The following is a 115,343-nucleotide window of genomic DNA, read 5'->3' as shown; positions in this document are numbered from 1 at the left end:
ATTGCAGGATCGTGCCGGGCGCGCCTCTTTAGGGATTTCAACCTCGGTAATGGATGCGGTTAGCCAGGGTATTTTTATTTCGGGCTACACCACCAAGCATCCGCAATTGTTGCAGAAGATGTTAAGCGAATTTGTTGCTTTGGATATCAGTGACAAGCATTTCCATGAAGCCATGGATAGCTTCCAGCAGGGCATGTCCAACAAGAAAAAGAATCATGTATTCCGCCAATTGTTTGGTCATGCACAGCGCTTGATTTCCAAAACACCTTGGACAGATGAACAAATTTTGGCGGCGGCTGAAAAAATTACCAAAGCCGATGTGGTTGCCTATCATCAGGCGATCAAAGCCGATCCATTATTACGTTTGTTCGCCGTCGGCAATTATACCGATGCACAAGTCCGTGCTATGGCAGAAGAAGCAGCAGCGATATTGCCGGGCAAGCGTTTGCCGGAGTCGCGTGCGGTTAACCAATACGTCACACCTGCTGCTGGCAAGCTGGTGAGTTTTAATGATGATGTTGAGTTAGCCGATAGTGCACTCTTGCAGGCCTGGTTTGGTAACGCCAAATCTGACGATGAACAAGCGCAATTAGCGGTATTGAATTCATTATTCGGCAATGATTTCTTTATGCAATTGCGCACCCATGAGCAGTTGGGTTATGTGGTGACCAGTTTTAATTATCCGGTAGATGATATTCCCGGTTTTGTGATGTTGGTGCAAAGCTCCAACACAGATTTGCCCGGCATTAAAGCGCGCATGGATAAATTCCGCAAAGAGTACTTGGCTAAATTAAAAACAACGGACGAAGCCGGGATTGAACAGGCAAAACAGGCATTGATTGCAAATGTGCTGGAAAAGCCAAGTGATTTCTATTCCGAGGCGGATAGATACAGCGGTGAGTTCTGGCATGGTAAATATACATTTGATGGCCGTGAACGCTACTTGGCTGCATTGAAAAAAGTGACCAAAGCCGACGTGATCAAGATTTACGAGTCGCTGCTGTTAAATGAAAAAGCGGGCAAAGGATTATTGCAATTGCGCGGTACCAATTTTAAAACCAAACCATTTGCACATTGATCCCGTAAAGACCTCTGTTGTTGGTATTGGGTTGCACTGACAGCAGAGGTGTTGCGGCTTATAATGTCACTCTATTATTTTTTTGATGCGAGTTTGCCATGAGTACTACTGACGACGATATTTTTTGGGAACTGGTTGAAAAGTTTATCAATAATGCCAACGATGCTTGCGACAATGCCGACCCGGGTATTGTGAGTGCCGCCTTGATGAATGCCGCAGCGCGTTTTAATGCCTATGCAGTTGCGCACAGCTCACTGGATAAAACTGAATTCGCCGAGGATGTTGAAGGGACAACCAACTACTTGACGGGGCGCTACCGTGATTTTCTTAAAGAGCATATGGAAGACTACCGCGATAACTACACATCACTTATTGGCAACCGGGAACTGCCGGAAGAGTAAGCCTTGTGTCAGTGCGTTATGCGAAAAAAGCAGCTTCGGCTGCTTTTTTATTGTCTGGCTCAATAGTTTTGGGTGGGGGGATTCGCTGCCAACATCTGCAAACGCTCAATATTTGTAAAGATCTCGCGTGTGCAAAAATCACGGGTTTATCTTTGTCTGGTATACAAGTATATTAAATGGGCAAAATATGCTGGCAACGAGCATAACAATACGGATAACGGCACACATAACAACGCATAACTATAAGTATAAAAACAAGTTTAAAAACGAACATAACCACTAGTATAACAACCACTACAATACCTTTACTTGTGAACCTGACTATGAACAAGCATCTCTCTATTAAGCAATTATTTTTGCTGGTTTTCTTTGCGTTTTTTTCTTTGAATACTATTGCCGATGTGTCACTGCCGCGGTTGTTAAGTGATGGCGCAATCCTGCAGCGCGATATGCCGCTGACAATTTGGGGTTGGGCGGATGAAGGTGAAAATGTCTCGGTTACTTTTGCAGGAAAAACATTATCAGCGGTGGCGAAAGACGGACGTTGGTCGGTCACTTTTCCTGCGTTGAAAGCGGGTGGCCCTTATGAATTAAAGGTCAATGGTAACAACCAGCTGCTGCGCAAAAATATTTTGATGGGTGATCTATGGCTTGCGGCAGGGCAATCCAATATGGAATTGCCATTGAATCGCGTGAAATACCATTACCCGGGTTTGATTGAATCGACCAACCAGCCGAATATCCGCGAATTTAATGTACCTGTTACTTATGCGTTTAAAGGGCCACTGCAAGATTACACCCAAGGCCAATGGAAAACGGCAACACCTGAGCATCTGGCCACGTTTTCTGCGGTTGGTTTTTTCTTTATGCAAAAACTTCATGCCGACAATAATGTGCCGATTGGATTGGTCACTATTCCGGTAGGTGGTTCACCCGCCGAGGCGTGGGTGAGTGAGTCGGTATTGGAAAAATATCCGCATTACCAACAAAAGTTGCAACCCTTTAAAGATGATGCCCATGTGCAGGCGACTATCGCAAACGATAAAGCCAATAGCAGTAAATGGTATGCCGATCTGGATGCGGCCGATATCGGTTTGAAAAATAATTGGCAGCAAGAAAATATCAACACAGAAAATTGGAAAACTTTGCAGGTGCCCGGTTTTTTAAAAGAGCAGGCAGTTAGTAAAGAGGATAAAGAATTTACCAACGGTGCCCTCTGGGTACGCAAAACTATCGAACTGAGCGCGGCACAAGCAGCGAAAAAAGCGGTGCTTTGGTTGGGGTGTATTGTGGATGGAGATCAGGTGTATGTGAATGGTCAATTGGTCGGCCAAACCGGGTATCAATATCCACCGCGTATTTATGCAGTGCCTGCGGGTTTATTAAAAGCGGGTGCGAATAGCATCAGCATCCGTGTCACCAGCTATTCATCGAATGTGGGTTTTGTTAAAGATAAACGCTATGCGTTGTTGTTGGGTGAAGGTTTGTTTGGTGATGAGGCTGTTGATCTGAAAGGCGAGTGGAAATACCAAATCGCGGCGCGCGTTAATGCGATGCAGCCGGGAACAACGTTGCACTATTTACCATCTTCATTATTTAACGCGAAGTTGGCTCCGGCGTTGCCGCTGAAAATCAAAGGTGTTATTTGGTATCAGGGTGAGTCTAATGTGGGGCGCGCTGCGGAATATCAACAACTGATGGCCGATTTAATTGGCGATTGGCGTGCTCAATTCCAACAAAAAGAATTACCTTTTATTTATGTGCAACTGGCTAACTTTTTACCTGCAGCTCAAGAGCCGGGTGAGAGTGGTTGGGCTGAATTGCGCGAAGCTCAGCGGCAGTTACTTGCGGTAAACAATACGGCGATGGCGGTTGCAGTGGATGTGGGTGAGTGGAACGATATTCATCCGCTCAACAAGCAAGCTGTGGGCGAGCGATTGGCGTTAGGTGCATTGAAGGTCGCGTATGGGAAAAAATCTTTGTTGGCTTCCGGTCCGCGCCTGAAAAAATTAAAGACCAGTGGTGAAAAATTGGAGCTGCGTTTTACCGAGATTGGCAAAGGCTTGAGTGTGCGTGGTGAGCAGCTGGGGCATATTGCGATTGCCGGTGCCGATAAGAAATTTGTGTGGGCCAAGGCGCAGGTTAAGAAGGATAAGGTGATTGTGTGGGCGGATTCTATCGCTGAGCCAAAATGGGTACGCTATGCATGGGCGGATAACCCTGAGGGGGCAAATCTGTATAATAGCGCGGGTCTGCCTGCATCGCCGTTTGAGGCTCGCGTATCAGATTAGTCTTTGTTCCCCGCGTAATGGTTCTGGCGTTTACTCTGAGACTCGCCGTGAACCCGTCCGTGGGGGCTCGTCGCCCGCATCCCTGCGGGCAACGGTCTCCGAGTAAACGCCGGATCCATTCCGCTACCTCTGTGACGAATAGAGAATGATTGAATGCGAAAACGCCGATGTAGAATTAATTTCTCATCGGCGTTTTTTATTGTGAATCGTTTGTGAATAGTTTGTGGATCCTATTGTGAATCAGCTCGATATTTTTGATCTTCCTCCTGAAAAAACCGTAGCAATTATCGGCGGCGGGCCTGCGGGTTTAATGGCGGCTGAAGTGATTGCATCGGCTGGGCATAACGTCTCGGTATACGACGCAATGCCGTCGGTGGGGCGTAAATTTTTATTGGCGGGTGTGGGGGGGATGAACATCACGCACGCTGAAGCCAAAGACGATTTTCTTTCGCGCTACTCCGCGAGCAGCCAACTCATTAATAGTTTGAATGCATTTGATGCGGATGCGCTGCGCAACTGGATTCATGGTTTGGGTATTGAAACATTTGTGGGCACCTCGGGCCGGGTGTTTCCTACTGATATGAAAGCAGCACCGCTATTGCGTGCGTGGTTGCATCGTCTGCGTGAATTGGGTGTGACGTTTTATCCGCGCCATCGCTGGCTGGGTTGGGGGGAATCGCAAGGCAATGTTCAGATTCAGTTACTTTTTTCAGCGCAAGAAAATGATGCAACCATAAACAAAACCGTAACGGCTGATGCTGTGTTGTTAGCACTGGGCGGTGCCAGTTGGCAGCGTTTGGGTTCCAACGGTGCCTGGGTGCCGCTGCTGCGCGAGCGCAGTGTTCAAGTAAACGATCTTGTGCCGAGCAATTGTGGGTTTGATGTTGCCTGGAGTGAAATGTTGCGCGAGCAGCATGCAGGCGCGCCTTTGCACGGTGTTGTTTTGAGTTGTACTGATGTGCATGGGCGGACGCGCAGTGTGCTGTCGGAGGCGATTATCAGTGCTTATGGAATTGAAGGCACAGGTATTTATGCGTTATCCAAAGAGCTGCGCGAACAAATCGACCAGCAGGGATCGGCGTTGCTGAATATTGATCTACTGCCGGATTTGTCGCGCGATAAAATTATCCAGCGTTTGAATAAACCGCGTGAAAAAAATTCACTGAGCAATTTTTTACGCAAGCAGTTAAATTTGTCGCCGGTTAAGCTCGCGTTGTTGCGTGAACTGACGGCAAAAAATACCTATGAAAATCCTGAGCTGTTGGCGCTGGCAATTAAAAAATTATCGCTGACGTTAACCGCAACGCGCCCTATTGATGAAGCGATTAGCAGTGCAGGCGGTGTTGCTGCCAAAGAGTTGGATAGTTTATTCATGCTTAAAAAAATGCCCGGCGTGTTTTGCGCAGGCGAAATGCTGGATTGGGATGCACCTACCGGTGGTTATTTGCTAACAGCGTGCTTTGCTTCTGGCCGCACGGCAGGGCAGGGTGTTGTGAATTTTTTGAAAGGCAGTGCGCCAACATTGAAGCAGAAGGCGCAGCGATGAAACACGCACTGGTTATTGGTTATGTATGGCCCGAGCCGAATTCATCGGCAGCGGGCACGCGCATGTTGGAGCTTGTGCAACTGTTATTGGATATGCAATACGCCGTCACTTTCGCATCGGCAGCTGCGTTATCGGAACATCGTGCTGATTTAAATTCACTCGGGGTCGCTGAAAAAACGATTGCGCTGAACTGCAGTAGTTTTGATGCCTATGTGCGGGAACTGAAGCCGGACTTGGTATTGTTTGACCGTTTTTTTACCGAGGAGCAATTTGGTTGGCGTGTAGAAAAAGAATGTCCGGATGCGTTGCGCGTGCTCGATACAGAAGATTTGCATAGCCTACGCCATGCGCGCCAGCAATTATTAAAAGCGGCGCAAAAAAATGGCGCGAATGAAAAAGAAAAACAATCGGTTGCGCCAGTAACCGCCAGCAGCGAATTGCTTTATGAGCAAATGTGTGCGGATGACATGGCCGTGCGCGAAGTGGCCGCTATTTTCCGCTGTGATGTTTCGCTCATGATTTCAGAATTTGAAATGGAATTATTGCAGCGGTACTTTGCTGTGCCAGCGCAATTACTGTTTTACTGTCCATTCCTGTCGCAGTCAGATACAAGCCTTGCGTCGCTGCCTGATTTTTCTGCGCGACAACATTTTATTGCTATCGGCAATTTTCGCCACGAACCCAACTGGGAGGCGGTGCTTTGGTTAAAACACCAATTGTGGCCGATGATCCGCGCGCAACTTTCTGCCGTGGGATGCACTCAGACTGAGCTGCACATTTATGGCGCTTATCCGCCGCCTAAAGCCACACAGTTACATAATGCGAAAGAGGGTTTTCATATTAAAGGTTGGGCGGCAGACGCGCGCACGGTCATGCAATCGGCGCGCGTGTGCCTTGCACCTTTGCGTTTTGGTGCGGGTATCAAAGGAAAATTGATCGATGCTATGCGTTGCGGTACTCCATCCATTACCACCAGTATTGGTGCTGAATCCATGAGCGGTGGATTGCCTTGGTGCGGTGCTGTGGCGGATACCGCAGAGGCTTTTGTGGCGGCGGCGGTTGAGCATTATCGGCAAGAGGCGCTTTGGCAGCAAAAGCAAAAACAGGGCATCACCATTTTGCGCGATTATTTCTACCGCGCAGATTACGCACAGGCGTTGCAGGTTCGATTGTCGTCTCTGGCCATTAATCTGAAAAACGAACGTGGTAATAACTTTATCGGCCAAATGCTGCGTCATCACCATCACAAGAGTACCCAGTACATGGGGCAGTGGATTGAAGCAAAAAACAATAAATAAAATACCGATACCGGTTGTTCGCCCTTGAAATATAAACATTGGCCACAAACTCCCTGACATCCCAGCGCTGGTTAATCCTATGTCAGTTCCCCGTCACCTATCGTTACCCGATTCCCGGCGCATGTTGCGTTGGGCGGGTGTTATGGGGGGCTTGTGGCTGCTGCTGTTGTGGAAGTGCGTAGGGTTTTCTGCGCAAGATTTTTATCTTCACCAGCAATCGCAACCGGCAATTCCAGTTGATGCTCACGCGCATATTTATGTGGCGGGCGATCATCAGTTTTTACCGCGCCGTGCGTTAAATATTGCACTAGCAACACCTCCTTCTGATCATCAAGTTGTATTTGCCAGTACAGCATTTTTTAATCTACTGGCTCTTTTATCACCGCAAAAGAATTCAGTTGTTTATGCAGCAGAATTTTTGTTTGCTGCACACCAACTGCAGCTTGCGACACTGAATATTTCCCGCGCTCCACCCGCTTTCCACTAACAAAATCCTCAACCATCAATTGATTATTTTTTGCTTTCACTATGAAAGCAGAGTGGAGTCGTGCCTATGAAATCCCTTTCAACCAGGGCGGTAGTCTACTGCCTGATTATTTTATTGGGGCTGCTGTTTGCTGCTCCCAATGTGTTGCCAGATTCCTGGCTAAAAAAATTACCGGATAGTTACAGCCAACAAAAAATCACCTTGGGCTTGGACTTGCGCGGCGGCTCGCATTTACTGCTGGAGGTGGATACCAGCGAGTTGACGCACAATAAAAATCCGGCGATGCACAACCAGATTATTCATGATGCAGTAGAGCAGAGCCTTGAGGTTGTGCGCCGTCGTTTGAATGAAACCGGCATGGTGGAGCCGATGATTACCCGTCAGGGAAAGGACAGTATTCTGGTGCAAATGCCCGGGGTAAGTGACCCGCAGCATATCCGTGAGTTATTGGGCACTACCGCAAAAATGACTTTTCATTGGGTGGTGGATGCAAAAACCCGCGCAGGTACCCAGCAGATTAATGTGAAAGGTGAAAGCGAAGGTGTGAGTTATCCATTAGAGGCCTCAGTCGCGCTTGAAGGTAAACATATTAGCGATGCACGTTTGGCGTTTAGCCAGCAAAGTAATCAACCGGTGGTGAATTTTAAATTGGACAGCGAAGGCGCACGTCGCTTTGGCGATTTAACCAAACATAATATTGGCCGCGCATTGGCAATTGTGTTGGATGACCATGTTATTACTGCGCCGGTAATTCGCAGTGCAATACAAGGTGGTAGCGGGGAAATTAGCGGATCATTTACCAGCGCATCGGCGAATGACCTTGCGTTGTTATTGCGCGCGGGCGCATTGCCTGCGCCTTTGAAAGTAATTGAAGAGCGCACGGTTGGCCCGGATTTAGGAAGCGATGCGATTGCGATGGGCGTGACTACCGGTATTGTCGGTGCGCTATTGGTATTGGCGTTCATGGTAGGGATTTACGGGCGCTGGGGATTAATTGCCTGCGTGGGGTTGGCGATCAATATCGGGCTGACAATTGGAGTGTTAAGTTTGTTGGGAGCAACACTGACGCTGCCAGGAATTGCCGGATTAATTTTAAGTATTGGTATGGCGGTTGATGCGAATATTTTAATTAATGAACGCATCCGCGAAGAAACGCGCAGCGGTCAATCGGCAATGGCCTCATTGAATGCGGGCTTTAGCCGCGCGTACGCCACTATTCTCGATTCCAATCTCACTTCTTTAATTGCTATCAGCTTATTGTTTTTATTTGGCAGTGGCCCGGTGCGTGGCTTTGCGGTGGCGATGGCAGTAGGCGTATTAATTTCCATGTTCACCGCCATTTCGTTTACGCGTTTGGTGATGGAGTGGCGCGTGCGGAAATTGGATAAGCAACCGCTGAAAATTACCGGCATTCAATGGTTGGATACTCTTAGTGAAAATACCATTCCGTTTATGCGGGCGCGTTATGCAGGCCTAATTGCCTCTGCGGTGTTATCCCTTGCGTCTGTGTTCTTATTTTTTAAACCGGGATTGGAATACGGAATTGATTTTAGCGGTGGCAGTGTGATTGAAGTGCAAGCGCCTGATGTCAGCGTGGCGAGTTTACGCGAACAATTATCGGCAAAGGGTTTTCACCAAATTGCGCTGCAAGAGTTTGGCGGTGATGGCCATTATTTAATGCGTTTGCCGTTGCAGTCAGAGCAGGATGTTGCAACAGGCAATATCGTACAGGCTGTGAAAAACAGTGTGCAGCAGCTATCGCCCGCTGCAACCTTCCCTCGGACTGAAATGGTGGGGCCGCGCGTGAGTGGCGATTTTGGTGATGCTACTATTCTCGCAATTATTTTGGCGGGCTTGGGCATGCTGGGTTACTTATGGGTGCGTTTTGAATCGCACTTCGCACTGGCGGCAACCTTGACGTTGGTGTTGGACTTGACCAAAACCATCGGCTTTTTTGCGTTAATGGGTATCGAATTTAATTTGACGGCAGTTGCCGCGTTGCTCGCATTAATTGGTTATTCGGTGAATGACAAAGTGGTGGTGTTTGATCGCATCCGTGAAAAATTACGCGCTGACCCAACCAAACCGCTGACACAAACCTTGAACGAAAGTATTACCTCAACCCTCACACGCACTATTTTTACCTCGGTAGTGACCTTTCTGGCGCTGTTGCCGATGGGAATCGCCGGTGGTAGTGCAGTGTCCAGTTTTGCCTTGCCAATGTTATTCGGGATTGTGATCGGCACCAGTTCATCCATTTTAATTGCAGCACCAATTGTGAATTGGTTGGGAATAAAACGAAGTAAAAAAGGCTTGTCACAAATACGCACTCCAATCGCACAATCCGGAGTGGACAACTTGCCATAGGAACATCAGCGCCTGCATTTGCAGGCGCTGTTTTTTGGGTGACCAGAATGATTTTTGGTGGGGAAGCTTTTGGCTAAAAGCACTAAAACGCAGCCAATATTTTTTCGTCGTAATCATTCACCGATAAGGTTATGCCGAATTTTTCCGCGAGGTGATCAAGCTCATGCTGTTTAATCGCCAGCGCATCCAGCGTGAGGGTATTGTCGTCTAGCTGCCACACCAGGCGCGAACCAGCGTAACTGTATTGCATTGCCAGCATCGCATTTCTATCGCCGTTAAGTGCAGCCGCCTCCAGCTTTCGCATTTTCCGGGTTATCTTATTTAGTGCCTGCTTCAATTCCCAAACGTAAGTGACCTCACGCATGAAATCGTGCTGGCGATATTTATTGAGTAGCCAACCAATAGTGATTGCACTAATGATTACTCCCAATAAGTTCCAATGAAAATGGCTACCACTTTCATCAGGGAAAATAGCAATCAATGTTTGCGACAAAGCCAAACTACCTACTGCCAAACTAACAGCGCAACCAATAAACACTATTTTTAAATGCTTGCGATAACGCGTTTTATCAATATTAATGAGCTGCATAAAATCCAGAATAAAAAGTTAACAATATAACGACTGTGAGAATTTCTGATTATGTTTAATGGTATAGGACAGTGCTTCAGAATGCGACCTTGGTGCAAAATGTAAGTTGGGTAGTAATGCCCAACCTACGCACTGAAATTTATTGATTTTTCATGCGTACGATTACGCTGCGCTAATCTTACCTACGTGCTGCAATTTTCAGGTTTGATTACTTTGTTAACAAATTTACAAGCTCACCATTTTTCTCTAACTCAAAACTTCGAGTTTCGCCATTCCCGTAATTATGATGTAAATATAGGCTTGTACAAATGCTACCTATGAATTCACTAAGTTCAGGCCAAAGTGAACATAACTTTTCAACTAAGGCTTTAGCTTATTCCAGCTCGATTTTTGCCGAACTCTCACTGATATTTTCGATCTGCCAATTGCTCAGTACAATTATTTCAGGTTTTTCGTTATTAAAATTTCTGATATTTAATGCTTTAGGATTTGCTATTCGAATATTTGCAAACTCAAGATCATCTTCTGATTCCAAGAGTAGGCGCAAACCAATCTTTGCTCTTTCCGTATTAAGATCTTCGTTTTCTAATTTCATAGAAGTCTAGACTGTCATTGGGCATAAATTTTTCGCTTTGGGTGCACAACTGACCTTAACCCTTTGCTGTTGGCAAAAACATCTACACATGCTTGGTGGCTTTTAAATAGCTTGCGCGGCTTGAGTGCAGGATGATTACCTTAATATCCTTTAAGTGAATGTTCAATTACAGCACATAACTGCGTAGGTTTTTAGTGGATCAATCGTCGTAATGATTAAGGGCGTTAAGGCGCAAAATCCGGCGGTTGGGGTTGTGTATTTCTTTATAGCCTTGTTCAAATCCTGGTGTGCTAAAAAATAATTGTTCGAAGCTGCCATCTTCAATGGCTATTTGTAGTCCTCGCTCGATTCGTTCTGCCAAGCGAGTATTTTTTTTGTTCACAAAAAAATAAATAGGTGCTGGGTAGTGAAACATTAATGAGTCTTCAATAATGAATCCTTTGTCTACATGGGCTTTTTGTTCCGTCCAGACTTCATAAACGCCGCGCGGGAAGTAATCAAAACGTTTGCGTTGCAACATGGTAAATAATAATTCGTAGTGAGCTGATGTGACCACGGGCAATCCATTGTTTTGTAATATGGAGGTATCTGGCCAGACACTGCCTGATCCGGCATTAAATTTTTTCAAATCTTCCAGTGTGTTTACAGCACGAAATTTTTCTTTGTCTTCCTGACGGATTAAGAAAACACGATAACTGTTCATGCCGCGCAGCAGGGATATTTTAATCGGCAGTAGTTTTTTTTCACGCTCCTCATCAATCATGGTCCAGGTGATATCAATAATGCCGTCATCACGGCTCACCTCGGCAATATAACGCTGGTTGCTGAGAATGCGTTTAAGTCGCTCCAGTTTATAAGGCCCGTGTGTAGCGCGGGTTTTTTCCAAGGCCAATTCCAATAGTTGATAAAAATAAATTTCGTGTGCTTGTGCAGAGACTTCCAGCGGTTGGGTAACGATATGGAGTGTTTTTTCGTTCGTTGCAACGTCTGCTGTAAATGTAGGGGTTGTAGTTTGTAGTGGTGTAGTTGAGGAATTTGTAATTGCCTGACTTGTACTTGATTGGGCTGTTATTGCAGGTGAGCTGGCGCCCAGTAGCAGGAGCGTGCAATAAAGCCATAAATATCTACGCAATTTTTTGCCAGTTATCATTTTATTTATTGACGGTTCGTTTTGTTGGCAGCCAGGTTGAAGGCTGTTGGCATACGTCCGGCACAGGTGTTGTGCTGGTGTTTCCGTTGAGTATAGCCGCTATTTTCACTCTGTGGTTTGTGTTGATGTAATGCACAAAGCAGCTTCGGGTATAAAAATCTTATGGCTATAAATAACTGCTATAAACAACAACGCCTGCATTAGCAGGCGTTGTTGTGAGCATGTTTTTTAGTTTTTAGAACGTAATTGCGCTGGAGTCCTCGCCAAACCAATGAGGCTTTTCATCGCCGCGCGCATACTCCACGGTAAAGCCTGAGTTACCAAAACCCTGAAAGTAAGAAATGCTTACCTGATGTGGGCCTTTGCTGAGGTAAGTCAGGCAAGGTTGCACAGAATAGGGGCGGTCGCCCAAATGTTCACAAACGAGTTTTCCATCAATAGTGAGTGAGAATCCATCGTCACTGCCCATCAAGAAGCGATAGTTGTCTGCTTCATTCACAGTAATGGTGTGATTAACATCGACAAAAAAATCATCGCTGTAAGTTGCAACATTACCTAATTTGGGATGACTGAAACGGTTGCTATCGATCAGGTTGAGTTTGTCGATCATCACCTCGCGCGTGAATTCAATATCGCGCGGTTGGTAGATGTTGCTGATGGATACACGGTTTTTGCTGATCACCAACTTGACTACCGGGTCCACAGTAACCGGTGTAATACGCACCAGAATAATAATCGTGACCAGTGCAATCAACGCAGTGAAGATACTGTTTTTATTAATAAGCTGTTGGATATTCATGATTATCTCACCACCTGCAATTTCCAGAAGCTGTACCAGTTGCGCAGTTCAAATTGGTCTTCAGTCAAACCGAATCCATAGGTGAAGGGGGAGAAGAATGCGAACACAGCGATCACTAACAGTGCAAACAGGCTGGCATTGATAATGGTGTGTTTGTTGTTGGCGATTACATCGTCGCGATAAATGTAGGTGAATACCAATGCGAGATTAATTGCGCCGAATAACAATGCCATTAAATAATGGTAGAGATACATCACGCGTTCGATTTGTAGTATCGACAGCATATAAATAATGTACAAACTGGCGAATGCGCAAATCCAATAAAATAGTTTTTCATCTTTAATCGGATTGCCATAAACATAGCGGCCAATGATCAGGCCTGCTGATAAAATAATGCCGCCAATTACCGAAAACCAAACAATCGGATTGCCAATCAGGTATTTGTATTTGGTAACGGTTTTGCCGTCGACCACTTCGCGATCCCAACGGTAGCTGATGGTTTTGCTGCTCAATGGCCAGTTCATTACGTAACTGCCATTTTCATCGGGTTTACATTCATCTAAACGCGGTACGCCGTCTGCGTACTCCGACATGTATTTCCAGTTGTCGCGCATCCCTAATGAAAACGTTTTGAGTGACCAGGTATCGCCCATGCGAATTTGATTAAGGTATTCGGGGGATGCTTTATAAGTGCGCTCTTGATATACCTTTTCACCTAATCCGATATGCACGTAAAACACGCCCAAAAATACCAGCACAAAGGGTGCTACTGCTGCAGGCACTGTTACTGCAAGGCGCTGCATAAGTGCTGGCCAATTCCAGCGTTTGATATTGCTCCATTGGTCAACGCCATACAGCATTACAAACAATACCAATAAAATAGCGGCCGTCACTTTGACACTGGTGCCCAAACCAATTAACACACCGAGCCATGCGTATTGCTTCCAGGTGATGGGTATCTGGCGATTGATGTGGCGGGTAACAGTGCGGGTGAAGTAATAGAGCGCGGCAAGTACAAAAAATAATTGGATGCCGTCCAAGTGCACGGCGCGCGAATGGATCACCAATGCATTATCAAAAATCACCAGGCTAGTGAATGCAGCAGCAAGCCAGGCGCGTTGGGTAATGCAATTGAGTATGCCGTAAAAAAACAACACCGAGAGCGCCATCATTACCGTGGATGGCCAGCGAAATCCTTTGTAGGTCATCTCCGGTGGTGCGTTATCCCCGGTGAGGTAATCAGTTTCCAACAGTTTGGTTTTATTGACATTTTCATTGCCGCCAAAAAATGTCTCACCCACCGCCATCAGCATTTTGCCAAGTGGTGGGTGAGGTTCCATATACATCACGTTATCAATATATTTTTGTGCATTGGGGACGTGATAGTTTTCATCCCAGAACATCGCTTGTGGCGAGCCATAAAAAGGAAAATAAACTCCCAGCGAAATGACCAATATGATGGCTGGATAAATAAATCGCGCGTATTTCTTTAAGAAGCTCTGTAAGAAATTTTTCATAATATTATTGGTTATGGTTGATGTTGTTGTAAGTTTTTATTTTTTACGCAAACCCTTGCCTGTCGCTGCCCAATAAAGCCCGCCATAAATGTGTTCAAGGAACAGGGTATCGCTATAAGTGGCAGGTACGTGTCCCAGTGCAGTGTAAAACGCACGTCCGCCATCGTAATTGTGATACCAGGCGATAGGGTGGAATTTGCCCATGCCTTCACTTTTTTTACTGCCCCAATCGGCAGCGGGATTAAAGGTTTGTTCATCAACAGTCAAAATATAGTTGAGGCCTTTGGTGCGTTCTGCACCGAATTCATACCACTCATCAGTCCACCAAAAACGATCGGGCATGCGCTCAAGTCCAGGAAATTTGCGGTCGGTAACGGAGAGCTCTGCGGTTTGGATTTCAGGGTGTATATGGAACGTGCGCCCTACCATTTTGGTGTACCACTCCCAGTCGTATTCAGTGTCTGATGCGCTGTGAATGCCAACAAACCCTTTGCCTGAGCGAATGAATCGCTCCATTGCTGCTTGTTGCTCGTCGTTGAGGATATCGCCGGTTGTTAACAGGAAGATGATGGCTTGGTATTGCGTGAGTTTTTCATCGCTGAAGATGGAAGCATCTTCATGCCAGTCCACAGCGAAGTGGTGGCGAACGGCCAATTGGCGGATGGCATCAACACCTTCATTAATAGATTGGTGGTGAAAACCATTGGTTTTGGTAAAGAGCAACACTTTGAATTGCTGCGCGTGGGCGCTAAGGCAGGTAAGGCTGAGTGCGCAGATAAACGCCAGGGATAATGCGATCCGGTTAAGCATGTTATTTCCTCGCTGATGGTTTGTTATTGTGTCCCTGTAGGCATTAGCTCATTCCATAGTCCGGCGTCATCATAAGCGATACAAAGATATAGGCAATAAAAAAGGGCGCTGTATGCGCCCTTTAGTGAATCGATTGAGGATCCGGAATTTACACTGAGCGGCGACGTGCCACTACCAATCCCGCCAAACCTAACATCAACAATATCAGAGAGTTTGTTTCAGGAACTTCAACTGGTGGGCGCTCAACGGTTACACCTTTGAGTTTGTAGTAATCATTGCCATTCGACTTATTTTTGTTTGAGCCGCTGAACACATCACCGAAATTCTCGTTGTAAGCACCTACCAGCCAATATTGGGAGGTTATCCCATCAAAATTTACTGCACCGCTGTTGGTGCCGTAGTCCACGTTGTAGTAGTTGCCCACTAACTGCCAGTCGTTGCCAATCAGGTCTTGCCACTGCTTGCCCAGCAGTGAGCTTTGGTCGAAGCTGCTGCCATTAAAGGCCAGAATGGAGATGTCTGAATCGTTCTCGAACCAGCCGAGGTCTAGCGTGGTTAGTTTTACCAGCTCATCAAATGACAGTAGGTGCATGTCGTAATCGCCAATTTCGTTATCGACTGCATGGTTGGGTGAGTCAGTAACTTCCACGCCTAAACCGTCCCACTTGCCGACATAATCCTGCTCAATGGACTCGTTGAGTAGCCAATTTGTGCACTTACCTCTTCTTGTCTTTGTGCATTCCTGTCCGTAGGACCAGCCCGTTACGGCTAAGCCCAAGCCTTCTTCTTCATAGTTGTACTGCATGGCATATGTGGAGTTGCTATCGAGGATGTCGTCGCGTGAATCCGGGGTATTAAGATTGAAGCTGATGGGAGTTGCTTGGGCGCTATTAATAGCTCCCAGAGTTATCGCAAGTCCTGCGATGATGAGTTTGAGTGAGCGCATAGAGCGAAGTCCCTTGGGATAGTTTGTGAAATCTGGTCGTTGGTAAATCTGCGCTTATTGAGCAAGTTGTATGCCGCACATAGTAATTAATTGATTTCTTGGGTGATTTATGTGATATGACTCACTTGTTGTGGGTATTTTGTAAGCTTTTTCGACAAAATCAGTTGTCCCTGTCATCTGAAGGAACAAAAAAGCCCGACCGGGTCGGGCTAAGAGGGCGTAGTGCACGGTTAAGGAGGTAGTTCAGGATCAAGCGGTTTGTAGTGCGTATTTAAGATGAGGAAAGTTCGGGATGGCAACTGGAATGCCATAGGCATTCACTATGGCGTTCGCGGAATGCTTTTTTAGTGAGAGGTTTTTGCCTTACAGGCAAGATCTGTGCACACTGGTAGCGTTTTCCATTGGCCGAACCCTTATGACCCTTACCGAATTGCGTTACATCGTTATCCTTGCCGAGGAGCAGCATTTTGGCCGCACGGCCGAACGCTGCCATGTCAGTCAACCGACGTTGAGTATTGCGGTAAGAAAACTGGAAGAGGAATTGGGTGTAGAGCTGTTTGAGCGCACCAAAACTTGCGTCAAGCCCAGTGAGATTGGAGCGCAAGTTGTCAATCAGGCCAAAGCGCTGCTCATGAATATTGCGCGCATCAAAGCGCTCGCTGACGCTGGCAAAGACCAGCTTGGTAGCCCGCTTTCATTGGGAACTATTTTTACAATGGGGCCGTATCTCTTGCCCCAGCTTATTCCGCATCTGCAGAAGCAGGTTCCGGAAATGCCGCTCTTTGTCCAGGAAGATCTGACCGAAAATCTGCGGAAAAAGTTGCGCGATGGTGCCTTGGATGTGATTTTGGTTTCCCTGCCGTTTAATTCGCCGGATGTGGTTACCCAGGAGTTGTTTGAGGAGCCATTGGTATTGGTTATGCCCTACACCCATCCATTGGTGCATCTGCAAGAAATTACGCTGGATGATATAAAACAACAGCAATTGTTGTTGATGGGGCCGGGGCACTGCTTGCGCGAGCAAGTGCTGGATCTGGTTCCGTGGTTGCGCGAGCAACTGGCTGATACTGCTTATCACTGCGCAGAGGCCAATAGCCTGGAAACGCTTCGCTATATGATTGCCGCAGGGCTAGGCTTAAGCATATTGCCGCGCTCTGCAGCAGAGGCGAGCTTGTGTCAGGCGAATCGATTAGTCGCGCGCCCGCTTGCAATCCCCGGTGGTCAACGCCGTCTGGGGCTTGCATGGCGCGCCAGCTTCCCACGCTACAAAGCGATTGATGTGCTGCGTAAATCCATACTGGCATGTAGCGGAGCTTATTGGAGTTTCACAACGGAACCCGATGAAAATGTGCAGACCATGCTATCGGTTCATTGGTAACTATTGAGTTGTTTGTGAGTAACAAAACATTATGACCGCCAGCATTAATCCACTTAAAAAAATCGTCATCCTCGGCGGTGGTACCTCCGGCTGGATTGCGGCCTCTATGTTGGCGGCCCATCTAAAGCGGGATCTTTGCGAAATCGAATTGGTTGAATCGGAAGATATAGGTTCAATCGGCGTTGGGGAATCTACAATCCCGCCCGTGGTGCGCCTGGTGACCAGTTTGGGGATCGATGAAGAAGAATTTATCCGCGAGACGCAAGCGTGTTACAAACTCGGCATTAAATTTGTTGATTGGCGGACGAAGAACCAAACCTATTTTCATCCTTATGGGGCGTTGGGAAAGCGCATTGGCTCGCAGGATTTTTATCAATGCTGGTTAAAAGCAACCAAAGAGGGTGAGGACTACAATCTGCAAGATTTTTCCCCCTGCGCGGTAATGGCGGCACAGGAAAAATTTTTCTTGCCTTCACAGGCGATGAATACACCGATTGGTGGTGCGGGCTACGCCGTGCATTTGGATGCAAAATTGGTCGCAGCCTATTTGCGTCGCTACGCTGAAGAGCGCGGTGTCAAACGCAGTGAAGGTAATTGCGTGAATGTGTTGCGCAAAGAAAATGGTTTCATCGATGCGTTGGAGTTATCGACAGGAAAAAAAATTGAAGGTGATTTTTTTATCGATTGTTCAGGTTTTAAAGCGTTGCTGATCGATAAAGCCCTGGGGGTTGAGTTTGAAGATTGGTCGCGCTTTTTACCTTGTGATCGCGCGTATGTCGTGAAAACAGAAAAGGCTGGTTCGCGTATGCCATATACCACAGCGACCGCTCGCAAGTCGGGTTGGGGGTGGCGAATTCCGCTGCGCAATGGCACGGGGCATGGCTATGTATATTCCAGTAAATTTTGCAGTGACGCAGAAGCCAAAACTACCTTGTTAAAAAATTTGGATGCACCGCGCATAAACGATCCGCGCATGATCAGCTTTAACACTGGAAGGCGAAAAGAATTTTGGCGGGGTAATTGTTTGGCATTGGGGTTGTCGGGTGGTTTTGTTGAACCACTTGAGTCAACGGCAATTCATTTGATTGCACGTGGTATGGATTTCTTTTTGCGCTTTTTCCCGGATGCTGAATGCGAGCGCAGTTTGCAGCGCGAATACAATCGTCGTATGGCGGCGGATTATAAAGAAGTGCGCGATTTTATTGTATTGCACTACTGCACTACCGAGCGTGATGACAGCGAATTTTGGCGTTGGTGTAAAACCATGGAATTGCCTGAGTCGTTGCGTGAGCGTATAGAATTATTTCGCGGGCATGGAATTTTGCGTGAAGACAATGATGAGTTGTTTCGTGCGGCTAGCTGGCAATCCGTCTTTGAAGGTATGGGGATTCGCCCGCAAAAATATAATCCGCGCGTAGATAATCTGGATTACCAACAGATCAGTGACACCTTGAAGCTGGCGCGCTCGGCTATTTTCAATATGGTCAAAAGCCTGCCTAGCCACGATGAATATCTGGAAGAGCATTACGGTATGGCGACGGGATCTGCGAAAGACTAATCGTTGCGGTTGATGAACTCAGGTTGGAAATGCAGGTCAACATCAGTCGATCTTTGCGTATTTTGGGTGCGGCTAAATCGTCAAGGCATTTAAATTTATTGGATAACGTGGAATAAGCAGATGGGCAAGGCCTTCGTTTTATTGTTGATGATGTTTATGGTTGCTGGGTGTAGCAACAGCGGGCGCAGCTATGTTGACTCGGAGATGGCGGAAACCCTGGAGGTTGAAATACTGCCGAATGCCAGCAAGATGTTCACTTACCGCCTGCGTTGGCCTGAAAAGCATATTCCCAGTCATATCCAGATTGCGCGCAATGGCAACAATCCTGAGCGTGGATTTGCCCAGGGTGGCGTTGATGTGGGGCGCGGCACCTATGAGCGCTTGCTGGCTAATACCGCCTATGTAGTCGAGCATTCGGGGTATTGCAGGGATGGTTTTTTCGAGTTGGATCGCAGCATCTCCCGCTACCATCTCTGGGTGCGCGGTGAGTGTAAAGATAGTGCGACAGAAGCGGATCGCCAGTCGTTTGGTTCCGGGCAGACCTTGACATCAGGGCGCTGGGGAAAGCCTTGAGTGCCGTTTCCCGCTCGTTTAATTGCGATTGGCCCGCGGAATCAGGCCATCTGCGGATTCTTTCAGGTCTGTCAGGTATAGCTTCGACATAATTCGCTTTTTGTTTTTTCGCTTTTGTCTTGCCAAGCCGCCTTCAAGCGGGTAATATCCTGCGCCCATTTGCATAGCCCCTACAACCTGAGGGGCTTTTTTGTCTGGGATGTAAATTGGCGCAGCTTTCGCATAAATGCTCTTGGCGCATGAGTGCATAAAAATTGCTCCTTAACTTGCAGCTACTTCCTTGATAGCGATTTTTATTGAGAATCAGCCTATGACCACTGGCCTCTACCAGATAGACGAGTTTAAAGATAACTGCGGTTTTGGTTTGATTGCCCACTTAAAGGGCAAAACCAGCCATCGCCTGCTTAAGACTGCCATTGAAGCCCTGACCTGTATGACCCATCGCGGCGGTATTAATGCCGATGGTAAAACCGGTGATGGTTGTGGTCTATTAATCCAAAAGCCGGACAGTTTTTTGCGCGCTGTGGCAAAAGAAACCTGTGGAGCGGAGCTGACACCTGTATACGGTGTGGGTTCTATTATGCTGAGCTCAAACAAGGCACTCGCACAAACACAGCAGCAAGCCTTCAATGAGGAGGTTACCGACCAAGGCCTAGAGGTAGTCGGCTGGCGGGAGGTGCCAACCGACTCACAATGCTTAGGACCTATAGCGCTCAAATCTCTTCCCAGTTTTTACCACATTTTCATCAACAGCTCTCCAGAACTAACCCCCGAACAAATCAACGCCCGTTTATTTGTTGCTCGCCGCAAAATCGAACTCCGTTTAGCCTCCGATAAGTCTTTCTACATATCCAGCCTGAGTACCAGTACCATCTCCTACAAAGGTTTGATGATGCCGGTTGATTTGCCGCGTTTCTTTACTGATCTGGCAGATGAGCGTTTGGAAACGGCAATCTGTGTATTCCACCAGCGTTTCTCCACCAACACCATGCCGCAGTGGCCTTTAGCCCAGCCGTTCCGTATGTTGGCGCATAACGGCGAGATCAATACCATTGTGGGTAACCGCAATTGGTCTGTTGCGCGCACGCCCAAATTCACCACCCCACTGCTACCTGAGTTGCCAGAACTCAAGCCGCTGGTTAACCGCACAGGCTCTGACTCATCCAGTCTCGATAACATGCTGGAAGTTCTGTCGCTGGGCGGGATGGAATTGCATCGCGCCATCCGTATGCTGGTGCCGCCTGCATGGCAGAACGTAGAGAACATGGATCCGGATCTGCGTGCATTCTATGAATACAACTCCATGCATATCGAACCTTGGGATGGTCCTGCCGGGTTGGTAATTACCGATGGTCGCTATGCGGTATGCACCCTCGATCGTAACGGTCTGCGCCCGTCTCGCTGGGTAATTACCAAAGACGACATGATTACTGTTGCCTCGGAAGTGGGGGTATACGCTTATGATCCCGCTGACGTGGTTGCCAAAGGTCGCCTTGGCCCAGGTCAGATCATGTCGATCGACACCCTGACCGGGACTTTGCACAACACTCAGGATATCGACAACCAGCTCAAGTCGAGCAAGCCTTACAAGCAATGGCTGAAGGAGCGCGCACTGCGCATTGAATCGACTCTTAATACCGATGCCAAAGAAAACGGCCTCGAAGGTATTGAGCTGAAAGCCAATATGAAGATGTTCCAGGTCAGCTTTGAAGAGCGCGACCAGCTCTTGCGCCCATTGGCTGAGGGTGGCCAGGAGGCAGTTGGCTCTATGGGTGATGATACGCCCATGGCCGTGCTTTCCCGTCAGCAGCGTTCGCTGTATGACTATTTCCGCCAGCAGTTTGCGCAGGTAACCAACCCGCCCATCGACCCGTTGCGCGAAGCGATTGTGATGTCGCTGGAGACTTGTCTTGGTCGTGAGCTGTCAGTTTACGAAGAGCATGCAGATCATGCTGATCGTGTAATCCTCAGCTCACCGGTTTTGTCTCCAGAGAAATTCCGTGGCCTGATGGCGTTGAAACGTCCTGGTTACGAGCAGCAAAAATTCTCGCTCTACTACAACCCTGAAACGACCACGTTGAAAGCGGCTCTGGGCAAGTTGTGTGATGACGTAGCGGCAGCAGTTAAATCAGGCAAAGTATTGATGGTGTTAAGTGATGCCGGTTTCAGCAAAGGCCAGTTACCTATTCATGCCCTATTGGCGGTGGGTGCAGTACATCAGCATCTGACCAATGTTGGCTTGCGTTGCGATTCCAACCTGATTGTTGAGACGGCTAGTGCGCGTGACCCTCATCAGATTGCGGCCTTGATCGCTTATGGTGCGACAGCCGTTTATCCATACCTGAGTTACCACGTTCTCAATGATTTGATTGAGACTGGTGAGTTGCTCAGCGATGTTGACTCAGCTTATAAAAACTACCGCAAAGGTATCGATAAGGGCTTGCTGAAAATCCTGTCGAAAATGGGTATTTCCACCGTTACGTCTTACCGCGGTGCCCAATTGTTTGAGGCGATTGGCCTTTCTGAAGAAGTGATTAAGACCTGCTTTGAAAGTACGCCAAGCCGTATTGGCGGTGCGCGCTTTGAAGATCTGGAAGCTGACCAGAAAATGATTGCCCAAACGGCATGGCTGGAACGTAAGCCAATTGTTCAGGGTGGTTTGCTCAAGTATGTGCATGGATCCGAATACCACGCGTTCAATCCGGATGTAGTGCAAACTCTGCAGAAAGCAGTTCAGAGCGGCAACTACGCGCTTTGGCGCAACTATGCCGACTTGGTGAACAAGCGTCCGGTCTCCATGCTGCGCGACTTACTGGCAATCCGCGAAGATCTGTGCAAACCGATTCCGCTGTCAGAAGTGGAACCGGTAGAAAGCATTATCAAACGTTTTGACTCGGCGGGTATGTCGCTCGGCGCCTTATCGCCGGAAGCGCATGAAGCTCTGGCCGAAGCGATGAACCGCTTGGGCGGCCGCTCCAACTCGGGTGAAGGTGGTGAAGATCCGGCGCGTTACGGCACCATCAAGACTTCCAAAATCAAACAGGTTGCGTCTGGCCGCTTTGGCGTGACACCGGCTTATCTGGTGAACGCGGAAGTATTGCAAATCAAAGTTGCCCAAGGTGCAAAACCTGGCGAAGGGGGTCAGTTGCCTGGCGGTAAAGTGAATGCGTTGATCGCGCGCCTGCGTCACTCGGTGCCCGGTGTGACCTTGATTTCGCCGCCGCCGCATCATGACATCTATTCGATTGAAGACCTGGCGCAGCTGATTTATGACTTGAAGCAAGTCAATCCGGATGCATTGGTATCGGTCAAGCTGGTATCACGTCCAGGCGTGGGTACTATCGCTGCCGGTGTAGCCAAGGCTTATGCGGATTTGATCACCATCTCCGGTTATGACGGCGGTACAGCGGCGAGCCCATTGACCTCGATCAAATACGCTGGCTCGCCATGGGAATTGGGTTTATCCGAAACTCACCAGACCCTGCGTGCTAACGACTTGCGCGATAAAGTCCGTGTACAAACTGACGGCGGTTTGAAGACTGGTTTAGATGTTGTGAAAGCGGCGATGCTCGGTGCGGAAAGCTTTGGTTTTGGTACCGGCCCAATGGTGGCGCTCGGTTGTAAATACCTGCGTATTTGCCACTTGAACAACTGTGCGACCGGCGTTGCGACCCAGCAGGATAAACTGCGTCAGGACCATTACATCGGTACCGTTGAAATGGCGATGAACTTCTTCAAGTTTGTTGCCGAGGAAACCCGTGAGTGGATGGCGCGTTTGGGCGTACGCACCTTGGGTGAATTGGTGGGGCGTGTTGACCTGCTCAAGATCCTCGAAGGTGAAACCACCAAGCAACAGCAGCTGGATTTAAAGCCAATTATTCATACCGATGATTATTTGGCGACCAAACCACAGCTGTGTGCAGTAAGCAAAAATGAGCCCTTCGATAAAGGCGAAACCGCCGAAGCAATGATCAAGGTATTGTTGCCCGCGATTGAAGCCAAAACCGGCGGTGAGTTTGAGTTCCATATCACCAACTGCGATCGCTCAATCGGTGCGCGTATCAGTGGTGAAATCGCCAAGCGCTACGGCAATCTGGGTATGGACGACAAACCAATCAAACTGAAACTCACCGGTATTGCCGGCCAGAGCTTTGGTGTGTGGAATGCCGGCGGTCTTGAAATGTATCTGGAGGGCGATGCCAACGACTACGTCGGTAAAGGTATGGCTGGCGGTAAATTGGTGATTCGCCCGCCGCGTACTTCCGAGTTCAAGTCCAACAAAACCAGCATTATGGGTAACACCTGTTTGTACGGTGCGACTGGCGGTAAATTGTTTGCAGCAGGTACTGCAGGTGAGCGTTGTGGTGTGCGTAACTCTGGTGCCCATGTGGTTGTTGAAGGTGCTGGCGATCACTGCTGTGAATACATGACCGGCGGCGTGGTGACAGTACTGGGTCAAACGGGCGTTAACTTCGGTGCAGGTATGACCGGCGGTTTTGCGTACGTGCTCGACGAGGCGAATGACTTTGTAGATCGCTACAACCATGAGCTGGTGGACATTCATCGTATTAACACCGAAGCAGTGGAGGCGCATCGCCACCATTTGCGTACAGTGATTGAAGAATTTGTACAAGAGACCGAAAGTGACTGGGGCCAACACCTGCTGGATAACTTTGACGATTACATCGGTAAGTTCTGGTTGGTCAAACCCAAGGCGGCAGCTATCGGCGGTCTGTTAAACAGCTTCCGCAAGCGCGGCGAATAAGGCGAGGGGAATCTATCATGGCTCGTTTAAACAATGACTTTCAGTTTCTCGATGTGGGTCGTCAAGATCCCACCAAGAAAGATATCGAAACCCGCAGACGCAATTTTGTGGAGATTTACCAACCTTTCGCTAAAGAAGAAGTGGAAGGGCAAGCACACCGTTGTCTGGAGTGTGGTAACCCTTATTGCGAATGGAAATGTCCGGTGCACAACTTTATCCCCAATTGGCTGAAGTTGATTTCCGAAGGAAATATTTTCGAAGCTGCCGAGCTCAGTCACCAAACCAACTCTTTGCCAGAAGTGTGCGGCCGTGTATGCCCGCAAGATCGCTTGTGCGAAGGGGCGTGTACGCTGAATGACGGATTTGGTGCGGTAACTATCGGTAATGCCGAGAAATACATCACTGATACCGCTTTCGCTATGGGCTGGAAGCCGGATATGTCCAAAGTGGTTTGGACTGACAAAAAAGTAGCCATTATCGGCGCTGGCCCTGCTGGCATCGGTTGTGCCGATATTCTGGTGCGTAATGGCGTTAAGCCTGTGGTGTTTGATAAATATCCCGAAATTGGTGGGCTGCTGACTTTTGGTATCCCTGAGTTCAAATTGGAAAAGTCGGTGATGTCGCGTCGCCGTCAAATCTTCACCGAAATGGGGGTGGAGTTCCGCTTGAGCACTGAAGTGGGTAAAGACATCACCATGGAAGAATTACTGCGCGATTACGATGCAGTGTTCATGGGAATGGGCACCTACAACTACATGAAAGGCGGTTTTCCTGGCGAGGACTTGCCCGGTGTTTATGATGCTCTGCCATTCCTGATTTCCAATGTGAATCGCAATCTTGGCTTTGAGAAAGATCCTGCAGAGTTCATCAGTGTGAAAGGCAAGCGTGTTGTTGTTCTTGGCGGTGGTGATACTGCGATGGATTGTAACCGCACCTCAATCCGTCAAGGTGCCAGCACGGTAACCTGTGCCTATCGCCGCGATGAAGAAAACATGCCAGGCTCCAAACGCGAAGTGGCCAACGCCAAAGAAGAGGGCGTGCAATTCCTTTACAACCGTCAGCCAGTTGAAGTTGTGGGCAACGGTAAAGTGGAAGGTGTGAAAGTGGTCACCACCAAAATGGGTGAACCAGATGCCAAAGGCCGTCGCAGTCCGGTAGTCATTCCCGGTTCCGAGGAAGTTTTGCCAGCGGACGTGGTATTGATCGCCTTCGGTTTTCGCCCTAGTCCACAGCCTTGGTTTGAAACGAATGGTGTGAAAACTAACGACTGGGGCGGTGTGATTGCGCCGGAGCATCAGCAGTTTAAATTCCAGACTACTAACCCGAAAGTGTTTGCGGGTGGCGATATGGTGCGCGGTTCTGATCTGGTGGTAACTGCCATCTGGGAAGGACGTGAGGCTGCCCAAGGTATTCTGGATTATCTGCAAGTGTGATGATTTCTTTTTCATTGTGCTGATGGTTGTCGTTTAAATTATTCTGTACCAACAGGCTACAATCGCCCCGCCAGTATTTTCTGGCGGGGCGATTGTGTTTTAAGCGAGGGTAAAAGTATGGATTTGTCGAATCTGGCCATAGCAATTGCGGGTGCAATTGGCTTGTTTTTGCTGGGTATGAGCCTGATGAGTGAAGGGCTAAAAACGCTCGCCGGGCCTTCGGTTCGCAGAGCCTTGATACATTTTACCCGTAGCCCCGTATCCGGTGTGTTTACCGGAGTAGCCGCAACCATCCTTACCCAATCCTCCAGTGCCACAATGATCATTACGGTTGGGTTTGTAGGTGCTGGAGTATTGGCCTATTCGCAGGCGTTGGGCGTGGTATTGGGGGCGAGTGTCGGCACCACTTTCACGGGCTGGTTGGTAGCACTTGTGGGTTTTAAGCTGCAACTCAGCGCTATTGCATCCATTCTGATCCTGGTTGGTGCCTTGCTGCGCCTGTTTGGTGGCCTTCGTCGCTCAGGGTTGGCCTATAGCCTTGCGGGCTTTGGTTTGATGTTTGTTGGTATCGCCGGTTTACAGAGTGGTATGGCCGGGCTGCAAGAGCAGATTAACCTGGATTTTATGCCGGCTGATCGTTTATCTGGGCGCCTGGTTTTGATGCTGGTGGGGATTGGTTTCACCCTGATTACCCAGTCATCTACTACGGGGGTTATCTCGGCATTGGCTGCGATGCATTCTGGGTTGATTAATTTCGAGCAGGCTGCTTCGCTGGTGGTTGGTATGAATGTAGGAACCACCTTTACCTCGGCGGTCGCCACCATTGGTGGCAATGTCCATGTGCGCCGCACCGGTTTTTCTCATGTGATCTTCAATACTATCGTCAGTGGTTGTGCGATCTTTCTGGTTCCACTTTATATGTGGCTGTGGCGCACTGCTTTGCCTGCAGTACCGTTTGGTGAATTTGCTTTGATGGGGTTTTACACCCTTTTCAATCTGGTTGGTGTAATGCTGATTTTGCCGTTTATTGGCGCGTATTCCCGTTTTATTGAGCGCCTGATTCCTGAGCCTGAAGATGAACAGGGTGTGCTGTTGGATACAGGCTTATTGAAATACCCTGAATTGGCATTGAGCGAAGTACGCAAGTTGCTGGGTATCCAGATACAAAGGTTGGCCGAGCAGTTGACCCATATATTGGGTGAGTCGCCACGGCCAGTTTCACTTGTCGAAACCGCACGGGCGTTGAACGAATCCCGCGCCTATCTGGATCGACTCCATCTTGCGGGTGGCGAGGGGCGGGCATGGCAGGATTTGCTTGCCTGCATTCATCTGCTTGACCATCTGCAGCGCCTTTATGAACGCTGCCAGGATGAGCAGGTCAGTATCAAACTGCGTGATGAACAAGAGCTGCGAGTTGCCAAATTAATTCTGATGCAACTGGTCAGTAGCGTGTTGGATAAAGAGCCTTTAGACCAGCAACAGTCCGGGTTGTTGGTTGAGCAGTTGGCGTCGCAGGAGCAGCAATTGCGCGAGCGGATGATGGAGCGAATCGCCACCGGGCAGATAGAGTTGGATAAGGGAGTCAGTCTAATGGAAGTATCTCGCTGGATTCATCGTGTGAGTGTCCATCTGGTGCGCATTGACCACAATTGGGAGCAGCTCAATTATCGGGTTGCCAGTAAACAAGAGGTGGCCGCCTAATCCGCGATGACACTATCCGCGATGACACTTGCTATACTGCCGGCCATAAACACTATCCGTCGGCAGTGCTGCCGCTAGCCTTGGCTATTACCAGAGATCCATACATGACCGAATTAAAAAACGACCGTTTTCTCCGCGCATTATTAAAACAACCGGTTGATGTTACGCCGGTGTGGATGATGCGCCAGGCCGGCCGCTACCTACCCGAATATCGCGCTTCACGTGCAAAAGCCGGTGACTTCATGGGGCTCTGCACTAATCCTGAGTTGGCTTGTGAAGTCACCCTGCAGCCGCTCGATCGCTACCCGGGTCTTGACGCTGCGATTCTCTTTTCCGACATTCTCACTATCCCCGATGCTATGGGCTTGGGCCTGTATTTTGAAACAGGCGAGGGGCCCAGGTTCAAGAAAGCGGTGCGCACCGAAGCCGATGTGAATGCACTCAAGGTAATCAATCCCGAGCAGGATTTGCCTTATGTCGTCAATGCCGTAAAAACCATTCGTCGTGAATTGAATGGCCGGGTGCCTCTGATTGGTTTTTCCGGCAGTCCATGGACTTTGGCAACGTATATGATCGAAAGTGGTTCCAGCCGCGATTTTCGTCGCGCCAAAGAAATGCTCTATAACCAACCACAAGTGATGCATCAGTTACTGGATGTATTGGCTGATTCAGTCACGGTTTACTTGAATGCCCAGATTAAGGCCGGTGCCCAGGCAGTGCAGATTTTTGATACTTGGGGTGGCGCGCTATCCCATGCGGCTTATCAAGAATTCTCGCTTAAGTACATGCAGAAAATCGTCTCTGGCTTGATTCGTGAAAATGAAGGTCGTCAGGTACCTGTGATCCTGTTTACCAAAGGGGGCGGGCAGTGGCTGGAGCTCATGGCTGCTACAGGAGCAACAGCACTGGGCTTGGATTGGACAACGGATATTGCGCAAGCCCGTGCCCGTGTGGGCAATCAAGTGGCGTTGCAGGGCAATATGGACCCTACCATTTTGTACGCTTCACCTGAGCGTATACGCGCCGAAGTAGGCAGTATCCTGGCTGCTTATGGCACAGGTTCAGGGCATGTGTTCAATTTGGGGCACGGTATTACGCCTGAAGTTGATCCGGCACATGCGGGGGCATTTATCGCTGCTGTACACGATTTATCAGCCGGTTTTCATGGCTAGTTTTCTAATGTGAGTTTTTTCAAGTGTGCCATATTCCACCTTGCGGGATGATTTAGCTGCCTTTAGTCCTGCGGCTCTGGTGTGGCATCCATTTCTTGATTACACTCGATCAGGTTTGGGTTTTTCCAAAATGGGTGGGTATTCGCAATCAAGGGTTTGGTTGCGCACCCTGCAATAACAACAGTGGATAACGGGCACCGAGTGGTGAGTGGGGATCAAGCGTGGGAATCAAGCAGGTTAAAGTTGACGTCAATGAGTTAACTATCGGCATGTATGTCTCGGGTTTGGATCGCCCCTGGTCGCAAACTCCGTTCCCCTTGCAAGGTTTTTATTTGCGCGACCTCGGTGAAATCAATCAACTCAAAGCCCTCTGTAATTACGTTTTTATCGATGTCGAAAAAGGCCGTGGCCCGATTGCCGCCAACCTTAAAACCATAGCTCCCTCTGCCAAAAAGCCCAGCACCCGCGAGCGTGTCAGTTCATACAATGAATCAGTTGCGCCACTCAAAATCCAGCGTGGGTTGTATCGTGGAGTAGAGCCGCTTCAGCGGGAAGTTAAAAAAGCCCGTCAACTCCACCAAAAAGTGTACGGCGCAGTCGTGGAGGTAATGGATCAGCTCGAAAAAAACCAGTTTGATGGTTTGGACTTGGGTGAAACCAAGCGGGTCGCGAGTGAGATGGTCGATAGCGTCTTGCGTAACCCGGATGCATTGACCTGGCTCTCCCGTGTTCAGGAAAAAGATGAATACACCTATAGCCATGCGGTGCGCTCATCGGTGTGGGCGATACTGTTTGGCCGTCACATCGGCTTACCCAAGCGTGATTTGGATGTGCTGGCGATGGGTGTGCTGTTAAAAGATGTGGGTAAGGTGCAATTGGAAGCTGCGCTGCTGTCAAAGTTGGATCGCACTCCAGAAGAGGAGCGGCTTTATGAGACCTTTGTGGAGTTAGGGTGCGAGATTCTGCGCAAGACGCCAGGTGTAGAGCCGCGCGTAATCAGCGTGGTCAAAACCCACTGTGAACGATTGAACGGCAGTGGTTATCCGCAGGGTTTATCTGGCGACAAAATTCCTTTGTTAGGCAAAATTGCAGGCATAGTCACTTACTACGATCACGTCACCAATCCGCGTGGCTCACGTCATCCCATCGCACCTTCCAAAGCGGTGGCCAAGCTCTATGAGTTGCGCAATATCCAATTTCAGGAAGAGTTGGTGGTGGAGTTTATCCGCGCCATCGGGTTGTATCCAACAGGGACTTTAGTGGAGTTGAGTACAGGCGAAGTGGCCGTTGTCGTTGAGCAGAATTTTGAACGCCGCTTGAAGCCTAAAGTAATTGTTGTACTGGATGCTTACAAACAGGCGCTAAGCGAATACTTGCTGTTGGACTTATCCGAGGATGACAAGCGCAAACAAGAACTGCTCGATTCCGGTAAAAAATCGCGCTATGAAATTGAAAAAATCGAAATTGCCCGCGATCTTGAACCCGGCAGTTACGATGTAGATATTGCCAGTATTCGCGATCATTATTTAATGAAAAATGAGAAGAAAGGCTTAATGGCGTTGCTGAGCCGTTTAACCACGCGTGGTTAAATTACGCCGTTTTGGTTTTCGGTTGTCCTGTCTCATTTGTATCTCGCCTATGTGCAACCTCCGTTCTTTCTTCATTTGCATTAATTATCCAACCTCATTGTGATAGAGCCATAAGCTGCTGATACAATTCCGCTCCCTGCAGTATAGCGTGCGGGCGTTAATACCAAACATGGCCAGCATATGTAGCGGCTGCTGTATGGTGTACATCACACAAATCAAAGAGAGTTCATATGTTCGAATGGATAGCAAGCCCCGAGGCGTGGGTTGCATTGGCAACGCTAACAGCGTTAGAGATTGTATTGGGGATCGATAATATTATTTTCATCTCGATTCTCGTCGGGCGCTTACCAGAACATCAGCGTAAATTTGCACGTAATGTGGGTTTAGGCTTGGCGATGCTGACACGCCTGGCATTACTGTTTTCACTGGCGTGGATTATGGGGTTGGTCGAGCCATTGTTCAGTGTGTTTGGCGAAGAAATTTCCGGGCGCGATATCATCCTGATTGGCGGTGGTTTGTTCCTGATTGCCAAAGCGACCCATGAAATACATGGCAGCCTGGAGGGTGCCATAGAGTCAGAGCGCAATGTTGCAGCGCACGGCCTGATGGTGGTGTTAGTACAAATTGCGATTCTGGATATCGTTTTCTCGCTCGATTCTGTAATCACTGCGGTAGGTTTGGTTAGCCAGGTGCCGATTATGGCGATGGCAATTATTATTGCTGTCGGCGTTATGTTGTTTGCTGCCAAGCCGATCGGTGATTTTGTGGACTCCCACCCAACTATCAAAATCCTTGCGTTGTCATTCTTGGTGATTGTTGGTTTTACGTTGTTAGTGGAAGGTTTCGATGTGAATGTACCTAAGGGCTACATCTACTTTGCGATGGCTTTCTCGTTGGGTGTAGAAATGATCAACATCAAAATGCGCAAGCATCAGGATAAGCCGGTGGAGCTGCGTAAAGACTATCCGGGCGACCAGCAGTAGTTGTCCAGCAACTAGTGAGTTACCCTAAAACAACAAAGCCGATCATTTGATCGGCTTTGTTGTTTTGGATGCAAAAAAAGTTATCGCTTGCCGCCCATGCGCTCGCCCATTTTGGTGGGGGTGGCTGCTGCAAAGTGGCCGTCCCATTGGATCTTGTCTTTGGCGAACAGAATAATAGCGGTAGAACCCAGCTTGAAACGGCCCATTTCATCCCCTTTATTCAGGACGATGTTTTGATAAGGGTAAAGTGATGTGGCTATTTCGCGGCTGGCAAAAGGCGCTACCTGCCCGTCCCACACAGTTTCGATACCCGCCACAATCATTGCGCCAACCAATACCACGGCCATTGGCCCTATGTCGGTATCAAAAATGGCTACAACCCGCTCATTGCGTGCAAACAGGCGCGGTACATTTTCCGCGGTCACGGTGTTCACCGAAAAGAGTTCGCCGGGAATACTGATCATGGTGCGCAATTTACCGCCGTAAGGCATATGCACCCGGTGATAATCACGCGGGGATAAATACACGGTGGCGAAATCACCCTCGGCAAATTCAGCCGCGAGCGCCTCATCGCCCCCAAGTAATTCCTGTGCGGTGTAATCTTGCCCTTTAGCCTGGAAGATACGGCCATCGATAATCTTGCCTAGCTGGCTGATAGCGCCATCTGCAGGGCTGACGATCGAATCCTGCGCGTTATCGACAGGCCGTGCACCGGGTTTGAGGGAGCGGGTGAAGAAATCGTTAAAGCATCCATAAGCGAGCGGGTTTTCTTCAGCGGCAAGGCTCATATCCACGTTGTAGCGTTTTACAAACCAACTGATAAATGTATTTTTAACAAACTTGTTCGGTGTGCTGGCCAGCCAACCCGCTGCGCGCGACAAGCCATGTTGAGGTACCAGATGTTGTAAACGGATAAACAATTTTTCATTCATGTATTTTTATATTCCCTGCTGCCAACAGTTGCGGCGAAAAGATGGGGCGGCAGTGTAACAAAACTCGCTAAAGCTTTGGTGCGGCATGGGAGTCTTCTTTCCGGCTGTGGTATCTTCCTGCTGGCCGCGATGTTGCGGACATCATAGTGCGCTCAGTGGGCGAGCAAAGGGTAGATAATGTCAGAGTGGGTCGATCTGAAGAAACATGCATCTCCATCTCTCTTGGGGATTGATTTGGGGTTTGATTTCACTGTCGCCCGATCAGCCCGGCGGCGTAGTATCAGTATCGAAATTCGCCATGCAAAAGTCGTCATCCGCGCCCCAATGGGCGTAGCACAATCGGTATTGATTGGCTTTGTACATCAAAAAGCGGCTTGGGTCCGCGCCAAGATCCAGGAACAGCAGCACCTTCTTGCAGCACTGCCGCAGGCGCGTACTTACGCACAGGGCAGCCAACTTCCTTTTATGGACGAAACCCTGACATTAACCATAGGCCGTGGTACGCGTGCAGCGGTTGCACGGGTCGATCATCAATTGCATCTCTTGCTCTCATCCCGCTCGCGTTTAGGTGACGAGGCCCAGATTCGCCAGTTGTTAGAGCGTTGGTATCAACAGCAGGCGCTTGCGCTGCTTACCCGTAAAACACAGGTGCTTTGCGCCCAACTGGGCTTGGTCTGTACGCAAGTCAGTGTACGCGCGACCCGTTCAAAATGGGGGCATTGCACTAGTCGTGGGGCGATCCAATACAACTGGAATATACTGCTGGCTCCTGAGGCTATAGTCGATTATCTTGTCGCCCACGAAGTTAGCCATCTGCGCCACCAGAACCATAGCGCCGATTTCTGGGCATTGGTTGCCAGCATATGCCCGACCTTCAAGGCCGACCGTGCCTGGCTTAAAGCCGAAGGTGCCCATCTCTGTTTATAAACCTCAAAGGCGTTTTAACATGAATGACACAGTCACAATCGAACCGCTTGGCGATGATACCGCCGAAAACCTTGACCGCTTTATCGTAGAGGCCATGGAGCTGGGATGCGTATGGGGGCTGGAGGGGCCAGATGGTTGGGCGTTGAGTACATCGGAAGATCATGATGAAGTCGATGTCATGCCATTTTGGTCACAGGAAAGCTTCGCCCGTGCGCATTGTGTCGATGACTGGAAAAGCTATCGCCCGGTCGCCGTTGACTTGATGGAATTTCTCGAAGAATGGCTGCCCGGTATGCACGATGATGTGGTGTTAGTCGGTATCAACTGGAATGAAGATCTGGAGGGAGAAGAAATCGAACCTCTGGATCTGCTGGAAGAGTTTGAAATGGAGATGGGGGAATAACCGGGAGCGCTAGTAAAAACCGCGCTCCTGAAAGTGATTGAGATCCTCATCGTCATCGCCGAATAAATGCAGATGCAAAATGTCAACTTCATAGCGCTTGGCGTAATCATTCAGCATTTTCAAGCTGACCATGCTTGGCGTCATGCTGTACCAATAATGTGTTGAGTCATCGTGGACTGCCAGCACGAATTCCAATGCGCCGGGCACCATTTTGCGGGTCAGATGGCTGAAAATTTTGCGCTGTAGCTGGAGCACTGAAAAGTTAAAGTCTACGCACAAGCGCATTAGCTGCGGATACTGACTTTCACACCGGTCTTGAATACGAATATCGCGGCTCGCGAATAATTCGTCCGGGTTGATCAGTAATTTGTGTGGTGGACGCTGCATAGAGATATAGTCAGTTGGATTTTTTGTGTGGTTGCTTGCGTTAGACATTTTACCGGTACATAGAACGAGTGCTAAAGATCAATAATCAGTAAAAAGAGTGAGGATTAGATCACATAAGTGTGAATGTCCGAGTGTCTGGGATCACAATTTTGCTGTTGAATGGAGCGTCATAATGGCTTTTATTTTTAATAATCGATTACGTGGCCTGTTGTTATTCTGTATCGGTCTTATGTTGGCAGGTTGTTCAAACTTACAGCCTAAATTGGAGCAGCCAACAGTTAAAGTGGCCGGGTTGCAATTACTGCCCGCGCAAGGTTTCGGCCAGCCGATTGAAGTCAGCTTGCTAATTGCCAATCCTAATGGCCGCGATTTGCATCTGCGCGGTATGTCTTACACCATCGGTATTGAAAATTTTGATGTGCTCAGTGGTGTGAGTGATCAATTACCCACGCTCATGGCCTATCAGGAGACACCAGTGAAAGTGGTTGTCACCGCGAACGTGTTGCAGCTGGTGAGGTTGATTGAACATTTTGGCCGCAACGGCGTTAAAGAAAACGTACATTATAATTTTTCTGCCAAATTGGATTTCAGTGCATGGCTTCCTGCATTACGTATTAACGAAGCTGGCCAAATTCCTCTTGCTACCAAAAAGCGATAATCCAACCAGCGTGTTCAATACAAAAAATAGTGTTACCTAAAAATCTGTATGTTCAGGATCTTCAATGAGTGACGAAATAACCTTGGCCGATGCCGACGAGCGCATTGCGCTAAAAGATTACACCGAGAAAGCCTATCTCGATTATTCCATGTACGTAATTCTCGACCGTGCGCTTCCGCATATTGGCGACGGTCTAAAACCTGTGCAACGTCGTATCGTGTATGCGATGAGCGAGCTAGGTTTGAAAGCCAGCGCCAAATATAAAAAATCCGCGCGTACCGTGGGCGATGTAATTGGTAAATTCCATCCGCATGGCGATTCCGCTTCCTACGAAGCGATGGTGTTAATGGCGCAGCCTTTTTCATATCGCTACACCTTGGTCGATGGTCAGGGTAACTGGGGTTCACCGGATGATCCAAAATCGTTCGCGGCCATGCGTTACACCGAATCGCGCCTCACCAAATACAGTGAAGTATTGTTGGAAGAATTAGGGCAGGGCACGGTTGATTGGCAGCCTAACTTCGATGGCACTCTGGAAGAGCCAATAGTATTGCCTGCGCGTGTTCCCAATGTGTTGCTGAACGGAACAACCGGTATTGCAGTTGGTATGGCGACGGATATTCCGCCGCACAATTTGCGCGAAGTGGTAAATGCTTGCGTGCATTTGCTCGACAACCCGCAAGCAACAGTGAGCGATTTGTGCCAGCACATTCTTGGCCCTGATATGCCCACCGAAGCAGAAATTATTTCACCGCGCGATGAACTCATCAAAATGTATGAGACAGGGCGCGGCAGCGTGCGCATGCGCGCAGTTTGGCAAAAGGATGAAGAATCGGGCGATATCATTATTACTGCGCTGCCGCATCAGGTGAGCGGTGCAAAAATCCTGGAGCAAATCGCTGCACAAATGCAGGCGAAAAAGCTGCCAATGGTGGCCGACCTGCGCGATGAATCGGACCATGAAAACCCAACCCGTTTGGTCATTGTTCCGCGCTCTAACCGTGTTGATCTCGAACAAGTTATGCAACATTTGTTTGCAACTACAGAGCTTGAGCGCACCTACCGCGTCAACATGAATATGATCGGTATTGATGGTCGCCCGGCAGTTAAAGCGCTCAATAAAATTTTGCATGAGTGGTTAAGCTTCCGCACAGTGACAACGCGCCGCCGCTTGCAATACCGCTTGGAAAAAGTAGAAGAGCGTTTACTGCGCTTGGCGGCATTGATGATTGTATTCCTCAATGTCGATGAAGTGATTCGCATCATTCGCGAAGAGGAAAATCCCAAGCCGGTACTGATGGAGCGTTTCAATTTAATTGAAATGCAAGCGGAATATATTTTGGAAACCAAATTGCGCCAATTGGCACGTTTGGAAGAAATGAAAATCCGCGAGGAGCAAGAAGCACTTATCAAAGAGCGCGACGGCTTGCAAAAAATTCTGGATTCCGCAGTGAAATTAAAAAATCTGGTGCGCAAAGAATTAATCCAGGTTGCCGAGCAATTTGGTGATGATCGTCGCTCACCCATAGTTGCACGCGCAGAAGCACAAGCACTGACAGAAACAGAGTTGCTGAGTGTTGATCCAATCACCGTTGTCATTTCCGATAAAGGTTGGATTCGCGCTGCAAAAGGCCATGACATAGATCCGGAAGGTTTAAGTTACAAAGCCGGTGACAGCTTTAAATTTGCGCTGCGCGGCAAGAGCAATCAGCAAGTGATTCTGATCGACTCTACTGGCCGCAGCTATTCATTGCCTGCGCACAATTTGCCTTCTGCTCGCGGTCAGGGTGAGCCACTAAGCGGTCGCATAAGCCCTCCGAGTGGCGCCACCTTTGAGGGCGCATTAATGGGGGTCGACCAGCAGCGCGTGCTATTGGCATCCGATGCCGGTTACGGATTTATCGCCAAGCTGGAAGATCTCATTAGTAAAAATAAAGCCGGTAAAGCATTGCTCACGCTGCCAGAAGCCGCACAGGTTTTACCTCCGCAATTAATTGATAATCCCGAACAATCATTGCTAGCTGCGGTGAGTAATGATGGTCGCTTGCTGGTCTTCCCCGTTACAGAATTACCTGAACTGGCGCGCGGTAAAGGCAACAAAATCATGAATATTCCGTCTGCCCGCGCTGCAGCGCGCGAGGAATTTGTGGTCTCTGTGAATATTGTTGGCGCAGGCCAAACCCTGACGCTACACTCAGGTAAACGTCACATCACCTTGAAAATGTCAGACCTTGAACATTACAAAGGTGAGCGTGGCCGCCGGGGCAATAAACTTCCACGCGGATTCCAAAAAGTAGATAAAGCAGAAGTTACCGATAAATAAATTAATAGGGCGGATTATTTCCGCCCTATTAATTTCTGGCGGTGCTGTTGAGTGTGCTCAAATAAAACATGCAAAATAATAACGGGAGTATTTATGAGTTCAAAAGACAAGCGCCGCCACGTACGCACCGCATTCGCTTGCCGCATTAAAATCGCACACGATTCCATCGGTGAACTTTTAGTTAAAACCCGCGATATATCCGATGGTGGCGTGTTCGTCGTACTAGAACCCGAACACATCCCTCCCGTTGGAACACACCTCCAAGGTCAAGTCCAAGGCCTAATGGAAGATGCCCCAGTACTAATGATGGAAGTCGTCCGCGTAGAACCCGCCGGTGTCGGATTGCGTTTTGTTCAGAATGAGTGATTCACTGAAATAATGAGCTTGCACTAATACTTCTGAATAGAATTTAGTTAATCTTCCTGTGAAATTTCTTGCGCCGTTAGAAGGGGCGTTCACCATTGTTGCGCAGTTTTAACTCTTTAATATCCTCCGCTGCATTCAGGCAACCTTAGCCACAACAATTGTTTTATCCGTCCTGCTTCTGGCCATTCTTTTCCGTATGCGAGCGACACCATGCTTGCGCAGCTATTGCAAGGAGTTTCAATAATTGACAGAAATATGTCTATTACACCAACCTCAGAGTATTTAAATTTTGCGTATACTTTAAAACTGATCGATTATTTTCTCATTACTTCGTAATGGTATGTAATACTATTCCCGTCGCCTATGATCTATTGTCAGCTTCTTTCGCGTTGAAAAATATTTATATCTCAAGGATTAGAAACCTTTTAATCATTAAAATATCTTAGAAATTTTTGAGCGGACGAGTGTCTATTCAGATGAGTGCTAGAAATGAATTCTTTTGATGATCGCATTAAGCATGTTTCCCTCAAGCTAGGCAGAGCTAAAGAGCATTTTGAACTGTTTAATTTAGAATGCGAACGATTCATGTCCAGCAAGCCTTTTAAGATGGCATGTAAAATAAACAGTGAGCGAAAGCCAGCTTATTTCATAATGGAAGCTGCAGAAATTCCCGATAGCTTGGGATTAATAGCTGGGGATTGTGTTCAAAATCTCGTTACCGCACTTGATCACTTGGCATATCAACTAGTTTGTAAAGATACGAATAACTCTCCCCCTTATCCTAATAAGATTTACTTTCCTATTGCTGATGATCATGACAGCTACAATAAAAAAAAGATTAAATGTCTCCGCGGAGCAAAACTCTCAACCATCGCAGCGATAGATCAAATAAAGCCGTATAAAGAAGGCAATAATCTTCTTTGGTGTTTACAAAAAATAAATAGCATCGAAAAACATAGACTATTGTTTACGATAGCGCTTAATGCAGGATTTGATGTAATGGAGGCGCTTAGACATTCAGATCCTATCTTTGCACGCTTCAAAGGAGCTTCTATTCATATACATGAGAAAACACCAGCAAAGGTTGGCACTGAAGTATATATCGGTCAAGTTGACGAGCCTTGTAGGCCAATGGAATTTAGCTTTTATGTTTCACTGGAGCAGATGGAAGGTGAACGGCAGGTCGAATTAGGTGTACTTTTAAAAGACTTTGGTAACGAGGTTAAGTCTGTTATTGATCAGCTGAGTGTTTTGTTACGATAAAAGAACGTGCTTTGTGATCTTTGCGAGACAATCGCACTGAATCTGACATCAGATGTAAGTTATTGGTGGCGGCCAGATGCAAAAGATATAAGTTTCTCTTGTGGTTTTGCCGATTCAGCGCACATTTTTTCACAGCTGTTTAGTTGCGAAGCTGCTGTAGATTGATCAGTTTTTATTGGCAGTAAATTCAAAATCGTTTCAAAAAAATGGCCGCTACAAGCGGCCATTTTTTTGAGTTTTTTCGTCAATTACACGTTAAACAAAAAGTGCATCACGTCGCCATCTTGTACGATGTATTCCTTGCCTTCTTTGCGCGCTTTGCCTGCGCTTTTTGCGCCTTGTTCGCCGTTGTATTGTACGAAGTCTTCATACGAAATGGTTTCGGCACGGATGAAACCTTTTTCGAAATCGGTGTGGATGACACCGGCGGCTTGGGGTGCGGTGGCTCCGACGGGGATGGTCCAGGCGCGGACTTCTTTTACGCCTGCGGTGAAATAGGTTTGCAGGCCGAGTAGTTGGTAGCCTGCGCGGATTACGCGGTTGAGGCCGGGTTCTTCCATGCCCATTTCAGCGAGGAATTCTTTTTTGTCGTCGCCTTCGAGTTCGGCGATGTCGGCTTCGAGTTTGTTGCAGATGGGTACTACGATCGATTTCTCTTCTGCGGCGATTTTGCGCACAACATCCAGATGCGGATTATTTTCAAAACCATCTTCTGCCACGTTGGCGATGTACATGGTGGGTTTGAGGGTGAGCAAATTAATTTCTTTGAGCAGTGCGATTTCTTCTTTGTCTAGCGGGAAGGAGCGCAGTGGTTTTGCTTGATCCAAATGCGGTTGGATTTTTTCCAGTAGTGCTTTGATGGCAACAGCGTGTTTGTCGCCGCCTTTTGCTGCTTTAGCGTAGCGGTTGATGGCTTTATCTACGGCTTCCAGATCGGCAAGTGCGAGTTCGGTGTTGATGACTTCAATATCGGCTGCAGGGTTTACGCCGTTGGCAACGTGAATGACGTTGTCGTCATCAAAGCAGCGTACAACGTGGGCGATGGCGTCTGTCTCGCGGATGTTGGCGAGGAATTTGTTGCCAAGGCCTTCGCCTTTTGATGCACCGGCGACGATACCGGCGATGTCGATAAACTCCATGGTGGTGGCGATCACACGTTCGGGTTTTACGATTTCAGCGAGTTTATCCTGACGTGGATCGGGTACGGTTACGATACCGGCGTTGGGTTCAATGGTGCAGAAGGGGAAGTTTTCTGCGCTGATACCGGCGTTGGTGAGTGCATTGAACAGTGTTGATTTGCCGACGTTGGGCAGGCCGACGATACCGCAATTGAAACCCATGATGCTATTCCGCTTATGAGATGTGTGAAAAAGGGATGAAAATCGAGAGGGCGCGATTATACATGGCCGAAGCAGATTAGACGAAACTCAGGCCAACTGGCGTGGATTAAAAATCGACAGTGGCGGATACAACCAGCGTGCGCGGGTTGCCTTGGGTTAGATAGCCTGCGCCGGGAAATCCGCCGACAGATGCCCAGTAGTCATTACTGGTGGCATTTTCCAGAGTGGCGCGCAGGGTCAGTGTTTGCGCGGAGAGCCTTGTGGTGTAGCGTGCGCCCAGATCCAACCTTTGCCAGCTGGGCACTTTTTGGGTGTTGGCGAGGTCTGCATATTGGCTGCCGGTGTACATCCACTGGCTGCTGAGGCTCAAGCCGGTGATACCCGGTACGTCCCATTCCAGCCCCAGATTGGACTGGGTTTTGGGGGCACCTATGGTGTTTTTGCCGTATTCGTCGGTATCAAGAAAGCTGATGCCGCCGAGCAGCTTAATACCCGGCGCAGCCTCACCATAAAGCGATAGCTCCAGCCCGCGATGGGTTTGGTCATCAACCAGTGCCAGTGCATTACGGTTGTTATAGCCTGCCAGCGGTTTACGGATTTCAAAGACGGCGATAGTTGCTCCGAGCGATTTCCCCAGATATTTGATCCCCACTTCGGTCTGTTGGGTCTGGTAAGGCTTCAGCGCTTGACCTGCATTAGTCACAGGGCCATCGATGTTAGTGGTGGGTGCTATATCACCTTTGAGTAGTCCTTCCATGTAATTGATGTAGCCGGAATAGTGCGGAGAAAACTTATAGAGCGCTGCAAACGCAGGGGTCAGGCGAGTTTTGTCGTAGCTGGATTGGGGTGCGCCAGTGCTGTAGTCAAAGTTGTCTTCACGGATTGTCTGTTGGCGGGCTCCCAGTGTCAGCCGCAGGCGCTCGTTCAGTAATGACAATTCATCGGCCAGTGCCAGACTTCCGGTTTTGGTGGTTGTGGTGATAAGTGGGTGGCGGAGATCGCCACCGCCAACGACCTGGGTTTCTGGTCGTTCTACGGCTGTTGGATGGTAAAGATTATTGGTGAAGCCGTTGTAGATGAAATAGGCGTTGCGACTGTCATTCTCATAGGTGTTGGCAGAAAGACTCAGTTGGTGGGTTATCTCGCCCGTGCTGAATTCGGTTCTCAAACCCAGTTCGCCGGTGATGACTGAATCTTTGTGGACAACATCGAAGCGGCTGGCCGAGAAATCCCCCATTAGGTTAGTTGTGGTTAGAAAAGCGCTGAAAATGGAATTTTCATGGCCTTCGCGTGCGCCCAAGGCCAGCCAGCCGGTCAACCGTGGAGTGATGTCATATTCAGCGCGCAGGGTGCCAAAGAGATCCTTGGCATCCGAATAGGTCCAAGGCTGCCCAATATTGTGATCGGTGTCGGGTGCTGTTGGGATGGGAAGGCCGCTCGCCACGGTAACACTGGGTGGGTTGGCATCCAATTGCTGATCCTGATAGCCGAAATCGGCTGAGATACGTAGATCGTTGCTGTGAAAGTCTGTGCCCAGTGTTAGCAATTGAAGGGCGCGTGCTTCGCCATCAATATCGGTATCACCCTTTCGCTCCACGCCGTTGACACGAATGCCAAAGCGGCTGTCGTCTGAGCGATGGGATAGATCGGCTGCTGCATAATATTGGCTGGCGGATTGTGCTCCGAGTGTAATCCGCGTGAGGTTTTGTTTTGGCGCGCGTTTGGGAACCGCGCCAATACTTCCTCCGAGCGAACCGCTTACACCGGGTGCGGCACCGTTGATAAAGGCATTGGCGCCGCGCAACACCTCCACCCGTTCAATCAATTCGGCAGCCAGATATTGTCTGGGTAAGATTCCGTATAGACCGTTGTAGGTCATGTCATCAGAAAAAATAGGAAAGCCGCGTACCCGGTAAACCTGCTGGAAATTGCCAAAACCGCGTGCCAATTGCACGCTGGGATCGTATTGCAGCACCTCTCCAATACTGGCGGCTTGATGGTTTTGTGCGAATTCCTGCGTATAGCTGGTCGTGGAGAAGGGAGTGTCCAAAATGGTTGTCGAGCCCAGTATTCCCAGCCTTCCGCCGTCGGCAACTTGCGCGCCAGCGAGTGGGGTGCTCAAACCTTTGGCGGAGGCATCTGCACTGGCGCCCACTTGAATGGTCATCAGGGTGGCCAGATCCAGATCAAATAGCTCAGTGTCCTCTTTGGCAAAAGCCAATATCGGTTGATATGCGAACAGAATAATTGCTGCAGAAGAGAGTGAAAGAGCGCCAACCCGCATAAGTCTGGAACCTATTTATTGTAGGGGACTTATGCAGTGTAGTTCAGGCATGCTTATTTCTTGGGATCGGTGTGCAAGTTTTTCATCGCCGTATTCCAGTCGCCTTTTAGCGCGTCCGGCGTGCATTTGATGGCGCGGGAAATTGCATCATCAATAAGCTCTTGCTCGCTGGATGGAGCGCGTTTAAGGACGAAATTGGCGACCATTGCGGCGCTACCGGGGTGGCCAATGCCTAATCGCAAGCGCGGAAAGTTCTGGTTGTTGCCAAGGGCGGCGATGATATCGCGCAAGCCGTTGTGGCCACCGTGGCCTCCACCTTGTTTGAAGCGGGCGATGCCCGGCGCTAAATCCAGTTCATCGTGAGCGACAAGAATGGCTGAGGGTTCAATCTTGAAAAAATTCGCCATAGCGCCAACTGACTGCCCGCTGCGATTCATGTAAGTGGTGGGAATTAATAATCGCAAATCGCGCCCTTGATAATGCGTGCGTGCGGTGAGGCCAAAATATTTGTTATCGGGAGCTAGTGATACACCCAAAGAGCGGGCAAATGCTTCGACAAAATCAGCACCGGCATTGTGGCGTGTGCGTTCATATTCGCTGCCGGGGTTGCCGAGGCCGACAATCAGTTGTATCTCGTTCTGTGCCATCAAGTGTGTCTCTCATCAAGTTGCAATGCGTGTAAGCTGCGCATTTTACTCATGATCGAAGTGTTGAATCGAACCTATCGATCATCTCTGTCCCCATCACTGGGTGGCTGTTATAAAAGCAACTGCTATAAAAAAAGGGGTGGATCCGAAGATCCACCCCTTTTTTTGATCGATGCAGAAAGAAGATTAAGCTTCTTCGCTCTCTGCGCCGCCTTTTGGCTTAACGATAGTCGCAACAGCCAAGTTGTGGTCAGCACCTTTTTGCAAGTCAGCAGATTCCACACCGCCAGGCAATTTCAGGTCAGAAATGTGGATGATGGCACCCACTTCTGCATTTGCCAAATCAACTTCAATAAACTCTGGCAAGTGTTGTGGCAAGCAGATCACGTCCAATTGGGTCAGGTTGTGAACCACTTTACCGCCTTGGATTTTCACGCCTTTTGATGTCGCTTCGTTGATGAAGTGCAGAGGTACGTGAGTGTGAACCTTGGTAGATTTGTCAACGCGCAAGAAGTCCAAGTGCAGTACAACTGGCTTGGATGGGTGACGTTGAACATCTTTCAGGATCACATCTTGTGCAGCGCCATCAACGTTCAGGCTGATGATGTGAGAGTAGAAAGCTTCGTGTTCCAAGTGCTTCATCAGCTCGTTGGCAGAAACAGAAACGCTAACAGGTGCTACGTTGCCACCGTAAATAACAGCGGGAACTTGAGCAGCCAAACGACGCAGGCGGCGGCTCGCACCTTTCCCCAAGTCGTTACGGGCAGTTGCATCTAATTTAAAGTCTTCAGACATTTTATCGTCCTCAATTTTCCGTGTAGATCCGCGACCAGAATCTACCGGGTTTCAGTAACCGTATTACCTTATGTAGTACGGCGGTTTTACCAGAGTGCCAGCTCCAAGCGAAACGCTTAACGGAACATGGCGCTCAAGGATTCTTCATTGCTCAGGCGACGCACTGCTTCAGCCAACATTTTGGACAACGTCAGGCTGCGAATACGCGCGCAGCCTTTTGCAGCTTCACTCAGCGGAATTGAATCGGTCACTACCAGTTCATCCAGCTCTGAGCCATTGATATTGTCGATCGCATTACCTGACAGTACCGGATGGGTGCAGTAAGCGATAACGCGTTTAGCGCCATGTTGCTTCAATGCTTTTGCTGCGCTGCACAGGGTGCCAGCGGTATCGATAATATCGTCCACCAGCAAGCAGGTGCGACCTTCGATTTCACCGATAATATGCATCACCTCGGCCACATTGGCGCGCGGGCGGCGTTTGTCGATGATCGCTAAATCAATGCCCAATTGTTTGGCGACAGCGCGGGCACGAACTACGCCGCCGATGTCGGGTGAGACCACAATCAGGTCTTCAAATTTTTGCTGTTCAATATCTTCCAGCAGAACGGGTGAACCGTAAACGTTATCTACCGGTACATCGAAAAAGCCTTGAATTTGCTCGGCGTGCAAGTCTACTGTCAATACGCGGTCAACACCGACACCTACCATCATGTCTGCAACGACTTTTGCAGTGATGGGTACGCGCGCTGAGCGCACACGGCGGTCTTGGCGTGCATAACCGAAGTAGGGCACTACGGCAGTAATGCGTCCGGCTGATGCGCGACGCAGTGCATCAACCATCACGATCAGTTCCATCAGGTTGTCGTTGGTGGGAGCGCAGGTGGGTTGCACCACAAATACATCGCGGCCGCGCACGTTGTCGTGCAGCTCTACCGCAATTTCACCGTCAGAAAATTGTGAAACAGAAACGTTGCCAAGCGGCATGCCCAAGTGATCCACAATTTTTTTCGCGAGATCCGGGTTTGCATTGCCGGTAAAGACCATTAAGTCAGTCACGTCAGATACCTTTTGGTGATGGCTGGGGTGATTGCTGGTGGTTAAAAGCCAGAGCCGATAGTTGCCGCCTGCGTGAAGCAGTGTTTTTTACCCTAGGGAATTCCTGCGGGTGATGCATTATCGAGAGTGGTAATGGGTAGTTGTAATGAGTGGTCATTGTTGTGCTGTTCGTAATCGCGTTGTGAATTGATCGTTAATCACGCTTGAAACAATGACTGAAATAGATGGCAGGGGCGGAAGGACTCGAACCTACGAATGGCGGGATCAAAACCCGCTGCCTTACCACTTGGCGACGCCCCTATTGTTTCTCGAATATTCGAAAAAACAGTACTTGATTAGCTTGACGGCAGTAATTTGTAGAGTGGTGATTTATTAATCCCCTGTGCTACAAAAACCTGCAGATTTTCTGGCGCTAGCGCCTGCACTTTTTGTGCTTCTTCTGTCGTATCGAAGCTTGCAAAAACACAAGCGCCGGTACCCGTCATCTTTGCGTTGCGATCAAATTTTTGCAGCCAGATGAGTGCTTTATCAACTTCTGAATAGAGCTTTCTCACCAAGGCTTCGCAGTCATTTTGACCACCCCGCTCAAGGAAGGCCGCCACTTTAATGGCCGAAGTATCTCTTGTCAAATCTTTGTGAGAAAAAATTTCTGCGGTGGATACGTGACAGTCAGGTTGTGCAACCAAAAACCATTTTGGTTGCATTTCGATAGCTTCCAACTGCTCGCCGACTCCCTCGGCCCATGCAGTTTGGGCATTGATAAAAACGGGCACATCGGCACCAAGTGTAAGGCCGATTTCCTGTAATTGGGCTTTACTCAGGTTGCATCCCCATAAGTGGTTCAGGGCGACCAATGCTGTTGCGGCATTACTGCTGCCCCCTCCAATTCCCCCGCCCATGGGTAAACGCTTTTCCAGCCGGATGTCCACCCCTGCAGTCGCAGGTGCGAAGGGCGCTAAGGCGCGCACAGCTTTGATAATCAGGTTTTGTTCAAAGTTAACGCCCGGCAAATCCGGCGTGAGTGTGATGCGTGCTTCATCATTGGTGATAAATGACAGAGTGTCGCCGTAATTAAGTAATTGGAACAGGGTTTGTAAGTTGTGGTACCCATCTGGGCGGCGGCCGGTGATATGAAGGAACAAGTTGAGTTTGGCGGGCGATAGCAGTGTCAGGCTGGTCATGGAGTTATTCCTGTGCGCCCAATTGCCAGTCGCGGATGGCAAGTATCAAGCGCACATCTTTGTATTCAGCGGTGATTTTTCCGGGTAATGGAAGTGTCAGACCATTGTATTGGTGATCGCGATAATTGCTGTACGTGATGATCCAGCCACCCTGATGGAGTTGGTCAAGCAGGCCATTGGTATTTTGTTGTAGATGGGTGATACGCAGCTTGGGGGCGGGCACGCCGCGCACCCAATAGGCGAGTTGTGTGACAGGAAGCGTCCAGCCAACGGATTTTTTGATCAGTGCCTCTGCGGTTTTGGCTTGTTGCACTGGCTCGCCTGTTTGTTCAAGGCGGACATTGCCCGGCTCACCGGTGATAATCATGCGCTTTTGTCCCAGCGGGCCACTCAGGTTGATTTGGTAGTGAGCGGTTTGCTGTGCCCATTTCAGGCTTGCGCTGCCGCTGTCGTCGCTGGTGCGGATACCGAGTTTGCCGGTGAGCTGCCAATCATTAACCTGTTGTAATTGACGTTGATGTTCAAGTACATCCTGGGGCGGAGTTAACGAGCCACGGTGAACGCAGCCAGTTATCACAAGTAGGGCAATCAGCAATACACAGCGCAACATCATGGTGTGACCTTATAGTTTGACCTTGAGGCGATTGAGTGTTTCTAAAAGAGTGGGGTCGGTAGGGGAGAGTTGGCTTCCCTCGCGCCAAATACGCTGTGCTTCTTCTTTATCGCCCAGTATCCAGAGGGTCTCGCCCAAATGGGCGGCAATTTCGGGATTGGGGGCTGTTGTATAAGCGCTGCGCAGATAGCTTAGTGCTTCGGTGTAGTTGCCGGTGCGGTAGTGTAGCCATCCCATAGAGTCGAGGATCGCTGCATCATCAGGGCGAATCTGCAATGCTTTTTCCAACAGCAAGCGCGCTTCGCTAAAGCGTTGGGTGCGGTCGGCCAGTATGTAGCCGAGCGAATTTAGTGCTTCGACGTTTTCGGGTTGCAACTTGAGGATGCTGCGCAGGTCGCGCTCGGCAGCGGCTAGTTGCTGGCGTTGGTTGTTCAGCATTGCCCGGGCAAACAACAGGCGGGTGCTGCTGGTAAATGTGGCTAGCCCTTCGCTCAGTACTGAATCTGCTTCTGCCAGATGTTTGTGGCGGATCAGCGCTTGCCCGTGCAGCACATAGAGTGCCTCGCTCTGGTCAGGAAAGCGTAGGCGCACCCGGTTCATATGTTGTTGGGCGCTGAGGAAATCTTCCTGGCGGATAAAAATATTCAGCAGGCTGATGGTCGCTGAAAGGAAGTCATTGCCGTTTTCTACTTGCAGGTAATGAATGATGGCTTCCGGATAATCCCGGCGCGCCTCCGCCATGCGCCCGAGATAATAGTGAGCGGTAGAGATATGCATATCGCGGTCGAGCAGCTGCTCAAAGGTGCCGCGAGCGGTTTCCAGATCTTTGCGTTCGAGCGCGATGATCCCCAGGGCCAGCAGCATATCGCCATTGTTGGAGAGCTGTTTGGTGAGGATGGTGAACTGCGCTTGCGCCTCTTCAATGTTGTGATGGGCAAGGATGCGCGCGTACTGCTGGCGCAAACTGGTGTTGTCCGGGTAAAACTCCAGAAGTGCAGCCATTTTGGTCAGGGCTTCCTGATCGCGTTTAAGCTGATGCAGTAAATTGGCTTCTAAAATGGCGGCCGGAATACTGCGTGGATGCACTTTGAGCGCCTGATGGGTGATATCCATCGCCTCCTGATACTTGCCCTGTTGCTGCAGCAAAATACCCGTGCCGACCAGTAACTGCTCATCTTCAGGATGAGTTTGCAGCAGGTTGACGAAGTCTTTAAGCAAGGCCGCGCGCGCATCTTCCCCGAGGCTTGCCGCATTGGCGGCGATGTTCTGAAACAGTGGCTCGCCGCCTTCATCCAACAAGCGGCGGGAGAAGTCGAATGCATCGCGCAATTGACCGGTTTGCATGTAGGCCATGGAGGCGTTTGCCAGCGCTTCTTCATTGTGAGGCGCAGCATCTACCCAGATCTTGACCATTTCCAGCGCGGTAGCATGGTTATTCATGTAGCGGGCAATCAGGGTGGCGCGTTCGGCAATCTGTGGATCGCGGGTTTCGCGCGCTTGTTGGGCGTAATTGCTCAGCGCCAGATCATACTGCGCGCGGCTGCCGGCAATTTCAGCTGTGAGCAGCGAATACAGGGTTTCTGTGGGGAATGGGCGCGCAGGTGTTTGAATCCGTATTTCGGGTTGCGGTGCCTGCTCTGGTTCCGGAGCCGCCACTGTCCGTGTGGACTGCAAGCTGCAACCGCTCAATACCCAATACAGGGTCATGCTCGACAAAATGATAGGGCGGTGTTTGATCATGCGTGACCGGTTGTAGATGGATGCTCTGGTTGATTGCTGCACAGGGCGAGCGTAGCAGACTGCGCGGCCGGACATCATAAACGCGCGGGCGATAAACGTGAAGGTAAGGTAGTGCAAAGATCCGGCGATGCCGCCTGTTTGATAGCAGTGGCTGATTTACAGCCCCTTGAGTTTTGCCAGTGCGGGCTGGGTATTCACCAGATTGCGTGTTTCCAGGTAAGTTTGCTGGATCAGGTAGGCATCGCCACTGGCGCGGTGGCGTTTGATATCGAGCCGCTTTTCCAGCCGCTTTTTGGTTTGGTCCCAGAGCAGCAGTTGGGCTTCGCTGGCGATCATCTCAATCGGGCTCAGATGAAAGCTGGGCTGGATGCGGCCTGCAAAAAACAGGCGGTTTAACCAAGGGCTGTCGTGTGTCCAGGCATCGCTATAGGCAGTGATGTTGCCAAGAAACTGGTTGAGTTCGATGCAGATGTCACGAGGCTTGCGCCCGCGGCTTTCCAGTAACCGGCGCGATATGCCATGAATGGATTGGGCGCTTTCGCTCCAGTGATCCCACTCGGGCGCGGGCTCGATCAATGCGCAATAGCGATCCCCGTTGGTTTTGACTACGCCTATCTCGATGGGATAACTGCGCGAGCCAAAGCCTGAGGCTTCAATATCGATGATCGTTGGGTTGGGTAATCTGCGCATGGAAAATCCTTGAATTGCGTCTGCGGTTGAGTATAGATGCTGACGGATCAGGCGAATAAGTAAGAGTCAATAACATCCCTTTATGACAGGATTGCACGTTAGCCTCTTGTCACGCCCCCGTTGTGACCGGACAATACCGCCCTTCAAAACTATACCGGCCTGAAATTACTCGCCCCCATGACCCTGTTAGCCTTCGGCATCAACCATACTACCGCTCCACTTGCCCTGCGCGAGCGGGTTGCCTTTGCGCCCGAGCTGCTGCAAAAAGCGCTGCAGGAGGCGTGCGCACGGGCAGGCTTGAATGAAGTAGCCATACTCTCAACCTGTAACCGCACCGAAATCTATGCTGCGAGCGAAGGCGAAGCTGAGGCGATCCAGCAGTGGCTGGTCGATCACACGGCGATTGAGGCTGCCGATCTGGCCAATAGCTATTACTGCTATCAAGATCAGGATGCTGTGCGCCATATGATGAAGGTCGCCGGAGGGCTGGATTCACTTGTATTGGGTGAACCGCAAATTTTAGGCCAAATGAAATCGGCCTTTGCCCAAGCCAAAGAAGCGGGCACCCTGGGAGCAGAACTGCACGTTGTTTTCCAGCAAGTATTCAATATTGCCAAGCGCGTGCGCACAGAAACGGCGATTGGCGAGAACCCGGTTTCCGTTGCCTATGCGGCCGTGAGTCTGGCCCAGCAAATTTTCTCTGACCTCAAACAAGATACCGCGCTCCTGATTGGTGCAGGTGAGACGATCGAATTAGTCGCGCGCCATCTGGCAGAGCAGGGCATCAAGAAAATGATTGTCGCCAACCGCACACTGGACCGCGCCCAGCGTCTGGCGCGTGAGTTCAATGGTGAGGCGATTTTGCTGGCCGATATTCCCGAGCAATTGCACCGCGTAGACATCGTCATCTCATCTACCGCCAGTCAATTACCGTTGTTGGGTAAAGGCGCAGTGGAATCAGCGCTGAAAAGGCGTAAGCACAAGCCCATGTTTATGCTCGATATTGCGGTACCGCGCGATATCGAAGAGCAAGTGGGCGAACTCGATGATGTGTATCTCTACACCGTCGATGATTTGCACGCAGTTATTGATGAAAATAAAAAATCCCGTGTAGCCGCTGCAGATCAGGCAGAAGAAATTATCAATGAAGGCGTGGAATTGTTTTTGCGTCAGCAGCGCGCATTGGATGCGGTTGAAACGGTAAAAGCCTATCGCCAAAAAGCAGAGCAATTGCGCGACCAGGAATTGCAAAAAGCCTTGCGCAGTTTGCAAACCGGCGGTAATCCCGAGCAAGTGTTGCAACAATTTGCGCGCAACCTGACCAATAAACTCATTCATTCACCGACCACCGTTCTAAAAGAAGCGAGCGCGAGTTCACGCCATCATGTCATTCAGGTCGCACAAGAACTGTTTGCACTGTCGCTGCAAGAATCTGTTAACCCGGCTGCTAGCGATAGCAGCGATGCAAGTGAGCCACAATGAAAGCATCTATTTTAGAAAAACTGGATCGCCTTAAAGAGCGCTACGAAGAAGTCAGCGCGCTCTTGTCAGAAGCCGATGTCATCAACAACCAAAATAAATTCCGCGATCTGTCAAAAGAATATGCGGAGTTAGAGCCTGTGGTTCAGGGTTACCAGCGCTATCTGCAATTGTTGGCAGACATTGAAGAGGCAAAAAATCTTCTCGTGTCTGGCGATGACGACATGAAGGAAATGGCAGAAGAAGAATTAAAAGAGTGCGAAGTGCGCCTTGAACCAATGCAATTGGAATTGCAAAAACTCTTGCTGCCAAAAGATCCAAACGACGAGAAAAACTGTTACCTCGAAATTCGCGCCGGTACCGGTGGCGATGAGGCGGCAATTTTCTCCGGCGATTTATTCCGCATGTATTCCCGTTTTGCAGAAACACAAGGTTGGCGCGTGGAAGTGCTAAGCCAAAACGAAGGTGAGCACGGCGGATTTAAAGAAATCATCACGCTGGTGAGCGGTCAGGGTGTGTATTCAAAATTAAAATTTGAATCGGGTGCGCATCGTGTCCAGCGCGTGCCGGAAACCGAATCCCAGGGGCGTATCCATACCTCGGCCTGTACCGTTGCGGTGATGCCGGAAGCGGACGAGATGGAAGAAATTAATATCAACAAAGCGGATCTGCGCATCGATACGTTCCGTGCATCCGGTGCCGGTGGTCAGCACGTTAACAAAACCGATTCTGCAATTCGTATTGTGCATATTCCGACGGGGTTGGTCATTGAATGTCAGGACGAGCGCTCGCAACACAAAAACCGCGCGCGCGCGATGAGCTTGCTTGCCACCAAATTAAAACAGCAGCAAGAAGATGCCGCGCATAAATCCCTCTCGGATGAGCGCCGGAATCTGGTTGGTTCCGGTGATCGTTCCGAGCGCATCCGCACCTACAATTATCCGCAGGGGCGTGTGACAGATCATCGCATCAACTTAACGCTGTATTCGTTGGATGCGATTATGCAAGGTGATTTAAATCCAATTGTTGAGCCGCTTGCGCACGAGTATCAAGCTGATCAATTGGCGGCGATCGCGGATTAATTTTTAAATCTTTGTACCAATGTAGGTTGGGCAGCAATGCCCAACATAAAACCATCTTATGAATTTCTTTGGGCATTGCTGCCCAATCTACGTGGCTCCCTTATGAGCAACATCACCGTTGCGCAATGTTTACAACGTGCAAGCGAGCTGGAATCCGTAAGCGATTCCGCTCGCCTCGATATTGAATTACTGCTCTGCAATATTCTGCAAAAAAATCGCACCTGGCTTTTTACCTGGCCAGATAAAACACTCACATTTGAGCAGCAAAAAATATTTGACGATTTTTTTCAGCGCCGAAAAAACGGTGAGCCGATTGCACATATTATTGGCCAGCGTGAATTCTGGTCACTGCCGTTGTCAGTGAATAATTCCACCTTGATTCCCCGCCCGGATACCGAGTTATTGGTAGAGACTGTACTGGAATTATTTGCCAATGATGCACCGTTACAGCAGCGGCGTTGTTTGGATTTGGGTACGGGCACAGGAGCAATTGTATTGGCGCTGGCCAGCGAAAAACCGCATTGGCAATTGCTGGGGGTGGATTACTCGGCAGATGCTGTTGCATTGGCAGAAAAAAATCGTCGTGCTTTAGAATTTGATTATGTAAGCATCCTGCAAAGCGATTGGTTTTCTGCTGTTCCTGCGCAAGCATTTGATGTGATTGTCAGTAATCCTCCGTATATAGATCCACAGGACCATCACCTCGAACAAGGCGATGTACGTTTTGAACCGCGCTCGGCGCTGGTCGCAGGTAATCATGGTCTAGCCGATATTGAATTAATCATTCGTGATAGCTGGAATTATGTGGCGGAAGGCGGTTGGTTGTTGTTAGAGCACGGCTACGATCAAGGTGAATCCGTGCGGGCATTATTGCGCGCGCGCGGATTTATTGCCGTAGAAACCCGATGCGACTTTGGTGGCAATGAACGCGTATCGCTTGGCAAAAAGAAGGAGCAATCGTGAACGACGAACAATTATTGCGTTACTCGCGCCAGATTATGTTGCCTGATGTCGATATCGACGGGCAGGAAAAATTACTGGCGGCGCGCGTGTTGATTATCGGGCTGGGCGGATTGGGTTCACCGGTGTCCATGTACCTTGCTGCTGCGGGTGTAGGGCATTTGGTGCTGGCTGATTTTGATTCGGTAGATTTAACCAATTTGCAGCGCCAGATTGCGCATACTGGTGCGCGCATTGGCATGAACAAATCGGCCTCGGCGGCGCAGGCGTTGCGCGAGTTAAACCCCGAAGTGCGCATCGAATGTATTGAGCAGGTATTGGATGCAGACAATCTTGCCGGGCAAGTTAAACGTGCTGATGTTGTGGTGGATTGCACCGATAATTTTGCCACGCGCTTTGCAATCAATGCCGCCTGTGTGGCAGCTGGCGTTCCGTTGGTATCGGGTGCAGCGATCCGCTTGGAGGGGCAAGTTGCGGTGTTTGATCCGCGCCAACAAAACAGCCCTTGTTATCGCTGCTTGTATGAAGACGATACCGATGACCTGACCTGTGCCGCCAATGGTGTGTTGGCACCACTGGTGGGTGTTATTGGCTCAATGCAGGCGCTGGAAACCATCAAGCTGATCTGTGGTTTTGGAACATCCCTTGCTGGGCGTTTGTTGTTGTTGGATGCACGCCATAGCCAATGGCGTGAGATGAAGCTGCCCAAAGATCCCGAGTGCCCGGTGTGCAGCCAGCGTAAGCCTGTGTAAAAAACTTGTTTTTTGCAATGGCATCTTTATATTGGCGCCATCGGTTTCTGACTCTATTTATTTCCATTTACTCAAAGGTGTTTTGATGAGCGAAGTTCCTTCCGGCTATAAAACTGGATTTCTACCGGCATTAATATTCAGCTCGCGCTGGCTACAGTTGCCTTTATATTTGGGTTTGATTATCGCGCAGTGTGCCTATGTGTTTTTGTTCTTGAAGGAACTGACGCATCTGGTGACCGATGTCGCCTCGATGAATGAACAACAAATTATGCTGATCGTGTTGGGCTTGATCGATGTGGTGATGATTTCCAATCTGTTGGTGATGGTGATTGTTGGTGGTTACGAGACCTTCGTATCGCGCCTGCGTCTTGATGGTCATCCCGATCAACCTGAATGGTTGAGCCACGTAAATGCAACGGTATTGAAGGTAAAGTTGGCGATGGCAATTATCGGTATCTCTTCTATCCATTTGTTAAAAACATTTATCGAAGCGGGTTATATCGGCATTCCTTGTGAGGAGCTGGTGAAGTTAAAACAATACGCCAACAACCCAAGTGCCTGTGCAAAAATTACTGAAGCAGGTGTGATGTGGCAAACCATTATCCATATGGCATTTATCGCATCGGCAATTGGTATTGCTTACACCGATTGGTTAATGCAGAAAGTCAGTAATGGAACAAAAGCGGGCCATCATTGATATTGCAAAAGCGATTGATGAAACTCACACATACAATCGCCAACAAAACGTGATCAACAAAAAGAGCGGCTTGGCCGCTCTTTTTGTAACTGATTTATTGCCAGGGCGGCAATTTTATTAGCCTGTCTATTTTCTTCGGTTTAACCATTCTGTTCATTACAGCATTACTGGTTCTGGTTTATCACCAGACTGCGCCTTTTGTATGCAGCATTTACTCCGGCGATGGCTATTTCGCCCAGCCATCAGTTATCTATAAAGTCGTGGTAAACCGCCGGCAAACATCATCTTTTTAATCTAAATGCTATTGATAGCGATTATCATTATGATATTCTGACGCTCAAATTACCCCGAGAGCCAGAATTATGTTGTCCTATCGCGTTAAAGCCGGTTTCAAAACCCTGCCACTCGTTGCTGCAATACACGCAGCTTGTATTTCTACTGCTGTCTACGCTCAGGACAGTATTGAAACCGTACTGGTTACCGGCCAGTACACGGTGGCCGACAAGGTGGATACGGCCACCGGTTTGGGCTTGACCTTGTTTGAAACACCCCAGTCGGTCAGCATCATGACTGAGCAGCGCATCATCGATCAGAATTTGAATTCCGTTGCTGATGTGGTTACCCAGACGGTGGGCGTGTCATCCAACAATCTGGACACCACGCGCAACACTTTCAACGCGCGCGGTTTTGAAATTGATAAGTACCAGATCGATGGCGTGCCCCAAGCCTGGAGCCTGGCTGGTGATTCGGGCGAAACCATTGCCGATGTTTCTATTTACGAACGCATTGAAGTGGTGCGCGGCGCGACGGGTTTATTGACTGGTGCGGGCGATCCTTCTGCGTCCATTAATCTGGTGCGTAAGCATGCAACCGCAACGGAATTGACCGGCTATGTGAACGCCGGTGTTGGCCGTTGGGATACCCGATTTATCTCTGGCGATCTATCAACACCGCTGACGGCAAATGGTGCAGTGCGTGCGCGCATCGTGGTCAAAAAGGAAGTTAGCGATACCTATATGACAATCCCTGAAGATGACCGCGGCATTATTTATGGTGTGATTGATGCGAACCTGGGGGCAAGTACTTCACTGAGTGTTGGCAGCAGCTATCAGGAAACTAATCCAAAAGGTTCTACCTGGGGGGCATTGCCTGCATGGTTTAGCGATGGCACGCCAACGGATTGGGATCAGTCGGTCACCACCTCTGCTGATTGGACTTATTGGGATACTACCAACGAAAATAGTTTTGTCACTTTGGCCCACCAATTTGCCAATGGTTGGGAGGCAAAGGTCAGTTATAACCACACCAAAAATACCGCAGACACCAAGTTGTTGTATTTATCGGGAACCGTGGATAAAACAACCGGTGAATTTTCCAATGCACCTTTTCCTTACATGAGCGCTGGCTACAACAAGCAGGACAGTGTTGATGTGCAATTGAAAGGCACTTACAACCTGTTTAATCGCGATCACGAATTTGTCGTGGGTGCGCTCGATAGCAGCTACGAAACAGAAACTGCCAACTTTACTGCGCTGTCGTTCCAGCCGACGACGGGCAATTTCTTTGAGTGGGATGGCCGTTATCCCGAGCCGACGTTCAGTGCGGATGGTTTTGTTGCATCCCAGTCCACAACCGATCAAGACGGCTACTACGCAGCGACTCGCTTATCGATAAACGACGATCTTAAATTCATCGCCGGTGGCCGTGTTTCATCCTGGCAGCAGAACGGTTTTGATTGGAGCGGCACCAAAAGTTATGGCAATGACGACGTGGTAGTTCCCTATGCGGGCCTCACCTATACCATCACTGAAAGCCACAATGTTTACACCAGCTTCACTGAGATTTTCAAACCGCAAAATGCACGCGATGCCGATTTGAATTTTCTTGATCCGGTAGAAGGCACCAACATTGAGGCTGGTTTGAAAAGTAGTTTCTTTGATGGAGCACTGCAAACCGCAGTCGCGGTTTTCCAGATCCAACAAGACAATGTCGCCCAGGTCGCAGGGTTTTTACCGCCAGTTGGCAGTGCGCCGCCTGAATTTTTTTACCGCGGTGCTAAAGGGGTTGAAAGCAAAGGCTTTGAACTTGAAGCGGTGGGTTATCTGACACCAAATTGGAATCTCTCGGCAGGCTATGCGCAATTCAAAGCGGAAGATGCCGTAGGCACCGAAGTGAATACCGATAGCCCGCGCAAAAAGCTAAATGTATTTACCACTTATGAATTTACCAATGCCTTGGACGGTTTAACGATAGGTGGTGGGGTGAGTTGGGAGAGTGAACGTCGCGGCAGCGGTGGTGAAGGTTTGCCCGCATTGGTACAAGATGCTTACACACTGGCAAGTGTGATGGTTCGCTACAACCTGACTGACGATTTTGCCGTGCAATTTAACGTGGATAACCTGACTGATGAGCATTACTACGGGCAGGTGGGTTTTTACTCCGAGTACACCAATGCGGCACCAAGAAACTATACGTTAAGCGCAACTTACTCGTTCTAACAAGTGTGAAATTCCAAAAAGCCGGTGTAGTTAATGCTGCACCGGCTTTTTGTTTTTTTAACAATACACTTTGCTATGCCGTTGTGCATCGGCAATCTTATTGTGATGAAGCTGGTGTATTTGTTGCAAAGTAATAATGAACATACAAAATGCACTATTATTGTGGGGTCGATGTTTTAGTTGTTAGTGTTGATATATTCATGAACGAGGTTGGTTTTAGCTGGTTTTTGCAGTGAATTCATACATGTAGGAGCAAAATATGAATGTTGAAGTGGGCGGTGTTTTAGGTTTCATTTTGCTGGTTTGTATCGTGTACGCGATTGTAAAAACCGTGCAAAGCGGTGCAAGTACAGGAACGAAAGTAATTTGGATTGTAGTGCTTTTGTTACTGCCAGTACTTGGTTTTATTCTGTGGTTTTTATTTGGACCCAAATAAAATGGGCTCTTCTGTGAGCCAAATGGCCGATTAATATCGGCCATCGCCAAGTCTTGTGGTTAATTAAAAAAACTTTCCATCAACTCAGCGTGTTGCTCTGGTTTCAGGCGCGGACCGAATTGTGATACGACTTTTGCGGCTGCTTTGTTAGCGAAGGCAGCGGCTGTTTTAAAATCTTTGCCGTGATTGATTGCGTGCAGGAATGCGCCTGCAAACATATCACCGGCGCCGTTGGTATCGATGGCTTTTACCGGTGTGGCTGCGACGTTAATTAATTCGCTGCCATCAAACACCAGTGCGCCTTCGCCGCCGCAGGTGATCGCAAATTGTTTGCAGTATTTTTTTAGCGCTTCAATGGCATCTTCAATTGAATGGGCTTGGGTGAAGCCAATCGCTTCGTCGCGGTTGCAGAAAATTAAATCCACACCTTCGCCAATCATGTCGATCAAACCATCGCGGAAAAATTGCACCATCGCCGGGTCAGACAAACTGAGTGCGGTTTTGGTGTTATTCGCTTGTGCTTGTTTGCGCAACTCAATGGCGGCTGCACGGCCGGTGGGTGATGTGACCAGATAGCCTTCGATGTACACATAATGTGAATCGGCGATTGCCTGCGTATCTAATTCATTCACCGACAGCGTCTCGCTGATCCCTAAGAAAGTATTCATGGTGCGTTCGGCATCGGGTGTAATCATCACCAAACATTTGCCGGTAATGCCTGCGGGTGGGGTGATATGTGCTGGCGTTGCAACGCCAGCGGCTTTGAGGTCATTCAAATAAAACGCACCGTTTTCATCGTTGGCAACTTTGCAGGAATAAAAATTATTACTGCCAAAATAACTGGCGGCGACGATGCTATTGGTTGCAGATCCACCGCTGGCGCGATGTGATGCAACTAAATGGTTTTGTAAATAATCGATGAGCGCGCTTTGGCGCTCTTCATCCACCAGTGTCATCACGCCTTTGGCCACTGCCATGGTGGTGAGGTCGTTATCGGTGAGGGTGATTTCAGTATCGACCAGTGCCGCGCCTATGCCGTAGATATGGTATTGCTTGCTCATGGAGGTGCCCTGTAGGGTGAATGGTCCGGAATGGAAAATGTGCGGCATTATGCAAAATTCGCTGCAACCTATAAAGCGACCATCACCAGGCATGGGAAATTGCCGGTTTTTACCCTCGCATTCAAACAGTGCGACGGTTAAACTGGCGCCCAAATTTTTGCGCTTATTGCGCAGCCTTCCTGTTACACAATCCACTCAAAAAAGATTTGCCCATGACCAAGCGCCGTTCAACTGCTCGCCGTACAAAATCTGCATCTGTTTCTCGCCGTGGTTGGGCGCTGGCTCGGCTGTGGATTTTTTATGGATTGTTATTGGCAGTAGCTTTGCTGGGAATTTGGACGCTTTATCTGGATTCGGTTGTGCGCGAAAAATTTGAAGGAAAAAAATGGTCGCTGCCTGCACGGGTGTATGCGCGTCCGCTGGAGTTATACCAAGGGCAATCATTAACCCCGGCGCTGTTCGAACAAGAGTTGCGCGCGCTTGGTTATCGTTTTGAAAATAATGCAGATGCGCCCGGCAAGATCCTGAAAAAAGTCAGTGCTTCATCCCATGAAGTGACCTATCACATCCATAGCCGCGGGTTTGCGTTTTGGGATAAAACCGAGCCTGCACGCAAATTTATGCTGCGTGTCGGCAATAACGAGGTGCAGGGGCTGATCGATTTAGCGGGCGCTGATTTACCCATAGTGCGTTTGGAGCCGGAAGAAATTGGTGGTTTTTATCCGGCCGATAAAGAGGATCGCTTGCTGGTGCGCCTTGCGGATTTGCCACCGCTGCTGGGTGAAACCTTGCTGGCGGTTGAAGATAAACATTTTCTGGATCATCACGGCGTATCGCCACTGGCGATCATCCGTGCTGCTTGGGTTAATGCAACCAGCGGTGAAGTAGTGCAGGGCGGTAGTACCATCACCCAGCAATTAGTGAAGAATTTTTATCTGACGAATGAGCAAAGTATTTTGCGCCGCAAAATTCCGGAAGCGATTATGTCGGTACTGCTGGAAGTGCATTACAGCAAATCGGAAATTCTGGAAACTTACATCAACGAAGTCTTTTTAGGCCAAAGTGGTTCGCGTTCAATCAATGGGTTTGCACTGGGCGCGCAGCATTATTTCCGTCAGCCGTTAAGTGAATTGGATGTGCATGAATTGGCGCTCTTGGTGGGCGTAGTAAAAGGGGCATCTTATTACAACCCCTGGCGCAATCCGGAGCGCGCCAAAGAGCGCCGCAACGTTGTGCTGGCCGTTATGCACAAGGAGGGCTTGATTGATGCACAGCAACTCAAGCGCGCGCAAGCAGCCCCCTTGGGGATTGTGGCTGAGGGTGAATCGCGCACCACGACTTATCCTGCTTTTATGGAATTGGTGAAGCGCCAGTTAAATCAGGATTACAAAGAAAGCGATCTGCGCAGCGAAGGTTTGCGCATATTCACTACCTTGTCGCCAATGGTACAACGGCAAGCGGAAAAATCCATGAAGCTGCGTGTCGAGCAACTTGAAAAACAGTTCAAGACCAAAAACGTGCAGGGCAGTATGGTGGTGACGTCTGTGGGTGGAGGGGAAATCCTCGCGCTGATTGGCGACCGCAATCCGCGCTTCTCCGGTTTTAACCGCGCGCTGGATGCCAAGCGCCCGGTCGGCTCGCTTCTGAAGCCGTTTGTGTATTTGGCCGCGCTGGAAATTCCGCAGCAATATAATTTGGGCACGATTATTAGCGATGCACCGGTGAGTTATAAATCCGGCGGCAAGTGGTGGGCACCGCAAAATGCCGATAAAAAAGATCATGGCGATATCCCGCTCTACAAAGGTTTGGCTTACTCCTACAACCAATCCACTGCGCGTTTGGGCATGACGGTCGGGCTGGATCGCGTTGCCAAGGTGGTGAAGCGCGCGGGTTATGAGGGCAAAGTCCCCGAGTTACCGGCAATGCTGTTGGGGGCAGTGGATATGTCGCCAATGGAAATTGCTGGCATGTATCACACACTCGCAGCAGAAGGCGTTTATACACCGCTGCACGCGATCCGCGAGGTATTGGCAGCAGACGGTAAACCGCTCAAGCGCTATCCCCTTGAGCTGGAACAGCGCTTTGATGCTGAATCGACCTTCCAATTGCAATACGCCATGCAGCGTACCTTGCGTGAAGGCACCGGGCGCAGCGCCTATAACCAGATTTCCTCATCCATCGATTTGGCCGGTAAAACCGGTACCACCAATGATCAGCGCGATAGTTGGTTTGCCGGTTTCAGTGGCGAGCATCTGGCCATTGTCTGGCTCGGGCGCGATGACAACAGTGCAACACCACTCAGCGGTGCCGGAGGTGCCTTGCAGGTCTGGGCAGATTTTATGAAGAACCTGCCTACCCGCAGCTTGCCGCAAGAACCCCCGCCCGGTGTCAGCTTTGACTGGCTGGATGAAAAGACCGGCAAGCTCAGTGCAGAAACCTGTGAAGGCGCGGTCTGGTTGCCACTGCGCGACGATTTCCGCCCGCTGCAATCCGTAGAGTGCGAGCTGCAGAATAAAAATCCGATCAAGAGCCTCTGGCACAAACTAGTGAACTGATGCGTTGCAAAAGCAGGGAGTCGTCATCCCCGCGTGCGGGGATCCAATGGCTTTAACATCAAAGGCTGGACTCCCGCTCGCGGGAGTGACGATGTGCTCAACCGGGTATAACGATTACAGTCTTTAGCTATTTCTCACTTCTTCTGCTTGTCGCAAAAATAAACCTCTCCGGTGAATCTGAAGCTCACTAGACTGTGTCTTAGTCTATGAGTTGGGGCATTATTGATTGAAAACTTCCAATCCTGCCCGGATTACCCTGAGAGGCTTAACCCATGATTTTACGTTCACCCTCTGCGCATCTGCTGGGCTTCGTGCTCGGTTGTGTCGTTCTGATCCCTGCGAGTGCCGCTGAACTGGAAGGTACTCCGGTTCCGGTTGACTCCAATTCTTCTGTTCCTGTCAGCGCCCAAACATCGGCCGCGCCTGATCCATCTACCCCTGCAATAGCGCCGCTTCCGGAAGAACCCCAGCAGCAGGAGCAACAAGATCTTGAGCGTTCGCAAGAAGCTCACGCCATAGAGCAGCAAGCCCATGCGGTAGCGCAGGAGGCGATTGCGCGTGATCACGAACGCAGAATGCGCGAACACCACAACTGGCAGCGCGATCTGGATAAAGGCCTGCAAGAAGCATTTGGCAAACCCAATTTTGATGAAGGGGATATTGGCTTGGCACTGTTAATTCCATTATTTGCAATTGTGTTTATTTTTGGCGGGCCGATTTTCTTATTGGCGTTCCTGCTCGTACTGCGCTATCGCAGCAGGGCGCGTCGCCAGCAGGAAATCAATAACAATATCGACAAGCTGCTCGCGGCCGGGCGCGATATTCCAGTGGAGCTTTTGCGTGGCGACGAGCCTAAAAGCGCAAGCGAAGCGGGCGATCTCTCCCGGGGTATCCGCAACCTGTTCCTCGGTATTGGCTTGTTGATCTTCCTGACTGCATTGGTAGGGTTTGATATCGGATCGATCGGTTTTATCTGGATCGCCTTCGGGTGTTCGCAGACCCTGGTCTGGTACCTGAACAAACCCAAAGCGGGTTCTGTTGAACAGCAGGGGCAGCAGGACTAATCCGCATGTCCCTTTCCGATCAGGAATTGATTGCGCGGGTCGTTAGCCGCAAGGACCAGCACGCCTTCGCGCAGCTGGTTTTGCGCTACCAATCGCCATTGCGTACATGGGCAAGACGCCTGTGCAATGGCGATACCCACCTCGCGGACGATCTGGCGCAAGAGACCTTCATGAAGGCCTACGCTGCGCTGGGTGCATTCCGTGCAGAAGCCAAGTTCTCCACCTGGTTGTACCGTATCGCCTTCAATATTGCGGCCAACCGCTGGCGCGCGAAAAAGATCGAATGGTGTGAACTTGACGAGAATGAAGAGATCGAAGCGGAACAGTGCAGCGTAAAGCAATACCATGCACAAAAAGATGTGGAGGCCGCCATGCAAACCTTAAGTGCCGGGCAGCAATTGGCAATCCGTCTATGCTTTGAAGATGGCTTTTCCCATGAAGAAGCAGCGACTATTATGGGTATTCCTTTGGGCACAGTGAAAACCCACATCAACCGCGGCAAGCAAAAATTGCAAACCCTGCTGGCCTCCTGGCAAGACGGGTTACCCCAATGAGGGCGTGGTCAATGACAAAGATGTCAATCACAGAGTCAATCACAACGTGGTTAAATGAGGTTGCGATATGAGCACCAGTCATTTTAGTGACAATAATGTTGGTGACCATAAATTGGATGATGGTCATTTTGATGCGTTCCTGCGCAAGCAGCTGCAAGCGTCCAATACCTACATAGATGATGACGGGTTTACCGCGCAGTTAATGGCGAGTCTGCCTGTATCCCGGCGTTTGAACCGCTGGTTGGAATTATTGATTATTGCCGTACCGGTAACATTGATTGCACTGTTGGTAGCGAGTCAATTTTCGGTGCGTGAAATTGTCCAGCCAGTCTATGCCTGGATATTAACAATGGATGCAGCCAGTTTTGCGACCGCATGTGTGGCGGCGGCAACGGCTATGTTGCTTGTTCCCGTTTTGTTGATACTTAAACCAAAGCCATTGTTATAGCAGTGGATGGTTGAGTTTTTTCCTGATTAAATTTTTATTGTCCTCTCTGTCAAATCGCCTAATTACCAAGAGTAATTAGGCGATTTTTTTTTGCTCCCAAAATGTCAATAAGTGATTCTACTCACGCGTCCTTGGCGCAAGAAGTTTGCGCATTATATAAGCGGCTGCTATACCCAAATGATTATTAGAGTGCATATAAATTTTTTAATCAGTGCATCGTTTTTCTATCAACCCTTCGCTTTGTAATGAGCGATTATTTTTATCGAACTGGGATTGTACGCATGCTACGGTTGACCATCGCAAAAAAATTAATGTTATTGGTGGCCATCTCCCTGATTGGGTTCGTTGTCAGCCAGGGTTATTCACTCTGGGTTGAGCGTACCAACAGCGGCCGCTTGGCTGAGGTGGAGCAACGCATCTATCCCACGTTGGAATTAACCACGATTAATTTGGGCTCGCTGTTGTTGATGGAGCAGCAAATCAATAGCTCAGTAACAACGGGCGATGAACAAGTATTGGAAGATGCCGATAAACACTATCAGGAAATTCGTAGTAATCTTGAAAAACTGTCAGCACTGAGCGGTGATTTATCAGTGCAAGTCAATGATATAGATATGCAACTGCAAGACTGGTACACCACTGCAGTGCGTATCGCAAAAGGGTTTATTGCAGGGACTGTTGATTTCAATCAAGTGGGCGCAGAGACTGCAGCCAATGCAGATAAATTAAAAAATTTGCGCAAATCATTATCGGCAATGAAAAGCCAAACCGCAAAACGTTTTAATCTCGCGATCAGCGAAACTATCGACTCATCAAAAAATGCATCGCACATCGCCTTGTTAATTGCGATATGCGTGATAGTTGCATTACTGCTTATTAGCTTGATCATCAGTCGCTCGATTACATCCAGTATTAATGAAGTGACAGAATCCTTGAAAGAAATGGCATCGGGGGCAGGTGATCTCACCAAGCGAATTCATTATCCCGGCCAAGATGAAATTCTTTATCTGGTTAAATATTTCAATGCATTTGTGGAAAAGCTGCATGGTTCTTTTGCCAATGTCAGTCAGGATGTGAGCGGCCTTTCACAAGTTGCAACACGCCTGACGAATTCCAGTAGCCAAAATATGGTGCGCATTAATGAGCAGGCGAGCGCAATTTCCAGCATGAGAACTTCTATTGAAGATCTGATGAAAATGGTTAGTGAAATTGCAGAATTTGCCGGCAATGCATCGCATCAGGCACAAGATGCCAGTACTGCTGCAGCGCGAGGAAAAGAAACGCTGGCAGCGAATGTATCCACTATTAGCACACTTGCAGAAGAGGTGCGCAGCGCGGCCAATGTAGTCAATCGCTTTGAAGAATTTTCGGCTGATGTGGGGCATTTACTCAACACCATCCAAAACGTTGCAGAGCAAACCAATTTATTGGCCTTGAATGCGGCTATTGAGGCTGCGCGAGCAGGTGAGCACGGGCGCGGATTTGCAGTAGTCGCCGATGAGGTGCGAGGCCTTGCTATACGTACACGCCAGGCAACGGAAGAAATCCATAAAGTGATCAGTGAATTGCGTCAGGTATCTGCAAGTGCAGTGACGGCAATGCAAGGCAGCGTTGATCGCGCCAATCGCGGCGTAGAGGCCACAGTCGCTTCGGGCGAAGCACTGAATTCTATTTTAAATAATGTGGAAACTATCAGCAGTATTAATGAGCGTATCGCTGCGGCTACGCATGAGCAAACAGTGACTTTCTCGCATGTGTCTGAACATGTTAACGGGATTTACAACAGCACCCAGCTAGTCACCAGCAGCACAAATGAACTGAACGAAATCAGTCACGATATTGGACATATCAGTCAGGAGCTACGCAATATCGCGAGTCAGTTCCGTGTCTAAAAAATGATTTTTCATAGGAAAGGCGAATTAATTTTTACGGAGTAAAAAAACAGGAAGTTATTAACTTAGGAGTGAGGTTATACATGAAAAAAATGAATCCAACACACAAAAAAAATCGTTTAGCCTGCGTGCTGGCAGCATGCATGGTCGCCCCCTTGGTACAAGCAGCCGATGTTAACGTGACCGGTTTTTTATCGGTTGGTGGCGGTTTTGTTGATGATGAATACGAAGATGCTGCTAATTATGGTGGTTATGAAGAAGACCTGACGTTTGATAACAATTTGCTCGGCTTGCAAGTGAGTGGGCAAGTCAGTGAAAAACTCACCGCTACAGCCCAACTGATTGCGCGTAGTAACAGTGATTACGATGTGAATGCTGAGTGGGCATATTTGACCTGGCAGGCAACTGATGAAGTCAAATTGCGTGCAGGCCGTTTGCGTACCCCGTTTTATTTATATTCCGATTTTCTTGATGTTGGTTACGCTTATTCATGGATAACACCACCGCGCGAAGTGTATTACCTGCCGTTTAATAATGTGGACGGCATTGATATTTATGCGACCAAAACGCTCGGTATTTTTGATGCGACTTTTCAGGCTTATTTCGGTAGTTTCAACGATGAGTTCTCGCTGGATGGCGTCCAGACAGAAGCTGAAACACGCAACCAGGCCGGTATAGCGGCAACCTTGGGGAAAGATTGGTGGACGCTGCGTGCGGCTTACCATCAAGCCGATCTCACAGTGGATGTTGCGGGTGCAGTGCTTGATCCTGCAACCGGTTTTACACTGGGGCAATTCCTGGGATCTTTACCGCCCACCTTAGGTGGCGTCACCACCAACGTGTTGGTAGATGAAGACAAAGCCACCTTTACGCAAATTGGTATCACAATCGATACTGGTACTTTTGTGGCCGCGGCAGAACATGTGGAATTTGAAGCGAAAGATTCCATGCTCGCGAAAAACGTCCGCGAATACGTAATGGCGGGTGTGCGCACAGGTAATTGGTTATTCCATATCACCGCTGCACGTTCGGATGACGATGCCGCGAATCTTGCAGAAGGCATTCCTGTCGCTCCCGCAACACTTCCTATCATTGGTGCGCTCAATCAGGTTGCGGCGTCACAGGCGGATAAGCGCGATGTGATTTCGCTGGGAACCCGTTGGGATGTCACCAGTGGCAGTGCGCTTAAATTCCAGATCGATGATGTTGATGACGAGGTTAACGGCGGACAAAAAGTCTACTCCGTTGCCTTGCAGACTGTGTTTTAAAAAGGAGCTGCGGACATGAAAAAATTCATCACTGCTGTCGCTGCCAGTCTCGCCTTGTGCATGTCAGTTTTTACGTGGGCAGAGGTTGCCGTTATCGTCCACCCATCGGCTGGTTTTGATTCGCTGACGGAAGACGATATCGCGCGCGTTTTTCTCGGCAAAAGCAAAAGTTTTCCCGGCGGGGCACAAGCGGTGCCTATCAACCAAAATGAAGGCTCTGCCGCACGCGATAAATTTAACGAAAGTGTTTGTAAGAAAAACGCCAGCCAATACAAAGCCTATTGGTCACAGCTGGTGTTTACCGGTAAAGGCACCCCGCCCAAGGATGCTGGTGATGATGCCGCGGTCAAAGCGCTGGTGGCAGCCAATCCCAATATGATTGGCTATGTCGATGCCAGTGCAGTCGATGCTTCGGTAAAAGTCGTTTTTAAAGTACCTTGATTTTTGTGATACAACCAGCAGTCAGCCCGCTTTTTGCGGGCTTTTTTATAACCAATAAAAACCCCTTTCAGGCTGCCAATTAGGCTAAAATGCGCGCCCTTTACGTATCTATATGTGATGTATCTATCCTTTTACTGATGCATCTAGCCCGTTAATCGTTCAGTCGCAGAGAAATTACCCGTGATCTCCACCGCTAATATCACCATGCAATTTGGTGCCAAGCCCCTGTTTGAAAATGTCTCCGTCAAATTTAACAACGGCAATCGCTATGGCCTTATCGGCGCCAATGGTTGCGGTAAATCCACCTTTATGAAGATTCTGGGTGGCGATCTGGAGCCTTCTGCAGGGCAGGTTATGCTGGAGCCTAATACCCGCTTGGGTAAGCTCAAGCAGGATCAATTTGCCTATGAAGAATACTCGGTGGTGGATACGGTCATCATGGGGCATACGGAGCTGTGGGCGGTGAAATCCGAGCGCGATCGGATTTATGCATTGCCCGAGATGAGCGAAGCAGACGGTATGCGTGTGGCTGAGCTGGAAGTAGCGTTTGCAGAAATGGATGGCTATACCGCCGAATCGCGCGCAGGCGAATTATTGTTGGGGCTGGATATTCCCATCGAACAACATTTTGGTCCAATGAGCGCTGTGGCACCGGGCTGGAAGTTGCGCGTGTTGCTCGCGCAGGCATTATTTTCTGATCCCGAAGTATTGCTGCTCGATGAGCCAACCAACAACCTGGATATCAACACCATCCGCTGGCTGGAAAATATTTTGGTTGAGCGCAACAGCACCATCATTATTATTTCGCACGATCGCCACTTTTTAAATTCGGTGTGCACGCACATGGCTGATCTGGATTACGGTGAGCTGCGTGTTTATCCTGGCAATTACGACGACTACATGATGGCGTCTACCCAGGCACGTGAAAAATTAGTCAATGAAAATGCTAAAAAGAAAGCGCAGATTGCAGAGCTACAAGCATTCGTGAGCCGTTTCTCCGCTAACGCATCCAAAGCAAAGCAAGCCACCTCGCGCGCACGTCAGATTGATAAAATCCAGTTGGATGATATTAAACCTTCAAGTCGCGTAAGCCCTTACATCAAATTTGTACAAAACAAAAAATTACACCGTCAGGCCGTCACTCTTGAGCAAGTGAGCAAAGCGTTTGATCGACCTTTGTTTACCGATTTAAGTTTGCAGGTAGAAGCGGGTGAGCGCATTGCGATTATCGGCCCTAACGGTGCGGGTAAAACCACACTGTTGCGTTGTTTGTATGGCGATTTGCAACCTGACAGCGGCACAGTGAAATGGGCAGAGCAAGCGGAGATCGGTTATTTCGCCCAAGACCACGCCGCGGATTTTGCAGACGACAGCAATTTATTTGATTGGATGAAACAGTGGACTAAAGGCGACGAACAATTGGTGCGCGGTGCGCTCGGGCGAATGCTGTTTTCCAATGATGACGTAAAGAAAAATGTAAAAGTATTATCCGGTGGTGAAAAAGGCCGGATGCTGTTTGGTAAGTTAAGTCTCGTGAATCCCAACGTATTGTTAATGGATGAGCCCACCAACCATTTGGATATGGAATCCATCGAGGCGCTTAACCTGGCACTGGAAAATTATCCCGGCACATTAATTTTCGTCAGCCATGATCGTGAGTTTGTATCTTCCCTCGCCAACAGAATTATTGATATGCAACCAACAGGGCTGATCGATTTCCATGGTAATTACGAAGACTATTTGCGCAGCCAGGGAATCTATACCCAATAAGACATTAACTACTTTTTGCTGTTGAATATAGAGTGTTTGTGATGCATAAACAAAATAATATTCGCGAATCTTTTTTAACAGCAATGTTTAGTTTATTGGGCTATGTGTCTAATTGTGATGGCCCAATAAACAAATCCGAAGTAAAGCGCGTAAAGCTTTACATGAAAAAAATGAACTTGTCGGAGGATGAGCACAGTAAAGCCCTTCTGTTGCTAAAGTCAGGCGCAAGTCCTGACTTTAATGCAAACGAAACGATCCAGAAATTTCTTGAATCCACAACACCAAAGCTAATACAGATTTTATTGGTTTATTTGGTCACTGTTGCGAAATCCGACGGCTATTTGGTTGAAAAAGAGTTGTATGCAATACAGTGGATAGCGCGCAAATTAAATTATAAAAGCATCGTATTTAATCATTTATTAAAAATGCTTTATGAGCAGGATCAAATAGCAGCGAGTCGCAACCCCCAGTCAATTGATTCAGTAATGCCGCAAGACACTTCTGTTTCATCCCAAAGAAAGCAGGCAGGAAACTATTCAGATAGGGAAGACGTTAATAGTGGTTCCTATGTTGAATCCAATTCTCAAAATCAGGATTTGCAGAAATGCTACAGGGTTCTTGGTGTTAATTCGGAAATGACTGATGATGAAATAAGAATGGTTTACAAAAAACGCGTGAGCCAATTTCATCCCGATAAATTAGCAAGCAAAAATCTTTCCCCTGAACGGCTGGATGCTGCAACCGAGCACTTCAAAAAAATCCAAGTTGCATACGCATTTATTAAAAAGCATCGATCAATTTATATTGCCAGCTAATTTATTTATGCATTAATAAATTGAGTGCATATATGTCGCGGTGTTGAGGGAATTATTTAAAGCTGCGGATGGAGTAATGATGGTGGGCCCAGCTGGACTTGAACCAGCGACCTGCCGATTATGAGTCGGATGCTCTAACCAACTGAGCTATAGGCCCTAAAAGAAACTGCGCAAAATTACATCTAATGAAGCCGTAGCAACGCAGTGGGGGCATTATAGTGAGTTGTGAAGTGTGTGGCTAGAGATTATGAATGTTGATGGCTGAAAAAATAAAACCCGCATATGCGGGTTTTATTTTGAGTGATAATTAATCATCAAGGAAGCTGCGCAAGTGATCTGAACGCGAGGGGTGGCGCAATTTGCGCAACGCTTTTGCTTCGATCTGACGGATACGCTCACGCGTTACATCGAATTGCTTGCCTACTTCTTCCAGCGTGTGGTCGGTGTGCATATCGATACCAAAACGCATACGCAATACTTTGGCTTCACGTGCGGTAAGGCCAGCAAGCACTTCACGCGTAGCTTCCATCAGGCCTTCCATTGTCGCTGACTCCACCGGAGAAATAATGGTGGTGTCTTCGATAAAATCACCCAGATGCGAATCTTCATCGTCGCCGATAGGCGTTTCCATGGAGATAGGTTCTTTGGCAATTTTCAGCACTTTGCGCACTTTGTCTTCTGGCATTTCCATGCGTTCGCCGAGTTCTTCAGGCGTTGGTTCGCGCCCCATTTCCTGCAACATTTGGCGCGATACACGATTGAGTTTGTTGATGGTCTCAATCATATGTACCGGAATACGGATGGTCCGGGCTTGGTCGGCAATCGAGCGGGTAATTGCCTGACGGATCCACCAGGTAGCGTAAGTAGAAAATTTGTAACCGCGACGGTATTCAAATTTATCTACTGCTTTCATCAGGCCAATGTTGCCTTCCTGGATCAAATCGAGGAATTGCAAACCGCGGTTGGTGTATTTTTTCGCAATCGAAATTACCAAACGCAAGTTGGCTTCAACCATTTCTTTTTTCGCGCGGCGCGCGCGCGCTTCGCCAATAGACATGCGACGATTGATGTCTTTAATTGCGGCGAGGCTCAGACCACTTTCGGTTTCAATCTGTGCGAGCTGTTGTTGTGCAGACTGCACATCAGGTAAGACACGTTCCAGCTTTTCAGCGTGTTCAACTTTACCTTTCAGAAACTCAGGCAGCCAAGCATCGTTGGTTTCATTGCCCGGGAATTCTTTGATAAAAATTTTGCGCTGCATTTGTGCTTTACGCGTGCAAAGATCCATGATGTGGCGTTCTTGCTTACGGATATTGTCCAGCGTATTGCGTGCTCTTGAATAAATTGGATCAAATTGGCGTGTTGGCAATTTGAAAAATTTAAATAAGTCACCGAGCGCAGAAAGTTCTTTTTCGGCTTGCTTGCTGCCATAACCGTGTTTGGCGAGTGCTTTGGCGGTTTTATCTTGCTGCTTTTGGAGTTCCTCAAAACGCACGCGAGCTTCTTCAGGGTCCACACCAGAAATGGCTTCATCTTCGTCATCAGATGAAGATTCTTCATCTTCATCTTCGGTTTCTGGTTTTGCACCAGCGACGGCGACGGGTATTTCTTCGTCATCAGGCAGGGTTGGAGGAATATCTTCGACTGGATCTAGCCAACCGATGATTACATCGGCGAGACGGCGCTCTTCTTTTGCAACCAGTGCGTACTCATCGAGTACTTGTTGTACTGCACCAGGCCAGTAGGCAATGGCGTGCATTAATTCGCGCACGCCTTCTTCAATGCGTTTGGCAATGACGATTTCGCCTTCACGGGTAAGCAGTTCAACTGTGCCCATTTCACGCATGTACATGCGTACCGGGTCTGTTGTGCGGCCGGTTTCGGTCTCTACTGCCACCAATGCCGCTGCTGCTTCTGCAGCGGCGATTTCATCGGCAGCAGAATCGCCATCGGTCATTAACAGGGTGTCGGCATCGGGCGCAGTTTCATATACGCGGATGCCCATGTCATTGATCATCTGGATGATGTCTTCGACCTGATCCGGATCTGAAATGTCCTCCGGAAGGTGATCGTTGACTTCAGCGTAGGTCAGGTAGCCCTGTTCCTTACCGCGTGCGATCAATTCTTTAATGCGGGACTGTTGCTGTTGGACGTCTTCAGACATTCGAAACCCTATTTAAAACCTGGTGAGTGAAATGCAAAGCCCGAAATTATACTCCACTTGCCTGAGTGGATTCTAGGCAGTCGGGTTGCGACACTAAAAACTCTCATCATTTACTGGATGAGTTGCGCAGGTTTTGATCGATTTAAGGCAATCAGTACTGCGATTTGGTCGCCAGAGCAGCGTGCACCAGTTGCTCGCGCTCTTCTTTGGATAGTTGAGTAAAGTCGGTATTTTTAAGTTTTGCCAAAAATTCAGCTGTTTTTTTCTGGTTCTGTTGGAGTCGCAGTTTTTCTATTGCATCACAAAATGCGCGCTCGCTATCGTAGTCTGCTTTTGCGGGCTTATCCTGTCGGCTTTGGCTCAGGGCGTTGGCAGCTTGCAGTAAATCGTGCCCTGCAATCGCCGCAAGCCTCTCTGTTTCGTCTGCACCATAGACACCTCTCCAGTAACCAATCAGATGGGAGAGGTTGTAGTGCGGCCGTTCATGCAACACTTTGAGCAATCGCCCCAAGGTAATGCACTCGCTGTTGGATTCATCCTCCAGCCACTCATCATGATTGGGGGTGAGGCTTGCAAGGCTGGGGTGTGTGAGCAGTAATGCAAGTGCCTTGCGTGCCGGAGGCATTAGATATCGGCTCGCGGTGCGGGCTTGTAATTCTGGTTGATATTGGCGACGGTTTGGCGTGCGCGCGATAGGTTCTTCATAGTATTCGTGATAGTCCGGTGGCGGCAGTTCTGCAGGAAAATCACTGTAATCCCCCGGATTCATGCCTGAATCGTAGGGTGTTTGGTAGTTTATGTGGTTGTTTGGGTGGTTATCTGGCCAATGGTTGTGATGTTGGGGGGCAGCAGTTGGCATAACCTTTTCTTCGGTGGGTGTATTTACCAACGTTTTAGCGGGAGATGCTTGTGTGGCAGGCTCTGCTTTTTGCTGCTCGAGCACCAGTTCCTGTAATACTTTGCGATTGAGGCCTGTGCGCGTCGCCAGATTTTCAAACATCAACTCCCTGAAGACGCCTTTGGGGAGTCGGTCCAAAAGCGGAGCGGCCCGTTTGCTGAAAGTGGCGCGCCCTTCCATTGTGCGGATATTCAGGCCTTCAGCGACAGCATCGAATAAGTAATCTTCAAAAGGAACGGCCAGTTCGACCATTCGCTCGAATTTTTCCGTGCCTATCTGGCGCACGAGTGTGTCCGGGTCTTCATTTTCCGGTAAAAACAGGAATTTCACCGTACGACCATCGGTCATGCACTCAATAGATGCCTCCAGTGCCCGGTGCGCAGCGCTTCTGCCTGCCTTGTCGCCATCGAAACAAAATACCACTTCATTGGTGTATTTGAAGGCTCGATCCAGGTGGTCTGGCCCGCATGCGGTTCCCAATGTGGCGACACCATAGCAAATGCCGAACTGGGCGAGGCTCACCACATCCATATAGCCTTCTACTACCAGCAGTCGTGGCAGCTCGCGATAAGCGAGGCGCGCCTCGTAGAGTCCATAAAGCTCTTGGCCTTTGTGGAAAACTGGCGTTTCCGGAGAGTTGAGATATTTGGGTTTATCGTCACCTAAAACGCGACCGCCAAAACCGATAACCCGCCCGCGGGTATCGCGGATGGGGAACATGATTCGATGACGAAAGCGGTCGTAGAGTTTTTTTTCTTGCTCCTGATGAATCAGCATTCCGCCTTCAATTAGCAGGTGTTTATCTTCATCGTTTTGAGCGAGGGCTTTGAGTAAGTTGTCCCAGCCAGGTGGTGCAAAACCGACACCATAGGTCTTGGCTGTTTTGCCGTCCAAACCACGATTTTTTAAATAGTTGACGGCGAGATGTTTACTGGGGTGGTGACGCAATTGATGCTGGTAAAACGCATCTGCTTTCTCCAGTAATGTATAAATACTGCGTTTTTCCTCTTCGCGTTTTTGCTGGGCTTCGGTCTGTACTTCGCGTGGCACTTCCAGCCCTGCGAGGCGAGCAAGCATCTCTGTCGCTTCGGGGAAACTTAGCCGCTCGTAATCCATAACAAAGCCGAGTGCATTGCCGCTAGCGCCGCAGCCGAAACAATAAAAAAACTGTTTCTCTGGGCTAACAGTGAAAGAGGGGGTTTTTTCGTCGTGGAAGGGGCAGCAAGCGCTGTAGTTTTTGCCGGTTTTTTTTAGTTTTACGCGACTATCGACCACATCGACAATGTCGAGGCGGTCGAGCAGGTCGTCAATAAAGCTTTGGGGGATTAATCCGGCCATTGAAGCGGTCGCCTGAGATTTGGGTTGCCAGAACTAGCAGTTAGCGACTAATTGCTCAATTTGGCTTTAAGCAGCTTGCTTACATCGCCCATGTCGGCGCGCCCTTGCACTTGAGGCTTGATTAGCGCCATGGCTTTGCCCATGTCGCGCGCTTCGCTAACACCTGCATCGCTTATCGCTTTGACTACAATGGCATCTAACTCTGCAGCGGTTAAGGCGGCAGGGAGGAATTCTTGTATTTGGCTTATTTCGTAAGCTTCCTGTTCGGCAAGCTCGGGGCGATTGGCGTTGCGATATTGTGCTTCGGAGTCGCGGCGCTGTTTGACCATTTTATCCAGCACGGCCAGTATGCGGGCATCATCCAGCTCGATGCGCTCATCCACTTCGATTTTTTTGAATTCAGACATCACAAGACGCAAAACCGCGACGCGCTCTTTTTCTTTAGCGCGCATCGCGGTCTTTAAGGCATCATTTATGCGGTCTTTTAGCGTTGTTTGACTCATGGGTTCACCAATAATCAATCATTTAAAACGCACGGCTTGTTAGTGAAAAGATGCAAACAAACTAACAAACAGAACCGGTAAGCACTAATTACTGTGTTATCCCAATTGGGCACAGCAGGCTATTAGTACAGACGGGTAAACTTTTTGGATTCGCGTTGAACCTTTTTAGCATGACGCTTAACAGCAGCAGCGGCATCACGCTTACGAATAGTGGTTGGCTTCTCATAGCATTCGCGAGCGCGAACGTCAGCCAAAATACCGGCTTTTTCACAGGCGCGCTTGAAGCGACGCAGGGCTACATCAAATGGTTCGTTTTCTTTGATTTTTACTGAAGGCATGTCGTTACCTTTAAATTAAGTGCTTAAAAATGATGTCTTGAGGAAATTGGTCTGCACAACGTGCGTCCAAGTATCCAAGGGGTGCGGATTCTATACGCTTCTTGTTGCAGCCGCAACCTTGGCTGGGTTGTTGCGCTGGGTTTTCCCGGAGCCAGCCATTATCATAGCGTCTCTGAATTTGTTGATCGTCACCTGTAAGGTGAGCAAGAGGTTGGATTATGCGTGTATTGGGCTTGGAAACATCTTGTGATGAGACCGGTGTTGCAGTCTATGACAGCGACCGGGGCTTAATGGCGCATGTGCTCTACACCCAAATTGCCCTGCATGCTGAATACGGTGGCGTTGTCCCCGAATTGGCCTCGCGCGACCATGTGCGCAAGCTCTTGCCTCTTATTAATGAGGTAATGGAGAAGAGTGGCTCCAGTGCTGCCGATATTGATGCTATCGCCTACACATCAGGCCCTGGCTTGGTTGGTGCCTTGATGGTGGGCGCATCGCTCGGCCGCTCTCTTGCTTATGCCTGGGATGTTCCTGCGATTGGTGTGCATCATATGGAGGGGCACTTGCTCGCTCCCATGTTGGAGGCGAATCCCCCCGCATTTCCTTTTGTTGCGCTGTTGGTATCGGGTGGGCATACGCAGTTGGTGAAAGTAGATGCGATTGGGCAATATGAATTATTGGGCGAATCGATTGATGATGCAGCTGGTGAGGCTTTTGATAAAGCGGCCAAAATGCTCGATCTGGATTATCCCGGCGGTCCGCAAATTGCCAAACTTGCAGAGCAGGGTGTTGAGGGGCGATTTAAATTTCCGCGACCTATGGTTGATCGCCCCGGTTTGGATTTCAGTTTCAGTGGATTAAAAACAGCGACGCTCACGACGGTCAATGCCAATAAGCAAGCGAATGGCCTGCCTGATGACCAAACCTGCGCCGATATTGCCTGCGCATTTCAGGCAGCAGTTGTTGATACATTGGTAATCAAGTGTAAGCGCGCGCTTGAGCAGACCGGCATGAAAACCTTGGTTATCGCTGGCGGCGTTTCGGCGAATAAAAAATTGCGCGCCGATTTGGATGCCGAACTCGCCAAAATGGGTGCAAAAGTATTTTATGCTCGCCATGAATTTTGTACTGACAATGGTGCGATGATCGCCTACGCAGGTTGCCAGCGATTACTTGCGGGGCAGCAAGAGGGATTGGCAATCAATGTGAAGGCGCGCTGGCCGCTGGATTCACTTTCTCCTCTGTAAAAAAATGGCTTCGCTGGAGTCATCACTTTTTAGAATAATCACATCACAATTCACGCTACAGAAAAGACTATTTTTATGGATATTGTTTACATTCGCGATTTACGCATCGATACCATTATCGGTATTTATGACTGGGAGCGCGAAGTGCGCCAAACCGTCAGCATTGATTTGGAAATGGCGAGCGACATTAGTAAAGCTGCTGCAACGGACGATATTCAATATGCATTGAATTACAAAGCGGTTTCCAAACGCTTGATTGCCTATGTAGAAAATCGCAATGCACTTTTGGTGGAGACGCTTGCTGAGGAAATTGCACAGGTAATTCGCACCGAGTTTGATGTGCCCTGGTTGCGCTTACGATTAAGCAAGCCCGGTGCTGTGCGTGGAGCTCGCGATGTCGGTTTGATTATTGAGCGCGGAGTTAAGCCTGCATGACAATGATTTATCTGAGTCTCGGCAGTAATGTCGAGCGCCATAAACATATTGCAGCAGGTTTGGATGCATTGGCTCGCATGTTAGGTGAGCTGCAGATATCGTCCGTGTATGAAAGCAAAGCAGTGGGATTTGAGGGGAGCAATTTTTTTAATCTGGTCGTTGGTGCCGAGACTGTTTTGTCCATTGCTGAGTTGTCAGAAAATTTAAAGCGGATTGAGGATAATAATGGGCGTAAACGCAATGGTCCAAAGTTCAGTCCGCGCACGCTCGATATCGATATTCTGACTTACGGGGATTTCGTTGGGATTGAAAGTGGTATTGAGTTGCCGCGTGCAGAAATTACCAAAAATGCATTTGTGCTATTGCCGATGGCAGAAATTGCTCCACACGCTAAACATCCTCAGTTGCTGCAAACCTACGCGCAGCTATGGAGTGAGTATGACCAGTCATCGCAACAGTTGTGGGTGATTGACTTTATGTGGAGCGGAAGAAAAATTTCGCAGGCTCAATAATCACTACAGCCATTTCTTGTAAGCCACTACCCCAAATCCTGCTGCTATCACCAGCATTCCCCCCAATGTATAAAAATAGCCATTAGGTGCATGCAGTTCTGGCATGTTGTCGAAATTCATTCCATAAATGCCTGCGATAAAAGTCAGTGGAACAAAAATCGCCGTGATGACTGTCAACACTTTCATAGTGCTGTTCAGTTGGTGTGAACTGATAGATAAATATCCGTTGATTAAATCGCCGCAGATTTCGTAATACATTGTGCATAGGCCATGCAAACGTTCGCAGCGTTCGAATAAATCTTGCAGTGCGTGTTCAATATCGCCGTCTTCATCTATCAGGCGTTGCGGTATTTCTTTTAATAAATTGGTTACCAATTTTTCGTGGTAGCTGAAAATGCGTTTGAGTTTTCGTAAGCGTGACTGGTAGGCGATCAACTCACGCATAACTTCATCGTTAGGTTTTTCTTGCATTGAATCTTCAAGTTCATTAAGCGATGGCTCAAATGCAAGTATGGCTTCCAGATAGCGACCAACCGAAAAACGCATGATGCGCGATGCAAGTAATCCCGGGCTCACCAATAAATTTTCATGATGCGCATTTTCCCAATAATGTGAGATGCCCAGTGAATTGCGTGGGTGGCAGCTGATGAGATGACGTTCACCTGCAAATAATGCGATTGTCATTTGTTGGATGGTGAGGTCTTTGTTGAATTCGGTAATTCCGCGGTACAGTATCAGTGTGTGATCTTCGAATGTTTCCGTTTTGGGTGGGTGGCGAAAGCGTTGCACATCTTCAACGGCGAGTGGGTGACAGTTCATCGATAATAAAAATTGCTTTTCTTTCGCAGGCTCTTCCCCGTTTAAATCTATCCAGATGTAGCTGTTTTGGTCTGCTCGCCAACGTGACACTAAATCTTCATTACCTGTAAGCCATTCGCCAGTTGAGGTTAATAGTTGTGTTTTGATCATGCTGAATAAAAATCCACGTTGATTGGATAGCAATTAGATGGTGATGGAGCGTCCGCCGTCTACATTGAGTATTTGCCCGGTCATATAGGGCGCTTCGTTGGCGAGAAATAAAATAGTGCGTGCTATATCCGATTCGTGCCCACGCTCTTGCAGAGGGATTTTGGCGAGCATCTTTTGTTTATTTTCATCAGAGAGCTGATCTTCCGGTTTTTTGTAACTGTCGTCTGGCCATAATATGGCACCCGGTGCAATTCCGTTGACGCGAATTAACGGTGCCAATTCCAAGGCAAGGGTTTTGGTGAGCATGACATTACCTGCTTTTGCGATCGAATAAACGCTGTGTTTTTTTAGCGGTTTATCGGCATAAATGTCTGCAATATTAATGATGCAACCGTGGTGTTTTGCCAGGGTGGGGGCCAATGCCTGTGCGAGAAAAAAAGGGGCTTTCAGGTTGGAGTTGATAATCTGGTTCCACTCTTCCTCGTCCGTTTTTCCGATCGGTGTTGGAAAAAAACTGGAGGCGTTATTGACCAACAAATCGATTTTCTGCCATGCATCACTACCCGCCTGCGCCAGGTGCATGACTTGCGACATATCATTTAAATCGGCTTGTATGCTAATGGCAGATTCGCTGCGTTTTTCGTTCAGTTCTTCTGCAAGTTCTTCTGCATCTGCTTTGGATTGATGATAGTGAGCGATGATATTGAAGTTGGCAGCGTGCAGCTTCCGTGCGATTTCTGCACCTATGCGCTTGGCTGCTCCGGTTACCAGTGCAACTTTTGGATAAGCTCCCGACATATTTCTCTCCTCTTTTATCGGCATCGGCTATCGACATTGGTTATCGGCATTCGATTTATTGGCCGATTTTCACTATGTCATCAGTCAGTGGCCGATGAGTTATTCATTTTTAATGTCATCAGATTGCGCAGGCGTTGTTGATTGACTGCATCGCCAAAAGCTTTTCCGGTGAGGTTCTGCGCCTGGATGGCGGCGACATCAATGTTTTGCGCGGCACTGAGCGCAGCGCGAAAAAAATCGGCCTGTGGATAATCGCGATCTTCAAAACCTGCGCGCCCACGTGCATCTGCTTCACAGCATAGCAAAAACTGCTCAAATCGTTCGGGGCGACGGAATGCATCGGTTGATTGCAATACTTTTAATATCGTGGCCGGTTTTAATTCCAATGCGCGATGACAATGGGTGTGCCATTGCGCGACCATTAATGCCAAATCTTTGTATTCTTTCGGCGCTGCAATGCGTTCACATAATTGTTTTACCAGCGGTAAGCTGCGGTCTTCATGGGCAATATGGCGCGGCCACTCATCGGGCGGTGTTTTAGCTTTGCCTACATCATGCAACAGTGTGGCAAAACGCACGCAGGTGCTGCGGGTTAATTTAGCGGCTTGTTGCAGGCTCATGAGCGTATGTATGCCAGTATCGATTTCAGGATGATGTTGGGCTGTTTGGGGGACGCCAAATAGGGCATCGATTTCCGGAAATAAACGCGCTAATGCTTTTGCGCTGCGTAAGACTTCAATAAAAATGTCCGGATGGAATTCCCCCAGTGCACGCTCGGTTTCTTTCCAGACCCGCTCGGCAACCAAATGATCGACTTCGCCGTTATCGACCATCATTTGCATCAGCTGAATAGTCTCATCGGCAACGCGAAAGCCTAGATAGTGATATCGTGCTGCAAAACGAGCAATGCGCAATATCCGCACGGGGTCTTCTGCAAATGCAGGTGATACATGGCGCAGGAGTCTATGGGCGAGATCTTGTTGGCCGTTGTAAGGGTCGATGATTTTGCCGGTTTCATCTTCGGCCATGGCGTTGATGGTCAGGTCGCGGCGAATCAAATCCTCTTCCAGTGATACTTCGCTGCCGCAGTAAAAACTGAAGCCGCTGTAACCGTGGCCGGTTTTGCGTTCGGTGCGGGCGAGGGCATATTCCTCTTTGGTGTGTGGATGGAGAAAGACCGGAAAGTCCTTACCTACAGGTGCAAAGCCAAGGCGATGCATTTCTTCTGGAGTGCTGCCTACGACCACCCAATCTTTTTCTTTTGGCTCGCGGCCTAATAATTTATCGCGGACAGCGCCGCCTACCAGATAAGTCTTCATGTAGCTCTTCACGATTTTTTGTCATTAAAAAATATGTAAACGAGTATAAGTGAGTTATTAGCCAAAAGGCATTAATAAAAAAGCATGCATAAAACTACAAAAATAACTTGTCGAGCGTAAGAAATTAAATTAACCTCGATTCAGTTTTCAGAAACCTTATAAGCTTAGATCAATTAATTATGTACCCAATTTATATCGCCAAGCATACCGCCCAAGCACTACGACCAATGATTTGGTTTGTAGTCTGTGCGCGTTGCTTGGCGGAATTTGTTGATTAGTTAGTTAATCGTTGTAAACAAAGGCCGCAGCATAAAAACTGCGGCCTTTTTGTTTTTTGGGTTTCAGTTTTATTTTTCCGATGTTGGAGTTTTTCCAGTATTGGGTGTTGCGGCCATTCTCTTGCACTTTGCTCATTGGGCAATAAGGAGTTATGCCGTGGCTGTAATATTGTCTTATTTTTCAGTAGTGCTGATATGGGCTACTACTCCGCTCGCTATTCAATGGAGTAGCGATAGTCTTAGTTTTATGCTGGCTGCTGTGGCGCGCATGTCGCTTGCGTTAGCGATTGCGTTATTTATTCACGCGCTACTGCGGCAATCGTTGAAAACCTATTGGCAGCATCGTGCAATTTATTTTGCAGCTTCTATCGGTATTTTTCCCAATATGCCGGTGGTGTATTGGGGGGTGCAATTTATTCCGTCAGGTTTGGCGGCGGTGCTTTTTGCCATGTCGCCGTTTGCAACGGGTGTAATGACATTGCTGTTGTTAAAGCAAAATCCATTTTCTATTAAGCGTGTGATTGCGTTGTTATTGGCGCTTTCTGGTTTAGTCATTATTTTTTATCACCAAATGCAATTCGATTTGCGCTCTATCTACGGCATCAGTGCGATGTTGTTGTCCTGCGCGTTATTCAGTTTCAGTAGTGTGTGGGTAAAAAAATTAACCTTGGAAAAATCAATCACACTGGATGCATTTCATCAGGCAACAGGTGCGTTGATATTTGCATTACCGGGGTTGTTGCTGTGTTGGTGGTTAATGGATGGTGCGTTACCACAACAGGTATCAACCAAATCTGCGCTATCGATTATGTACTTGGCAGTGATGGGGTCTTTGGTGGGCGCTGCATTATTTTTTTATATTTTGCAGCGGATGTCAGCGAGTGCAGTATCGCTCATTACTTTGATGACGCCGGTGTTGGCGATTGTCATCGGCAAAGTATTGGCAGATGAGGCGTTGTCATCGCAGACATTGATTGGTGTAGCGGTAGTTCTGTTTGCTTTGTTGTTGTATCTGCCCTGGACCATTCGCTCTGCTGTCGCCTCGTTGAACGCGTGGTTGTTGCGCAAATTAGCAGAGCCGCCAGCTTACGAAGGTGGAACCAGCGTGCAACAGGAATTACAGAAAATTAAAGAGTACGTTATTCGGTTTAAATGAGTTGTTTTGGTGCGTGCCCGGGTGACGAGCTTGGTTTTTGTGCACCATGCTTGTGCCCGGACAAGTTTTGTTTTGGGTATGCAATCTTGTATTCAATGTGTAACTAAATGATTTACAAGATAAAAATAAAACTGGCTTGGTATCTGCAATATTGCGCTCAAGCTAGTGTGAATTATCAATAGCTGCCTCAAAACTAACTAGTAAAGACCATTGAAGAGGAAGAACTCATGAAAATGAAACAAAAATTGATTGCTGGTGCCGTAGCTCTGTCGGCGTTTGCTGGTTTCTCTGTTCCAGCTGTTCATGCTGAGGTGGCTGCCAGTGTGGGTGTTTCCAATATGTACTATTGGAGAGGATATGATTTGGGCGGCGGCGCGGCATTGACTGCGGATATCAACGTAAGCGGCAACGGTTTCTTTGCTGGTGCCTGGACCTCTTCGGGCGATGAATCCCTGGGAACCGAGTATGACCTATATGCAGGTTACGCTGGCGAAGCTGGCGACTTTAAATACGGCGTGAGCGTAGTGTCTTACAACTACCCAGAGTTGGGCGGTGAAGAAAAAATTGCGCCGGGCGATTATGTAGAAATCATCCCAATGATCGGCTACGGCCCATTGAAAGTGACCTATTACGATGCAGTAGCTGCAGAAGTAAGTCCTTTGGATAACAAAGACTACTCATACGCAACTGCAGAATTGATTTTTGAAAAATTCGCGGTGAAATACGGCCAACACATGGACGATGGTGATACCACTTCTTCTCACTTGGATCTGACCTACAAGTACAACGACAAGTTGAGCTTCACTGTAGGTACTTTGGTTGATGACGGTGATGATGAAGAAGCGGATGACGCTACTTTCGTGGTGAGCCTGTCTCTGCCAATCGAGTAAGTTTTAGTTCGCTAAAATCACTTCGCAAAAGGCAAGCTTCGGCTTGCCTTTTTTATTGCGCTTCTCTCGGTCTGCTCTGCCTGGGTATTCGTTTTTCTGTCTCATCTTATAAAAGTAATAATTATATGATTTAATAAAAGATTCTTCCCCAGCCCTTATACTGCCGCCCGAACTCTGGTTCAATGCGCTGGCAATGGCTCACATCTTTATAAGGAATCTTGTATGTCCCGTTCCCCCATTCTTGTAACAGGCGGTGCCGGTTTTATCGGCAGCCATGTCTGTGTTGAGTTGATCAATAGCGGTTATTTGCCTGTCGTGGTCGATAACTTATGTAACAGCAGCGCTGAATCGCTCAAGCGCGTCGCCCGCATTACCGGTGTTGAGCCCGTGTTTTTTGAAGTGGATATCAACGATAAGAACGCGCTGCGCGAGGTGTTCCGCGCTTACGACATCAGTGCTGTGATGCACTTTGCCGGTTTGAAAGCGGTGGGTGAATCCAACCAGATTCCGATGAAATACTATCGCTACAACGTGGCGGGTACCTTGTCATTGGCGGAGGTGATGGAAGAGTTCAAGGTGTGGAAGCTGATCTTTAGTTCATCGGCAACCGTGTATGGCGATCCGGTTTCGGTGCCGATTGATGAGAGCTTTGCTACCTCGGCAACCAATCCTTATGGCCGTAGCAAGCTGATCGTAGAAGAGATTTTAAGGGATATCGCCAAGGCCCCGGGCAGCCAATGGAATTTTTCGTTGTTGCGTTACTTTAATCCGGTTGGTGCGCATGAAAGCGGCTTGATTGGCGAAGATCCCGCAGGAATCCCCAATAATCTGCTGCCTTATGTGGCGCAGGTGGCGATTGGAAAACTGAAAGAGCTGAGTGTATTTGGCGATGATTACGACACCGTCGATGGCACCGGCGTGCGCGATTACATCCACGTAGTGGATTTGGCGCTGGGTCATGTGGCTGCATTGCAAGCGCTGGAAAAAACCGGCGTTGGGTGCCGCGCCTATAATCTGGGCACAGGTACTGGCTATTCGGTACTGCAGATGGTGAAAGCATTCGAGGCAGCAAGTGGCCGCACAGTGCCTTACAAAATAGTGCCGCGTCGCGCAGGTGATATTGCCAGTTGCTACGCTGACGCGGCGAAGGCCAAAGCGGAACTGGGATGGGAAGCTAAGTTTGGCCTTGAGCGCATGATGCAGGATGCATGGCGCTGGCAGTCGCAAAATCCCAATGGTTATGGCGATTAATTGTTCCCGTCATTTCATTAATACCGTTCCGGTATAGCTACTTGTTCTTTATCGTCACTCCCGCGTGCGGGAGTCCAGCTGTAGTTGTTAAAACCTATGGATCCCCGCGCGCGGGGATGACGACTCCTTTTTTATATACCAGTTATTTAATCTGGCGCTGTGCTGTCCATTTGTGTGTTGCTCGTCTTTTCATTTGTGACCCGTTATGCACAAATCCCTCTCACTTTTTACCGTTTTAAGTGAGATGCCCCAGCTTTGGGCGGTTTTTCAAAAGTGAGAAGAAAACTGTCCCCCTCAAATCGATACTGTCGCTGTTGATGCTTACTAGTATGCCAGTGCGTCATGTAGTCTTTATGAATGAATAATCAATAACAAGACAACCAGCCATTTTCTGATCGACAGCTCTCGCATTTATAACAATAAGATCTCGCAAGAGGCACGCAGGGCGCTGTCGGCAGGGAGCCCAGTGGAGACAACTCTATGCAAACCAACCAGATAGGCAGGCTGTTATGCCTGTTTTGTGCTTTATTGCTCAGCCCCGGCCTTTTGGCCCAGACCAACCTTGCCCAGAACAAAACGGCAACTGCCAGTACCGCCATGACCCCGGCCGCCAATGCGGTTGATGGTAATGGTGGCACCCGTTGGGAATCGAATCACGGTGTTAGCCCATCCTGGGTCAGTGTTGACCTTGGTGCTTCCTATAACCTGTCATCGGTTGTGATCGATTGGGAAGCGGCCAATGCGGCTAACTATGAAGTGCAAGGTTCAGCAAACGGCACCAGCTGGACAACACTTGCTACCCGCACGGGCGGCACATTTGGCACCCGCACCGATACGGTCGCAGTGACTGGTTTGTATCGCTATGTGCGTGTGTACGCTACCCAGCGCAGCACCGGCAATAATTGGGGCTATTCGATCTGGGAGTTGAAGGTCTACGGTGCGGTGCCTGCCAGCAGCAGTGCGGCGAGTCAGCCCGCCAATCTCAATCTGGCGTTAGGCGCGACGGCTACTGCCAGTACACAAGTGCAGCCTGCCGCATTGGCGATTGATAATAACGGTGGTTCGCGCTGGGAATCGGCTATTAATACCGACCCTTCATGGATCAGTCTGGATTTCGGCTCGGCCAAAACCCTGAGCTCGGTGGTGATTGATTGGGAAGCAGCGAACGCAGCGAACTATCAGGTACAGGGTTCAAATAACAATTCGACCTGGACAACACTGGCTACCCGCACGGGCGGCACCTTTGGCAACCGTACCGATACAGTTGCGGTAAGCGGTTCTTATCGCTACCTGCGCATTTACGGTACTGCGCGCAGCACCGGCAACCAGTGGGGTTATTCGATTTTTGAACTGAAAGTCTATGGCTCCAGTGGCACTGCGAGCAGTGCGCCGAGTAGCAGTGCACCAAGTAGTACGGCACCAAGCAGCGTAGCGCCCAGCAGTGCTCCTACCGCATCATCGACACCTGCCGTGCCTTCATCCAGCAGTGTGGCGGCAAGCATTCCGGCGAACCTGACCTATAACCGCCTGTTCCCCAACCAATTCTCGCCAGAGGTATCGCGCAACTGGCGTATTGAGCCGGATGGCACCATTGTCACTTTTGGTAGTGGCCGCGCGCGTTCACGCCATGAAGCAGAGAGTATCTTCTATACCTTCCCGGCGTTTTATCACGAGCACCGCACCTTCAAGTTTGAAGTGCACGATCACACGTCCAAGGGCGAATCGCGCGTAGAGATTTTTTATGAGCCGGAATACGCCAACTTTAACGATATCGGCTGCCGCAAGAGCTTGTTCAACCCCTATCGCTCTTACTTTGGTGACAACGGCGGCTTTACCCGTATTGCAACCGCTGACCCTGCGACTGGTAAAGGCGAGCGCTGGCGCTGTGTGGGTACCCGTTTTGTACCGGGGGAGCGCGAAGGCCAAACGACCTTGCGTGTCGGTGAGTTCTACGATTTTGAATTCCAGCAATGGCTGGGCTTTACCGAGACAGATCCGCGGGTCAGCGCACAGCGCGTGTATTACACCGATACGTTCCGCATCAAACTGGGCAGCCCGGGTTTGTATATCGTGAATAACGATGAGTTGAATGCGAAATTGTCATCCGGTGGCGCTGCAACCGCTCCGCCTGTACGTGCGTTTAAAGGCATAGCACCGGAAAATGTGATCAGTACTTCGGGTGTGTTGGTGGATTCCAGTGCTCCGGGGTACATGCCGATCCGCTCGCCACAGGCGATTGCCAAGGGTTACCAAAAGCCGTCTTACTTACTGACTAATCCGGCGAATAATGCGACTGTGACTTACACCGAAAACGGCCAAACCTATACCGATTCGGTGCTGGAATATACGCCGGGAGCGGCAAGTGCCTTTGTTGTGGAACGCCATGAATACCAGTGGACATCGTTCTTCCGTGAAGCATTGAACACCCGTTGGGAAACCCACAACGGCTTCCTTAATGGCCGCCGCTTGTTCCACACCAGTTTTGTGGATGGCAAACACTTTGAGCCGGGTAACCCTGACTTTACCGAAATGGCGAACTTGTCTACCGGCCTGACTATCAACAATTCCTGCGTGGCATGTCACGTCAATAATGGTCGCGGCACTGCACCGGTAAATGGTCAATTGCCTAACACCATGGCAGTAAAAGTCAGCTCTGGCCAAACCAGTGCAACGGGCAATGCACTGCCTCACGCTTACTTTGGCAAGGTGTTGCAACCGCAATCGCGCAATGGTGGTGTACCGGCAGAGGCCAATACCAATGTGAATTACGCGACGGTATCCGGCACCTTCAACGATGGCACGCCGTATCAATTGCAATCGCCTAACTACTCAGTACAGGTGTTGGATCAAGCCGGTGGTGCGGTGAGCTTCTTCTCGCCCCGTATGGCGCAAACCATCGTTGGGTTGGGCCTGCTGGAAGCCGTACCTGAGGCGACTTTGTTGCAGCGCCATGACCCGAACGACAGCAATGGCGATGGGATTTCTGGTCGCGCGAACCAGGTGTCTGACCTGAAAACCGGTGAGCAGCGCATCGGCCGTTTTGGTTGGAAAGCGACTATCGCCACCCTTGAGCAATTCACCGCGGACGCATTGCATGAAGATATTGGTGTCAGTACCACCATGCTGCAGGGGCCTGCCTGCGGTGCTAACCAAACCGCTTGCCGCAATGCGGGTCCTGCCGGAGTGGAGTTGAGCGATGCGCGCGTTAACCTGTTGGCTGTGTATATGCAGGCGCTGGGGGCACCGGCGCGCCGCCCGGAAACCGTCAATAACGCCGATGTCGCACGTGGAGAGCAAGTGTTCGCTAACCTGGGATGCGGCGGCTGCCATACACCGAGTATGACCACCGATTACGGTCACCCCTTGGCGGAGCTGCGTGGCCAAACCATCAAGCCCTATACCGACTTGTTGCTGCACGATATGGGCGCAGGCTTGGCTGATAACCTCACCAATAACGCTAGCCTGAATCGTGAGTGGCGTACCCCAGCGCTTTGGGGCTTGGGTTTGACCGAGGCGGTAAATGGTCATAGCCGTTTATTACACGACGGCCGCGCACGCAATATTAACGAGGCGATCTTGTGGCACGGCGGTGAAGCAGCGGCAAGTCAGGCTGCCTACCGCGCTGCATCTGCTGCGCAGCGCAACGATTTGATCAAGTTCCTCGAATCGCTATAAGCATCCAGCACAGTTAATAAGCTGAAACTCCCGTCAGGCAACTGGCGGGAGTTTTGTTTTTCCCATGCTGTGCCCAGCCAAAGTGGCACGTATCTATTTAATTATTGAGTTGAGGTGGGACGATTTTCGCGCCAGTCGATGTAAGTATCGCCGCGCCTGGTTACCGGTACGGCCAATACGGCCAATACAGACAGTACAAATAATCGGCAACGTCACGCTAATAATAATCATCGAGGCTCAAATGAAATTCTCTCTCCCTCTGATCTCCTACATCAGTGTGGTGTGTATTGCACTCACTGCCTGTGGGGGTGGTTCCTCTGACAATAAGAACAACAGCTCCAGCAAAGTCGCCCAAACCGGCAGCTCCAACGCGGGAGGTGTCACTGAATCATCCACCGATGCCAGCTCAAGCATGCCTGCTGCAACGGTTGTATTGAGTGGTCGCGTAGCCATTGGGGCTGCAATACCTAATGCCACTGTGGTCGCACGTTGTGCCGATGGCAGCGGGTTTATCGCGCCGGTCGTCACTGACATTAACGGCGGTTATCAAGGCACTATTCCTGCTACTGCCAGTTTGCCTTGTGCATTACAGGCTCGCGGAGGCCAACCGGAAGTGGTGTTGCACAGTTATGCCACTAGCGCGGGCAACGTTAACATCACCGTGTTGACCGATCTGATCCTTGCCGGTGCCAGCGGTCAATCGCCAGCAACTTGGTTCGATAGCAGCGATTGGCAGTCCGTCGGGACGACTCTGGAATCTACCCAAGCCGAGTTGGCGCGCCAGTTAGCCCAATCTGGCTATACCTTGGATAGCGAAACCTTCTCACCCTTTACCGTCAGTTTTGTGATTGGCGATGCCCATGACCAAATCATGGACCGTTTGCAGGAGGCGATTGCAGCCAATGGCGATTTGGACAGCTACGAAGACCTGCTCGAACAAATAAAATCCGGCAAAGGGTTGGGGGTGATCCCTCCTGTTCCTGCCAGTTCCAGCAGTTCTGCGCAAACCTCATCGGTGCAGACATCGCTCGATGACTCACCCGTGCCGGACTCATCTTCCAGTTCATCGCTCAGCTCCAGTGCTGCCAGCAGTGTTGCATCAAGTATTACTGTAGTAGTGCCTGCACCCAGCTCTGTGCCTGCCAGTTCAGTCGCGCCCAGTTCTGTACCTGCTAGTTCAGTTGCTCCGAGTTCCGAGCCTGCAAGCTCGGTTGCCCCAAGTTCTGTTCCGGCAAGCTCAAGCTCAGTCGAGTCAAGTTCTGTTGCCAGCAGTTCTACTCCTGCAAGCAGTTCTGCGGCCAGCTCCAGTACACCGGCGTGGAATCTGGTGTGGGAAGACGAATTTGAAGGCACCAGTATCGATTCCTCTAAATGGGAACACGAAGTCAATTGCTGGGGCGGCGGTAATAACGAGGCTCAGTGCTACGTTAATAACCCAGCCAACAGTTTTGTGACAGATGGTCTGTTGAACATCAAAGCCATTCAAGGCCACGTGTGCGGCCCGGCGAAGAATCAGGAAGACCCTGGCTATAACCCTGCGGATACCTCGGTCTGTAAAGACTATTCGTCTGCCCGTCTGCGTACCAAAGGCAAGGCGGATTGGAAATATGGCCGCATGGAAATCAGGGCGAAAATGCCATCAATCGGTGGTGGTGTCTGGCCTGCGATTTGGATGCTGCCTACTGATACCACCAAGTACGGCAGCTGGCCGCACAGTGGCGAGATCGACATCATGGAAGCCTTCCAACCGGGTGTTTCCGGCGCACAACCAACCGGTGCGGCGAACGAAATCCACGGCACTTTGCACTATGGTTATTCATGGCCAATGAACCAGTACAGCGGCGCGTCGTATGAACCACCAACCAATATTTGGGATGATTTCCATACCTACGCGGTGGAATGGGAAGAGGGCGAGATTCGCTGGTATGTGGATAACGTACTCTTTGCGCGCAACAGCGGTAACTGGTTTATCTATTACTGGGGCGGGCAGGAAGTGGGTTATCAGGTAGGGACGGGTGCCCAGCCGTTCGATCAACCTTTCCACATGATTTTGAACGTGGCATTGGGTAATGGCAGCTATGTTCCTTATCCAACCTTCGGGCCTTCTGACAACGTCACCATGGAAGTGGACTTCGTCAAAGTCTACGAATGCTCTGCTGATCCGGTGACCGGTAAAGGTTGTGAAACACCGACTGCTGACCCCAGTGTGATAGCAACCGAGATTGCCAAAGACACGCCGCCACCGGCTACCTGGGATACCCGCTGGTTGTACAAAGACGGTTTGCAAACGCTGTCATTCGATATCAATGGTGCACAGGTACCAGGGCCAATGTCTCTGGGTAGCTATGCTTGTCCTTCCTGGGAAAGTTGGTGTCCTGCCGGTTCAAGCATCACCGTTACTGAACCGAATATTGCCGATGGCCCTGGCGGCGAACCTGCCAAAGTGTTGGATCTCGCATTCGCGGGTATCAGCAACGCCTTTATCATCTTCGGTGAAGCCGGATCGGAGGATGCGCTCGACTTTGGTGGTTCTATTTCAGAATACGGCCGCGCTGTGAATCTGGGTGAAATCAAGTTTGATATGCGGGTATTGGATATCGATGCCAACACCAAGTTACGCATCAAACTGGACAGCGGTTATCCAAACAACAGCTACCACGAGATCGAAATCCCGGCGGAAAATGAATGGGCAGAAGTGTCTGTGCGTCTTTATACCTTGCTGCCTAATACCAACGAAGGTTATGCATCACCGGTGAATTTCAAGAGCATCAAAAACCCCTTCGTGATCGAGCCTGTGGGCGGCAATGCGCATGTGCAGCTCAACAATATCCGCTTCGTCTGTCAGGACAGTGAAGAGTGGGGCGATTGCAATATCAAACCGGTAGTACCGCCTGAGCCGGTTACCGAAGATATGGATATTTTTGTAGGCGGGTTGGATGCAAATTGGAGTAACCCGGGCTTTGGCGTTTGGCAGGCCGACGGTCAGGTTATTACTATTGATGCCACTGTGAATGATCCAGACAAGGGTACCGTAACTCAAGTGGCGTTCACGCCCGTCGGAATGGGCACCTTCTACATTCAGGGCAGCTCCAAAGATCTGAGTGCGTTTGCTGCGGGCGATCTGGTGTTTGATCTTAAAGTGGTAAGCAACACCGGTAATACCAGCGGCTTCCTTGTGAAAGCAGATTGTGGCTTTCCTTGTGTAGGTGCGGAAATACCTGTTCCTCTACCGGCGGATAACAATTGGCACACCATCACTGTGCCTATTGCGAGCATTGCAGCTAAGGCTGGCTTTGACATCACAAAAGTGAATACACCTTTCTCGCTGTGGCCGGTATTTGGCCAGCAAAATGTCACTTTCCAGGTGGCAAATGTTCGCTGGAGGCTTCCGCAATAAACGTCTGTTGTAACGATGAACTAAAATAAACGTCGAGCGAAAAACAAAAAACGCCCATCAGGTAACTGATGGGCGTTTTTTATTTTATGTGTCGTTGAGTGCGCAGGATGGACTCCGGTATTCCCTCGGAGACTCGCCGTAAATACGTCCATGTAGGCTCGAATGCAGCATCCATGCTGCATACGGTCTCCGATGAAATACCGGAGTCCATCCTTGGAAAGATTTTTCAGAAAAAAGAAATCAAACCAAATCTTTATCAGTAGCAAATGACAGCGCGAAAGATTTTGGGCCTACGTTGATAGCGCCCGTCATGCTCATCATCGACAGCATGGTTTTTACATTGTATTGCTTACAGAATTCACGGAACTCTACCAGAATCGGTTCGTCTTTGATTTCTTCCAGCAAACCACCGTAACTCATCGCGATCACTTCACTGGTCAAACCCTGCTGAATTTGTTTTTTCACATGCGTCAGCAACTTTTCCAATGCACCTAAAAAACCTCTGCCGGTATCGATCTTGTCGGTATTGCCGCGATGCAATTGCACAATCGGGCGCAGGTTTAAAGCGCTCGCCAATTTAAAATTGATCCAGGAAATATTGTTGTCACCTTTGCGCAAATGGCGACGCTCCCGCATGTACGACAAATCGTTCGGAATTAAATAGCCATACACTTGGTCGCGCATATTGTCGATTTCGCGGATCGATTTATTCAGCGGCAAATTATCAACCTGAATGCGTTTGACCAATTCGTACACCAGCAAAGCATGGCCAGTGAACATAGACATTGAGTCATATAAACGGATACGAAATGGCGAGCGGCCTTCGCTTTTTTCCATCTCGCGAAATTTGGGTTCGTTTACGAGCGCAGCTTCTGATACACGCTTGAATACGTCACTTTTTTTACTGTTGATGGTGACTACTTGCACCAGATCATATTTCGGCAGCAAACGCTCCCTGAGAATGTCTGTCATGTCATTGACGGAAAGTGGATCGGACTGCGCCAAGCCATACACATCGCGTGAATGGTTTTTGTAAAAATTCAGCATGGTTTGTGGATCGCGATAATCCAGTTCCTGGCCTTTGGCGTGCTTGATGTAAATTGGCAGCACTTCAATGTTGTGTTGCTGGATAAATTTCGCTGGTAGATCGCATGTTGAATCGACAGCAATGCACGTCCTGGATGACATTTTTAAAACCCCGTAAATTGGTAGCATTTTTTTGTGAGTGCCGTCCCAGGCTGTTGTTTCCTGTCGCTCGCGCTGTTTTCTTGCGTACAGCACCTGAGCCGATGGTGCCAGTATCGGGTGTGCGGTAAAAAAGCAGTAGTCGCAAATTTCCCTGAAATGTGTGCGGCGTTGCGGAAGTTGTTGTGAGGAATAACCGGTACGCGTGTGAGCTTTGGCTTACACGAAAGGAGACTTTATCGACAAAACAGAGGGGAGCTGGCTGGGATTTAATCGCTGCTGGGTAAGATTGGCAGGGTGACACTGAAGCAGGCGCCGCCCAATTCCGAGCGGTGGATGCTGATATTGCCCTCGTAGCTGCGCACAATTTCCGCTGCCACTGTCAGGCCAATGCCTTGCCCGGGAATAGAGGTGTCGAGCCGCTGGCCGCGTTCAAGAATACGCTCGGTCTGATCTTCCGGAACACCGGGGCCGTCATCTTCAATATCAATTTGTAAGAAATTGCCTGTAACTTGCGAGCGCATACGCACTTGTTTATTGCCGTATTTGAACGCATTTTCCAGCAGGTTACCCAGCAATTCCATCACATCCTGTTCATCGCCCGCGACAATGGAATTGGGTGCGAGATCCAATTCCTGTTCCATGCGTTTTTGTGCGTAGACTTTTTGCATCGCTGAAAATAAACGCTGGGCGATGGGTTCAATCCGCGTGCGGCGGAAGGTGCCTTTTTGTTGGCTGGATACGGCGCGCTGCAATTGATAGGTCACGACCTGATTCATCCGCGCTACTTGCTCACTGGCAATTTGTTGCAGCTCGCCATCACTTGCGCCGCCGTCTACCAACTTACTTTGCAGCACTGCCAACGGAGTTTTCAAACTGTGCGCAAGGTCGGCCAGGCTGTTGCGATAGCGCAAGCGCAAGGCCTGCTCGCGCTCCAATACCTGATTGAGGTTGTTGACGATTTTTTGCAGCTCTTTGGGGTGTTCGCCTTCAATGTTGCTGGTGTCGCCACTTTGCATGGCTTTGAGTGCTTGCGCGAGTTTGCCCAGCGGGCGTAAACCCCAGCGCAAAATCAGCGTCTGGGCAATCAATAAAAATATCCCGGCTGCGCCCAGCCAGCGCCAGAGTTCATTGCGGTAGGCTTTGAGCTCTGCCTGATATTCCTGTGCACTGTGTACCACCACGAAATGGAAGGGCGTGGGGTTGCCGCGCGCGTCTTCCCAATTAACGGTATAACGCGCAATAAAGTGCAATTGGTTATCCAATGTTTTGGTGCTGAACAGCATTTTCCCGGGGGTATCACTTTTGGCGATGCTGTTGTATTTGGGGGGCTTGTTCAGTGCAGCAGAGTTGGAGTGCCAGACGGCTTTTTCCTGGCTATCAAATACATAACCGTAAAGCCCCGAGTTGGGGTGTTCGAAATCGGCCTCGCTTAATGTGACCGGTAAACGCAGCCCTACAATGCGTGAGTTTTTACTATCCGGTTCGGCAACACTCATCAGCAAATTCACATGGCCACGCAAGCGCGAGCGCTCGGCAACTTCCAGGCTGTTTTCAAATGCACGATCCAGAAAAAAACCGGTCAGTCCCAAAAACAATGGCAGCAGCAGCGCCGATGCCAACAGCAGGCGCGATGCAATAGACGAAAATCGGGCGACTCTCACTGTGCTCTCATTATTTGGGACATCTACTGCTTATCGAGATTAAAGCGATACCCCAAACCGCGCTGGGTACTGATGAGGTTCAGGCTGCCGTCCGGATCGAGTTTTTTGCGCAAGCGGCCGACAAATACCTCGATCACATTGCTGTCGCGGTCGTAATCTTGCGCGTACAAATGCTCAGTCAACTCGCTCTTGGAAATGTTTTTGCCTGCATGCAATGCGAGGTAAGTGAGGGTGTTGTACTCGAAGCTGGTCAAATCGACTTCGGTGTCATCGCGATGTACGCGTTTGGCGTTGGTGTCGATGGTAATGGGGCCGTAGCGCAACACTGGCGATGCATGACCACTGGCGCGGCGCAACAAGGCATGGATGCGCGCGCGCAATTCTTCAGGGTGGAAAGGTTTGGTGAGGTAGTCATCTGCCCCTGCTTCTAGCCCACTGACTTTGTCTTGCCAGTTGCCACGGGCGGTGAGCACCAGAATGGGGAAGTTGCGTTCTTTGCTGCGCAATTCGCGGATGAGCTGGGTGCCGTCCAACAAGGGAAGCCCCAGGTCGATAATAGCGAGGTCGTAGTCGTATTCACTGCCGAGAAACAAACCTTCGCGGCCATCAGCGGCGGCATCACAGGCGTATTTTTCGGTCGCCATCAAACTGAGGATTTGCTCGCGCAGGGGTTTTTCATCTTCAACAATCAGGATACGCATAGGGCTTTCCTAAACAGAGTTATTCCTAAAAACGACGACACAAGGTAACAGGTTTACCCTTATTCATTCGCGATTTATGGGTTGAGTAATTGGCCATTTTGGCCGTCAACATGGATAACGCGCATGCGGCCAGCGTTGAGTACTTTAACGCCATAGACCACACCGGAATCATTTTGTTGGGTGCTGACACTCATCACTTGTCCACCGACCTTCCTGCGCACCAGATCAGCGGCTTCCGCAGGGGATAATTTTGGCGGCGGTGGCGGTTGGGTGTTGTCCGTATTCGAATCAAACAGGTTGTTGCCGCTGGCGCTGGAGGAGATGCCTATGTCGTTGCCAATTAAATCCGGTTCGGCGATGCCTGTCTGGCTAACCAACAAGACACTTACCAGGCAAACAGCGGTCACCAACATAGTGATCCCGTGAGCAGGGCCAGAGCGAGAACAACGGTGTTTTGAGTACAACATGGCAAATCCCAAACAAGAAGGCATTCAATCGTCAGTCTTTTGCCTTCACTATCGCCCGTGTTTGGGCAAAGGTCAATTTGACCTTTGCCAATAAGGGATGAGCAATTAATGGCGGTCTCTTACATGAACGATACGGTCGCCGGGGTGATGGCGTGTCTCCGTATGGTAGATGCGGCCATCATAACGGTAACTGACATCGTACCCCACCAGTTCGCGTTGGTATTCAGTGCGGTAGCCTGTGCTGCAGACTTCGCGGTCTTCATAGCGGGTTACCCGACGGCTGCCGCCAGCCATATCGTTACCAATGGCAGCGCCAATCAGGCCGCCTGCAGCGGTAGCATGGCCGCTGTGGCCAATTTCTTTACCAATCGCTGCGCCAATCAAGCCGCCTACGACAGTCCCCTTGAATGAATCCCCTCCGCCACGACGCTCACTGTAAGCGACAGTTTCTACGCGGCAGGAATCCACAGGAACCTCTACAGCAACCGTGCGGTAAATCGGCCGGCTGGATACCACTCGTGCATATTCTGTGTATTCAACCACTTCATAATGACGCTCATAGTGGCGGTCATTATGTTTGCTGTGATGTTTATGATGATGCTTGTGATCGGCCAAGGCGTTGTTAGCCAGCAACAGGCTGCTGGCCAGGGTGCTGATTAATAACAGGCTTTTCATAATGGTTGTCTCGTGTTGGTAAGGGAGGCTCCGGGATCATCTGGAGCAAGTTCAGACTATGCCTTTCAATCTGAACAAAAACTGAAATGACAATAACCAGAATTGCGGCCTGTTTCGCAAATCCTGTTTCGCAGCACGTGCAAGTCGTTAGGTGTGATTCGTGCAATAAACCATTCAAACAATCCCGCAAGAAGCCCGTGAATTGCTGAAATAAAGCCGGTGTCAGCCCCAAAACCGGGCGCAACTCGGGTTATAATCGCCGCTATTTTTCCGAATTGTCCGCACAGGTTGTTTCATGTCTGAATTGAACGTCAAAGAATACATGGCCGATGTTGGCCGCAAAGCGCGCGTTGCATCCCGTGTGATTGCCGCTGCGCCGACTGCGCTGAAAAACAAAGCGCTGCTGGCCATTGCCGATGAACTGGATAAATCCCGTATTACGCTGGTGGCCGAAAACCAGAAAGATCTGGCTGCCGGTAAAGCCAATGGCCTTGATTCCGCCATGCTCGACCGCCTTGCAGTCAAGCCCGGTACCATTGATGGCATGATCGAAGGTTTGCGTCAGGTTGCTGCGTTAGCTGACCCTTGTGGTGCTATCACCGATATGAGCTATCGCCCAAGCGGTATCCAGGTGGGCAAGATGCGCGTGCCTTTGGGGGTGGTAGGGATTATTTACGAATCGCGCCCCAACGTGACCATCGATGCTGCCAGTCTCTGCCTGAAATCCGGCAACGCCGCAATTTTGCGTGGCGGTAGCGAGGCAATTCATTCCAACCGTGCGATCGCCAATTGCTTGCAAACAGGCCTGAAAGCTGCCGGTTTGCCTGCAGATGTGGTGCAGGTCATTGAGATAACCGACCGCGCTGCGGTGGGCGAGCTCATCACCATGCCGCAATTTGTGGACGTGATTGTGCCGCGCGGTGGCAAAGGTCTTATCGAGCGCATCAGCAACGATGCCAAAGTACCGGTAATCAAACACCTTGATGGTATTTGCCACGTGTATATCGACGATAAAGCCGATTTGGATAAAGCGTTCACCATTTCCATGAATGCCAAAACTCATCGCTACGGTGTGTGCAACGCAATGGAAACCTTGCTGGTGCATGAGCAGGTTGCGGCGCAGATATTGCCTCGTCTTGCGGCAGCTTACACCGAAAAAGGTGTAGAGCTGCGCGGCGATGAAAAAACCCGCAGCATCATCAGCGCGAATGTGGCGACCGATGAAGATTGGGCGACCGAATATCTCGCGCCGATTTTGTCGATCAAAATCGTTGCAGGTTTGGATGAGGCGATTGCGCACATCAACCAATACAGCTCACAGCACACCGATGCGATAGTCAGTGAAGATTACACCCGCGCGCGCCGCTTCATTAACGAAGTGGATTCCGCATCGGTGATGGTGAATGCGTCAACCCGTTTTGCCGATGGTTTTGAATACGGCTTGGGTGCAGAGATTGGTATTTCGACTGACAAAATCCATGCGCGTGGCCCGGTTGGCCTTGAAGGTCTGACCTCGCAAAAATGGGTTGTGTTTGGCGATGGGCACATCCGCCAATAAAGGTGTGATCTCTTCGCCCATGATAATCAGCTTAAAGCAATCAGATTAGAGACATCAGGTTGAATTGTTATGCGTAAGTGCATCGGGTTTTTTGGAGGGACTTTTGATCCGATCCACCTCGGGCATTTGCGTTTGGCGCTGGAGCTAAAACAGCAGCTGCAATTGGATGAAATGTCGCTGGTGCCCTGCGCTATACCGCCGCATCGTGCAACGCCGGATGTGAGTGCACAACAGCGTTTGGCGATGGTGCAACTGGCGCTTGCTGATTGTGCAGAGTTGCGTTGGGATGCGCGCGAATTACAGCGTGAAATGCCTTCTTATACCTACGACACCCTGAGTGAATTGCGTGCTGAATTGGGCGCAGAGACCAGCATTTGTTGGTGTATGGGCATGGATAGTTTTGCCGGTTTGGAAACCTGGCATCGCTGGCAAGAATTGCTCGGGCTCGCACATGTGGTCGTAGTGGCGCGCCCTGGGTGGGAATTACCAGTAAGCGGTGTTTTTGCAGAGTGGGTTGCGCAATATTCGGTTAAGGCTGATGACGCACCGGCTGCAATACACGCATCGCCTGCAGGACATGTGGCCATCCTGCAACCACGGTTGCTGCCAATTTCTGCAACTGAAATCCGTGCGCAAATTGGTGCAGGAATGTCGCCGCAATTTTTAGTGCCGGATGCGGTATGGAATTACATTCGCGCAGAAGGTTTATATCGCTAACAATTCATTTCATATTGTTAGCAACATTGTTTTTTTTATTTTTTGTATAGGTAATTGAATGTCAGATTTAAACAAAGCCATCATCGACGCCCTTGAAAACCTCAAAGGCAAAAATATTGTGACGCTCGACGTTCACGAGCTCACCGATGTGATGGACACCTTGATTATCGCCAGCGGTACCTCCAGTCGCCACTCGCGTTCATTAGCAGAAAACCTGGTAGAAGAAACCAAGAAGGCCGGTTTCCGTGCATTGGGTGTGGAAGGTCTTGAAACCGGTGATTGGGTGTTAGTGGACTATGGCGATACCGTGGTGCATGTAATGCAACAGGAAGCGCGCGATTATTATGAGCTGGAAAAACTCTGGTCGATGAAACCAGCAAACCGCGGATAACATTCTGTGCAGAATAAAATATCGTCTGTGCAGGATAATTAACGGTTATGCGTATTCGCATTATTGCTGTGGGCACCAAAATGCCCGATTGGGTTGAAGCGGGTTACGCGGAGTATGCCAAGCGTATGCCGCGTGATGTCACTGTAGAAATGGTGGAATTGCCGCTTGCCCAGCGCAGTAAAAATAGCGACATCGCCAAAGCAATGGAAAAAGAAGGCGAAGCCATGTTGGCGATGATTGAAAAGGGCGGTAAAGATGAACAAGTCATCGCCCTTGATGTCAAAGGCAAGCCCTGGAGCACAGAATTACTTGCTGAAAATCTCGCGGGTTGGAAAATGAGCGGCAATAATTATTCGCTGCTGATTGGCGGCCCCGATGGCTTGGCTCCTGCGTGTTTAAAATTGGCCACAGTAAAATGGTCGCTTTCACCGCTGACATTGCCACATCCACTGGTGCGTATCCTGGTGATTGAGCAGCTTTATCGAGCCTGTACGATTTTACAGAACCACCCTTACCATAAATAAAAATGGTTAGATTAACCATCAATCCGATTGACGTAAATTTCCGGCCCGATAATGCAAGAAGCCCAACAGTTTAAAGACCACCAACGCGAGGCAAAAATATTTCGCAACCGCGTAATGGTGATGGCGGTATTTATGCTTCTGTTGGCATCGACCTTGTTGTATCGCTATTACGATTTGCAGATAGTCAACTACGAAGAATACGCCACCCAATCAGACCGCAATCGCGTGCACGTACAACCCGTACCGCCAACGCGCGGGCTAATTTTTGATACCACCGGCGAGCTGCTTGCGGACAATAAAGCGAGTTTTACTTTGTCAGTGGTGAGCGCAAATCAGGCAGAGCTGGACAGCACTGTTGAGTTGCTGAAGTCGCTGATAGAAATCACTCCGCAGGATCTGGGCAAATTTTATAAAGCACAAAAGCAGCGCCGCCATAAACTCGATCCTGTTCCCCTGCGTTACCGCCTCACCGAAGAAGAAATTGCACGCTTGGCCGTAAACCAGCACTTGCTCGAAGGTGTTGAAGTGAATGCGGAGTTGGTGCGCAATTATCCATACAAAGATATGTTTGCCCATGTGATTGGCTATACCGGACGCATCAGTGAAAAAGAAATGGACGCGTTCACACCTGAGCAGCTGCAAAAATATTCGGGCACCCATGCGATTGGAAAAATCGGGATCGAAAAAAGTTACGAAGATATTTTGCTTGGACAAGTGGGGAGCCAGAACGTAGAGACCAACGCACGCGGTCGCGTTATGCGGGTATTGGATCGTATTGATCCAAAGCAAGGCGGCGACTTGCACCTGTATCTGGATGCCCGTTTGCAAGAAACAGCAGTGGCCGTAATGCAAGGCAGGCGCGGGGCCGTAGTCGCGATTGATGTCAAAACCGGTGGTGTATTGGCTGCCGTCAGTAACCCTGGTTTTGACCCCAACCTGTTTGTAACGGGCATTAGTTATCGCGATTACAAAAGTCTCAATGAAGATATAGATACGCCCTTATTCAACCGCTTTCTGCAAGCACAGTACCCGCCGGGCTCCACGGTCAAACCTGTTATTGGGTTAATTGGGTTGCAAGAGGGATTCACCGATGTGCATCGCACCGTTGCAGATCGCGGTGTTTTCACTTTACCGGGCAACTCCCGTTTGTGGCGCGATTGGAGCCTCAAAGTCACCGGGGGGGGGCATGGTCAGGTCAATCTCAAAACCGGTATCTCCCAATCGTGCGATGTCTATTTTTGGGATCTGGGCAACCGGATGGGTATCGACCGGATGAGTGAGTATGGCCATTATTTCGGTTTAGGAATCCTGACCGGGATTGATGTGCCCAGTGAGCGTCGCGGCATCTGGCCTTCGCGCGAATGGAAGCGCGCGGCTAAAGGCCAGGCGTGGTACCCGGGCGATACAGTCAATATGTCGATTGGCCAGGGTTTCATGTTGACTACGCCGCTACAGTTGGCAGTGATGACCAGTACCATCGCCAACCGCGGTATGCGTCATCGCCCCCAGTTCGTGAAGCAAATCGGCAATCAACCTATTGAGTCGGTTATTGAAGATACCTTTGACGCCAAACCGGAATACTGGGATGCCATTTTTGAAGGTATGGCGGAAGTTGTACATGGCCCACGTGGTACCGCCAGACGCTACATGAGTCCGGGTGCGGAATACCGTATGGCAGGTAAATCCGGTACCGCCCAGGTTGTTGCCATTGCCCAGAATGCCAAGTACAACTCTGCTCTGCTCAAAGAACGTCATCGCGACCACGCATTGTTTGTGGCGTTTGCTCCCTTGGAAGACCCTAAAATCGCGGTAGCTGTGATGGTGGAGAATGCCGAGGGCGGCTCCAGTAAAGCGGCACCGATTGCGCGCTGGATAATGGATGCTCATCTGCTTGGGTACTATCTCAAAGCGGATGAATTTGTGCCGCCGCTAGGGCTTCATCACGCAGCAATTATCAAACGCGCCAATAATTACATTGCCGAGCGCAAAGCTGCAAGAGAAGCAAAAGAGGCTGAGGCAGCTGCCAAAGCGGCTTTGGAGGCGGGTGTTTTACCGGCACCGGCAGCAATGACTGAACCTGAGGCAAACCATGAGTAGACAAGATTTTTTACGGCGCATGCCGGAAGCTGCCAATGCTTTCAGCCGTCGCGCTCGTCTTGCCGAGCGTTTGCATATCGACTTTTTCCTGCTCGCACTGTTGCTGTTGTTGACCCTGGTGGGGTTGACGGTGCTTTATAGTGCAAGCGGCCACCATCTGCCCAGTGTAGAAAAACAGGCCAGTTTTTTTATGATCGCGTACGTCACTATGTTCATTGTTGCGCAAATCCCCGTGGATTTTATGCGGCGAATGGCTCCTGTGGCCTATGTGAGCGGTGTGTTGTTGCTGGTGGCGGTCACTATTTTTGGCGACATCTCCATGGGGGCCCAGCGTTGGTTGCAGATTGGCAGTTTCCGTTTTCAACCATCTGAAGTGATGAAGTTAGCGATGCCAATTGCCGTTGCGGCTTACCTTAGTCGCGGCTTTTTACCGCCGCGTTTCACCCAGGTGATGGTGGTGTTGGTTCTGATTGGTATCCCAACCGCCTTGATTATTGAGCAGCCTGATCTGGGGACATCCATTCTGGTAGCGACCTCAGGGGTAATGGTGTTGTTTTTCTCAGGATTGCTCTGGCGTTATATCGCAGTGGCGGCGGTTATCTTCGGTGCCAGCCTTTGGCCGATATGGCATTTTATGCTGCATGATTACCAGCGCCAGCGGGTGCTAACCATGCTCGATCCAACCCAGGACCCACTTGGGACTGGGTGGAATATTATCCAGTCCAAAACTGCAATTGGCTCCGGCGGCCTGTCGGGTAAAGGTTGGATGGAGGGCACCCAATCACGTCTGGATTTTCTCCCCGAAGGGCATACCGACTTCATTATTGCGGTGATGTCGGAAGAATTTGGTTTGCTGGGTGTCATACTGCTGCTGTCGATTTATGCCATGGTCATTATTCGCGGCTTGGTGATAGCAAAGAATTCCCAAAACAGTTTTGGCCGTCTGTTAGCGGCCAGTGTCAGCTCAACATTTTTTGTATACGTATTCGTCAATATGGGAATGGTATCGGGCATGCTGCCGGTAGTAGGCGTTCCACTGCCGCTGATCAGTCAGGGCGGTACAGCGATTGTTGCTCTGTTTGCCGGATTTGGCATCCTGATGGCGATATCGACAGAAAAAAAACGGGTAATGACTCCACAAGCGTAATGCTTGGATACATACAGCGCATGAGGTTTTATGTTGTCTTTTTCAAATAAAATGACCAAACACGCAATGGCATTTTTTGCTGGCATAGGGTTCAGTTTTAGTGCGGCTGCAGATTACAGCAATCATCCGCTGGCGGCCGGATTTGTCGATGAGATGGTACAAAAGCATGGTTTTACTGCTACCGAAGTAAACCAGTTTTTAAGCAAGGCACAAAAACGCCAGCCTATTTTGGATGCAATTGCGCGTCCTGCAGAAAAATCCAAAACCTGGAAAGAATATCGCCCAATTTTTCTGCAACCGCTGCGTATTGATAACGGCGTTGTATTTTGGCGTGAGCATCGCACCGCACTTGCGCGCGCAGAAAAGGAATACGGTGTACCTGCAGAAATTATTGTGGCGATTATCGGCGTAGAAACCAATTACGGTAAAAATACCGGTAGTTGGTATGTGATGGATGCACTGACAACTCTCGCATTTGATTATCCGCCGCGCGCACCATTTTTCCGCTCGGAATTGGTGAATTATTTAATCCTTACGCGCGAACAAAAACACAATCCGTTGGAATTTAAAGGTTCCTATGCCGGTGCTATGGGTTACGGTCAATTTATGCCATCGAGCTACCGCAATTATGCGGTGGATTTTAGTGGTGATGGATTTACCGATATATGGAATAACCCAACCGATGCAATTGGCAGTATCGCCAACTATTTTGTAAAACATGGCTGGAAAACCGGTGAGGCTGTCGTTATTCCCGCTAAATTGACGCGTGCACGTGAACAGTTGTTGGCGAATGAATCATTTAATACCGTTGTGCAGCCAGTCATCAATATAAACACTTGGAAAAAAGCGGGCATTGCTCCTGCGATTAAAATTTCTAAAAAGGCTTCGGCAATTGCATTTGAATTTGATGGCATCAATGGTTTTGAGTATTGGTTTGGCCTGCAAAATTTTTACACCATTACCCGCTACAATCGCAGCCCTATGTATGCGATGGCTGTTTACGATTTAAGTTTGGAAATCAAGCAAGCTATGCGTAACGCAGATAAAACAACAGCAGAGGTGACTCGCTAATGATGTATCGATCAGGCTATGTTCATAAATGTGCAGGTATTATGTTATTGCTATGTTGTGCATTGATGGTGGCCTGCTCGAGCAAGCCGGTAACAAAAAAACCGGTTGCTAATGAACCTTTCAATCCAAATGAAGGTCGTTATAAACACGACAAAGATTTTGGACCTGATGAAGATGTGGATTTATCCCATATTCCCGATGCTGTCCCACGCTATGAAACACGCACGCGTGCAGGCAACAAAAATCCTTACACTGTGCTCGGCAAAACTTATCACCTGATTAAAGATGAAAGCTCGTACCGCGAGCGCGGTTATGCATCCTGGTACGGAAAAAAATTTAATGGATACAACACCTCAAATGGTGAGCGCTACGATATGTACGCAATGACCGGTGCGCATAAAACCTTGCCAATCCCGTCGTATGTCCGTGTGACCAATTTGGATAATGGCAAGAGTGTTGTGGTGCGTATCAATGATCGTGGTCCATTCCATCAAGGACGCATTATCGATTTAAGTTATGCCGCAGCGCAGCGCATTGGTATCCATAAAACCGGAACCGGCAGGGTAGAAGTGGAAATTGCGTTGCCGGGCGATGCTGCACCAATTCCGCGTCGTCCTGATGCAAAAGCAGTGGCGACAGTTGAGTCTGCGCTGCCCGCCGGTACTTATTTGCAGATAGGGGCATTCAGCCAGAAAGTATCTGCCCAACAATTTTCCGGAAGTGTTGGTGCCAAGCTGACGTATCCTGTTGTTATCAACTCAGCCAGTCAGCCCAAACAAGTTCATCGCGTGCGTGTAGGTCCATTTAAAGATGCAAAAAGTTTGCAAGATGCGCGTGATCAATTAGCAAAACTCAAAATTTTCGAAGCACATATTGTTTATCAATAAGTGCTGCCTGTTTCTTGTTTGTTTTACAGAGTGTTGATCCATGATTAAAAATATTGTTTCCAGTGTTTTACTCGCGGGCGCTGTCATCGCCCATGCCCAACAACCTGCAACGCCAGTTCCCACTTCAACGCTGCCAACACCGGTTCCCGGCCAAGTGGTAGAGCAAAAACCACAAGCGATTCCTGCTCCGCCCCAATTGGCGGCGACAGGTTATATTTTGGTGGATGCAACCACCGGCAGTATTGTGGCGGAATTCAATTCCGAGCAGCGTTTGCCACCTGCGAGTCTGACCAAAATGATGTCCAGCTATTTGGTGGTGGACGAATTGGAAAAAGGCCGCATCACTGAAGACACTATGGTCAATATCAGCGTCAAAGCCTGGAAAATGGGCGGCTCGCGCATGTATGTAAAAGAGGGAACCCAGGTTTCAGTTATCGATTTGTTGCGCGGTGTGATTATCCAATCCGGAAACGATGCCACAGTGGCGCTTGCTGAATTTATTTCCGGTAATGAAGATGCTTTTGTGGACGTAATGAACCAAAAAGCAGCGCAACTGGGCATGGTAAATACGCATTTTGAAAACTCAACCGGCTGGCCAGCTGAAGGGCATTTGACCACAGCAAAAGATTTGGCAGTGCTTGCCCGCGCTATTATTAATGACCACCCTACACATTACCCTCTGCACGCCGAAAAACATTTCTTTTATAACAACATTCGCCAGCCTAACCGCAATTTATTGTTGTTCCGCGATGAAACGGTTGACGGTTTGAAAACCGGTCATACCGAAGAAGCTGGCTATTGTTTGGTTGCTTCATCAAAACGTGAAAATACCCGCTTTATTGCGGTAGTGATGGGTACCGAAAATGAGAGTGCCCGTGCAGCAGAAACCCAAAAGCTGTTGGCATATGGTTTCCGTTATTTCCAAACCCAGCAGTTATATCAAGCAGGGCAACAAGTCAGCACCTCGCGTGTATGGGCGGGTAAAACGCAGGAAGTGACGTTGGGAATTCCTAATAATATTGTCCTGACTTTGCCTAAAGGTCGCGAGCAAGCATTGCAAGCCAATATGCATATCAATGAAATCATCAAAGCGCCTATTGCCGCAGGCCAGGAGTTGGGTAATCTCACTGTTGAGTTGGATGGACAGCTTTTGGTGAATACCCCCATTGTGGCTTTGCAGGCGGTTGAGGAAGCCGGCTTTTTTGCACGCTTAATGGATAATCTGAGATTATTCTTTCGCAATTTATTTAGTTGATCGTTAGAATCCTTGATCCGGTATTTGCCTTGCTTGGGAAGGCAAATACCGGGAATCTCAAATAACAGATCAAGGAGCTTGTTGTGTCTACTAATCCCTATCAAACACCCGAAGGTCAATTGTCTACCGACGACCAATCATTCGGCGAAGTAAAATTTTTCTCTCCTTCCTCACGTATTAACCGCCTGCGGTATTGGGCTCACTCAATGCTATTCTCCTTTGCGATGATAGGTGTATTCATTGTTATTGGATTGGTGGCTGCTTTGGTATCCACTACGATCGGAATTGTTTTAGGTGTTATTGCTTATATTGTCATGATCGTATTTAGTTTTATCCTTATGATCCAGCGATTGCATGATTTAAATAAAACGGGTTGGATGTCGCTTTTATGCATCGTCCCCTTAGCGAATATCTATTTGTTGGTATTACTGATATTTTTCAAAGGAACTGAAGGGCGCAATAACTACGGTTTGAAAACTCCTCCTAATAAAACCTGGCACTGGGTAATGGCATTGTCGCTGCCTGTGTTTATTGCCGTCATAGGCATTCTTGCTGCGATTGCACTACCTGCCTATCAAGACTATGTAACGCGGACAAGTGGATTGGAGTCCTCATACAACTCTCAAGATATTGATGGATATCCATCTGAATACACCGAAGAAAGCACTACCGATGAGTCGCTCTACACCGATGAGGCTATCGTAGATGGTTTGCCAGTTGATGAGGAAATCACTGATGAACCCGTTGAGGAATCAACAGAGTCAGAAACCCCGCAATAATCATTAGTGATTATTTTGCAATAAAAAAAAGCAGCTTCGGCTGCTTTTTTTATAAGTCTATTTTCTGTGAATGCATACGTATTCATATTGCGGTACATCAGGGTTAAATCCTATTCTGTTATTGAAGTTATCTTATAAATATTGCTTTAAATATCAAAAATTAGTTTATACAACAATAAATAGCGAAGTCAGTATCACCCGCGCCAATAAGGTGCCTTTTAAATACTCTTACATCGAAAATTGTTTCAGTAGCAATGGCTGCACGTGTGTTGTGCGACCAGGGATCTGCGCGATTTTTTGTTCAATTGGAAAATCACAGCGAATGGGTTCAGGTGCATAACGCATCGACGGGTTTGCTTTGCCATCCATAACTCACATTACATAACAATAATATTCCAGGCGTTGTTGTACCTATCGCCTGGCTGGCCTTAGGAAACATGCTATGCATACTTCATCATTCCTCATTGCGTGGAAATGGCAGCGTTATTTCATTTTTCTTTTTGTTATCGTATTTACGTTAGCTTATGCACAGGCAAGTCAGGCTCAAGCGTGGGCCAACAGTTATTTTCGCGGTACGGCTAATAACTGGGCCGCTACTGCGATGGTTAAAAACAGCGCGACAGGATTGTGGGAAACTCAACAAAATTTTTCCGGTGCCAATCCGCGTTTTAAAATTAGCCGCTACGACAATAATTGGAATGAAGCCTATCCCGCGCAAGATTATTTGATCACAACTGGTGACGGTGATTACAAAATTACATTTAACGAAACCACCAAGGCTGTTGCTGCCAGCAAATTACCTATCACCATTCCAGCCAACAATATTTGTTTTAGTAATCCCAATAATTTTGCAACGCCGTATATTTATTTCTGGAATCCACTGCCTGCTGGTGCAGTTACCCCTTTGCCCGCTTGGCCCGGTAAGAGTATGACCAAGCGTGGCACTTTTTATTGTTATGATTTTACGACGACGATTCCTGCTGCTATGCAAATGCCAACGTCGCTCGATATTATCTTCAGCAATAATGGTGCAAACCAAACCGCGAATTTAAAATACACAGGTGCAGCCTGCTACGATACCAACACCTGGAAAGCGTTATCGCAATGTGGCTTCACGGTGGCTACTGCTTCTTCAGCGGTAAGTGTTTCCTCATTAGCAAGTGTTGCTTCATCAGTCTCATCATCGCGTTCTTCTGCCGTATCGTCTTCTGTAGCTCCATCATCAACTGCACCTTCATCAGTCGCTCCGTCATCGGTAACGGCATCATCCAGTGTGGTGCCAAGCAGTTCATCAGTGAGTTCTGTGGCGGCTACCAAAACTAAAATTTATTTTAAAAATACCGCTAACTGGGCATCGGTAAATGTGCATTATTTTAATGTGGTGCCCGCACTAACTGCTTCAACATGGCCAGGTGTGGCGATGGTTAAAAATACCAGTGCACCTGCTTTTTTTAGTCATGAATTTGCGACGACTGTTAATTCTGCTGGCATAGTATTTAGTGCTAATGGCAATCCAAAAACAGTGGATCTGAATTTTGTTGCGCCGAATAACTGCTATGACTTTGGTACAGCCAGTTGGAAAACTGAAAGCGCGTGTGGTGTGCCTACCAATTTAGTTGCAAATGCAGGTATTGACCGCAAAGCCAATATCAATACTCGCCAGGCATTATCAGCGGCGGGCTCTGTAGGCGATTATGTTTCTGCGCGTTGGACAAGCACAGCATGGACGGGTGCGTTAACCGGTAAACAGGTTGTGACTCCGCAGCTAACGTCCACTGGCAACATTACCGTAACCCTTACGCTCACTGCAGCGGATGGCAGCACCGCAACCGATACCATGGTGATTAACGTTGTCGCCGCGACACAAGCATTGCCCGAACGTCCGTTGCTGGATGCACCTTTGGGCTTTCCAATTACCGGTACCGTCAGTGCGGGTAAATATCGCTTCGTAAATGCATATCCCAACTTAAATGAGTTTTTCTTTTCACCGGTGATGGTGACCAACGATGGTGTTAACGATCTGGTTTACGTCGTCGATAAAGAAGGTGCGATTTACGTATTCCCCAATAAAGAAAATGTGCTCGCATCGGAAGTGCGTAAATTATTGGATATTAAATCCACCGTGCTCAATAAAAATGAAAGCGGCATGCTCAGCATGGCGTTTGACCCTTATTTTGCGAGCAACGGTTTTATTTACGTGTATTACATTTTTGGTGAGACCGATAATTTTTATCCACGCACGGATGGCATAGTCGGCGGAAAAACCGGTGATGCGATTATTGAACGTTGGACGGTGGATAATCCTGCAAACCCGACCTCTGCTGGCGCTAAAGTGGAGGTGTTACGCATTCCGCAAATTGGTGAAGATCATAAAGGCGGCATGATGCAATTCCACCCCACTGAACATTATTTGTATGTGGGGATCGGCGAGGGCGGTTACGGTCACAGTGCGTTTGCACAAAACCCTTTGCCAAGTGATCCTTACAATCGTCGCACTAATAACAGTGCGCAGGACCCAACGACATTGCGCGGCAAATTTATTCGCATTGAGCCATTAGCACAGGCGGTGAATGGAAAATATTATCGCGTACCCGCAGACAATCCTTTTGTTGGTCGCGCCGGATATTTACCGGAAATCTGGTCCATGGGGCATCGTAACCCTTGGCGCTGGTCGTTCGATACCGATGCGCCTTACACCTTGTGGGAAACGGAAATCGGGCAGGATACTGATCTTGCCTACGAAGAAGTCAATATCATCACCAAGGGGCAAAATTACGGTTGGCCTGTGTGTGAAGGCATACGTAACCGCGGTGCATTAGGTGGCGATGCTGCAAAAAATTGCGCGACTGATTTTGTGCCACCACGTGAGGGTTATGGGCGTACGTCGGGTGTTTCAATTATTGGCGGATTTGTCTATCGCGGAACGGATTTGCCCAATCTGAACGGCAGTTTTATTTTTGGCGATTACGTGAGTAAACGTTTGTGGTCAGTAAGTAATGACGGCCAAGCCAAAAAATTAATCAGCGAAGCTTTTCCGCATTACATTTCATCAATTGGAAAAGATTTGAAAAAGAATTTACTGATTTCAAGTCACGGGCGTGAATTGGGTGGACCTTCCAGTATTTTTAAAGTGGTAGATGATGACGTTACCTCCGCGCAAATTCCACCGACGTTATCGGCCACTGGCCTGTTTGCTGATGTTGCCAATGTTATTCCGGCACAAGGTGTTATTGAGTATCAGGTAAATACCGGTGGTTGGTTTGATGGCGGCAACATGCGGCATTTTGTTGCAGTGCCCAACGCAAGCAAAATCAGTTTTGATCCAACCAATGTATGGAATTTGCCGGTAGGTTCTGTGTTGGTGAAACACTTGTCTGTCGCTACATCGGCTACTGCAAACAAACCGTTTACGACATCAGTGTTATTCCGTCAGGAAACCGGTTGGCAAGCGGCGAATTACCGTTGGAACTCTACCGGTACTGATGCAACACTCGTGACTGAGTCATCAGTAGAACCTGATGGCGGTTTGGTAAATGTGGTGCGCAAAGTAGAAACGGGCAGTAGCTGCGCCGGTTGTCATAAAAATGCCGAAGGACAACTCACACCACTCGCGTTAGATACACGGCAATTGAATGGCAATTTTAATTATCAGGGCGTGATACGCAACCAATTGGATGTGTTGAACACGATTGGTTTATTCACTGCGAGTATTGGCAATGCCGCTAATTATGAACAATTTGCTGCACCTGATGATGCAAACCAAAGTTTAACGTTGCGGGCAAAATCCTATTTGCACACCAACTGCGCCCATTGTCATTCCGGTTATTCAGGCGGTATGGATTTGCGTTTTTCAACGGCGCTTGAAGCGATGAAAATTGTGAACGAACACAATCGCATAGTTCCCGGTATTCCAGCTAACAGCAATATTTATAAATACCAAACCGGTGCTGGCATGCGCATGCCGTACGGATCGGTTGCCACTAATCCCGCCGCAGAAAATGTATTCCGTAATTGGATAAATGCATTGGGTGTTGATGTTGTCCAGACAGGAATTGAAATTGCTGCGACCACAGTATCGCCAGAGGTTAATCAGATTGTTGGTTTGAATCTGGAATCGGTTTATAGCAACGGCACACGCTTGGCTGCTGCGGGTTCCATTACCTGGAGTTCAAACAACCCCGCAGTCATTTCCACACAAGGCAAAACCGGTGCTGCGATTAACCTGACTGCATTGGCCACAGGTTCGGTGATGATCACGGCAACCAGTGATGCTTACACTGCGAGCATTACACTTGATGTAATTCCTGCATCGAATCCGGTCACCGCATTGGCAATTACCGGTACAGCAAATTTGCGCATCAAAGCCGGCGAGACACAACAACTGGTTGCGGTCGGTACTAATAGCGATGGCTTGCTAGGCATGACATCGCAAGTGAATTGGACAAGCAGCAATACCGCTGTGGCGAGTGTTTCTGCAACAGGTTTAATTACAGCGGGCGCATCGGCCGGTACAGCAATTATCACCGCGACTTACGCTACGCTCAGCACAACTTATACCGTCACCAGTCTGGGCGCTGGGCAGTATGTCTATGTGAAAAAGCCTGCAAACTGGGCGACGCTTAATACCCATATTTGGACAAACCAAAATGGAGTTGAAACCAATCGCACCGGTGGGTGGCCTGGCCCGGCCGCAACAGAAGTTGCAACAAAATACGGTGCTGGTTGGCTGCGTCTTTTTATTCCACAGGAGTGGGCTAATACGGCAGGCAACACCAATATTATTTTCAGCAACAACGGTGCAAACCAAACCGCAAATTTAACCGTGAGCCAAACCAATCCAAGTTGGTATGACGCTGCGTGGTTAGCGGCTGAACCAGCGTCTGCGGTTGTAGAGGCCGGTACGCAAATTCAGGTGGGCAATGGCACGGCCACTATCGCAAACAGCGCAAACCTGAGCGGAAAATTATTTGTGCCGGGTACGCTTGTGGATATCAAAGCGAACGCTGCGGGCCCCGGCATGCAGTTTGTTCATTGGGAAGGCACAGGCGCAGCGTATTTGTTAGATGCCAACAGCGCGATAACAAAAATGGTAGTGGGCAATGCCGCATCGCTCACATTGCTTGCGGTGTTCGATAGCATCACCGACCAACATCAGGTCGCGCGCAGTCATTACCAAAGCCAAGGGTGTATTGGTTGTCATGGCAGTGATGGCAATGGTTCGCCTTCATTGCTGGATCTGCAAACGCGTTACACACAAACCAGCCTTGCGAATTACATTGCGGCAAATATGCCAAAAGGCAATGTGGGCAGTTGTACTGGCACTTGCGCAAGCAGTATTGCGGCGATGATTTTTGCCGAAGCATTTATTCCACCGGCAGGCGTTTGCGATGCGGAAAATTTGGATGACCTGATTCCGCAAGACCGCAGTTTCCGTTTGTTATCCACTTTGGAATACAACAATTCAGTGCGCGATTTATTAGGGCTTGCGAATAATATCGACGTGACCACTGGCCGTATTCCTGCCGATTTGCCCGTGAATGGTTTTAAAACCAATGCCAATACAGTATTCACCAACGACTACGCAAAAGGTTATGTGCTTGCAGCAGAAGCGGCGGCGGCCATGGTGAGTAATATTTACAGCCTCACGCCGGGCTGCAGTAACGCCACCTGTTTTGTGCAAACGTTTGGCAAGCGCGTGTATCGTCGTCCGCTCAGTGCAACGGAAGTGAATAAATTAGTTACGTTGCAATCGGCGCAAGGCAACTTTGCATTACTCACGGCGATATTGTCATCGCCCTCGATGTTGTATCGCTCGGAAGTGGGAGAATTAAAAGGTAATTATTACGAGCTGACCGATTACGAAGTTGCTGCCATGTTGTCGTATACCTATTGGGCAACCACGCCGGATGCTGCGTTGATGGCAGCAGCGGATGCAGGCCAATTAAGTACGCCGCAGCAAATTTCTGCCAAGGTCGCGCAGATGTTGCAAGACCCCAAAGCGCAAATTGCATTTGAGCGTTTTATTCGCGGTTGGTTGGATTTGGAGAAAGATATTAAATCCACCGCGATCAGCGACAGTCTCAAAGCCGATATGAAAAACGAAACCATTGAAATGGTGAAGCGCACTGTTTTTGGCGGAGGCAGTTACAACGAATTACTCACCGCCAATTACAGTTACATGAGCCAACAACTGGCGGCACATTACGGGCTTGCTTGGCCTGGCGGCAGTGGTGTGCAACGTGTGGATTACAACGCAGCGAATGCAGAGCGCCGCGGTATCTTGGGTCACGCAGGTATTCTTGCCATTCAATCGGCATCGGAAAAAACGCATCCGGTAAAACGCGGTTTGTTTGTGCGTCGCAATCTGATGTGTCAGGACTTCCCTCCGCCACCTATCGGTGCTGAGTTGAAGCCGCAGGAAGATCCAAGCCTGACAGTGCGTGAACGTTTTGAGCACGCGCACTTAAAAGAAGGTTGTGAAGCTTGCCACCAATACATCGATGGAATCGGTTTCGGTTTGGAAAATTACAATGCCATTGGTTTGTATGTCACATCGGAAAAAACCGACAACGGTTTGATCAAGGCGATTAACTCACTCGGTTATATCGGTAGTTTGAATTCAGCAGAAACCTATTTGTCCGAATCAGAGCCTGTGGTGCCTTATCACGGCATGGATGAATTGGCAGGTTTGATTGCAGGCAGTTCCAATGCCAAAGCTTGTTACGTGCGCCAGTGGTATCGCTACACGCGTGGGCAACTGGAAGATGTCACCGACAGTTGTACGTTACAGGTTTTTGGTAAAACATTTAAAGAATCGAGCAATGCCAGCATGTTGGATTTGATGATCCAATTTACCCAAACCAAAAATTATATTTTGCGTAAATAATCGAGGCGGGCATCACTATGAATCTATTAAAAAATAAAATGCAGCGTCGCGATTTTTTGCGCACTATTGCCAAATTGGGTTTGACTACGGCATTCACCAGTCAGTTTATGTTGTCATCGAATGTGTTTGCACAAACGGCGGGCGCAAAACGGTTTGTGATGGTGTATTACCCTAACGGATGTGTGCGCGACAAATGGCATTCTTATAATGCGGGTGCATTGGCGAGCAATAGTTTTGCGACCAGCCCGCTACAACATTTGAATGCGCATATCACCAAACTAGTGCCGATCAAAAATTTAACCTACAACGGTCACGGCGGCAGCTCAGGTCACCCTGAAGCCTGTCGCGGTGTGTTTGCCGGTGGGCAGGAATACGCCCCCACATTTGATGTTGCTATTGGTGAAGCGCTTGGTGGGCGGTTAACAAAAAACATGCATGTAGGGGTTTGGTCCAGCAAAGCAAAGGGCACAGAATACATGCCCTTTACGGATAAAAATCGCAATAAAATCCAGGTGTCAGATAATCCTCAGCAGGTGTACGACGCATTGCTCGCCGACGTTGTTGGTAGCAGTAGCGGAACGCCGGACCCCGATGCTGCGCGCCGCCGCAAAGTGTTGGAAGCTTTGCATGAAAATTTGGATGTATTGCAAGCCAATGCATTGAACGTAAAACAACAAGGCAAATTATTAACGCACGAAGAAGCCCTGAATTATTATCAAAATACGTTATCGGGCACATTGGATATCGGCAGCACTGGTTTTGCCCGCCCCACCATCGGTATGACCGGTATTGACGACGATGCCGATGCAATTGCCAAAGCGCAAATGCGTAATATCGCCATGGCATTTCAGGCAAATATCACACGCACAGCGAGCTTCCAATTTATGGGCGCGCAAGATGAATCACTTAAAATTAATTTTCCCAGTATTCGCCCTTACATGGGCGATTACGGATCGGGCGAAAAATTAAATTACAACGAAACCCGTAGCCACGTCAGCTCACACAATGAATCCGCACTCTTCGATGCGCAAACTCGCTGGTACAACATAATGGTTGCGTATTTAATGGATGAACTCGCTGCGCGCCCCGATACCGCTTACGGCGGAACATTATTGGATAACACATTAATTCTGGTGATGTCAGAAGTCGGTGGCGGCAACCACCAACAAGAAAACCCCGGCATTTACGTCGCAGGCGGCGCAGGCAACGCCATCCGCACCGGCACGGCAATCGATGCGAATAATACCGGCATGTCAAATTTATATTTGGACATCGCCAAAGCGTTTGGTTTGAATTGGACGCGCTATGGAAATAGCTCGGGTGGGGTGAACGGTTTTTTGCGGTAGGTTCTACTTCTCTTTAAACAAAAACCTATCTTCCGATAAAGAGATAGGTTTTTTTACGCGGTTATTTATTGTTTATTGCAATATCAAAATGCAATACATCTTCCCGTATTCCCAGTTTGCTATAGAGTGCTATAGCGGGTTCATCTTCAACAGCAGTGTCTGCCTGCACAAAGATGACATACGCTCCTCTCTCGGCTCCTATTGTTTGCAGTGCCTTAATTAACTGTGTGGCAACACCTTGGCGACGATATTCGGTCAATACCGCTAAATCATAGATATAAATTTCACTGCGTTCCTGTTCGAATTTTGTGAGCTCGTAGGCCGCAAGGCCGCCAATGACTTTTTCATTGTATTTGGCTGCCAACGCGATAAATGTATCGCGGTTGAGCAATTTCTTTAAATAATGATTGCTTGGTCGATGATTGTTGTAAGTGTCTTTATCGTTAAACGCTTCACCAAAAACGGAAAGTAATTCTTCAAAAGTATCAATATTGTCAGAGGTTATGTGGTGGATAGATATACTCATACGTAGCCCTCATAGATTACAAAACACCCGCACTCTTGATTTCCAAATACGCATTCGCAACACGTACTGCTAATTCGTTGGCAGTGCAGTCAATGGCATATACACCCGCAGAGGTGAGTTTTTTATGGGATTCATTGCGTTCATGTAAAAAGCGGCGCACGCCTGCGTAATTGAGCGCATCATCAAAAGTGTGCACCGGCGTGTTGTCGAGTTGGTCGAGTATTTGTTCGCGGATATTGGCGACCATCACCAAGTGACGTTTTTTTAATAAATTCACCGCAAGCAATAACTCGCTGTTGTCTTCATCGCGCGAGTTGGTGACAAGAATGACGAGTGAGCGTTTGGGTTGCAGAACCGAGAGTTTTTCGGCAGCGGTTATGTAGTCAGCAGTGGATTGTTGGGCGTGCAAATCGTAAATGCCGTTCAAGAGTACTTTCACCCGGTCAACGCCTTTTTGTGGTGGAATCCAGCGGTGGCGGTTGTTGGCATCGCCGCCAAAACTCATCAGGCTGACGTTATCGCCTTGGCGTAAAGCAATGTAACTAACAAGCAACAATGAATTCAGTGCGTGATCAAAATGGCTGAGCTCATCGTCTTTGGCGCGCATACGGCGGCCACTATCAATCATTAATACAATTTGCTGGTCGCGTTCATCTTGATAATCGCGCGCAATTAATTTTTGTCTGCGCGATGTGGCTTTCCAATCAATCTGGCGCAGGCTATCGCCTTGGCGATATTCGCGCAGTTGGTGAAATTCCATGCCCGCACCACGGCGTTGTTTTTTCTTGATGCCCATTTGGCTGGTGTGGTTTTCAGTAGCGAGAATCGCGTAATTCGCGATAGCGACAAAATCCGGATACACCTTGGCAGTTGTGGGTTCACCCGCCCAGTAACGAATACTCCATAGCCCCAATGGGCTGTTGAATTCGATATGGGTTTTATCCAGTTGCAATGAGCCGCGCACTAAAGGGCGCAGTAGATAATGTGTATCGCTGATCTGGTTAGGTTGTAATTCAATTGACAGCGGCAAATGCTGGTAATTTGCATCGCTGGGGACGCTATCAAAAATACGGATTTGGCGAGCTTCAGTAAATTGGTGGCGAATGCGCAATTTCACTTCAGTCCATTTATCCACGGCTAAATTGCCGGGCATCTCCCGTGAAATCTCAATCGGTGGCAAACGGCGCGATAACAACCAATCCAATAAACTCACAACGATGAGTGCGATCAGTAATCCTTGCGGTAAATACCCCGGCACACCCAATTGAAAAAAGTGGGTGCTGAACGCGTTGATAAATACCATCGCTGCCAAACATGCGAAGGAAATAATCAGCCGCGTGTTGGGAATCCATTGTCTTTTCATAAACGTGCCATGTGTAGAGCGGTGCGTATTAGTGTCTGGGTGCTTCAACTTGCAACAAAATATTATGCAGGATTCGCTCTGCGGCCACGCCTTCAATCGCTAATTCCGGCGATAACAAAATGCGGTGGCGCAGCGCAGGGATGAACATGGCTTTTACATCATCCGGTGTTACAAACGAATTGTTATTAAGCAGCGCATAAGCACGTGCAGCGGATAACAATGCAATGCAAGCGCGCGGCCCGGCACCGCGGGAAATACCTGACCAGCTGCGTGTGGCGCGTACCAGTTTTACCACGTATTGCAAAATTTGGTCATCTACGGTGATTTGCTCTGCAATTTTTTGCAGGCTTAATACATGCGCCGGTTTTAATAGTGTGCGGATTTGTTCCAAACCAAAACCGCCTTGTGCTTGTGAGCTGACTTGGCGCAACATAATTTGTTCATCATTTTCACTCGGATAATCGATCATCACTTTCAGCATAAAACGATCAAGCTCTGCTTCTGGCAGCGGGTAAGTTCCTTCCTGTTCAA

Annotated in this window: 92 protein-coding genes, 2 tRNA genes and 1 pseudogene (1 of these 95 cut by a window edge); 58 read left to right on the top strand and 37 right to left on the bottom strand. The window is 49.0% G+C overall.

All coding sequences use genetic code 11. The annotated features are described in order from the left end of the window. The 7 genes from B2739_RS12615 to secD all read left to right on the top strand — a co-directional run. On the top strand, positions 1-1,078 hold the 3' end of the coding sequence (locus tag B2739_RS12615; RefSeq protein ID WP_331346205.1) for an insulinase family protein. The gene continues 1,760 nt to the left of window position 1, outside the view; the window shows 1,078 of its 2,838 coding nt (coding positions 1,761-2,838); the start codon falls outside the window, past its left edge; it ends in the stop codon at positions 1,076-1,078. 98 nt (positions 1,079-1,176) lie between these two features. Then, positions 1,177-1,479, top strand: a complete 303-nt coding sequence (locus B2739_RS12610) for a DUF3144 domain-containing protein (protein ID WP_331346204.1) — start codon at positions 1,177-1,179, stop codon at positions 1,477-1,479. A 323-nt stretch (positions 1,480-1,802) separates the two neighbouring features. Continuing rightward, on the top strand, positions 1,803-3,770 hold the full coding sequence (locus tag B2739_RS12605) for a sialate O-acetylesterase (protein WP_331346203.1): 1,968 nt from the start codon (positions 1,803-1,805) through the stop codon (positions 3,768-3,770). Positions 3,771-4,005: 235 nt separating this feature from the next. Further along, positions 4,006-5,316, top strand: a complete 1,311-nt coding sequence (locus B2739_RS12600) for a TIGR03862 family flavoprotein (RefSeq protein WP_331346202.1) — start codon at positions 4,006-4,008, stop codon at positions 5,314-5,316. Next, positions 5,313-6,614, top strand: coding sequence for a glycosyltransferase (locus B2739_RS12595; protein WP_331346201.1), 1,302 nt, complete (start codon positions 5,313-5,315; stop codon positions 6,612-6,614). The genes B2739_RS12600 and B2739_RS12595 overlap by 4 nt, the downstream gene beginning before the upstream one ends. 79 nt (positions 6,615-6,693) lie before the next feature. Then, entirely contained in the window at positions 6,694-7,101 is a 408-nt protein-coding gene (locus B2739_RS12590) for a hypothetical protein (RefSeq protein ID WP_331346200.1), read from the top strand. Between the two features lie 66 nt (positions 7,102-7,167). Further along, the gene (gene secD / locus B2739_RS12585; RefSeq protein WP_331346199.1) at positions 7,168-9,468 is read left to right on the top strand and encodes a protein translocase subunit SecD; all 2,301 of its coding nucleotides are present in this window, start codon (positions 7,168-7,170) and stop codon (positions 9,466-9,468) included. An 82-nt stretch (positions 9,469-9,550) separates the two neighbouring features. Here secD and B2739_RS12580 read toward each other — a convergent pair whose 3' ends face one another. From B2739_RS12580 to xdp1, 7 genes are all read right to left on the bottom strand, one after another. Then, positions 9,551-10,057 carry a DUF3087 domain-containing protein gene (locus B2739_RS12580; RefSeq protein ID WP_331346198.1) on the bottom strand — a complete coding sequence of 169 codons (507 nt, stop codon included), beginning with the start codon at positions 10,055-10,057 and terminating at the stop codon, positions 9,551-9,553. 373 nt (positions 10,058-10,430) lie between these two features. Beyond that, the gene (locus B2739_RS12575) at positions 10,431-10,652 is read right to left on the bottom strand and encodes a hypothetical protein (RefSeq protein WP_331346197.1); all 222 of its coding nucleotides are present in this window, start codon (positions 10,650-10,652) and stop codon (positions 10,431-10,433) included. 199 nt (positions 10,653-10,851) lie between these two features. Next, positions 10,852-11,784 carry a diguanylate cyclase gene (locus tag B2739_RS12570; RefSeq protein ID WP_331346196.1) on the bottom strand — a complete coding sequence of 311 codons (933 nt, stop codon included), beginning with the start codon at positions 11,782-11,784 and terminating at the stop codon, positions 10,852-10,854. 253 nt (positions 11,785-12,037) lie between these two features. Further along, positions 12,038-12,601 carry a PA14 domain-containing protein gene (locus B2739_RS12565; protein ID WP_331346195.1) on the bottom strand — a complete coding sequence of 188 codons (564 nt, stop codon included), beginning with the start codon at positions 12,599-12,601 and terminating at the stop codon, positions 12,038-12,040. A 2-nt stretch (positions 12,602-12,603) separates the two neighbouring features. Beyond that, positions 12,604-14,118 carry a phospholipid carrier-dependent glycosyltransferase gene (locus B2739_RS12560; protein ID WP_331346194.1) on the bottom strand — a complete coding sequence of 505 codons (1,515 nt, stop codon included), beginning with the start codon at positions 14,116-14,118 and terminating at the stop codon, positions 12,604-12,606. A gap of 36 nt (positions 14,119-14,154) precedes the next feature. Then, entirely contained in the window at positions 14,155-14,928 is a 774-nt protein-coding gene (locus tag B2739_RS12555; protein ID WP_331346193.1) for a ThuA domain-containing protein, read from the bottom strand. A 148-nt stretch (positions 14,929-15,076) separates the two neighbouring features. Beyond that, positions 15,077-15,874: an exosortase-dependent surface protein XDP1 gene (gene xdp1 / locus B2739_RS12550; RefSeq protein WP_331346192.1), complete on the bottom strand. Its 798-nt coding sequence runs from the start codon at positions 15,872-15,874 to the stop codon at positions 15,077-15,079. Positions 15,875-16,289: 415 nt separating this feature from the next. Between xdp1 and B2739_RS12545 the strand changes: the two genes are divergently transcribed. The 3 genes from B2739_RS12545 (at position 16,290) to B2739_RS12535 (ending at position 19,383) form a co-directional block, all read left to right on the top strand. Next, complete coding sequence (locus B2739_RS12545; protein ID WP_331346191.1) at positions 16,290-17,252, top strand: hydrogen peroxide-inducible genes activator; 963 nt, start codon at positions 16,290-16,292, stop codon at positions 17,250-17,252. Between the two features lie 31 nt (positions 17,253-17,283). Further along, complete coding sequence (locus B2739_RS12540; RefSeq protein ID WP_331346190.1) at positions 17,284-18,810, top strand: tryptophan halogenase family protein; 1,527 nt, start codon at positions 17,284-17,286, stop codon at positions 18,808-18,810. A gap of 120 nt (positions 18,811-18,930) precedes the next feature. Further along, positions 18,931-19,383, top strand: a complete 453-nt coding sequence (locus B2739_RS12535) for a hypothetical protein (protein WP_331346189.1) — start codon at positions 18,931-18,933, stop codon at positions 19,381-19,383. Positions 19,384-19,401: 18 nt separating this feature from the next. Here the strand turns inward: B2739_RS12535 and B2739_RS12530 are convergent, their stop codons facing one another. Next, positions 19,402-19,632: a hypothetical protein gene (locus tag B2739_RS12530; RefSeq protein ID WP_331346188.1), complete on the bottom strand. Its 231-nt coding sequence runs from the start codon at positions 19,630-19,632 to the stop codon at positions 19,402-19,404. Between the two features lie 61 nt (positions 19,633-19,693). Here B2739_RS12530 and gltB point away from each other — a divergent pair, with 61 nt between their 5' ends. From gltB to B2739_RS12500, 6 genes are all read left to right on the top strand, one after another. Beyond that, the gene (gene gltB, locus B2739_RS12525; protein WP_331346187.1) at positions 19,694-24,148 is read left to right on the top strand and encodes a glutamate synthase large subunit; all 4,455 of its coding nucleotides are present in this window, start codon (positions 19,694-19,696) and stop codon (positions 24,146-24,148) included. A 14-nt stretch (positions 24,149-24,162) separates the two neighbouring features. Beyond that, the gene (locus B2739_RS12520) at positions 24,163-25,581 is read left to right on the top strand and encodes an FAD-dependent oxidoreductase (protein WP_331346307.1); all 1,419 of its coding nucleotides are present in this window, start codon (positions 24,163-24,165) and stop codon (positions 25,579-25,581) included. Positions 25,582-25,698: 117 nt separating this feature from the next. Next, on the top strand, positions 25,699-27,282 hold the full coding sequence (locus B2739_RS12515) for a Na/Pi symporter (RefSeq protein ID WP_331346186.1): 1,584 nt from the start codon (positions 25,699-25,701) through the stop codon (positions 27,280-27,282). Positions 27,283-27,386: 104 nt separating this feature from the next. Next, positions 27,387-28,454, top strand: a complete 1,068-nt coding sequence (gene hemE / locus B2739_RS12510) for a uroporphyrinogen decarboxylase (RefSeq protein ID WP_331346185.1) — start codon at positions 27,387-27,389, stop codon at positions 28,452-28,454. 221 nt (positions 28,455-28,675) lie between these two features. Then, positions 28,676-30,043, top strand: coding sequence for an HD-GYP domain-containing protein (locus B2739_RS12505; protein WP_049631865.1), 1,368 nt, complete (start codon positions 28,676-28,678; stop codon positions 30,041-30,043). A gap of 230 nt (positions 30,044-30,273) precedes the next feature. Continuing rightward, on the top strand, positions 30,274-31,026 hold the full coding sequence (locus B2739_RS12500) for a TerC family protein (protein WP_331346184.1): 753 nt from the start codon (positions 30,274-30,276) through the stop codon (positions 31,024-31,026). 80 nt (positions 31,027-31,106) lie between these two features. On the opposite strand, the gene asd is transcribed toward B2739_RS12500, so the two are convergent. Continuing rightward, positions 31,107-31,958, bottom strand: a complete 852-nt coding sequence (gene asd / locus B2739_RS12495; protein WP_331346183.1) for an archaetidylserine decarboxylase — start codon at positions 31,956-31,958, stop codon at positions 31,107-31,109. A 177-nt stretch (positions 31,959-32,135) separates the two neighbouring features. Between asd and B2739_RS12490 the strand changes: the two genes are divergently transcribed. Then, positions 32,136-32,885: a SprT family zinc-dependent metalloprotease gene (locus B2739_RS12490; RefSeq protein WP_331346182.1), complete on the top strand. Its 750-nt coding sequence runs from the start codon at positions 32,136-32,138 to the stop codon at positions 32,883-32,885. A 19-nt stretch (positions 32,886-32,904) separates the two neighbouring features. Continuing rightward, on the top strand, positions 32,905-33,288 hold the full coding sequence (locus tag B2739_RS12485) for a DUF2750 domain-containing protein (RefSeq protein WP_331346181.1): 384 nt from the start codon (positions 32,905-32,907) through the stop codon (positions 33,286-33,288). 9 nt (positions 33,289-33,297) lie between these two features. Here the strand turns inward: B2739_RS12485 and B2739_RS12480 are convergent, their stop codons facing one another. Continuing rightward, on the bottom strand, positions 33,298-33,723 hold the full coding sequence (locus B2739_RS12480) for a hypothetical protein (protein WP_331346180.1): 426 nt from the start codon (positions 33,721-33,723) through the stop codon (positions 33,298-33,300). Positions 33,724-33,847: 124 nt separating this feature from the next. Between B2739_RS12480 and B2739_RS12475 the strand changes: the two genes are divergently transcribed. The 4 genes from B2739_RS12475 to B2739_RS12460 all read left to right on the top strand — a co-directional run bounded on the left by B2739_RS12475 (position 33,848) and on the right by B2739_RS12460 (position 38,285). Next, positions 33,848-34,333 carry an LEA type 2 family protein gene (locus B2739_RS12475; RefSeq protein WP_331346179.1) on the top strand — a complete coding sequence of 162 codons (486 nt, stop codon included), beginning with the start codon at positions 33,848-33,850 and terminating at the stop codon, positions 34,331-34,333. A gap of 64 nt (positions 34,334-34,397) precedes the next feature. Then, on the top strand, positions 34,398-36,656 hold the full coding sequence (gene parC / locus B2739_RS12470; RefSeq protein WP_331346178.1) for a DNA topoisomerase IV subunit A: 2,259 nt from the start codon (positions 34,398-34,400) through the stop codon (positions 36,654-36,656). A gap of 93 nt (positions 36,657-36,749) precedes the next feature. Next, complete coding sequence (locus tag B2739_RS12465) at positions 36,750-37,022, top strand: PilZ domain-containing protein (RefSeq protein ID WP_331346177.1); 273 nt, start codon at positions 36,750-36,752, stop codon at positions 37,020-37,022. A gap of 489 nt (positions 37,023-37,511) precedes the next feature. Continuing rightward, entirely contained in the window at positions 37,512-38,285 is a 774-nt protein-coding gene (locus tag B2739_RS12460) for a hypothetical protein (protein ID WP_331346176.1), read from the top strand. A gap of 248 nt (positions 38,286-38,533) precedes the next feature. Here B2739_RS12460 and ychF read toward each other — a convergent pair whose 3' ends face one another. From ychF to B2739_RS12410, 10 genes are all read right to left on the bottom strand, one after another. Continuing rightward, complete coding sequence (gene ychF, locus B2739_RS12455; protein ID WP_049631900.1) at positions 38,534-39,625, bottom strand: redox-regulated ATPase YchF; 1,092 nt, start codon at positions 39,623-39,625, stop codon at positions 38,534-38,536. A 106-nt stretch (positions 39,626-39,731) separates the two neighbouring features. Then, positions 39,732-41,909, bottom strand: coding sequence for a TonB-dependent receptor (locus tag B2739_RS12450; RefSeq protein WP_331346175.1), 2,178 nt, complete (start codon positions 41,907-41,909; stop codon positions 39,732-39,734). 53 nt (positions 41,910-41,962) lie between these two features. Beyond that, the gene (pth, locus tag B2739_RS12445) at positions 41,963-42,556 is read right to left on the bottom strand and encodes an aminoacyl-tRNA hydrolase (RefSeq protein ID WP_331346174.1); all 594 of its coding nucleotides are present in this window, start codon (positions 42,554-42,556) and stop codon (positions 41,963-41,965) included. A 186-nt stretch (positions 42,557-42,742) separates the two neighbouring features. Then, positions 42,743-43,351: a 50S ribosomal protein L25/general stress protein Ctc gene (locus B2739_RS12440; protein WP_331346173.1), complete on the bottom strand. Its 609-nt coding sequence runs from the start codon at positions 43,349-43,351 to the stop codon at positions 42,743-42,745. Between the two features lie 116 nt (positions 43,352-43,467). Continuing rightward, positions 43,468-44,409, bottom strand: coding sequence for a ribose-phosphate pyrophosphokinase (locus B2739_RS12435; protein WP_414633228.1), 942 nt, complete (start codon positions 44,407-44,409; stop codon positions 43,468-43,470). 225 nt (positions 44,410-44,634) lie between these two features. Next, positions 44,635-44,709, bottom strand: a tRNA-Gln gene (locus tag B2739_RS12430). A gap of 35 nt (positions 44,710-44,744) precedes the next feature. Beyond that, a complete protein-coding gene (gene ispE, locus B2739_RS12425) occupies positions 44,745-45,590 on the bottom strand; it encodes a 4-(cytidine 5'-diphospho)-2-C-methyl-D-erythritol kinase (protein ID WP_331346172.1) in 846 nt (281 codons plus the stop codon). A 4-nt stretch (positions 45,591-45,594) separates the two neighbouring features. Further along, entirely contained in the window at positions 45,595-46,203 is a 609-nt protein-coding gene (lolB, locus tag B2739_RS12420; protein ID WP_331346171.1) for a lipoprotein insertase outer membrane protein LolB, read from the bottom strand. A 9-nt stretch (positions 46,204-46,212) separates the two neighbouring features. Beyond that, complete coding sequence (locus B2739_RS12415; RefSeq protein ID WP_331346170.1) at positions 46,213-48,060, bottom strand: tetratricopeptide repeat protein; 1,848 nt, start codon at positions 48,058-48,060, stop codon at positions 46,213-46,215. A gap of 39 nt (positions 48,061-48,099) precedes the next feature. Next, positions 48,100-48,633, bottom strand: a complete 534-nt coding sequence (locus B2739_RS12410) for a hypothetical protein (protein ID WP_331346169.1) — start codon at positions 48,631-48,633, stop codon at positions 48,100-48,102. A gap of 177 nt (positions 48,634-48,810) precedes the next feature. On the opposite strand from B2739_RS12410, the gene hemA reads away from it, so the two are divergent. From hemA to B2739_RS12375, 7 genes are all read left to right on the top strand, one after another. Further along, positions 48,811-50,115, top strand: coding sequence for a glutamyl-tRNA reductase (hemA, locus tag B2739_RS12405; RefSeq protein ID WP_331346168.1), 1,305 nt, complete (start codon positions 48,811-48,813; stop codon positions 50,113-50,115). Further along, complete coding sequence (gene prfA / locus B2739_RS12400) at positions 50,112-51,194, top strand: peptide chain release factor 1 (RefSeq protein WP_331346167.1); 1,083 nt, start codon at positions 50,112-50,114, stop codon at positions 51,192-51,194. The genes hemA and prfA overlap by 4 nt, the downstream gene beginning before the upstream one ends. Before the next feature lie 102 nt (positions 51,195-51,296). Further along, entirely contained in the window at positions 51,297-52,157 is an 861-nt protein-coding gene (prmC, locus tag B2739_RS12395; RefSeq protein ID WP_331346305.1) for a peptide chain release factor N(5)-glutamine methyltransferase, read from the top strand. Further along, complete coding sequence (locus B2739_RS12390) at positions 52,154-52,906, top strand: molybdopterin-synthase adenylyltransferase MoeB (protein ID WP_331346166.1); 753 nt, start codon at positions 52,154-52,156, stop codon at positions 52,904-52,906. The genes prmC and B2739_RS12390 overlap by 4 nt, the downstream gene beginning before the upstream one ends. Positions 52,907-52,991: 85 nt before the next feature. Further along, a complete protein-coding gene (locus B2739_RS12385) occupies positions 52,992-53,603 on the top strand; it encodes a TIGR00645 family protein (RefSeq protein ID WP_331346165.1) in 612 nt (203 codons plus the stop codon). 362 nt (positions 53,604-53,965) lie between these two features. Further along, a complete protein-coding gene (locus B2739_RS12380; protein ID WP_331346164.1) occupies positions 53,966-56,101 on the top strand; it encodes a TonB-dependent siderophore receptor in 2,136 nt (711 codons plus the stop codon). Between the two features lie 259 nt (positions 56,102-56,360). Beyond that, on the top strand, positions 56,361-56,537 hold the full coding sequence (locus B2739_RS12375; RefSeq protein ID WP_331346163.1) for a PLDc N-terminal domain-containing protein: 177 nt from the start codon (positions 56,361-56,363) through the stop codon (positions 56,535-56,537). Between the two features lie 59 nt (positions 56,538-56,596). Here the strand turns inward: B2739_RS12375 and B2739_RS12370 are convergent, their stop codons facing one another. Next, on the bottom strand, positions 56,597-57,598 hold the full coding sequence (locus tag B2739_RS12370) for an adenosine kinase (protein ID WP_331346162.1): 1,002 nt from the start codon (positions 57,596-57,598) through the stop codon (positions 56,597-56,599). Positions 57,599-57,810: 212 nt separating this feature from the next. Between B2739_RS12370 and mrcB the strand changes: the two genes are divergently transcribed. The 9 genes from mrcB to B2739_RS12325 all read left to right on the top strand — a co-directional run bounded on the left by mrcB (position 57,811) and on the right by B2739_RS12325 (position 68,405). Further along, positions 57,811-60,153 (top strand): penicillin-binding protein 1B, encoded by a 2,343-nt coding sequence (mrcB, locus tag B2739_RS12365; RefSeq protein WP_331346161.1) that lies wholly within the window; start codon positions 57,811-57,813, stop codon positions 60,151-60,153. 272 nt (positions 60,154-60,425) lie between these two features. Further along, a complete protein-coding gene (locus tag B2739_RS12360) occupies positions 60,426-61,217 on the top strand; it encodes a DUF6249 domain-containing protein (protein ID WP_331346160.1) in 792 nt (263 codons plus the stop codon). A gap of 5 nt (positions 61,218-61,222) precedes the next feature. Then, the gene (locus B2739_RS12355; protein ID WP_049631916.1) at positions 61,223-61,771 is read left to right on the top strand and encodes an RNA polymerase sigma factor; all 549 of its coding nucleotides are present in this window, start codon (positions 61,223-61,225) and stop codon (positions 61,769-61,771) included. A gap of 67 nt (positions 61,772-61,838) precedes the next feature. Next, positions 61,839-62,219 carry a hypothetical protein gene (locus B2739_RS12350; RefSeq protein ID WP_331346159.1) on the top strand — a complete coding sequence of 127 codons (381 nt, stop codon included), beginning with the start codon at positions 61,839-61,841 and terminating at the stop codon, positions 62,217-62,219. Positions 62,220-62,500: 281 nt separating this feature from the next. After that, positions 62,501-64,111, top strand: coding sequence for a HAMP domain-containing methyl-accepting chemotaxis protein (locus B2739_RS12345; RefSeq protein WP_331346158.1), 1,611 nt, complete (start codon positions 62,501-62,503; stop codon positions 64,109-64,111). Positions 64,112-64,194: 83 nt separating this feature from the next. Next, positions 64,195-65,379, top strand: a complete 1,185-nt coding sequence (locus B2739_RS12340; protein WP_331346157.1) for a DNA topoisomerase IV — start codon at positions 64,195-64,197, stop codon at positions 65,377-65,379. A 15-nt stretch (positions 65,380-65,394) separates the two neighbouring features. Further along, positions 65,395-65,820 (top strand): phosphate ABC transporter substrate-binding protein, encoded by a 426-nt coding sequence (locus B2739_RS12335; protein ID WP_331346156.1) that lies wholly within the window; start codon positions 65,395-65,397, stop codon positions 65,818-65,820. Between the two features lie 180 nt (positions 65,821-66,000). Further along, the gene (locus tag B2739_RS12330; RefSeq protein WP_331346155.1) at positions 66,001-67,590 is read left to right on the top strand and encodes an ABC-F family ATPase; all 1,590 of its coding nucleotides are present in this window, start codon (positions 66,001-66,003) and stop codon (positions 67,588-67,590) included. A gap of 41 nt (positions 67,591-67,631) precedes the next feature. Beyond that, on the top strand, positions 67,632-68,405 hold the full coding sequence (locus tag B2739_RS12325) for a DnaJ domain-containing protein (protein ID WP_331346304.1): 774 nt from the start codon (positions 67,632-67,634) through the stop codon (positions 68,403-68,405). A gap of 80 nt (positions 68,406-68,485) precedes the next feature. On the opposite strand, the gene B2739_RS12320 is transcribed toward B2739_RS12325, so the two are convergent. The 5 genes from B2739_RS12320 to rpsU form a co-directional block, all read right to left on the bottom strand. After that, positions 68,486-68,562 (bottom strand) — tRNA-Ile (locus B2739_RS12320). Positions 68,563-68,712: 150 nt separating this feature from the next. Next, positions 68,713-70,569 carry an RNA polymerase sigma factor RpoD gene (gene rpoD / locus B2739_RS12315; RefSeq protein ID WP_331346154.1) on the bottom strand — a complete coding sequence of 619 codons (1,857 nt, stop codon included), beginning with the start codon at positions 70,567-70,569 and terminating at the stop codon, positions 68,713-68,715. Between the two features lie 151 nt (positions 70,570-70,720). Beyond that, entirely contained in the window at positions 70,721-72,805 is a 2,085-nt protein-coding gene (gene dnaG / locus B2739_RS12310; RefSeq protein ID WP_331346153.1) for a DNA primase, read from the bottom strand. A 47-nt stretch (positions 72,806-72,852) separates the two neighbouring features. Then, the gene (locus tag B2739_RS12305; protein ID WP_331346152.1) at positions 72,853-73,308 is read right to left on the bottom strand and encodes a GatB/YqeY domain-containing protein; all 456 of its coding nucleotides are present in this window, start codon (positions 73,306-73,308) and stop codon (positions 72,853-72,855) included. Positions 73,309-73,430: 122 nt separating this feature from the next. After that, entirely contained in the window at positions 73,431-73,646 is a 216-nt protein-coding gene (gene rpsU / locus B2739_RS12300) for a 30S ribosomal protein S21 (RefSeq protein WP_007644759.1), read from the bottom strand. A gap of 218 nt (positions 73,647-73,864) precedes the next feature. Between rpsU and tsaD the strand changes: the two genes are divergently transcribed. The 3 genes from tsaD to folK all read left to right on the top strand — a co-directional run bounded on the left by tsaD (position 73,865) and on the right by folK (position 75,840). Continuing rightward, on the top strand, positions 73,865-74,893 hold the full coding sequence (gene tsaD / locus B2739_RS12295) for a tRNA (adenosine(37)-N6)-threonylcarbamoyltransferase complex transferase subunit TsaD (RefSeq protein WP_331346151.1): 1,029 nt from the start codon (positions 73,865-73,867) through the stop codon (positions 74,891-74,893). A 75-nt stretch (positions 74,894-74,968) separates the two neighbouring features. Further along, positions 74,969-75,328, top strand: coding sequence for a dihydroneopterin aldolase (gene folB / locus B2739_RS12290; protein ID WP_331346150.1), 360 nt, complete (start codon positions 74,969-74,971; stop codon positions 75,326-75,328). Further along, positions 75,325-75,840, top strand: coding sequence for a 2-amino-4-hydroxy-6-hydroxymethyldihydropteridine diphosphokinase (gene folK / locus B2739_RS12285; protein ID WP_331346149.1), 516 nt, complete (start codon positions 75,325-75,327; stop codon positions 75,838-75,840). The genes folB and folK overlap by 4 nt, the downstream gene beginning before the upstream one ends. Positions 75,841-75,843: 3 nt before the next feature. Here folK and B2739_RS12280 read toward each other — a convergent pair whose 3' ends face one another. The 3 genes from B2739_RS12280 to B2739_RS12270 all read right to left on the bottom strand — a co-directional run bounded on the left by B2739_RS12280 (position 75,844) and on the right by B2739_RS12270 (position 78,926). Beyond that, a complete protein-coding gene (locus B2739_RS12280; protein ID WP_331346148.1) occupies positions 75,844-76,809 on the bottom strand; it encodes a magnesium transporter CorA family protein in 966 nt (321 codons plus the stop codon). A 33-nt stretch (positions 76,810-76,842) separates the two neighbouring features. Then, positions 76,843-77,607: a pteridine reductase gene (locus tag B2739_RS12275; protein WP_331346147.1), complete on the bottom strand. Its 765-nt coding sequence runs from the start codon at positions 77,605-77,607 to the stop codon at positions 76,843-76,845. 80 nt (positions 77,608-77,687) lie between these two features. Beyond that, a complete protein-coding gene (locus tag B2739_RS12270; RefSeq protein WP_331346146.1) occupies positions 77,688-78,926 on the bottom strand; it encodes a multifunctional CCA addition/repair protein in 1,239 nt (412 codons plus the stop codon). A gap of 435 nt (positions 78,927-79,361) precedes the next feature. Here B2739_RS12270 and B2739_RS12265 point away from each other — a divergent pair, with 435 nt between their 5' ends. The 5 genes from B2739_RS12265 to B2739_RS12245 all read left to right on the top strand — a co-directional run bounded on the left by B2739_RS12265 (position 79,362) and on the right by B2739_RS12245 (position 89,573). Further along, positions 79,362-80,360 carry a DMT family transporter gene (locus tag B2739_RS12265; protein WP_331346145.1) on the top strand — a complete coding sequence of 333 codons (999 nt, stop codon included), beginning with the start codon at positions 79,362-79,364 and terminating at the stop codon, positions 80,358-80,360. Between the two features lie 227 nt (positions 80,361-80,587). Continuing rightward, positions 80,588-81,250 (top strand): TorF family putative porin, encoded by a 663-nt coding sequence (locus B2739_RS12260; protein ID WP_331346144.1) that lies wholly within the window; start codon positions 80,588-80,590, stop codon positions 81,248-81,250. Positions 81,251-81,472: 222 nt separating this feature from the next. Then, positions 81,473-82,501: a UDP-glucose 4-epimerase GalE gene (gene galE / locus B2739_RS12255; RefSeq protein ID WP_331346143.1), complete on the top strand. Its 1,029-nt coding sequence runs from the start codon at positions 81,473-81,475 to the stop codon at positions 82,499-82,501. Between the two features lie 480 nt (positions 82,502-82,981). Beyond that, entirely contained in the window at positions 82,982-86,176 is a 3,195-nt protein-coding gene (locus B2739_RS12250; protein WP_331346142.1) for a di-heme oxidoredictase family protein, read from the top strand. Between the two features lie 241 nt (positions 86,177-86,417). After that, positions 86,418-89,573 (top strand): family 16 glycosylhydrolase, encoded by a 3,156-nt coding sequence (locus B2739_RS12245; protein ID WP_331346141.1) that lies wholly within the window; start codon positions 86,418-86,420, stop codon positions 89,571-89,573. 240 nt (positions 89,574-89,813) lie between these two features. On the opposite strand, the gene B2739_RS12240 is transcribed toward B2739_RS12245, so the two are convergent. From B2739_RS12240 to B2739_RS12220, 5 genes are all read right to left on the bottom strand, one after another. Then, positions 89,814-90,761, bottom strand: coding sequence for a DegV family protein (locus tag B2739_RS12240; protein ID WP_331346140.1), 948 nt, complete (start codon positions 90,759-90,761; stop codon positions 89,814-89,816). Between the two features lie 266 nt (positions 90,762-91,027). Then, entirely contained in the window at positions 91,028-92,422 is a 1,395-nt protein-coding gene (locus B2739_RS12235) for an ATP-binding protein (RefSeq protein WP_331346139.1), read from the bottom strand. Between the two features lie 23 nt (positions 92,423-92,445). Next, positions 92,446-93,123 carry a response regulator transcription factor gene (locus B2739_RS12230; RefSeq protein ID WP_049631953.1) on the bottom strand — a complete coding sequence of 226 codons (678 nt, stop codon included), beginning with the start codon at positions 93,121-93,123 and terminating at the stop codon, positions 92,446-92,448. A 74-nt stretch (positions 93,124-93,197) separates the two neighbouring features. Beyond that, positions 93,198-93,590: a hypothetical protein gene (locus tag B2739_RS12225; protein ID WP_331346138.1), complete on the bottom strand. Its 393-nt coding sequence runs from the start codon at positions 93,588-93,590 to the stop codon at positions 93,198-93,200. A 105-nt stretch (positions 93,591-93,695) separates the two neighbouring features. Next, positions 93,696-94,265 (bottom strand): hypothetical protein, encoded by a 570-nt coding sequence (locus tag B2739_RS12220; protein ID WP_331346137.1) that lies wholly within the window; start codon positions 94,263-94,265, stop codon positions 93,696-93,698. A 304-nt stretch (positions 94,266-94,569) separates the two neighbouring features. Here B2739_RS12220 and B2739_RS12215 point away from each other — a divergent pair, with 304 nt between their 5' ends. From B2739_RS12215 to B2739_RS12160, 12 genes are all read left to right on the top strand, one after another. Then, complete coding sequence (locus tag B2739_RS12215; RefSeq protein ID WP_331346303.1) at positions 94,570-95,823, top strand: glutamate-5-semialdehyde dehydrogenase; 1,254 nt, start codon at positions 94,570-94,572, stop codon at positions 95,821-95,823. Between the two features lie 69 nt (positions 95,824-95,892). Then, a complete protein-coding gene (gene nadD / locus B2739_RS12210) occupies positions 95,893-96,540 on the top strand; it encodes a nicotinate-nucleotide adenylyltransferase (protein ID WP_331346136.1) in 648 nt (215 codons plus the stop codon). A 58-nt stretch (positions 96,541-96,598) separates the two neighbouring features. Further along, entirely contained in the window at positions 96,599-96,931 is a 333-nt protein-coding gene (gene rsfS, locus B2739_RS12205; protein ID WP_331346135.1) for a ribosome silencing factor, read from the top strand. A gap of 47 nt (positions 96,932-96,978) precedes the next feature. After that, the gene (rlmH, locus tag B2739_RS12200) at positions 96,979-97,455 is read left to right on the top strand and encodes a 23S rRNA (pseudouridine(1915)-N(3))-methyltransferase RlmH (protein ID WP_049631958.1); all 477 of its coding nucleotides are present in this window, start codon (positions 96,979-96,981) and stop codon (positions 97,453-97,455) included. A gap of 51 nt (positions 97,456-97,506) precedes the next feature. Beyond that, a complete protein-coding gene (gene mrdA, locus B2739_RS12195; protein ID WP_331346134.1) occupies positions 97,507-99,552 on the top strand; it encodes a penicillin-binding protein 2 in 2,046 nt (681 codons plus the stop codon). Then, positions 99,545-100,699 (top strand): rod shape-determining protein RodA, encoded by a 1,155-nt coding sequence (gene rodA, locus B2739_RS12190; protein WP_331346133.1) that lies wholly within the window; start codon positions 99,545-99,547, stop codon positions 100,697-100,699. Before mrdA ends, rodA begins: the two co-directional genes overlap by 8 nt. 30 nt (positions 100,700-100,729) lie before the next feature. Next, complete coding sequence (mltB, locus tag B2739_RS12185) at positions 100,730-101,770, top strand: lytic murein transglycosylase B (RefSeq protein WP_331346132.1); 1,041 nt, start codon at positions 100,730-100,732, stop codon at positions 101,768-101,770. Next, on the top strand, positions 101,770-102,657 hold the full coding sequence (locus B2739_RS12180; protein ID WP_331346131.1) for a septal ring lytic transglycosylase RlpA family protein: 888 nt from the start codon (positions 101,770-101,772) through the stop codon (positions 102,655-102,657). The genes mltB and B2739_RS12180 overlap by 1 nt, the downstream gene beginning before the upstream one ends. A gap of 40 nt (positions 102,658-102,697) precedes the next feature. Further along, positions 102,698-103,912: a D-alanyl-D-alanine carboxypeptidase family protein gene (locus tag B2739_RS12175; protein WP_331346130.1), complete on the top strand. Its 1,215-nt coding sequence runs from the start codon at positions 102,698-102,700 to the stop codon at positions 103,910-103,912. A gap of 83 nt (positions 103,913-103,995) precedes the next feature. Next, entirely contained in the window at positions 103,996-104,691 is a 696-nt protein-coding gene (locus B2739_RS12170; protein ID WP_331346129.1) for a DUF805 domain-containing protein, read from the top strand. Between the two features lie 442 nt (positions 104,692-105,133). Further along, complete coding sequence (locus tag B2739_RS12165) at positions 105,134-111,577, top strand: starch-binding protein (protein WP_331346128.1); 6,444 nt, start codon at positions 105,134-105,136, stop codon at positions 111,575-111,577. Between the two features lie 17 nt (positions 111,578-111,594). Continuing rightward, entirely contained in the window at positions 111,595-112,923 is a 1,329-nt protein-coding gene (locus B2739_RS12160) for a DUF1552 domain-containing protein (RefSeq protein WP_331346127.1), read from the top strand. A gap of 61 nt (positions 112,924-112,984) precedes the next feature. Here the strand turns inward: B2739_RS12160 and B2739_RS12155 are convergent, their stop codons facing one another. The 3 genes and pseudogenes from B2739_RS12155 to B2739_RS12145 form a co-directional block, all read right to left on the bottom strand. Beyond that, the gene (locus B2739_RS12155; RefSeq protein WP_331346126.1) at positions 112,985-113,449 is read right to left on the bottom strand and encodes an AAC(3)-I family aminoglycoside N-acetyltransferase; all 465 of its coding nucleotides are present in this window, start codon (positions 113,447-113,449) and stop codon (positions 112,985-112,987) included. A 16-nt stretch (positions 113,450-113,465) separates the two neighbouring features. Beyond that, a complete protein-coding gene (locus tag B2739_RS12150) occupies positions 113,466-114,812 on the bottom strand; it encodes a DUF58 domain-containing protein (RefSeq protein WP_331346125.1) in 1,347 nt (448 codons plus the stop codon). A gap of 28 nt (positions 114,813-114,840) precedes the next feature. After that, positions 114,841-115,343 (bottom strand): annotated as a pseudogene (locus B2739_RS12145) (MoxR family ATPase); the annotation flags it as partial.

The sequence above is a fragment of the Cellvibrio sp. UBA7661 genome, assembly GCA_002483365.1.
Taxonomy (GTDB): Bacteria; Pseudomonadota; Gammaproteobacteria; order Pseudomonadales; family Cellvibrionaceae; genus Cellvibrio.
Note: the sequence above shows the minus strand (reverse complement) of the source record. Positions and strands in the feature narration are given on the sequence as shown.

Bases quoted from the DNA above. Each gene is read 5' to 3' on its own strand.
- B2739_RS12610 (WP_331346204.1), top strand. From the start codon at position 1,177: ATGAGTACTACTGACGACGATATTTTTTGGGAACTGGTTGAAAAGTTT.
- B2739_RS12605 (WP_331346203.1), top strand. From the start codon at position 1,803: ATGAACAAGCATCTCTCTATTAAGCAATTATTTTTGCTGGTTTTCTTT.
- B2739_RS12595 (WP_331346201.1), top strand. From the start codon at position 5,313: ATGAAACACGCACTGGTTATTGGTTATGTATGGCCCGAGCCGAATTCA.
- B2739_RS12590 (WP_331346200.1), top strand. From the start codon at position 6,694: ATGTCAGTTCCCCGTCACCTATCGTTACCCGATTCCCGGCGCATGTTG.
- secD (WP_331346199.1), top strand. From the start codon at position 7,168: ATGAAATCCCTTTCAACCAGGGCGGTAGTCTACTGCCTGATTATTTTA.
- B2739_RS12580 (WP_331346198.1), bottom strand. From the start codon at position 10,057: ATGCAGCTCATTAATATTGATAAAACGCGTTATCGCAAGCATTTAAAA.
- B2739_RS12575 (WP_331346197.1), bottom strand. From the start codon at position 10,652: ATGAAATTAGAAAACGAAGATCTTAATACGGAAAGAGCAAAGATTGGT.
- B2739_RS12565 (WP_331346195.1), bottom strand. From the start codon at position 12,601: ATGAATATCCAACAGCTTATTAATAAAAACAGTATCTTCACTGCGTTG.
- B2739_RS12560 (WP_331346194.1), bottom strand. From the start codon at position 14,118: ATGAAAAATTTCTTACAGAGCTTCTTAAAGAAATACGCGCGATTTATT.
- B2739_RS12555 (WP_331346193.1), bottom strand. From the start codon at position 14,928: ATGCTTAACCGGATCGCATTATCCCTGGCGTTTATCTGCGCACTCAGC.
- xdp1 (WP_331346192.1), bottom strand. From the start codon at position 15,874: ATGCGCTCACTCAAACTCATCATCGCAGGACTTGCGATAACTCTGGGA.
- B2739_RS12545 (WP_331346191.1), top strand. From the start codon at position 16,290: ATGACCCTTACCGAATTGCGTTACATCGTTATCCTTGCCGAGGAGCAG.
- B2739_RS12540 (WP_331346190.1), top strand. From the start codon at position 17,284: ATGACCGCCAGCATTAATCCACTTAAAAAAATCGTCATCCTCGGCGGT.
- B2739_RS12535 (WP_331346189.1), top strand. From the start codon at position 18,931: ATGGGCAAGGCCTTCGTTTTATTGTTGATGATGTTTATGGTTGCTGGG.
- B2739_RS12530 (WP_331346188.1), bottom strand. From the start codon at position 19,632: ATGCACTCATGCGCCAAGAGCATTTATGCGAAAGCTGCGCCAATTTAC.
- gltB (WP_331346187.1), top strand. From the start codon at position 19,694: ATGACCACTGGCCTCTACCAGATAGACGAGTTTAAAGATAACTGCGGT.
- B2739_RS12515 (WP_331346186.1), top strand. From the start codon at position 25,699: ATGGATTTGTCGAATCTGGCCATAGCAATTGCGGGTGCAATTGGCTTG.
- hemE (WP_331346185.1), top strand. From the start codon at position 27,387: ATGACCGAATTAAAAAACGACCGTTTTCTCCGCGCATTATTAAAACAA.
- B2739_RS12500 (WP_331346184.1), top strand. From the start codon at position 30,274: ATGTTCGAATGGATAGCAAGCCCCGAGGCGTGGGTTGCATTGGCAACG.
- asd (WP_331346183.1), bottom strand. From the start codon at position 31,958: ATGAATGAAAAATTGTTTATCCGTTTACAACATCTGGTACCTCAACAT.
- B2739_RS12490 (WP_331346182.1), top strand. From the start codon at position 32,136: ATGTCAGAGTGGGTCGATCTGAAGAAACATGCATCTCCATCTCTCTTG.
- B2739_RS12485 (WP_331346181.1), top strand. From the start codon at position 32,905: ATGAATGACACAGTCACAATCGAACCGCTTGGCGATGATACCGCCGAA.
- B2739_RS12480 (WP_331346180.1), bottom strand. From the start codon at position 33,723: ATGTCTAACGCAAGCAACCACACAAAAAATCCAACTGACTATATCTCT.
- B2739_RS12475 (WP_331346179.1), top strand. From the start codon at position 33,848: ATGGCTTTTATTTTTAATAATCGATTACGTGGCCTGTTGTTATTCTGT.
- parC (WP_331346178.1), top strand. From the start codon at position 34,398: ATGAGTGACGAAATAACCTTGGCCGATGCCGACGAGCGCATTGCGCTA.
- B2739_RS12465 (WP_331346177.1), top strand. From the start codon at position 36,750: ATGAGTTCAAAAGACAAGCGCCGCCACGTACGCACCGCATTCGCTTGC.
- B2739_RS12460 (WP_331346176.1), top strand. From the start codon at position 37,512: ATGAATTCTTTTGATGATCGCATTAAGCATGTTTCCCTCAAGCTAGGC.
- ychF (WP_049631900.1), bottom strand. From the start codon at position 39,625: ATGGGTTTCAATTGCGGTATCGTCGGCCTGCCCAACGTCGGCAAATCA.
- B2739_RS12450 (WP_331346175.1), bottom strand. From the start codon at position 41,909: ATGCGGGTTGGCGCTCTTTCACTCTCTTCTGCAGCAATTATTCTGTTC.
- pth (WP_331346174.1), bottom strand. From the start codon at position 42,556: ATGGCACAGAACGAGATACAACTGATTGTCGGCCTCGGCAACCCCGGC.
- B2739_RS12440 (WP_331346173.1), bottom strand. From the start codon at position 43,351: ATGTCTGAAGACTTTAAATTAGATGCAACTGCCCGTAACGACTTGGGG.
- ispE (WP_331346172.1), bottom strand. From the start codon at position 45,590: ATGACCAGCCTGACACTGCTATCGCCCGCCAAACTCAACTTGTTCCTT.
- lolB (WP_331346171.1), bottom strand. From the start codon at position 46,203: ATGATGTTGCGCTGTGTATTGCTGATTGCCCTACTTGTGATAACTGGC.
- B2739_RS12410 (WP_331346169.1), bottom strand. From the start codon at position 48,633: ATGCGCAGATTACCCAACCCAACGATCATCGATATTGAAGCCTCAGGC.
- hemA (WP_331346168.1), top strand. From the start codon at position 48,811: ATGACCCTGTTAGCCTTCGGCATCAACCATACTACCGCTCCACTTGCC.
- prfA (WP_331346167.1), top strand. From the start codon at position 50,112: ATGAAAGCATCTATTTTAGAAAAACTGGATCGCCTTAAAGAGCGCTAC.
- prmC (WP_331346305.1), top strand. From the start codon at position 51,297: ATGAGCAACATCACCGTTGCGCAATGTTTACAACGTGCAAGCGAGCTG.
- B2739_RS12385 (WP_331346165.1), top strand. From the start codon at position 52,992: ATGAGCGAAGTTCCTTCCGGCTATAAAACTGGATTTCTACCGGCATTA.
- B2739_RS12380 (WP_331346164.1), top strand. From the start codon at position 53,966: ATGTTGTCCTATCGCGTTAAAGCCGGTTTCAAAACCCTGCCACTCGTT.
- B2739_RS12375 (WP_331346163.1), top strand. From the start codon at position 56,361: ATGAATGTTGAAGTGGGCGGTGTTTTAGGTTTCATTTTGCTGGTTTGT.
- B2739_RS12370 (WP_331346162.1), bottom strand. From the start codon at position 57,598: ATGAGCAAGCAATACCATATCTACGGCATAGGCGCGGCACTGGTCGAT.
- mrcB (WP_331346161.1), top strand. From the start codon at position 57,811: ATGACCAAGCGCCGTTCAACTGCTCGCCGTACAAAATCTGCATCTGTT.
- B2739_RS12360 (WP_331346160.1), top strand. From the start codon at position 60,426: ATGATTTTACGTTCACCCTCTGCGCATCTGCTGGGCTTCGTGCTCGGT.
- B2739_RS12355 (WP_049631916.1), top strand. From the start codon at position 61,223: ATGTCCCTTTCCGATCAGGAATTGATTGCGCGGGTCGTTAGCCGCAAG.
- B2739_RS12350 (WP_331346159.1), top strand. From the start codon at position 61,839: ATGAGCACCAGTCATTTTAGTGACAATAATGTTGGTGACCATAAATTG.
- B2739_RS12345 (WP_331346158.1), top strand. From the start codon at position 62,501: ATGCTACGGTTGACCATCGCAAAAAAATTAATGTTATTGGTGGCCATC.
- B2739_RS12340 (WP_331346157.1), top strand. From the start codon at position 64,195: ATGAAAAAAATGAATCCAACACACAAAAAAAATCGTTTAGCCTGCGTG.
- B2739_RS12335 (WP_331346156.1), top strand. From the start codon at position 65,395: ATGAAAAAATTCATCACTGCTGTCGCTGCCAGTCTCGCCTTGTGCATG.
- B2739_RS12325 (WP_331346304.1), top strand. From the start codon at position 67,632: ATGCATAAACAAAATAATATTCGCGAATCTTTTTTAACAGCAATGTTT.
- rpoD (WP_331346154.1), bottom strand. From the start codon at position 70,569: ATGTCTGAAGACGTCCAACAGCAACAGTCCCGCATTAAAGAATTGATC.
- dnaG (WP_331346153.1), bottom strand. From the start codon at position 72,805: ATGGCCGGATTAATCCCCCAAAGCTTTATTGACGACCTGCTCGACCGC.
- B2739_RS12305 (WP_331346152.1), bottom strand. From the start codon at position 73,308: ATGAGTCAAACAACGCTAAAAGACCGCATAAATGATGCCTTAAAGACC.
- rpsU (WP_007644759.1), bottom strand. From the start codon at position 73,646: ATGCCTTCAGTAAAAATCAAAGAAAACGAACCATTTGATGTAGCCCTG.
- tsaD (WP_331346151.1), top strand. From the start codon at position 73,865: ATGCGTGTATTGGGCTTGGAAACATCTTGTGATGAGACCGGTGTTGCA.
- folB (WP_331346150.1), top strand. From the start codon at position 74,969: ATGGATATTGTTTACATTCGCGATTTACGCATCGATACCATTATCGGT.
- folK (WP_331346149.1), top strand. From the start codon at position 75,325: ATGACAATGATTTATCTGAGTCTCGGCAGTAATGTCGAGCGCCATAAA.
- B2739_RS12280 (WP_331346148.1), bottom strand. From the start codon at position 76,809: ATGATCAAAACACAACTATTAACCTCAACTGGCGAATGGCTTACAGGT.
- B2739_RS12275 (WP_331346147.1), bottom strand. From the start codon at position 77,607: ATGTCGGGAGCTTATCCAAAAGTTGCACTGGTAACCGGAGCAGCCAAG.
- B2739_RS12270 (WP_331346146.1), bottom strand. From the start codon at position 78,926: ATGAAGACTTATCTGGTAGGCGGCGCTGTCCGCGATAAATTATTAGGC.
- B2739_RS12260 (WP_331346144.1), top strand. From the start codon at position 80,588: ATGAAAATGAAACAAAAATTGATTGCTGGTGCCGTAGCTCTGTCGGCG.
- galE (WP_331346143.1), top strand. From the start codon at position 81,473: ATGTCCCGTTCCCCCATTCTTGTAACAGGCGGTGCCGGTTTTATCGGC.
- B2739_RS12250 (WP_331346142.1), top strand. From the start codon at position 82,982: ATGCAAACCAACCAGATAGGCAGGCTGTTATGCCTGTTTTGTGCTTTA.
- B2739_RS12245 (WP_331346141.1), top strand. From the start codon at position 86,418: ATGAAATTCTCTCTCCCTCTGATCTCCTACATCAGTGTGGTGTGTATT.
- B2739_RS12240 (WP_331346140.1), bottom strand. From the start codon at position 90,761: ATGTCATCCAGGACGTGCATTGCTGTCGATTCAACATGCGATCTACCA.
- B2739_RS12230 (WP_049631953.1), bottom strand. From the start codon at position 93,123: ATGCGTATCCTGATTGTTGAAGATGAAAAACCCCTGCGCGAGCAAATC.
- B2739_RS12225 (WP_331346138.1), bottom strand. From the start codon at position 93,590: ATGTTGTACTCAAAACACCGTTGTTCTCGCTCTGGCCCTGCTCACGGG.
- B2739_RS12220 (WP_331346137.1), bottom strand. From the start codon at position 94,265: ATGAAAAGCCTGTTATTAATCAGCACCCTGGCCAGCAGCCTGTTGCTG.
- nadD (WP_331346136.1), top strand. From the start codon at position 95,893: ATGCGTAAGTGCATCGGGTTTTTTGGAGGGACTTTTGATCCGATCCAC.
- rsfS (WP_331346135.1), top strand. From the start codon at position 96,599: ATGTCAGATTTAAACAAAGCCATCATCGACGCCCTTGAAAACCTCAAA.
- rlmH (WP_049631958.1), top strand. From the start codon at position 96,979: ATGCGTATTCGCATTATTGCTGTGGGCACCAAAATGCCCGATTGGGTT.
- mrdA (WP_331346134.1), top strand. From the start codon at position 97,507: ATGCAAGAAGCCCAACAGTTTAAAGACCACCAACGCGAGGCAAAAATA.
- rodA (WP_331346133.1), top strand. From the start codon at position 99,545: ATGAGTAGACAAGATTTTTTACGGCGCATGCCGGAAGCTGCCAATGCT.
- mltB (WP_331346132.1), top strand. From the start codon at position 100,730: ATGTTGTCTTTTTCAAATAAAATGACCAAACACGCAATGGCATTTTTT.
- B2739_RS12180 (WP_331346131.1), top strand. From the start codon at position 101,770: ATGATGTATCGATCAGGCTATGTTCATAAATGTGCAGGTATTATGTTA.
- B2739_RS12175 (WP_331346130.1), top strand. From the start codon at position 102,698: ATGATTAAAAATATTGTTTCCAGTGTTTTACTCGCGGGCGCTGTCATC.
- B2739_RS12165 (WP_331346128.1), top strand. From the start codon at position 105,134: ATGCATACTTCATCATTCCTCATTGCGTGGAAATGGCAGCGTTATTTC.
- B2739_RS12160 (WP_331346127.1), top strand. From the start codon at position 111,595: ATGAATCTATTAAAAAATAAAATGCAGCGTCGCGATTTTTTGCGCACT.
- B2739_RS12155 (WP_331346126.1), bottom strand. From the start codon at position 113,449: ATGAGTATATCTATCCACCACATAACCTCTGACAATATTGATACTTTT.
- B2739_RS12150 (WP_331346125.1), bottom strand. From the start codon at position 114,812: ATGAAAAGACAATGGATTCCCAACACGCGGCTGATTATTTCCTTCGCA.